The sequence below is a fragment of the Prevotella communis genome (assembly GCF_022024175.1).
GTDB lineage: Bacteria > Bacteroidota > Bacteroidia > Bacteroidales > Bacteroidaceae > Prevotella > Prevotella communis.
Window position 1 is genome coordinate 2,595,220 of sequence record NZ_CP091794.1, and the last position, 115,343, is coordinate 2,710,562.

The 115,343-nt window shown below is 48.9% G+C and carries 79 protein-coding genes (2 of these 79 only partly in view); 35 read left to right on the top strand and 44 right to left on the bottom strand.

Annotated elements, in window-relative coordinates; all coding sequences use genetic code 11:
• From L6466_RS10595 to L6466_RS10610, 4 genes are all read left to right on the top strand, one after another.
• A protein-coding gene (locus L6466_RS10595; RefSeq protein ID WP_091814892.1) for a Dabb family protein crosses the window boundary here: on the top strand, positions 1 to 96 show its 3' portion. 210 nt of this gene lie to the left of the window's left edge; only the last 96 of its 306 coding nucleotides appear in the window; its start codon lies off the left edge, out of view; its stop codon occupies positions 94 to 96.
• A 72-nt stretch (positions 97 to 168) separates the two neighbouring features.
• Positions 169 to 1,602: a 23S rRNA (uracil(1939)-C(5))-methyltransferase RlmD gene (gene rlmD, locus L6466_RS10600; protein WP_237795318.1), complete on the top strand. Its 1,434-nt coding sequence runs from the start codon at positions 169 to 171 to the stop codon at positions 1,600 to 1,602.
• A gap of 20 nt (positions 1,603 to 1,622) precedes the next feature.
• Positions 1,623 to 2,654, top strand: coding sequence for a porin (locus L6466_RS10605; protein ID WP_237795308.1), 1,032 nt, complete (start codon positions 1,623 to 1,625; stop codon positions 2,652 to 2,654).
• 40 nt (positions 2,655 to 2,694) lie between these two features.
• Positions 2,695 to 3,735: an asparaginase gene (locus L6466_RS10610; RefSeq protein ID WP_237802934.1), complete on the top strand. Its 1,041-nt coding sequence runs from the start codon at positions 2,695 to 2,697 to the stop codon at positions 3,733 to 3,735.
• Between the two features lie 67 nt (positions 3,736 to 3,802).
• On the opposite strand, the gene L6466_RS10615 is transcribed toward L6466_RS10610, so the two are convergent.
• The 3 genes from L6466_RS10615 to L6466_RS10625 are packed head-to-tail and all read right to left on the bottom strand — an operon-like array spanning position 3,803 to position 9,351.
• Positions 3,803 to 4,591 (bottom strand): Gmad2 immunoglobulin-like domain-containing protein, encoded by a 789-nt coding sequence (locus L6466_RS10615; protein WP_237795305.1) that lies wholly within the window; start codon positions 4,589 to 4,591, stop codon positions 3,803 to 3,805.
• 27 nt (positions 4,592 to 4,618) lie between these two features.
• Entirely contained in the window at positions 4,619 to 6,166 is a 1,548-nt protein-coding gene (locus tag L6466_RS10620) for a RagB/SusD family nutrient uptake outer membrane protein (RefSeq protein WP_237795302.1), read from the bottom strand.
• A 23-nt stretch (positions 6,167 to 6,189) separates the two neighbouring features.
• The gene (locus L6466_RS10625) at positions 6,190 to 9,351 is read right to left on the bottom strand and encodes a SusC/RagA family TonB-linked outer membrane protein (protein ID WP_237795301.1); all 3,162 of its coding nucleotides are present in this window, start codon (positions 9,349 to 9,351) and stop codon (positions 6,190 to 6,192) included.
• Positions 9,352 to 9,880: 529 nt separating this feature from the next.
• On the opposite strand from L6466_RS10625, the gene rbr reads away from it, so the two are divergent.
• Complete coding sequence (gene rbr / locus L6466_RS10630) at positions 9,881 to 10,423, top strand: rubrerythrin (protein WP_091814916.1); 543 nt, start codon at positions 9,881 to 9,883, stop codon at positions 10,421 to 10,423.
• A gap of 48 nt (positions 10,424 to 10,471) precedes the next feature.
• On the opposite strand, the gene L6466_RS10635 is transcribed toward rbr, so the two are convergent.
• The 6 genes from L6466_RS10635 to L6466_RS10660 all read right to left on the bottom strand — a co-directional run bounded on the left by L6466_RS10635 (position 10,472) and on the right by L6466_RS10660 (position 17,999).
• Positions 10,472 to 11,533 carry a UDP-N-acetyl glucosamine 2-epimerase gene (locus L6466_RS10635; RefSeq protein WP_237802932.1) on the bottom strand — a complete coding sequence of 354 codons (1,062 nt, stop codon included), beginning with the start codon at positions 11,531 to 11,533 and terminating at the stop codon, positions 10,472 to 10,474.
• A gap of 30 nt (positions 11,534 to 11,563) precedes the next feature.
• Positions 11,564 to 12,718 carry a tetratricopeptide repeat protein gene (locus tag L6466_RS10640; protein WP_143005695.1) on the bottom strand — a complete coding sequence of 385 codons (1,155 nt, stop codon included), beginning with the start codon at positions 12,716 to 12,718 and terminating at the stop codon, positions 11,564 to 11,566.
• 22 nt (positions 12,719 to 12,740) lie between these two features.
• The gene (locus tag L6466_RS10645) at positions 12,741 to 14,000 is read right to left on the bottom strand and encodes a tetratricopeptide repeat protein (protein ID WP_237795284.1); all 1,260 of its coding nucleotides are present in this window, start codon (positions 13,998 to 14,000) and stop codon (positions 12,741 to 12,743) included.
• 26 nt (positions 14,001 to 14,026) lie between these two features.
• A complete protein-coding gene (gyrA, locus tag L6466_RS10650; protein ID WP_237796640.1) occupies positions 14,027 to 16,516 on the bottom strand; it encodes a DNA gyrase subunit A in 2,490 nt (829 codons plus the stop codon).
• Positions 16,517 to 16,791: 275 nt separating this feature from the next.
• On the bottom strand, positions 16,792 to 17,628 hold the full coding sequence (locus L6466_RS10655; protein WP_237795282.1) for a DUF5715 family protein: 837 nt from the start codon (positions 17,626 to 17,628) through the stop codon (positions 16,792 to 16,794).
• Positions 17,629 to 17,639: 11 nt separating this feature from the next.
• Positions 17,640 to 17,999, bottom strand: coding sequence for a hypothetical protein (locus L6466_RS10660; RefSeq protein ID WP_091814932.1), 360 nt, complete (start codon positions 17,997 to 17,999; stop codon positions 17,640 to 17,642).
• Positions 18,000 to 18,116: 117 nt separating this feature from the next.
• On the opposite strand from L6466_RS10660, the gene lysS reads away from it, so the two are divergent.
• Both lysS and L6466_RS10670 read left to right on the top strand, forming a co-directional pair.
• Positions 18,117 to 19,904 (top strand): lysine--tRNA ligase, encoded by a 1,788-nt coding sequence (gene lysS / locus L6466_RS10665; protein ID WP_091852472.1) that lies wholly within the window; start codon positions 18,117 to 18,119, stop codon positions 19,902 to 19,904.
• A gap of 20 nt (positions 19,905 to 19,924) precedes the next feature.
• Positions 19,925 to 20,920: an NAD(P)H-dependent glycerol-3-phosphate dehydrogenase gene (locus tag L6466_RS10670; RefSeq protein ID WP_091814954.1), complete on the top strand. Its 996-nt coding sequence runs from the start codon at positions 19,925 to 19,927 to the stop codon at positions 20,918 to 20,920.
• A 19-nt stretch (positions 20,921 to 20,939) separates the two neighbouring features.
• On the opposite strand, the gene L6466_RS10675 is transcribed toward L6466_RS10670, so the two are convergent.
• Positions 20,940 to 22,139: a PAS domain-containing sensor histidine kinase gene (locus L6466_RS10675; RefSeq protein WP_237812940.1), complete on the bottom strand. Its 1,200-nt coding sequence runs from the start codon at positions 22,137 to 22,139 to the stop codon at positions 20,940 to 20,942.
• Between the two features lie 153 nt (positions 22,140 to 22,292).
• Between L6466_RS10675 and L6466_RS10680 the strand changes: the two genes are divergently transcribed.
• From L6466_RS10680 to L6466_RS10690, 3 genes are read left to right on the top strand one after another with little or no spacing between them, the layout of a single operon-like run.
• The gene (locus L6466_RS10680; protein ID WP_091814960.1) at positions 22,293 to 23,810 is read left to right on the top strand and encodes a THUMP domain-containing class I SAM-dependent RNA methyltransferase; all 1,518 of its coding nucleotides are present in this window, start codon (positions 22,293 to 22,295) and stop codon (positions 23,808 to 23,810) included.
• A 49-nt stretch (positions 23,811 to 23,859) separates the two neighbouring features.
• Positions 23,860 to 25,971: a S9 family peptidase gene (locus L6466_RS10685; RefSeq protein ID WP_237795278.1), complete on the top strand. Its 2,112-nt coding sequence runs from the start codon at positions 23,860 to 23,862 to the stop codon at positions 25,969 to 25,971.
• Between the two features lie 30 nt (positions 25,972 to 26,001).
• The gene (locus L6466_RS10690) at positions 26,002 to 27,750 is read left to right on the top strand and encodes a tetratricopeptide repeat-containing sensor histidine kinase (protein WP_237795276.1); all 1,749 of its coding nucleotides are present in this window, start codon (positions 26,002 to 26,004) and stop codon (positions 27,748 to 27,750) included.
• Here L6466_RS10690 and L6466_RS10695 read toward each other — a convergent pair whose 3' ends face one another.
• A complete protein-coding gene (locus L6466_RS10695) occupies positions 27,751 to 29,076 on the bottom strand; it encodes an OmpP1/FadL family transporter (protein ID WP_237795275.1) in 1,326 nt (441 codons plus the stop codon).
• A gap of 160 nt (positions 29,077 to 29,236) precedes the next feature.
• Between L6466_RS10695 and purD the strand changes: the two genes are divergently transcribed.
• The 5 genes from purD to L6466_RS10720 all read left to right on the top strand — a co-directional run bounded on the left by purD (position 29,237) and on the right by L6466_RS10720 (position 36,095).
• Positions 29,237 to 30,505, top strand: a complete 1,269-nt coding sequence (purD, locus tag L6466_RS10700; protein ID WP_237802929.1) for a phosphoribosylamine--glycine ligase — start codon at positions 29,237 to 29,239, stop codon at positions 30,503 to 30,505.
• A gap of 6 nt (positions 30,506 to 30,511) precedes the next feature.
• Positions 30,512 to 31,447 (top strand): hypothetical protein, encoded by a 936-nt coding sequence (locus L6466_RS10705; RefSeq protein WP_237795272.1) that lies wholly within the window; start codon positions 30,512 to 30,514, stop codon positions 31,445 to 31,447.
• Positions 31,432 to 31,887 carry a YqaA family protein gene (locus tag L6466_RS10710; RefSeq protein WP_091814976.1) on the top strand — a complete coding sequence of 152 codons (456 nt, stop codon included), beginning with the start codon at positions 31,432 to 31,434 and terminating at the stop codon, positions 31,885 to 31,887. Before L6466_RS10705 ends, L6466_RS10710 begins: the two co-directional genes overlap by 16 nt.
• A gap of 110 nt (positions 31,888 to 31,997) precedes the next feature.
• On the top strand, positions 31,998 to 35,459 hold the full coding sequence (locus L6466_RS10715; protein WP_091814978.1) for a protein O-mannosyl-transferase family: 3,462 nt from the start codon (positions 31,998 to 32,000) through the stop codon (positions 35,457 to 35,459).
• Positions 35,460 to 35,480: 21 nt separating this feature from the next.
• Complete coding sequence (locus tag L6466_RS10720; protein WP_091814981.1) at positions 35,481 to 36,095, top strand: polysaccharide deacetylase family protein; 615 nt, start codon at positions 35,481 to 35,483, stop codon at positions 36,093 to 36,095.
• On the opposite strand, the gene mnmA is transcribed toward L6466_RS10720, so the two are convergent.
• On the bottom strand, positions 36,092 to 37,168 hold the full coding sequence (gene mnmA / locus L6466_RS10725; protein ID WP_237802928.1) for a tRNA 2-thiouridine(34) synthase MnmA: 1,077 nt from the start codon (positions 37,166 to 37,168) through the stop codon (positions 36,092 to 36,094). The genes L6466_RS10720 and mnmA overlap by 4 nt on opposite strands.
• A gap of 116 nt (positions 37,169 to 37,284) precedes the next feature.
• Between mnmA and L6466_RS10730 the strand changes: the two genes are divergently transcribed.
• A complete protein-coding gene (locus tag L6466_RS10730; RefSeq protein WP_237795256.1) occupies positions 37,285 to 38,151 on the top strand; it encodes an aldose 1-epimerase family protein in 867 nt (288 codons plus the stop codon).
• A gap of 61 nt (positions 38,152 to 38,212) precedes the next feature.
• Here the strand turns inward: L6466_RS10730 and L6466_RS10735 are convergent, their stop codons facing one another.
• The 4 genes from L6466_RS10735 to L6466_RS10750 all read right to left on the bottom strand — a co-directional run bounded on the left by L6466_RS10735 (position 38,213) and on the right by L6466_RS10750 (position 40,597).
• A complete protein-coding gene (locus L6466_RS10735; RefSeq protein WP_237802927.1) occupies positions 38,213 to 39,430 on the bottom strand; it encodes a hypothetical protein in 1,218 nt (405 codons plus the stop codon).
• Position 39,431: 1 nt separating this feature from the next.
• Positions 39,432 to 39,818: a hypothetical protein gene (locus L6466_RS10740; protein ID WP_237802926.1), complete on the bottom strand. Its 387-nt coding sequence runs from the start codon at positions 39,816 to 39,818 to the stop codon at positions 39,432 to 39,434.
• Entirely contained in the window at positions 39,815 to 40,324 is a 510-nt protein-coding gene (locus L6466_RS10745; RefSeq protein WP_237802925.1) for an RNA polymerase sigma factor, read from the bottom strand. Before L6466_RS10745 ends, L6466_RS10740 begins: the two co-directional genes overlap by 4 nt.
• Positions 40,325 to 40,447: 123 nt before the next feature.
• Positions 40,448 to 40,597, bottom strand: a complete 150-nt coding sequence (locus L6466_RS10750; protein ID WP_237795236.1) for a hypothetical protein — start codon at positions 40,595 to 40,597, stop codon at positions 40,448 to 40,450.
• Between L6466_RS10750 and L6466_RS10755 the strand changes: the two genes are divergently transcribed.
• The 3 genes from L6466_RS10755 to L6466_RS10765 all read left to right on the top strand — a co-directional run bounded on the left by L6466_RS10755 (position 40,596) and on the right by L6466_RS10765 (position 43,542).
• Positions 40,596 to 40,883, top strand: coding sequence for a hypothetical protein (locus L6466_RS10755; protein WP_091852443.1), 288 nt, complete (start codon positions 40,596 to 40,598; stop codon positions 40,881 to 40,883). The two genes, L6466_RS10750 and L6466_RS10755, sit on opposite strands and share 2 nt — an antisense overlap.
• Before the next feature lie 245 nt (positions 40,884 to 41,128).
• A complete protein-coding gene (locus tag L6466_RS10760) occupies positions 41,129 to 42,517 on the top strand; it encodes a hypothetical protein (RefSeq protein WP_237802924.1) in 1,389 nt (462 codons plus the stop codon).
• A 5-nt stretch (positions 42,518 to 42,522) separates the two neighbouring features.
• Positions 42,523 to 43,542 carry a hypothetical protein gene (locus L6466_RS10765; protein ID WP_091852438.1) on the top strand — a complete coding sequence of 340 codons (1,020 nt, stop codon included), beginning with the start codon at positions 42,523 to 42,525 and terminating at the stop codon, positions 43,540 to 43,542.
• A 26-nt stretch (positions 43,543 to 43,568) separates the two neighbouring features.
• Here the strand turns inward: L6466_RS10765 and L6466_RS10770 are convergent, their stop codons facing one another.
• From L6466_RS10770 to L6466_RS10810, 9 genes are all read right to left on the bottom strand, one after another.
• Positions 43,569 to 43,937 (bottom strand): hypothetical protein, encoded by a 369-nt coding sequence (locus L6466_RS10770; RefSeq protein ID WP_091852435.1) that lies wholly within the window; start codon positions 43,935 to 43,937, stop codon positions 43,569 to 43,571.
• Positions 43,938 to 43,965: 28 nt separating this feature from the next.
• Complete coding sequence (locus L6466_RS10775; RefSeq protein ID WP_237802922.1) at positions 43,966 to 46,431, bottom strand: S9 family peptidase; 2,466 nt, start codon at positions 46,429 to 46,431, stop codon at positions 43,966 to 43,968.
• A gap of 55 nt (positions 46,432 to 46,486) precedes the next feature.
• Positions 46,487 to 49,396 (bottom strand): glycoside hydrolase family 2 protein, encoded by a 2,910-nt coding sequence (locus tag L6466_RS10780; RefSeq protein ID WP_237802920.1) that lies wholly within the window; start codon positions 49,394 to 49,396, stop codon positions 46,487 to 46,489.
• 3 nt (positions 49,397 to 49,399) lie between these two features.
• The gene (locus tag L6466_RS10785) at positions 49,400 to 51,529 is read right to left on the bottom strand and encodes a rhamnogalacturonan lyase family protein (RefSeq protein ID WP_237802918.1); all 2,130 of its coding nucleotides are present in this window, start codon (positions 51,527 to 51,529) and stop codon (positions 49,400 to 49,402) included.
• A gap of 38 nt (positions 51,530 to 51,567) precedes the next feature.
• Complete coding sequence (locus tag L6466_RS10790) at positions 51,568 to 52,977, bottom strand: glycoside hydrolase family 140 protein (RefSeq protein ID WP_237802916.1); 1,410 nt, start codon at positions 52,975 to 52,977, stop codon at positions 51,568 to 51,570.
• 41 nt (positions 52,978 to 53,018) lie between these two features.
• Positions 53,019 to 58,067: a pectinesterase family protein gene (locus L6466_RS10795; protein ID WP_237802914.1), complete on the bottom strand. Its 5,049-nt coding sequence runs from the start codon at positions 58,065 to 58,067 to the stop codon at positions 53,019 to 53,021.
• A gap of 162 nt (positions 58,068 to 58,229) precedes the next feature.
• Complete coding sequence (locus L6466_RS10800; protein ID WP_237802913.1) at positions 58,230 to 60,821, bottom strand: hypothetical protein; 2,592 nt, start codon at positions 60,819 to 60,821, stop codon at positions 58,230 to 58,232.
• Positions 60,822 to 60,945: 124 nt separating this feature from the next.
• Complete coding sequence (locus tag L6466_RS10805) at positions 60,946 to 63,528, bottom strand: alpha/beta fold hydrolase (RefSeq protein ID WP_237802912.1); 2,583 nt, start codon at positions 63,526 to 63,528, stop codon at positions 60,946 to 60,948.
• Positions 63,529 to 63,541: 13 nt separating this feature from the next.
• Positions 63,542 to 65,287: a family 43 glycosylhydrolase gene (locus L6466_RS10810; RefSeq protein ID WP_237802911.1), complete on the bottom strand. Its 1,746-nt coding sequence runs from the start codon at positions 65,285 to 65,287 to the stop codon at positions 63,542 to 63,544.
• A gap of 234 nt (positions 65,288 to 65,521) precedes the next feature.
• Between L6466_RS10810 and L6466_RS10815 the strand changes: the two genes are divergently transcribed.
• Positions 65,522 to 67,126: a helix-turn-helix domain-containing protein gene (locus tag L6466_RS10815; RefSeq protein ID WP_237802910.1), complete on the top strand. Its 1,605-nt coding sequence runs from the start codon at positions 65,522 to 65,524 to the stop codon at positions 67,124 to 67,126.
• Positions 67,127 to 67,136: 10 nt separating this feature from the next.
• On the opposite strand, the gene L6466_RS10820 is transcribed toward L6466_RS10815, so the two are convergent.
• The 4 genes from L6466_RS10820 to L6466_RS10835 all read right to left on the bottom strand — a co-directional run bounded on the left by L6466_RS10820 (position 67,137) and on the right by L6466_RS10835 (position 70,734).
• Complete coding sequence (locus L6466_RS10820) at positions 67,137 to 67,937, bottom strand: TrmH family RNA methyltransferase (protein WP_237802909.1); 801 nt, start codon at positions 67,935 to 67,937, stop codon at positions 67,137 to 67,139.
• 254 nt (positions 67,938 to 68,191) lie between these two features.
• Positions 68,192 to 69,109 carry a ribosome small subunit-dependent GTPase A gene (rsgA, locus tag L6466_RS10825; RefSeq protein ID WP_237802908.1) on the bottom strand — a complete coding sequence of 306 codons (918 nt, stop codon included), beginning with the start codon at positions 69,107 to 69,109 and terminating at the stop codon, positions 68,192 to 68,194.
• 35 nt (positions 69,110 to 69,144) lie between these two features.
• Entirely contained in the window at positions 69,145 to 69,705 is a 561-nt protein-coding gene (frr, locus tag L6466_RS10830) for a ribosome recycling factor (protein ID WP_237795221.1), read from the bottom strand.
• A 141-nt stretch (positions 69,706 to 69,846) separates the two neighbouring features.
• A complete protein-coding gene (locus L6466_RS10835; RefSeq protein WP_237802906.1) occupies positions 69,847 to 70,734 on the bottom strand; it encodes a DMT family transporter in 888 nt (295 codons plus the stop codon).
• A gap of 244 nt (positions 70,735 to 70,978) precedes the next feature.
• Between L6466_RS10835 and L6466_RS10840 the strand changes: the two genes are divergently transcribed.
• Both L6466_RS10840 and L6466_RS10845 read left to right on the top strand, forming a co-directional pair.
• The gene (locus tag L6466_RS10840; RefSeq protein ID WP_237802904.1) at positions 70,979 to 71,440 is read left to right on the top strand and encodes a DUF2975 domain-containing protein; all 462 of its coding nucleotides are present in this window, start codon (positions 70,979 to 70,981) and stop codon (positions 71,438 to 71,440) included.
• A gap of 7 nt (positions 71,441 to 71,447) precedes the next feature.
• On the top strand, positions 71,448 to 71,657 hold the full coding sequence (locus tag L6466_RS10845) for a helix-turn-helix domain-containing protein (protein WP_091815036.1): 210 nt from the start codon (positions 71,448 to 71,450) through the stop codon (positions 71,655 to 71,657).
• A gap of 304 nt (positions 71,658 to 71,961) precedes the next feature.
• Here L6466_RS10845 and L6466_RS10850 read toward each other — a convergent pair whose 3' ends face one another.
• Positions 71,962 to 72,687 carry a DUF2461 domain-containing protein gene (locus tag L6466_RS10850; RefSeq protein ID WP_237802902.1) on the bottom strand — a complete coding sequence of 242 codons (726 nt, stop codon included), beginning with the start codon at positions 72,685 to 72,687 and terminating at the stop codon, positions 71,962 to 71,964.
• A 100-nt stretch (positions 72,688 to 72,787) separates the two neighbouring features.
• On the opposite strand from L6466_RS10850, the gene L6466_RS10855 reads away from it, so the two are divergent.
• Together L6466_RS10855 and L6466_RS10860 are read left to right on the top strand one after the other, a co-directional pair.
• Entirely contained in the window at positions 72,788 to 73,723 is a 936-nt protein-coding gene (locus L6466_RS10855; protein WP_237802900.1) for a bile acid:sodium symporter family protein, read from the top strand.
• A gap of 1 nt (position 73,724) precedes the next feature.
• Positions 73,725 to 74,450, top strand: coding sequence for an SDR family NAD(P)-dependent oxidoreductase (locus L6466_RS10860; RefSeq protein ID WP_237802899.1), 726 nt, complete (start codon positions 73,725 to 73,727; stop codon positions 74,448 to 74,450).
• Positions 74,451 to 74,480: 30 nt separating this feature from the next.
• On the opposite strand, the gene L6466_RS10865 is transcribed toward L6466_RS10860, so the two are convergent.
• The 8 genes from L6466_RS10865 to ruvA form a co-directional block, all read right to left on the bottom strand.
• A complete protein-coding gene (locus L6466_RS10865; RefSeq protein WP_237812941.1) occupies positions 74,481 to 76,004 on the bottom strand; it encodes a carboxylesterase/lipase family protein in 1,524 nt (507 codons plus the stop codon).
• 251 nt (positions 76,005 to 76,255) lie between these two features.
• Entirely contained in the window at positions 76,256 to 76,873 is a 618-nt protein-coding gene (locus L6466_RS10870; RefSeq protein ID WP_237802897.1) for a LutC/YkgG family protein, read from the bottom strand.
• A complete protein-coding gene (locus L6466_RS10875) occupies positions 76,870 to 78,282 on the bottom strand; it encodes a lactate utilization protein B (RefSeq protein WP_237812942.1) in 1,413 nt (470 codons plus the stop codon). Before L6466_RS10875 ends, L6466_RS10870 begins: the two co-directional genes overlap by 4 nt.
• A gap of 17 nt (positions 78,283 to 78,299) precedes the next feature.
• A complete protein-coding gene (locus tag L6466_RS10880; protein WP_237812943.1) occupies positions 78,300 to 79,040 on the bottom strand; it encodes a (Fe-S)-binding protein in 741 nt (246 codons plus the stop codon).
• 11 nt (positions 79,041 to 79,051) lie between these two features.
• Positions 79,052 to 80,488, bottom strand: a complete 1,437-nt coding sequence (gene aldA / locus L6466_RS10885; RefSeq protein ID WP_237812944.1) for an aldehyde dehydrogenase — start codon at positions 80,486 to 80,488, stop codon at positions 79,052 to 79,054.
• A 159-nt stretch (positions 80,489 to 80,647) separates the two neighbouring features.
• The gene (gene mutY, locus L6466_RS10890) at positions 80,648 to 81,700 is read right to left on the bottom strand and encodes an A/G-specific adenine glycosylase (protein WP_237812946.1); all 1,053 of its coding nucleotides are present in this window, start codon (positions 81,698 to 81,700) and stop codon (positions 80,648 to 80,650) included.
• A gap of 37 nt (positions 81,701 to 81,737) precedes the next feature.
• Positions 81,738 to 89,255: a T9SS outer membrane translocon Sov/SprA gene (gene sov, locus L6466_RS10895; RefSeq protein WP_237813110.1), complete on the bottom strand. Its 7,518-nt coding sequence runs from the start codon at positions 89,253 to 89,255 to the stop codon at positions 81,738 to 81,740.
• Positions 89,256 to 89,358: 103 nt separating this feature from the next.
• On the bottom strand, positions 89,359 to 89,961 hold the full coding sequence (gene ruvA / locus L6466_RS10900; RefSeq protein WP_091815066.1) for a Holliday junction branch migration protein RuvA: 603 nt from the start codon (positions 89,959 to 89,961) through the stop codon (positions 89,359 to 89,361).
• A gap of 200 nt (positions 89,962 to 90,161) precedes the next feature.
• On the opposite strand from ruvA, the gene L6466_RS10905 reads away from it, so the two are divergent.
• Positions 90,162 to 91,061 (top strand): diaminopimelate dehydrogenase, encoded by a 900-nt coding sequence (locus tag L6466_RS10905; RefSeq protein WP_091815070.1) that lies wholly within the window; start codon positions 90,162 to 90,164, stop codon positions 91,059 to 91,061.
• Between the two features lie 107 nt (positions 91,062 to 91,168).
• Positions 91,169 to 92,596, top strand: a complete 1,428-nt coding sequence (locus tag L6466_RS10910) for a glycoside hydrolase family 28 protein (RefSeq protein WP_237812948.1) — start codon at positions 91,169 to 91,171, stop codon at positions 92,594 to 92,596.
• Here the strand turns inward: L6466_RS10910 and L6466_RS10915 are convergent.
• From L6466_RS10915 to L6466_RS10940, 6 genes are read right to left on the bottom strand one after another with little or no spacing between them, the layout of a single operon-like run.
• Positions 92,574 to 93,785, bottom strand: a complete 1,212-nt coding sequence (locus L6466_RS10915) for a dihydrolipoyl dehydrogenase family protein (RefSeq protein WP_237812950.1) — start codon at positions 93,783 to 93,785, stop codon at positions 92,574 to 92,576. The genes L6466_RS10910 and L6466_RS10915 overlap by 23 nt on opposite strands.
• Before the next feature lie 2 nt (positions 93,786 to 93,787).
• Positions 93,788 to 95,197, bottom strand: a complete 1,410-nt coding sequence (gcvPB, locus tag L6466_RS10920; RefSeq protein ID WP_091815079.1) for an aminomethyl-transferring glycine dehydrogenase subunit GcvPB — start codon at positions 95,195 to 95,197, stop codon at positions 93,788 to 93,790.
• An 18-nt stretch (positions 95,198 to 95,215) separates the two neighbouring features.
• Positions 95,216 to 96,547, bottom strand: coding sequence for an aminomethyl-transferring glycine dehydrogenase subunit GcvPA (gcvPA, locus tag L6466_RS10925; protein ID WP_237795139.1), 1,332 nt, complete (start codon positions 96,545 to 96,547; stop codon positions 95,216 to 95,218).
• Positions 96,548 to 96,570: 23 nt separating this feature from the next.
• Positions 96,571 to 96,951, bottom strand: a complete 381-nt coding sequence (gene gcvH / locus L6466_RS10930) for a glycine cleavage system protein GcvH (RefSeq protein ID WP_091852370.1) — start codon at positions 96,949 to 96,951, stop codon at positions 96,571 to 96,573.
• Positions 96,952 to 96,971: 20 nt separating this feature from the next.
• On the bottom strand, positions 96,972 to 98,081 hold the full coding sequence (gene gcvT, locus L6466_RS10935) for a glycine cleavage system aminomethyltransferase GcvT (protein WP_237812952.1): 1,110 nt from the start codon (positions 98,079 to 98,081) through the stop codon (positions 96,972 to 96,974).
• Between the two features lie 13 nt (positions 98,082 to 98,094).
• Positions 98,095 to 98,808 (bottom strand): lipoate--protein ligase family protein, encoded by a 714-nt coding sequence (locus tag L6466_RS10940; RefSeq protein WP_091852364.1) that lies wholly within the window; start codon positions 98,806 to 98,808, stop codon positions 98,095 to 98,097.
• Positions 98,809 to 98,941: 133 nt separating this feature from the next.
• Between L6466_RS10940 and dxs the strand changes: the two genes are divergently transcribed.
• The 9 genes from dxs to L6466_RS10985 all read left to right on the top strand — a co-directional run.
• Positions 98,942 to 100,822 carry a 1-deoxy-D-xylulose-5-phosphate synthase gene (dxs, locus tag L6466_RS10945; protein WP_091852361.1) on the top strand — a complete coding sequence of 627 codons (1,881 nt, stop codon included), beginning with the start codon at positions 98,942 to 98,944 and terminating at the stop codon, positions 100,820 to 100,822.
• Between the two features lie 11 nt (positions 100,823 to 100,833).
• Positions 100,834 to 102,192, top strand: coding sequence for a Trk system potassium transporter TrkA (gene trkA / locus L6466_RS10950; RefSeq protein ID WP_237802892.1), 1,359 nt, complete (start codon positions 100,834 to 100,836; stop codon positions 102,190 to 102,192).
• Between the two features lie 41 nt (positions 102,193 to 102,233).
• Positions 102,234 to 103,688 (top strand): TrkH family potassium uptake protein, encoded by a 1,455-nt coding sequence (locus L6466_RS10955; RefSeq protein WP_237812954.1) that lies wholly within the window; start codon positions 102,234 to 102,236, stop codon positions 103,686 to 103,688.
• A 178-nt stretch (positions 103,689 to 103,866) separates the two neighbouring features.
• Complete coding sequence (locus L6466_RS10960) at positions 103,867 to 106,395, top strand: zinc-dependent metalloprotease (protein ID WP_431356521.1); 2,529 nt, start codon at positions 103,867 to 103,869, stop codon at positions 106,393 to 106,395.
• A 2-nt stretch (positions 106,396 to 106,397) separates the two neighbouring features.
• Positions 106,398 to 109,460: a SusC/RagA family TonB-linked outer membrane protein gene (locus L6466_RS10965; protein ID WP_431356496.1), complete on the top strand. Its 3,063-nt coding sequence runs from the start codon at positions 106,398 to 106,400 to the stop codon at positions 109,458 to 109,460.
• Between the two features lie 20 nt (positions 109,461 to 109,480).
• The gene (locus tag L6466_RS10970; protein WP_237812956.1) at positions 109,481 to 111,220 is read left to right on the top strand and encodes a RagB/SusD family nutrient uptake outer membrane protein; all 1,740 of its coding nucleotides are present in this window, start codon (positions 109,481 to 109,483) and stop codon (positions 111,218 to 111,220) included.
• Positions 111,221 to 111,266: 46 nt separating this feature from the next.
• On the top strand, positions 111,267 to 112,133 hold the full coding sequence (locus L6466_RS10975; protein WP_237812957.1) for a hypothetical protein: 867 nt from the start codon (positions 111,267 to 111,269) through the stop codon (positions 112,131 to 112,133).
• Between the two features lie 19 nt (positions 112,134 to 112,152).
• Positions 112,153 to 113,487 carry a leucine-rich repeat domain-containing protein gene (locus L6466_RS10980; RefSeq protein ID WP_237812958.1) on the top strand — a complete coding sequence of 445 codons (1,335 nt, stop codon included), beginning with the start codon at positions 112,153 to 112,155 and terminating at the stop codon, positions 113,485 to 113,487.
• A gap of 87 nt (positions 113,488 to 113,574) precedes the next feature.
• Positions 113,575 to 115,343, top strand: the 5' portion of a protein-coding gene (locus L6466_RS10985) for a M6 family metalloprotease domain-containing protein (protein WP_237812959.1). Its footprint extends 439 nt past the window's final position; 1,769 of the gene's 2,208 nt are visible here — the first part of the coding sequence; the start codon lies at positions 113,575 to 113,577; its stop codon lies off the right edge, out of view.

Sequence of the window (115,343 nt, forward strand, 5' to 3'; positions counted from 1 at the left end):
AAAGGCTATGCCCAGCATCCTGAGCATGTAGCAGTAGCCAACGGCAAGGTACGTCCTTACACCGTTCAGCGTGCTTGTCTGGACTTTGAAATCTAATTGATAATTGAACGCTCGGCTTTGCCGCTTTTACAAAGGCGGAACGCCGACTAAAAGAATTGACAATTGATAATGGCGAGAAGCAAGAAACCATTACCCCTGTTAGAAGGCGTTACCATTGAGGCTGTTGCTGCCGAAGGTAAATGCCTGTTCCACTGGAACGACCTGGTGGTCTTCGTACCATTCTGCGTGCCTGGTGACGTTTGCGACATCCAGATTCGCCGCAAGAAGCACTCTTTTGCCGAGGGCGAGGTGGTGCGCTTTGTAGAATACAGCAAGGTGCGCGCCGTTCCTTTTTGCAAGCACTTCGGTGTATGCGGTGGATGCAAATGGCAGAACCTGCCCTATGAAGAACAGTTGAAGTTCAAGCAGCAGCAAGTATTTGACCAGCTACACCGTATCGGCAAAGTAGAACTGCCCGAGTTCCGCACTATTCTCGGGTCTGTAAAGACTCAGGAGTATCGTAACAAGCTGGACTTCGGTTGTGCCAACAAACGTTACCTGACGAAAGAGGAAATTACGGCACTGCCTAAGGATGAGAGTCAGAGCCTGAAGGATGTGCCCGCCATCGGTTTCCATATCACAGGTGCTTTCGATAAGATACTGCCTATCGAGAAGTGCTGGCTGATGGACGACCTGCATAATCAGATTCGCAATGACATCCGCGACTACGCCATGGAGCACGGCATATCGTTCTTCGACCTGCGCGCTCAGGTTGGTCTGTTGCGTGACATCATTATCCGCAATAGCGCCAGTGGTGAGTTGATGGTGATTATCCAGTTCCACTATGATGAGACGGGCGGCGAAAAAGAAGCACTCGACCTGTTGCAACACGTAGCCGACACCTTCCCACAGATCACGTCCTTACTCTACCTCGACAACCAAAAGTGCAATGACACCATTGGCGATCAGGACATCCTCGTGTTCAAGGGTACAGACCATATCTTTGAGCTCATGGAAGACCTGAAGTTCAAAGTAGGTCCAAAGTCATTCTATCAGACCAACACCGAGCAGGCCTACCACCTTTACAGTGTAGCACGTGAGTTCGCAGGATTGACAGGCAACGAGATGGTCTACGACCTCTACACCGGCACAGGAACCATTGCCAACTTCGTTGCCAAGAAAGCCAAGCAGGTGATTGGTATCGAGTATGTGCCAGAGGCTATCGAGGATGCAAAAATCAACTCCGAGATAAATGGCATCAGCAACACCCTGTTCTATGCTGGCGATATGAAGGATATCCTCACCGACGATTTTATCGCAGAGCACGGACGTCCAGATGTCATCATCACCGACCCCCCACGTGCCGGTATGCATCCAGACGTTGTGAAGACTATTCTGCGCGCAGCCCCCGACCGCATTGTATATGTATCGTGCAACCCTGCCACACAAGCTCGCGACCTGCAGGATTTGGACGAGCAGTACAAGGTGATAGAGGTGCAACCCGTAGATATGTTTCCTCACACCCCACATGTGGAGAATGTAGTCTTATTGAAGAAAAGATAAAAAAACAAAAAGCAAACAATATGAAGAAAGTATTATTAGCAGCCCTGATGATGGGCGCAACACTGGGCGCACAGGCTCAGAGCGAATGGTTTAAGAATGTGAAGTTCAGTGGTTACGGCATGGTGCAGTATCAAGCCAGTGACCAGGATGCTAAAGAGAACAATGGTTTCAACTTGCGCTTGGTTCGTATGGCATTAGAAGGCCGTGCCCACGAGGATTTTTATTGGAAGGTACAGATGCAGATCAATGGTAACACCTACGATCCTGACAAGTCTTCAACCGACATTCGTCTGGTTGACCTCTTTGGTGAGTGGCAGAAGTACGAGTTCTTCAAGGTGAAGGCAGGTCAGTTCAAGCGTCCCTTCACATTCGAGAACCCCATGCACCCTATCACACAGGGCTTCATGAGCTACTCTCAAAACGTCAGCAAGTTGGCTGGTTTCTCTGACCGCTGTGGCGGCAACGCTTCAAATGGTCGTGACATCGGTGTTCAGATTCAGGGTGACTTCCTCAAGAATGCCGAAGGTCGCAACCTGCTGCACTATCAGGTAGGTGCTTTCAATGGTGAGGGCATCAACCAGAAGGATAAGGACAACCGCAAGGACATCATCGGTGGAATGTGGGTAATGCCCGTTAAGGGTATGCGCATTGGTGCTTTCGGATGGACTGGTAGTCGTGCCGGTGTTGGCGAGAAGAATCGCTACGCCCTCTCAGGCGAATATGCCCAGAACGACTGGACCTTCCGCACGGAGTATATCCACAGCCAGGGTTGGAATGCAGCCCACACCAGCGACAAGGCCGATGGTATCTATGCCCTTTGCATTGCTCCTATCCAGAAGAACAAGATGCACGTAAAGGCTCGCTACGACCTCTACCGCGAGGCCAAGGAATGGGGACAGTCAAAGACCATGTATGAGGTTGGTGCTGACTACATGTTCACCAAGAACTTGCAGATCAACCTGGAGTATGCCCGTGTGAACGACCGCACCATCGCCAACGCCGACAAGCACAACTACAACATGGTTGACGTGGAGCTTGACTTCCGCTTTTAAATTCTAGTTTAAACTAGTTTCACTGGTCACACTACCATATATGACCTCAAAGATACTATTGATTTACACCGGTGGTACCATCGGTATGAACCACAACCCACAGACAGGTGCTCTGGAGCCATTTGACTTCGAGCACCTGCTTAGTAGGGTGCCAGAGCTGACTCAGTTTCAGACCGAGATAGCCACCCATCAGTTCAACCCGCCCATCGACTCCAGCGACATGTCGCCAAAGCTCTGGACAGAGTTGGCACATATCATTGCCGATCATTACGAGGAGTACGACGGTTTTGTGATTTTGCACGGCACAGACACAATGGCCTACACAGCCTCTGCCCTGTCGTTCATGCTCGAGAACCTCACCAAGCCCGTTATACTCACTGGTTCACAGCTGCCTATCGGCCAGTTGCGTACCGATGGCAAGGAGAACCTCATCACCAGCATCGAGATTGCTGCCGCCCGTCGTCAGGACGGCACGGCGATGGTGCCCGAAGTAGGCATCTATTTCAATGGTCACCTGATGCGCGGCAATCGCACCACCAAACAGAGTGCTGATGAGTTCGATGCCTTCGAGTCATTCAACTATCCCCATCTGGCGGATGCAGGTGTAGAGATCACCTATCACGACGAGTACATCCATCGTCCATCAGCCATCCGTCTTCAGAACCCATCCCTCACCCCACAGTTCCGCCTCGACAACAACGTGATTATCTTCTCACTGTTCCCAGGCATCCGTGAGGATTTGATTCGTCATATCATTGCCACACCCAATCTGCGCGCCATAGTGATGCGTACCTTCGGCTCTGGCAATGCGCCCCAGAACCCCTGGCTGATCAGCGCCCTGCGTGAAGGCACCCGCAGAGGCAAGGTCATCATCAATATCAGTCAGTGTCTGCAAGGCTGTGTGGAGATGGGACGCTACGACACTGGCTACCAACTTCAGGAAGCCGGCGTCATCAGCGGCTACGACGGCACCGTAGAGGCAGCAGTCACCAAACTGATGTATCTGCAAGGAAAATATGATGATCCAGAGCAGGTGCGGAAATTTATGAAACAGAGTATCTGTGGAGAGATAACGGTGTAATTTATCATAAAAAAAAGAGTGTCACCCTATTGTGACACTCTTTTTTATATTCATCTTATTAACATACTTATGGAAGCTGAATAGACTCGGTAAATCCACTCCACAAGGTTGCTAATTTTCCATTATATACTACCAGTCCATACATACTGAAATTCAATACATTACCTACACGAGCCATTTCCTCAGAATAGAAATAGACCATGCCATAGCTACTATGCTTATAACCCATCTTCTGAGGCTCAAAAGCAACAAGACTGTTACCATCATCACTCAGTTCAAACTGGATGTCATAGCCTTTGTAAAGACAATCAGGAAGTTTGTATACATTTGTTCCTTTTGCACGTAAAACAGGCTGTTCCCAGCTGTCCTCAAAGAGTTCTGACGTGTAAACACCCGTACCAAGCTCTTCCCAATCGTAGTCACACATCACAGTGACAGTTGTTGTAGCATTAATTGAACCTCCAACAATCGTATCAGCGGTAGCAACGTCTTCATCGCTAAGTGTCAGTTTACAAGTATAGGTTGTACCAGGCTCCATACCAGCAGCGTCAATAGAGACAGTTGTTGACCACTCACCAGCTGCAAAGGTTGCAGTACCACCATTCTTATCTGTCAGTACAGTACCATCTTCTGTAGAGAAAGTATAATGTACCGTATATTCAGATGCCGTATTAGAACGAGTTATAGCAACAGGTACAGTAACTGAAGACGCTTTTGTTACAACAGTATTTGGCTCTGCATTCTCAAATGAGATGTTTTGAGCCGACGTGGTATAAGTAGTGCCCACGTTATCCGTATCACAAGCAGTAAGCATCATACCTGCGAATAAGGCCAAGCCTAATATATATTTCTTCATAATAAATCTCATTATTTTACATTATTATTAATCAAATGGATTCTGATCCTTACTATCATCCATATTTGCATTGCCATCGAACTCAGCCTGAGGAATAACCATCACCCACTTGTAGCTCTCAGGATTACTTGTGGCAGCATTCAACTTAGCTGATGCTGCAGCTGAAGGATGACCATCGGCTGTGCTACGTACGAAGCCCTGATGCAAACGGCGGATATCATAGATACGACCGAACTCACCCCACAACTCAATACGACGCTGTTTGATGATTTCCTCACGCAGTGAGCCACTTGCCAAATCGGTTGTTGCAGACATTGCTGTACCAGTCTTTGCGCAAGTATAATCAGGATCACGATAAGCCATCAAGGCCTTCAATGTATTCTGAGCATCAACATCATTACCCAGCATACACTCGGCCTCAGCCTTTGCCAGATACATTTCCTCAACACGCATGAAGATATAGTCACCTTCCCATGTAGCATAGTTCACGAACTTGAACTTCTCCTGCTGGTAACCATTGTCACCATTTGCAGGATCCTCAGGGTTCCACCAAGCACGACGGGCATCGTTAGCACCCATCTTGTTGTAAAGGCCCCTGGTTATCTGCTGACGGGCAGACGCACCATATTTTCCCTGATCAGCATCCATATGAGTGAAGAAGCCTGCATAACCTGTGGTCTGGTCAGCAATGATGTTCATACCCCACATCACGTTAGATGCAGACACTTTGTTAAGTCCGGCAAACTGGCCAACTTCTATGATATTAATCTTCTCCTTCTTAGCCTCGGCAATAGCCTTGGTAGAATAAGTCAGAACATCATCCCATTTCTCCTCTACCTGTGCGATACGTGCGTGCAGACCGTAAGCTACAGCCAAATTGATGTGTGACTTGCTATTGCGATCGTGTTCCGTAGCAGAGAGCAGTTCCTCAGCCTTCTTGATGTCGCTGTCAATCTGCTCATATACCTTAGCAACAGTCTCACGAGCCTTACCCTGCGTATCCTTTGTAGTGGGCTCCGTGTAGATAGGTACACAAGGTTCCGTCTCATGACCTACCAGAGTACGTGAATACCACTGAGCCAGCATGAAATAGCTGAAGGCACGGATAGCGTAAGCCTGACCAACAACATAATTCACGTCTGAAGGGTCGCCAGTCATTGTCTTTTCAGCCGTTGTCACATAGTTGGCATTGGCAATCAGCGTATAGAAGAAATTCCACACACCATAAGGACGACCCTGTGTATGAGTATAGTCACCCTTCACATCATAGAGATAGTCATAGTAGAACCAACCACTACCAGACTTTGCCTGAATGTGGTCTTCACCCATCAGGTCGGCAGCCAGGTTGATAGCAGAGAGTCCAAATTCCTCATGCTCCCATCCTGTTGTATAACCAGTGGTGTACATTGTACGGTAGATACCATCAATAGCTGCAATAGCACTACCTGCAGAGCCTGTCATCTTCTCTGTTGCAACAGAGGTAGAAGGCGTGGTGTCCAACTGATCATCTGAGCAAGCAGTCAACATGGTTGCACCAAGCAAGCCCATCAGTGTATATTTATATATTGCTTTCATATTTTATTCCTTTCTTTTTTGTATTAGAAATTAACTTCAATACCCATGGTCAGCGTCTTATTCGGTGAGTAAGAATAAGTAGTGCCACCACTGAAATTATACTGAGGATCCATACCGTCAAGATGACTGAACAGAGCCACATTATCGAAAGAACCATAAACCTTCACACCACCCAGGCTAGCCTTGCTAACCAAAGACTTTGGAAGAGTATAGCTCAGAGTAATGTTCTTAATGGCGAAGTAAGAAGCGTTGATCAGATAACGATCGGTCACGTGAACATTCTCTTTAATTCCTACACGAGGAACGTCGGTAATATCACCTGGCTTCTGCCAGCGACGCAGCACATTCTTATTCCAAGTAGAACTGAGATAGCTCAGGTTCATTGAGTTGTAATACATGTTGTCCAGCACTTTACCACCAATTGAGTAAGTTGTCAGGATTGACAGGTTGAAGCCTTTATAGCTGACATCAGTACCAATGCTACCATACAAATCTGGAATACGAGAACCCATCTCATAACGGCAAGAAGATGCTTCTGAATAGCTATCACTGATACGCTCGTTCACACGGTTGCCATCAGCATCAGTGTCGTAAACCCAGTAGAGCTGCTTACCAGTAGCAGGATCCACACCTGCACTCTTACGCAGATAGAATGTATTCAGAGGCAGACCTTCCTTGATGATATAGCTACCAGAAAGAATCTCAGGTGACTCAGCAGTCAGCTTGGTAACCTCGTTCTTGATAGTAGAACCCATCCAAGAAACATTCCATTCGAAGTCCTGGAAGCGAACGGGAGTACCAGACAGCTCGAACTCAAAACCAGAGTTCTTCATGTTACCCACGTTAGCAGAGTAACCAGAGAAACCAGTTGAAACAGCCATTGGGTAGTCGAGCAACATATCAGTTGTCTTACGAACATAGTATTCTGCACTGAAGCGGATACGACGATCCAGAAGAGTACCCTCCAAGCCAATGTTTAGGTTTGAGTTCTTCTCCCAAGACACCTCGTTGTTCTGCAGTGTAGAGAGCACAGCACCCACAGTGTTGGCATTAGGATAGGCCACACTTGACAGACCCTGCCATACATAATAGTTAGAATTACCATCGGCATCGAGGATGTCATCGTTACCCTGCTCACCATAGCTCAGTTTGAGTGACAGGTTGTCCACCCATTTCACATCCTTCATGAACTCCTCGCTTGAGATACGCCAGTTACCACCCAGAGACCAGAAAGTACCAGTGCGGTTACCGCTCTTAAAGCGTGAAGAAGCATCAGAACGCAGAGAAGCAGAGAAATAATACTTATCGTCGTAGTTATAGTTGAAACGACCCAGCCAAGAGTTGATGCGATAATCCAAAGAATAGCTGTCAGCATCCTTCAGAGTGGCACCTGGACGAAGCTCCAGCAGTCCGCTCATCAAACCAGAACGCTCTGCATCCATGAATTTGTAGTTATAAGCATAGAACTCGTGACCTGCAAGAACATCGAAAGAGTGCTTGTCAAAAGAACGGCTCCAAGTCAGCAGCTGGTTGAAAGTGTAGCTCTGAGTACGCATGCTGTACTTGGTGAGCAAACCACCAGAAGCAGCCTGGTTACCATGCTCCATATTCATATAACGCATACGGTTATTGTTGTCATAGTCGAAACCGAAGTTGATAGCCAGCTTCAGGCCTTTTGCCCAACCCATCTTATCGTCGTCGCTACCGAATACCAAACCAGAACGCATACCTGCTACGTCACGACGGATGTCAGCCTTGTCGAGCATCAGCATACCCAGTGAGCTATGGTCGCTCATTGAACCTGGACGCTGGTCGCCATTAGCAAGAGCCTCACCCCAATCGTACTCAATCTGACCATTTCTATAGACAGACTTACCCTCTGCATCTTTCAGGTATACAGGGAACAAGGGATTGACAAACTGAGCTGTGTACCATACGTTTGAATATGAAGTACCATCATAGTCGCTGAAGTTTGAAATAGAGTGAGCCACGTTCAAACCAACATTAGCACGGAACCAGTCGTTCACCTTTGTATCCACATTCACGCGGGCGTTATAACGCTGGAAAGAAGTGGTTTTCAAGATACCATCCTCGTTCAGGTAACCCAGTGACATAGCATACTTAGTCTTCTCGTTACCACCACTCAGAGAGAGCTGATGCTCATGACGCAGAGCGTTGTCGCGTGTTACGGCATCAAGCCAATCCTCATTCCATGCAGACTTTGCGTCTGTGCGAACCTGACCTGTAGCGGGGTCGATAATCTGATCCCAAGTATAGTTCTTGAAGGGGTTGTAGCTCTCGCCACCGAGTTCGCTGCCGAGACTGGCGCGTGCAATAGCCTCTGCATCAGTCCAAGATGCGCCGCCATCCCACTCAGCATTACGCAGAGCCTCGTAAACCAACTGAGTAAACTCAGTCTGGCTGACATTCTGGTAACGCTTATTAGCACGGTTTGACCAACCTACGTTAGAACGCCAAGTCACGTTAGTTTTACCCTCCTGACCTCTCTTGGTAGTAATCATCACTACACCATTGGCACCACGAGCACCATACAGAGCGCCAGAAGAAGCATCCTTCAGCACGGTCATAGACTCAATATCTGAAGGGTTCAGTGATGCCAGACTACCATCGTAAGGAATACCATCAACCACATAAAGAGGTGCGCTTGAAGCATTGATAGAACCGAAACCACGTACGCGGATACTAGGCGAAGAACCAGGCTGACCAGAACCAGAAGTCATCTGAACACCAGTCACGTTTCCTTCCAATGCCTTTGTTACACTCGTTACAGGGCGAAGTTCTACGTCCTCTGCACTGATGCTCTGGGCAGAACCCGTGAATGAAGACTTCTTCTGTGTGCCATAAGCCACAACGATGACTTCATCCAGAGCCTTGTTGTTAGAGACCAAGCTAATACGCATGTTGGGACGAGCAGTCACATCCTGCGTAACCATACCAATGTATGATACGCGCAAGGTTTTCTTGCCTGCAGGTACAGTCACTGAGAACTGACCATTGGCATTTGTCACAGCACCTGTGCTGGTTCCTACAACCAGGACCGTTGCACCCACTACGGGTTGTCCGTCATCTTGAGACACAACGGTACCACTGACTTTTGTCTGAGCCAATACTCCTCCTACCAGAAGGAATAAGCCCACTAACATTGTCATTAGTCTTTTTTCCATAAATCTCTCTCGTTTTTTAAGTTAATTGTTAAAGTATTATTATATTATCAATATTGTTCGCGCGTACATCGCTTTCTTTTCACTAATTTTTCCTATCAGCGTGCAAAAATACGTAAGAATTATTAAATATACAAATAAAATGCCAAAAAAGTTTCAAAAACGTACAAATTCTGTCAATTTATTATTGATTATGCACATTTTCGCTTAATTTGTGTACCACTTTGAAAGATTTTTATGGCAGATGTTTGCATTTCGTAACATAGAGTAAAATTGAAGAATCAGTCACCCTAAAATATCGGGGCGCGCATATATATAGCTGAATTCATGAATTGACTCGAGTGATTTCATGAATTGACTCGAGTCAATCGATGATTTCACACGAGTGAAGTTTTTGAGGGAATCGTGTGATGATTAGGCTCAATCATAAAAAAAAATACGACCTTTATTTTTTTATTCGGAAACTAATTCGTAACTTTGTGGCTGAGAAATAAAACTAACCCAATTATTCACTAAACAAACACTTACAGAAATGAAAGATTTGAAAGGAACAAAGACAGAGAAAAACCTGCAGGAAGCTTTTGCAGGCGAGAGTCAGGCACGCAACAAGTACACCTACTATGCTTCAAAAGCAAAGAAGGATGGTTTTGTACAGATTAGTAATATCTTCCTGGAGACAGCTGCTAATGAGAAGGAGCATGCTGAGATATGGTTTAAATACCTGAATGGTGGCAAGATCAACGACACAATGGCCAACCTTGAGGATGCAGCCAACGGTGAGAACTTCGAGTGGACAGACATGTATGCCCGCATGGCCGAGGAGGCTGACGAAGAGGGTTTCAAGGAGATTGCCGCAAAGTTCAGAATGGTAGCAAAGATCGAGAAAGAGCACGAGGAGCGTTATCGCAAGTTGCTCGACAACGTCAAGAAGGAGTGTGTATTCTCCAAAGACAACGACGTTATCTGGCAGTGCAGCAACTGCGGACATATCATCATCGGCAAGAAGGCACCCGAGATTTGTCCCGTCTGCGATCATCCCAAGGCTTACTTCCAGGTAAAGGCAGAAAACTATTAATTAAAAGAAAAAGCGGTTAGGCAAATGTCTAACCGCTCTTTTTTATCTTTAGCCCAACAGAATCTGTACGATACGTTCTGCCGTACGACCATCCCATCGGTCAGGAAGGGCACATTTCTTCCATTGTCCGGCCTCGATACGCTGCATCTCCTCCTTCAGTCGCTGAGGATCTTCACCCACCAGGACATTACTACCTACGCTGACCGTCTCCTGATGCTCTGTATAGCTGTTCAGCGTGATACAAGGCACACTGTTGAACGTAGCTTCCTCGGCTACATTACCACTATCCGTGATGATACCCTTGGCATGAGCCGTCAACCAACCGAATTCAAGATAACTCAGGGAGGGTTGAGGTTTCAGGTTTGAAACTTGAAACCTGAAACCTGAAACCACTTCAAGAGCTTTGCCTCGCAAAGGCGCAATGATAGGTGTACCGCCTGCAGCCTCGGACATGGCAATAAGCATCTTCTTCAACTTATCCTCATCGGCTAAGAGCGCCTTTCTGTTTACAGTAAACACGAAATATGAGCCCGGTTCTATATCCAAAACTGGTTTTTGCAGACGCTGATGATTAAAGCGGAGGGTATCCATCAGGATATTTCCCACCATATAAGTATTGTTGCTATCCGACTGTTCGCGTGCAGCCACACTATTACTGCGTGTGCCGGCCGTAAAGAGATAGTCGCTGAGGGCATCAATAACCAGGCGGTTCACCTCCTTAGGCATATTCATATCAAACGAACGGGTGCCTGCCACAAGATGTGCCAGTTTGATGCCTCGTTTCTTGGTAACGATAGCAGCCGCCATCGTAGAGGCAAGGTCGTCGACCACAATCACCACATCAGCAGGATTCTCCTCCAGATAAGCATCAAAATGAGCCATCACCCTACTGGTTATCTCATTCAGGCTGGTACTGTCGACACCAAAGAACACAGACGGGCGCGGCATCTGCAAATCATCGAAGAGCGAGGTCTCCAAAGTAGGATCGTCCTCACGACCAGTATATACCAGTTCATACTCGGCACCCTCAGCCTTCTCAATGGCACGAATCAGAGGTGCCACCTTCACAAAATTAGGGCGTGCGCCCGCAACAATACAAATATTTTTCATAGCGGTAGCAAATTATTCTCTTTTCACTATTCACTTTTCCTTTAACAGTCTGTCGATCTCGTCAAACTGCTTACCCATATTCAGATTCAGGTAGATACGATAGAGCACAGGAGCCCACTTAGCCTTCTCCTTGGGCATCAGTTTGCGATAGTGCTCCATAAAAGGACAGGCCTTCTGATAAGCCTGGCGCATCAGCTTCTTATCGCGCTTGTCGTTTTGACGTTCAGCTATATTGACATAAGCCGTACCAGCATTGAAATAAGGTTCGGCCAGATTTGGATTCAATTCTATGAGTCGCTCACTATACTTGATACTCTCCGCATAGCGCTCCATACGCAATAGCGTGGTGGACTTAGCAAAGAGAAACAGTTCGCTGGAGGGATTGACTGTCAGCGCACTATCAGTCAGCGCCAAGGCTTTCTCGTGCTGGCCCATATTGGCATAGGCGTCCATCAGGCGAGGGAAGAAATAATGGAACTGTGGATAACGGCGGAAGCCCTCTTCGAGGGTCTGCACATACAGTTCATCATCCTTGAGCAAGCGGCGGGCCTCAGCAATAAACTGCAGGGTAAAATCGGCCTTGGCCGTGTCCTGGAGCGCACGCTTACTGTAACGGAGCGTCAGCACAGGGTCTTGCTGTTTGTAGCCGCAATAGGTAGCCCAATAGGCCGCCTCAGACATACGAGTATCAAGGGAGTCGTAATGATAGGCCTGAAACAGAGGCTGACGGGCGCAGTCCAGATAGGCCTCATAATAGCGATAGGCATCAGCCCATTTATTCTTTCTCAACAGGAAAGAGCCCCCATTGAAGATATTAGGGCGCAGCGCATTTAGCTGTTGTGAGAGGCTCTTACGATTATCTGTTGTGAGACTGTCAAGTGTCTCTGCAATGGTCAGCATCTGAAGAGCCTTCGCAAAGAAAGATGCCGTATCGTATTGCTGTTTGAGATACAGTTTCTCGTTGCCCTGCTCATACTGTCCAAGCACGGCATCGTAGTAGGCCAGCCAGATACGCTTGTTGGTACGGTTGGTCGAGTCTTTCAGCAGAGCTGTCAATGTTTTCTCAGCATCTGCGTATTTGCCACTCTTGATAGACGACCGTGCCTGACTAAGCTCTTTCTTCTGAGCCATCAAGCACGGTGTCGTCATCAATAAGAGAAGCGTAACTGCAATGAGTTGCTTCATTCTCTAATTTAAAGGGTTGATATTATCGTCCGGCATTCACCAGGGCCTCCATCTCGTCAGACTTGGCCTTGTTGCCCAGCGAATAGTAAATCTGATAGAGAGGATATGCCCAGTTCACCTTCTCACGATCGGGATCCAGTTCTTTGGCACGCTCCAGGAATGACAGGGCATCGGTCAGGATAGCCTTCACCTTGTCGGCATTAGCCTTTGTCAGACCGCCAGTATTCTTGTCGGCCAACTTATCCTTCAGGTCGATGGCCTTACCATTCAGACATACACCAGCATTGAAGATACACTGGATGAAGGTAGGATCAATCTCGATAGCCTTCTTGTAAGACTCAACAGCATTGTCCCAGTCGCGCTCGTTCATCTGCACCTCACCCTTCAGGGCCCAAGCCATCTTGTTCTCAGCATTCAGAGCAATTTCTTCCTCAGCCCAAGCAGCCAGAGCCTTCTGGTTGTTTGAACGGGTATAGAACTCCATCAACAGGTTGAAGTAGCGTTCCTCCTCAGGATTGGCCTTGTGCAGATCCTTTACCGTGTTGACATAAGCCAGTGAGTCCTCGGCAGTCTTCATGGTCTCCTTCTTAGAGAAGAGCAGAATCTCGTTAGCCTCAGCAGCCTTCTTAGGATCCTGGGCTGCGATATGTGCATACTTCTCTGCAGTAGCGTAGTCTTTCTTCTGATAAGCCACCAGACCTGCATAGTAAGCAATCTCAGAACGATACTGGTCCTTGCTCAGGTCAGCCACATCAGCGAACCCCGTAAACAGTGGATTCTCAGGGCTGTCGATATAGAGCGACCACTTAGCAAGAGCACCGTCGAGGTTCTTGTGGTTATAGTCGAACAGACCGGCATTGATCAGGTTCAAGCGAACATTCATCATGCGCTGCTGGTTTCCCTGACGGTAGCGAATCTTTACCTTACCCTTCTCATTGGGCAGTACGTCATACTTATCGCACTCGATAGCAGCCTTCAGGGCCTCATAACAGGCATTGTTCATACCCAGGGTATCGAAAGCCACTTTCTTCTGAGCCACCTGATTCTTCAGGTTCTCCTCCTGAATGGCAGAGAACTTAGCAAACATAATATCAGCCTGAAGATTCCATGCTGCTGCCTTGTCTGTTGTCTCGCTTGAGGTGAGTGCAGGAGCCAACACCTGAGCGGCAGCATCAAAGTCACCTTTTGACTGCAGTTTCTTGGCTTCTTTCACCACTGCATCCTGTGCAAAGGCTGTGGTGGCAGCACCTGCCATCAGAGCCATAATCATTAGTTTTTTCATATTCATATTATTTATTAGTTAAACAGTTATTCGTTATTTGTTTCCTGGTTTTCTACTGCCTCCTGATTCTCCTGCTCCTCAGCCAGCTCCTCCTCAGTGGCTTTCTGCACCTTGCAGACGCTGGCAATGGTATCGTTCTTCTTGGTCAGGTTAATCAGACGGACGCCCTGAGTAGCACGACCCATGACACGTACCTCGCTGACATTCAGACGGATTAGGATTCCGCTCTTGTTGATAATCATCAGGTCGTTCTCGTCTGTCACCACCTTGATAGCCACCAGTCGGCCAGTCTTCTCTGTGATAGCGAGGGTCTTCACACCTTTGGTACCACGGTTGGTGATACGATAGTCCTCGATATCCGAACGCTTACCATAACCGTTCTCGCTGACCACCATGATGGTCTCGGTCTGAGGATCGTTCACGCATACCATGCCTACTACCTCGTCGTCGCCACCATCGAGACGCATACCAATCACACCCGTTGACACACGGCCCATGGTGCGAACAGCATCCTCGTTGAAGCGAACGGCACGTCCGTTGCGGTTGGCCAGCAGGATCTCGTTATGACCATTGGTCAGACGAACGCCTACTACCTGGTCGCCCTCGTTGATATTGATAGCACGAACACCGGCAGCACGCACGTTGCGGTAGTCGTACAGACAGGTCTTCTTGATAATACCCTGCTTGGTAGCAAACATCACGTAGTGTGTCTTCAGGAACTCCTCGTCGTTGAAGTTCTTGATGCGCAATACAGCATTGATAGCATCATCGGGCTCAATATTGAGCATATTCTGGATGGCACGACCCTTAGAGTTGCGGTCGCCCTCAGGAATCTCGTAGCACTTCTGCCAGTAGCAGCGTCCCTTCTGGGTGAAGAAGAGCAACGTGTTGTGCATGGTGGCAGGATAGATATACTCTGTGAAGTCGTTATCACGATGACGGGCACCCTTAGCACCAAGACCACCACGGCTCTGAGCATGGAAGTCGCTCAGCGGTGTGCGCTTGATATAACCCATGTGACTGATTGTAATCACCACGGGATCATCGGGATAGAAGTCCTCTGCATTGAACTCATGATCGAAGGGAATAATCTCCGTCTTACGCTCGTCGCCATACTTCTCCTTCACCTCCAGCAGGTCTTCCTTCATTACCTGCTTACAACGCTCAGGATTGTTCAGGATTTCTTCCAGGTCGGCAATGAGCTTCATCAAGTCGTCATACTCCTGATGCAACTGGTCAACACGCAGACCGGTCAACTGACTCAGACGCATATCCACGATTGCCTTTGACTGAAGCTCATCCAAATCGAAGCGCTTCTCCAAATTGCGCTGGGCATCGGTAGGCGTAGCAGACTGACGGATGATGTGCACCACCTCGTCAATATTATTCACTGCAATAATCAAGCCCTCCAGGATGTGAGCACGCTCCTGAGCCTTCTTCAAATCAAACTTCGTGCGACGGATAGTCACCTCATGACGGTGCTCAATGAAGTAGCGGATACACTCACGCAAGCTGAGCAACTTCGGACGCATCTTGCCATGAGTACCAGGGATGGGCACCAGGGCAATATTGTTCACAGAGAACGAGCTCTGCAGAGCTGTCATCTTGAACAGCTTGTTCAGAATCACATTGGCATTGGCATCGCGCTTCACGTCAACCACGATACGCATACCCTGACGACCAGATTCATCGTTGACATTTGAGATACCCTCAATCTTATGCTGGGTAGCCAGGTCAGCGATATAAGCCACGAGGTCGGCCTTGTTGACACCATAAGGAATCTCGGTCACCACAATCTTGTCGTGCTGCTCGCCAGCCTCAATCTCAGCCTTGGCACGCATCACGATACGGCCACGACCAGTCTCGTAAGCATCCTTCACGCCCTGCAGGCCATAGATATAGGCACCTGTAGGGAAGTCGGGACCGGGGATATATTGCATCAGGCCCTCGCAGTCAATCTCAGGATTATCGATAAAGGCGCAGCAACCGTCAATCACCTCACCCAGGTTATGGGTAGGCATATTCGTTGCCATACCTACGGCAATACCGTTAGCACCATTCACCAGCAGGTTGGGCACCTTGGTAGGCATCACGCTGGGCTCCAGCAAGGTATTGTCGAAGTTGGGGTCCATATCAACGGTATCCTTCTCCAGGTCGTCCATGATATGCTCACCCATCTTAGAGAGACGGCACTCCGTGTAACGCATGGCAGCAGGTGAGTCACCGTCAACCGAACCGAAGTTACCCTGACCGTCAACCAGCGTGTAGCGCATATTCCATTCCTGACCCATACGCACCAGGGCACCATATACAGATGAGTCGCCGTGGGGGTGGTACTTACCGAGCACCTCACCAACAACACGCGCACACTTCTTGTGTGGCTTGTCACTGGTATTACCAATACCCATCATACCATAAAGAATACGGCGATGCACAGGTTTAAATCCATCACGAACATCAGGAAGGGCACGGGCCACAATCACGGACATCGAATAGTCGATGTACGAAGACTTCATCTCTTCCTCGATGTTAATCTTCAAAATTCTGTCGTTGTCAATCGTCTGATCCACTTTTCTATCGTTTTACTTTTTTACCTTTTTACTCTTTTACTTTTTAGCCAAAATTGCGTTTAAGGCCATTTTTAAGCCCGCTGACGCGTTTTTAGCTTTTTCGTTCAGCGCACAAAGGTACGAAAATTATTAAGATAAAAAAAGCAAAAAGGTAAAAAAGTAAGGAAATAATTTCCATTTTTCACTTTTTTACCTTTTTAGCCTTTTACCTTTTTATTTTTTCACCTTACGGTCATATGAAAGCAACCCTGCTTCACCTCGTACTTAATAAAACAGCGATTTTGCTGACGCATATCATTAAGTACCTCACTCAAGATAAATTTCAACGAGTCGTTGCGTACCTGACGGCGACTGGGGCCGTCGGGATCCTCTACTGTCCTATAACGGTTATAACAGATATCTATTGTGGTGCCATAGAGATGACAGGAGTTTTCTGTGGCATTGCCATTATGGCGGCGCAGCTTGGCCACATCCTCCTGCGTACGGAGCACGCTGGTCACGATGAAACGATGCAAGGGCACACCTTTTACCTGCAGACTGTCAAAGAAAGCCTGACCGATATCCTGCAGAAGAACAGCTGCACGTGGTACCAGATATGGAATACTGCTATGCAAGGGGTCTATATAATAATAAGGTGAGCAGTCAATGAACACCAGTTCGTCTTTTCTCTCTTCCGCATCCAACCGGTTCTTCACCGGCTTAACGCCCCATCTGTTAGCTGCAATCAATTGCACACTATTACTATCAGGGAAAGCACCTTTATAGCTGGACACACTACGAATACGATGATAGCGTTCACCATCAGGCACATAGCGAGCAGAAACAGAAGGTGCCAGGACGGCTTCAGATTCAGGTTCAACAGCCGCAGGCTCCTCAACGACCTCAGCAACAGGGAGCTCGTTTGCAACAGAATCTACTGCCAGACTATCTGCTACCTCTGCCACGTCGGATGATGACGTAGCGATACCAGGAAAGGCACAACGTACCAAGGCCAGCACCATCACCGACACGCCAAAAACCTCAAGAAAACGATGTTTACGCTTATTATTACCCTTCATTTCCTTTCATCTCATCTTACAATGTGTCTCACATCCTCCTCGTCGGCAAGAACGAACACCTTGCCAAAGGCACCGACGGTGATGGGAAGCGTCTGGCCATGAAAGCTCACCGTGCCAACGGTAACTACCAGATAATCATCTACCTGCATATTACTCTGCAGGAAAGAACCGGCAGCATTCATCGCCATATCAGTACCCGCAGCAACCAGTTCATCCGGTAACTGAGCATTAGACACTTCTTGACTTACCACATTCATTGCCAACTGTCTTACCGCAGCCTGATGTTCCCATGGCTCTGGTTTGGAAAAAGCCATTGCTGCCAACAGAATCAGCACCACAAAGGTCAGAAAAACAAAAACTTTCTTAGCCATTCTTTCTTATTATTTTGTTTCAGGGCACAAAGATACTAAAAAAAACAAATAAAATTGGCGAATCTATTCTTTTTTTCGTAACTTTGCACCCAAATTGCAAATATTCGAATATAAGACATGAACATACTTGAACTGAGTGAACAAGAAATTCTCCGTCGACAGTCGCTCGACGAGCTGCGCAAGATGGGCATCAACCCCTACCCTGCCGCAGAGTATCCCGTAAATGCATGGAGCACAGATATTATTGAAAACTTTGAGGACTTACCCGTCATCGGAAAAGATGAGGAAGGCAACGATGTACGCGAGACGCCTACACCGGAGAACAGCCGTATGGTAAGTATTGCCGGCCGCATCATGAGCAAGAGCATCATGGGTAAGGCTGCCTTTGCCAAGTTGCAGGACTCTAAGGGTCGTATTCAGGTATACGTACAGCGTGATGCCATCTGCCCCGACGAGAACAAGGACCTTTACAACATTGTTTTCAAGAAGCTGCTTGACCTGGGTGATTTCATCGGTGTAAAAGGATACGTATTCCGCACAAAGACTGGAGAAATCAGTGTTCATGTGATGGAACTGACCGTATTGAGCAAGAGTCTGAAGCCACTGCCTGTGGTGAAGACTGATGCTGACGGTAAGGTATATGACGCATTCGATGACCCAGAATTGCGTTATCGTCAGCGCTATGTTGACCTGATTGTGAATGCTGGTGTTAAAGAGACCTTCCTCAAGCGTGCTACCATCATCCGCACCATGCGTCGCATCCTTGATGATGCAGGCTATACAGAAGTTGACACACCTATTTTGCAGAACATCGCAGGTGGTGCATCAGCCCGCCCATTCATCACCCACTTCAATGCCCTGAACCAGGACATGTACATGCGTATTGCCACAGAGCTTTACCTGAAGCGCCTCATCGTCGGTGGCTTCGAGGGTGTTTACGAGATGGGTAAGAACTTCCGCAATGAGGGTATGGATAAGACCCACAACCCAGAGTTCACCTGCATGGAGCTCTACGTGAGCTATAAGGACCTGCTGTGGGGTATGGACTTCACCGAGAAGATGCTGGAGGAGATTTGTACAGCAGTGAACGGCAAGCCTGAGGTGGAGATCGACGGCAAGGTTATCTCATTCCGCGCTCCATTCCGCCGTCTGCCAATCCTCGATGCTATCAAGGAGAAGACCGGTTTCGACTGCGACGGTAAGACTGAGGATGAGATTCGTGCATTCTGCAAGTCTAAGGGCATGGAGGTTGACGAGACCATGGGTAAGGGTAAGCTCATCGACGAACTCTTTGGTGAGTTCTGCGAGGGTACCTTCATCCAGCCCACTTTCATTACTGACTATCCCGTCGAGATGTCACCTCTTACCAAGATGCACCGCAGTAAGCCCGGGCTCACCGAGCGTTTCGAGCTGATGGTTAATGGTAAGGAACTGGCTAACGCCTACTCTGAGCTCAACGATCCTATCGATCAGGAGGAGCGTTTCGTAGAGCAGATGAAACTTGCTGACAAGGGCGATGACGAGGCTATGATTATCGACCACGACTTCCTGCGCGCTCTGCAGTATGGCATGCCTCCCACCTTCGGTATCGGTATCGGTATCGACCGTCTGGTGATGCTGCTCACAGGTAAGTTCGCCATTGGTGAGGTGATGCTGTTCCCACAGATGAAGCCCGAGAAGAAGGCTCCTCAGAGCAGCATCCAGGAATGGGAAGCTATTGGCGTACCCGAGAACTGGGCTTATGTGCTGCGTAAGGCTGGTTTCTATCTCATCCAGGACATCAAGGACGAGAAAGCTCAGGGCTTGCAGCAGAAGATTGGCGAGATCAACAAGAAGTTCAAGCTGAACTACGAGAAGCCATCTCTGGACGAGGTTCAGAGTTGGATTGATAAGGCGCAAGCTTAAAGTTCAAAGTTCAAAGAACCATGTACGACTGCGGTAAGATAGCAATAATCGGTGGAGGCTCATGGGCTACAGCCATTGCCAAGATTGTAGTGCAGCACACGCACCACATTGGTTGGTATATGCGTCGCGATGACCAGATAGAGGACTTCAGACGACTGAGTCACAACCCCAGTTACCTGACCAGCGTGCATTTTGACGTTCACGAGATTAATTTCAACAGCGATCTCAATAAAATTGTGGAGGCCTACGACACCTTGGTGTTCGTAGTGCCTTCACCTTATTTAAAAAATCACCTGAAGAAACTGAAGGTGAGACTGAAGGATAAATTCATCGTAACAGCTATCAAGGGTATTGTGCCCGATGAGAACCTGATTTGTACAGAGTACTTCCATCAGGTATTCGATGTGCCACACGACAACCTGGCCTGCATTGGCGGTCCCAGTCATGCAGAAGAGGTGGCACTGGAGCGATTGAGTTACCTTACTGTAGGATGTTCAGACATGGAGAAGGCCCAATCCTTTGCAGAAATACTGAACAGCCAGTTTATCAAGACAAAGACATCAACCGATGTTATCGGCATAGAATACTCCAGCGTTCTGAAGAATGTCTATGCCATTGCGGCAGGTATCTGCAACGGTTTGAAATTTGGAGATAATTTCCAGGCCGTACTTATAGCCAATGCCGTGCAGGAGATGGCTCGTTTCCTGCAAAGTGTACACCCCATTGAGCGCAATGTCTATGATAGTGTTTACTTAGGCGACCTATTAGTGACGGGCTACTCGAACTTTTCGCGCAACCGTGTTTTCGGAACGATGATTGGTAAAGGCTATAGCGTGAAAAGTGCCCAGATGGAGATGGAGATGATTGCCGAGGGTTACTTCGGCACTAAGTGTATGAAGGAAATCAACCGCCATTGGCACGTTAACATGCCTATCCTGGATGCCGTTTACAACATCCTCTACGAACGTATTGCACCAAAGATTGAGATTAAGCTGCTGACAGACTCGTTCCGCTAAGTATTTATTCGCTTCGAATTTACTTGATAGGAATATCTACCCTGAAGATAGAACCCTCGCCTAGTTTTGACTCTACTGTAACACTTCCACCAAGGCTGGAAGCCATCACACGACAGATACTCAGTCCTAAGCCAGCACCTGGAATAAATTCATCCACTTTGTAGAAACGTTCAAAGATACGTTCCAGATTCTCCTCTGCAATACCCTTACCAGTATCACGCACCCAGATACATACACGACCATCAACGGGATTGTCATAGCCTACGACAATAGAACCTTGCTGCGTAAACTTCATCGCATTGGAAATGAGATGATTGGCAATAGTACTCAGACGAATCATATCAGTGGTAATAGACAGTGCATCCTGAGCAAAACTGATATCCAACTTCACACCCGATGGTAACTTTTCAGCAAAAACTGCCATAGCCTCTGCCAACAACGTATTCAAGTCGAATGTCGTCATGACCAGCTGTTCCTGACCGGATTCAATCTTCGAGATATTCACCACATCATCAACAATACGCAACAACTTCTGCGTATTCTCGTGAATCAAGTCTAAAAGGCTCTTACGTTCATCCTGATCATCAATATCAGGCAACACACTAGTAAAACCAACGATAGCATTCAGTGGGGTACGAATCTCATGACTCATATTGGCAATGAATGCAGTCTTCAGACGGTCACTCTCTTCTGCACGATTACGTGCCTTTACCAATGCGTCCTCCAATGCCTTCCGGTCATCAATACACTGGGTGGTTCCTACGATTTTAACAGGTTTACCATCTACGTCACGTGCAGCCACTGTGGCATAACTTTCTTCCCAATAAAAAGAGTTATCATAAGGTACCAAAACCCGGTAAATCTCATGATAGGCAGAAGAATGACCATCGCACAAATCTGCCAAGGACTGTCGCACGCGTTCAGTATCATGCGGGTCCAGTGGCAAAAGACTGTCTCCCATAGCCATACCGTCAACATTGATATAATTATTACCTTTTTCACGGAAATCATGCTCAAAGGTAAACTTACCAGTCTTCACATCAAGATGCCAGATAGACAATTTCATGGTACCAAGCACGAACTCGTACTCTACATTGTGCTTACCAACTTTGTCCAACATCTGCAACTCCGACTTCAGTTGCTTACCAGCCCTAATCTGATACCATAGGACTACGCCCAACGATATAATCACAAGTACGAGAAGCACGTGTGGTAACATATTCAGAAACTGTATGTCAAGAGCAATATTTATCGTTAGGTTTATCATATAAGTGCAAAAGTACAAATATTTCCCGAAACGCAAAAAAAAATCACTATTAATTTTGTTTTTATTCTGTTTTTCTGTATATTTGCAAACGAAATCATAATAAAAATGGAAAACGAATTCGAATTAATCGCCAAAACGTTCATGGGACTGGAACCTGTGCTGGCGAAAGAGTTGACACAACTGGGTGCCAACAACGTGCAAATAGGTAGACGCATGGTGTCGTTTACGGGTAATAAGGAGATGATGTATCGCGCCAATTTCTCGCTGCATACAGCCATCAAGATTCTGAAACCCATCGCGCATTTCAAAGCACAAAGTGCTGATGATGTCTACGAAGAAATTAAAAAAATCGATTGGACTGAATACTTGAATAACGACCGCACCTTCGCTGTTGACTCTGTGGTATTCTCGGAAGAGTTCCGCCACTCAAAGTTTGTGAGCTACAAAGTAAAAGATGCTATTGTGGATCAGTTCCGTGAGAAGACTGGCAGTCGCCCCAACATTTCAGTTGCCAATCCAGACTTGCGTCTGCATATTCATATCGCAGACGTAGCACCTGGCAAGAGCGAGTGTACGCTCTGTCTGGACTCTTCTGGTGAGTCATTGCATCGCCGTGGCTATCGCCAGGAAAGCGTAGAGGCTCCCCTTAATGAAGTACTGGCAGCAGGTATGATTCTGATGACTGGCTGGAAGGGTGAGACCGACTTTATTGACCCTATGTGCGGTTCTGGCACACTGCTCGTCGAAGCAGCCCTCATCGCCCGCAACATGGCTCCGGGTTTGTTCCGAAAGGAATATGCCTTTGAGAAATGGCCAGACTTTGATGCCGATCTCTTCGACCACATCTATAATGACGACTCTAAGGAGCGTGAGTTCACACATCACATCTATGGCTACGACGTAGATATCAAGGCTGTGAACACTGCCCGTCTGAATGTGAAGGCCGCTGGTCTGACAGCAGACATCACTGTGGAAGAGCAGGATTTCAAGAACTTCACACAACCCAAGGAGAAGAGCATCCTGGTATGCAACCCTCCCTACGGTGAGCGTATCTCTACGCCCGACCTGCTGGGCACCTATCGTATGATTGGTGAGCGACTGAAGCATCAGTTCCTCAATAACGACGCATGGATTCTGTCTTACCGTGAGGAGTGCTTTGAGCAAATTGGTCTGAAACCATCTATCAAGATTCCTGTTTACAATGGCTCATTGGAATGTGAGTTCCGTAAGTACCAGATTTTTGACGGTAAACTGAAGGATTTCCGTAGCGAAGGCGGCGTAGTGAAGACCGATGACGAGAAGCGTCAGATGGCCGAGAAGCATCGTTTCAAGAAAAACCGTGAGTTCAAGCAGCGCCTGGACGAACAAGAGGAAAATGAGAGCAGCGATATCCGCTCATTTACTTTCCACAAACACGACTTCAAGAAGGAAGAGCGTGGAGAAAGAAGACCAAGAAGAGAGGACCGGGAAGACAGAAAGCCCCGCTACTCAAAGGATGCCGGCAAATCAAGTTTCTCCGGAAGGGGAAAGAAATATAGTGACAGTCCTAACCGCGGCGGACACGAGCGTTTCGACCGCAGTGGAGGAAAACGAAACAAGCGATTTAATCATGACGATGAATAATATTAAGCAATGGGCGCACTATGTAGCGTCCATTCTTCTCTTTACAGCAATGACAGCACCTATGTCTGCACAGAAGCTTTTCACACTGGAGGACCTGAACTTCGGTGGCACCAATTTCCACAATCTGAGGCCTGAGAATATCTTCCTCACATGGTGGGGCGACCAACTGATTCAGACAGACGTGGAGGAGTGCTACACCATTGACACCAAGACAGGCAAGAAGACATTGCTGTTTACTCTCGACGATATCAATAAATGGGCGGGCAGTGATGATGACCATTACGTGCGCCAACTGACGAATGCCACATTCCCCTACCCCAACGAGAAACTTGTCATGCTGGGCTTCAAGAAGTCTGTCATCCTGTTGGATTTCGGAAAGAAGAAGATTGTCTGGCAGGACAGCATCTCCGGACAGACAGCCTACGATTGGAATAAGACATCACGCGCTACGGCTTACGTGGAAGACGATCAGCTTTTTATTGCTGACGGACAAGGCAAGAAGCATCAGCTTTCTACTGACGGCAGTCGCGAGATTGTCTATGGACAGTCTGTTCACCGCAACGAGTTCGGTATTGAGAAGGGTACTTTCTGGAGTCCTGACGGACAGCATCTTGCTTTCTATCGCATGGACCAGAGCATGGTGACCGATTATCCACAGGTAGATATCTTCCCTCGCTCTGCCAGCTACGAGCCTGACAAATATCCGATGGCAGGCATGACTTCGCATAAAGTCACTGTAGGTGTATATGATTTAGGAACGCAGAAGACGGTCTATCTGCAGACTGGCGACCCAACGAATCGTTATTTTACGAATATCGCATGGAGTCCAGACTCAAAGACGATTTATATGTTCGAGCTCAACCGTGAGCAGAATGATTGCCGTCTTGTGAGCTATGATGCCACCACTGGTGCCAAGAAAGCAGAGCTCTATCGTGAGACCAGCGACAAATATGTAGAGCCGCTGCATCCCATCGTGTTCCTGCCTTGGGACAGTAACCTCTTTGTGATGCAGAGTCAACGCGACGGCTACAACCACCTGTACCTATATAATAAAAAAGGTGAGATGGTCAAACAGCTGACTAAAGGCGTATGGGTTGTCATGGATGTTCTGGGTTTCAATCAGAAAGACAAGAGCATCATCATTGCTTCTAATGAGAAACATGCGCTGCAAAGCAACTTGTATGCAGTCAACATCAAGACACTCAAGCGCACATTACTCGATAATGGAGAAGGCGTACACTGGGGAAAACTATCAAGCTCTGGCACAAAACTGTACGAAAAATACAGCACACCTACAACGCCAAATACAGTTAACGCAATAGAAATCTCAAACTTCAAACCTCGAATCTCAAACCTACTCACGGCTGAGGACCCTTGGAAAGACTATGTACAGCCCATATTTGAGAGTGGCAGCATTAAGGCGGCCGACGGCATGACAGACCTCTACTGGCGTATGGTGAAGCCGCACGACTTTGATATAACAAAGAAATATCCCACGGTGGTCTATGTTTATGGCGGTCCTCATGCTCATAATGTCGAGGCCTCATGGCACTGGGCAAGTCGCTCATGGGAGACCTACATGGCGCAAAAAGGCTATATCGTATTCATTCTGGATAATCGCGGTTCAGAGAATCGTGGACGAGAGTTTGAACAGGCCACATTCCACCAACTGGGACAGATAGAGATGCAAGACCAGATGAAAGGTGTGGAGTATCTGCGCACCCTACCCTACATCGACATGAACAGACTTGGTGTTCACGGATGGTCATTCGGTGGATTCATGACCATATCACTCATTACCAACTACCCTGACGTATTCAAAGTGGGCGTGGCAGGTGGCCCTGTCATCGACTGGAAATGGTATGAGGTGATGTATGGCGAACGCTATATGGGCACACCACAGAACAATCCAGAAGGCTATGCCAAGACAAGCCTCATCAATAAAGCAAAAGACCTGAAAGGAAAGCTCCAGATTATCACTGGATATAACGACAACACTGTTGTTCCCCAACACTGTCTGTCGTTCCTCGATGCGTGTATCAAAGCCGGCACGCAACCCGACTTCTTTGCCTATCCAGGAGAGGAGCACAACATGCGGGGACACGCCAGCGTACACTTACATGAACGAATCACGCAATACTTCGAAGACTACCTAAAATAACATAACATAAAACTAAACCTTTCTGACTATATGAACCTAAAACACATCACAGTACTTATAACACTTTCTCTGAACTGCATCACCACGGTGCAGTCCAGAGACTGTAAGAACGACTCCACCTATCTGGCCATGCGCACAGAGATGAGCAATGCATTCAACACAGGTGATAGTACAGACTTTTTTAAATCCGTCACCAAGCTTGAGGATTATTTACTTAAGCAAGGCGACCTGCACCTGTACTACACCCAACGATGTAACGAGATCGTCTTTCTGATGAACTCTCAGCATATCTTCGAAGCTTATAAGAAAGCACAGAAGTTATCGAAAGAGTTGCGAGAAAAGGGACTCGACAAGGAGATGTATATGGCTGTCAACATGATGGGGCATATCTATCGTTATTGCGGTAACCACGAGGGAGCAAAGAAAGCTTTCAATGAAGTGATTGAACTCATGGAGAAATATGGCTACTATGAGAGTATGCCTCCTATCTATATGAACATTGTCAACGTCGAGATGGACGACGATCCCAATGAAGCTATAGAAATGCTGGAGAAAGCTGCAGAAATAGCTCGCAAATATTCTCCTGAGCGTCTGTTTGATATTGAGTCACGCCGATTACTCAGCTATTATAACCAAGGAGATATGGAAAAGTTCGAGAAAGGTTATAATGCATATAAGAAAGGGGTTGATAGCGGGCAGACCACCATTCACGGACGCACCATAGAAGTATATCACGAGGCCTACAAGGGCAATGTGGACAAGGCAATCAAGATGGCGAAAGAAACACTCGGAGACGACGCTAACGAGATATGCATCAACCTCTACAAGAATGCAGGCAGATGGAAAGAAGCCTATGAGGCATTACGGGTTCAACTTGAAGAACACGACTCAATAGACAATATCATTCTGAGCAATAGCATGAAAGGTATTGAGGACGAGTTAAAGTTATACGAGATTGAACGTGAGGCAGCTCATACACGCACCGTGTACATGATTGTCACCATCTTGATTCTTACCATGCTCATCTGCGCATTATCCTATATTGCATTTGCTCGCCGACGCCATATGAAGGAACTGAAAAAGGCCTATGAACATGCCCTAGAATCAGACAACATGAAAACTGCATTCATCCGCAATGTGAGCCACGAGGTTCGTACTCCACTCAACATCATATCCGGATTTGCACAGATTATCGCAGACGGTAACATTACGATGTGTGCAGAAGAGCTGAAAAACATCTCGCAAATGGTGATTAAGAACACCAATATCATTACCAATCAGTTTGATGAACTCATAGAGATATCTCTCAACGAAAACTCTGGCGAAGAAATAAAAACAGAAGCCGTTGACATTCAACAGCTTCTGCTAGAAATAACAGGTGACTACCAACCTCTACTGAATCATGGTGTAGAAATCAAAATAGAAAACAATCTACCTGATTCATTCGCCATATCAACTAACAGGAAGATGCTTTACCGTATGGTCAGTCTGCTTATAGACAACGCCATTAAGAACACGACCGAGGGCTATATCCTTGCAAAGACATCTTTAACAGGTAAACATCTATATATAGCCATAGAAGATACTGGTTGCGGCATTGACCCTCAAGAAGCAGAACACATCTTCGAGCGATTCGTCAAACTTGATAATTTCAAGGAAGGATTGGGACTGGGACTGCCACTCTGCAGAATGATAGCCCACCGAATGAAGGGCGAGGTAATCCTCGATACTACTTACGCAGGTCCCGGTGCCCGTTTTGTTATCACTCTTCCTCTGTAATCAGAACTTATAGTCAATACCCAAGCCTATCACATGATTGGTACGGCTGAAGGTATCTGAACCAGTAAAGGGCAGGCCCTGATAAGCGGTCTGCTCTTTTTTGTAGTCACTATAAAGCGTACAGAAATAGCTGACATTCAATCGCATACGCTCATTCAGATTAACAGCAGCGCCACAACCTAATGAATAGCTATCACATGCGAAGGAAGTATGCGTCTGATAGTTATCGCTTAATCCATAGTCCGTACGCTGACCACCGAGACTCAATGTCAGTTTATCGTTGACATCATACTCTGCGCCCAGCAATACCTCGTGAGTACCATGCTCCAACTCATCCTGTCGATTATTGGCCATCTTGGCATTTTTATCATCAAAGAAATGATACTCTGCAGCAGCACGTAACTTTGGCGTAATCTCATACTGGGCAGCGACAGTGAGTAGTGAAGGCATGTCATAACGCGTCTTCACACCATCCATATATGGAGCCGTTTTTTCACCAAAGACAGCAGCCACCTGAGCAGGCGTCATACCAGTCACCGTAGCCGACAGTTCCTTAGTATCATTTTCCGTGTTGATCTTCGTACGGAACTCATAACGGGCTGCCACAGTAAGTGGTCCCTGATGGAAATCAACACTCACAATAGGCGCAAAGCCCCAACCTTTCTGCAAGCAGTCCAACTGCAGACTAACAAGTTCGGTGCCGCCCATATTTGCCAGCACATGTCCACGGTTATAACCATCATAATAATTGGCACGCATACCTACGGCAGCACTCAGGAAATCAGTCAGCTTGTATGTGAAGTTCAACTGACCACCATAAATATACTGCTTACCCTCCATCTGGGCATCCATCGCATACGTACCAGGCATCACACCCTTCTGAGCCAACATAGTCGTGATAGGCACTGTAAACATAGGAACACCCTCATCGTATTTCACAAAGCCACCGCTACCCACGATGCCAATCATCGCTGAAACAGCCCAACGCTCCTGCTTGTAAGAAGCAAAAAGCGCGGGTACAATGGGAGCCGATGCCTTACCATTATATTTCTGGTGGAAGTTATTGCCAACCATCAGGAAATTAGGAATATCGGTCTCGATATCACGATTCTGCCAAGGTTTCTGGAAATTCAGTGAAAGTTGAAGACCTTCATGTCCCCATGCCAAACCTGCAGGGTTACTGTAAGCGGCATCAATCTCCGTTGTAGCACCTCGAGCAAACATTCGATCGAATGCAATGTGATAGTTAGTGTTGGTCATAAGACCACCAGCCTCAGCTGCCAAAGTAGCAGAAGCCATTGTCAACATTAACAAAAATTTCTTCATAAAATAAATAATGGTTTAGTTTGAGACTGCAAAATTAGTAATTATTTCCGAAAAACTAGTCAAAAACTAACAAAAACATTAATTTTACCCCTATTTTTCTTTTGTTTTTCGCACAAATTGCACTACCTTTGCAGACGATTTCGAAATCAACCGACTTATTATGAAGATTTTACTTTTGGGAAGTGGCGGCCGCGAGCACGCCTTAGCTTGGAAAATTGCTCAGAGCGAGCGAGTAGAGAAACTGTTTATTGCCCCTGGTAATGCAGGTACCTCAAACTGCGGAGAAAACGTCAACATGAAAGCTGACGACTTTGAAGCCATCAAGCAATTCATAGTGGAAAAAGGTGTCGACATGGTAGTTGTCGGCCCTGAGGATCCATTGGTAAAGGGCATCTATGACAATCTTGGTCAAGATGATCGTACCAAGAACATCCCCGTTATTGGTCCCTCAAAGACAGGCGCCGTACTTGAGGGCTCGAAAGACTTCGCCAAAGGATTTATGCAGCGCCACAACATCCCCACAGCCCGCTACGAGACTTTCGACGGTGAACACCTGCAAGAGGGATTAGCCTTTCTGGATACACTTGAGGCTCCCTATGTATTAAAAGCCGATGGTTTGTGTGCCGGTAAGGGAGTTCTTATCCTGCCTACCCTCGAAGAAGCGAAGAAAGAACTCAAGGATATGCTGGGCGGCATGTTCGGCAATGCCTCTTCAAGAGTTGTCATTGAGGAATTCCTCAGCGGAATTGAGTGTTCAGTTTTCGTTCTCACCGACGGAGAGCACTATAAGATTCTGCCCGAGGCAAAAGACTACAAGCGTATCGGTGAAGGCGATACCGGTCTGAACACAGGCGGTATGGGCAGTGTTTCTCCCGTTCCCTTTGCCACTAAGGAGTGGATGCAGAAAGTGGAGGACCGTATCATCCGTCCTACTGTAGAAGGTCTGAAACAGGAAGGTATCGTTTACAAAGGTTTCATCTTCTTTGGACTCATCAACGTAAAGGGTGAACCTATGGTTATCGAGTACAACTGTCGTATGGGTGATCCTGAGACAGAGAGTGTGATGCTCCGTCTGAAGAGTGACATTGTGGATCTTTTCGAAGGCGTAGCTGAAGGAAATCTTGACAAGCGCCAGATTGAGTTCGATGAACGTGCAGCCGTATGTGTGATGCTGGTTAGCGGAGGTTATCCAGAAGCCTACAAGAAGGGCTATCCCATCACTGGCATCGAAAATGTAGAAGGCAGCATTGTATTCCATGCAGGAACAGCAACCGTAAACGGTCAGGTGGTGACCAATGGCGGTCGCGTTATCGCTGTTTCTTCTTACGGAAAAGACAAGGAAGAAGCTCTGAAGAAGTCATTCACAGAGGCTCAGAAAATTCAGTTCACAGACCAGTATTTCCGTCGCGACATCGGAAAAGATCTTTAAACAGATTTGAAGAGACTTCAAAACAGAATAGCAGAAAGTGGCATGACGCTGCCAGTAGCAGCTGTCTATGCTATCGGGATTTGGGCAATCGCCATGTTTGGCGGTTCGCCCTCCTTCTTTGCATGGCCTCAAATGGCATGTTATGTTGCAGCTTCCTACATGATGGTGGAGCTCAACAACAGCAATGCCCTGCTACGTGTGCGCAGCAGAATGGTGGGTGCAACATTCATCGTTCTGTCATGCATGTATATCAGTGGTTTTCAGTCACTCATAGGTGATTTAGGACTTGTAGGAATTATTGCAAGTTTCCTGATACTCTTCAGCACATATCAGGACCAGCAAGCAGCCGGGAAGACCTACTATGCCTTTCTTGCCCTTGGCTGTAGCAGTTTATTGTATGCCGAATACCTATACTATGTACCCCTTCTATGGGTACTCATGATTAGCCGGTTAAATTCCCTTAGCTGGCGCACCCTGGTGGCGTCGATTCTCGGCATCATCACCCCTTATTGGTTTGTGTCCCTATGGCTATTCTATATCTGGGATTTCACGCCACTGACAGATCATTTGTCAGACCTGAATTCATTCGTACTTCCAGCAAACTACTTAGCAGTGACGCTAGAACAACTGCTCGTATACATATTCCTGGCCGTTGTATCCATCACCGGTATCATTCACTTCTGGCAATATAGCTATGAAGACAAGATTCATATACGCCAGTTATTCGGATTCTTTATTGCCGTCAACCTGCTGACATTGCTTTTCATTGCTTTACAACCCCAGCAGTTCAACGCTTTTATCCGCATTGTCATCATCTGTGCCAGTCCTATTGTTGCCCATTTCATGACACTGACACATTCACGCATCACTAACATTGCCTTTTTTGTGATTCTATCGACCTGCATCATTATCACCTTTATAAACCTATGGATGCATTTCTAGAATTTCTGACAGGCTACGGCTATTGGGGCATGCTCTTAGGCGCTTTTCTGGCCGGAAGCGTATTCCCATTCTCCAGTGAGACTATGATGGTGGCATTACTGGGCTCAGGACTTGACGGCTGGCAACTCGTCATCTATGGTACCATCGGCAACATACTGGGTTCTATATTCAATTATTTTGTGGGCCGGATGGGTAAACTGGAATGGATTGAGAAATACCTGAAAATCAAGAAAGAAAGCATGGACAAGGCAGAACGGTTCATGGCAGGACGAGGTGCATGGATGGGGTTCTTTGCATTCCTCCCCATCATCGGTAGTGCCATCACCGTGACTTTGGGATTCATGCGCGCCAACATGTTAATTTCCTTTGTCAGTATAGCCATCGGAAAATTCCTGCGTTACTGGTTACTTATCTACGGCGTTAAATGGTTATTCTGTTAATTAATGTAGAGCAGTAGAAAATTATCAATTTTCAATTATCAATTTTCAATTATAATTACTACCTTTGCACGTCAGAAACAATTTTAACGTTAAAAATAAAACCTTTTAAAATGAAACAATTCCGCCTCGTGGACAATATCCTCGGATGGCTGACATTCTTTATAGCCGCCTTCGTATATTGTTCAACCATCGAGCCGACAGCCTCTTTCTGGGACTGTCCAGAGTTTATTACTACAGGTTATCGTTTGGAAGTTGGACACCCACCCGGTGCGCCTTTCTTTATGCTGACAGCAAATCTGTTCTCACAGTTCACCAGTGATCCTACTCAGGTGGCACGTATGGTCAACACCATGAGTGCTCTTCTGTCAGCAACATGTATTCTCTTCCTTTTCTGGAGCGTCACCCATCTGGTACGCCGACTGTTCATCAACAGTTGGGAGGAACTGAGTACGGCAAAACTCGTAGCTATCGAAGCCAGCGGACTGGTAGGTGCACTGATTTACACATTTAGCGACACATTCTGGTTCTCAGCCGTTGAAGGCGAGGTATATGCCTACTCTTCTGCGTTCACAGCAGTTGTATTCTGGCTGATATTGAAATGGGAAGACCATGCCGACGAGCCTCATAGTGACCGCTGGCTGGTATTGATTATGTATATGACCGGCCTTAGCATTGGCGTGCACCTGCTGAACCTGCTGTGTCTGCCTGCCATTGTATTGGTCTATTATTTCAAGCGTTTTCCCAATGCCAATGCCAAAGGTAGTATTGTAGCCCTGCTCATCTCATTTGTACTGCTTGCAGCCGTACTCTATGGTGTAGTACCAGGCATTATCACCGTTGGCGGATGGTTCGAATTGTTCTTTGTCAACACACTTGGCATGTCGTTCAACACAGGTGAGTATATCTACCTCTTCCTGTTGGTTGCCCTCGTTATCTGGGCTATCTATGAGACACAGATGGCCAAGGAGACAAAAGGCAGTTGGATACGCCAGAACGTTGCCTTCCTTGTTGCCATTGGCATGTTAGGTATTCCTTTCTATGGTTTTGGCTGGAGCGCTTTCTTCATTGGCGTTGTTGTATTACTCGCCATCGCTGCAGTATTATTCCTGCCTGGCATGGAGAAGCAGATCATTTCACCCCGCATCAAGAACACCACGTTGCTCTGCATGCTGATGCTGATGATTGGTTATTCCACCTATGCCGTTATCGTCATCCGTTCTGCAGCCAACCCACCAATGGACCAGAACTCACCCGAGGATATTTTCACCCTTGGTAATTACCTGAGCCGCGACCAGTATGGCTATCGCCCTCTGGCATTCGGTCAGGCCTACAGTTCTGAATACAAGATTGACCAAAGCGGTCATGTTGAGATGGATCCGGGTGCACCTATCTATCAGCGTAAGGAGAAGAAGTCTGCCGACGAGCCCGATACATACTTTGTGGTTAGCACAAAGGATAAGCCCGTCTATGCACAGAATATGATATTCCCACGTATGTACTCCAATAGCCAGCGCCATATCGCTGCATACAACAGCTGGGTTGGAGGCATCAAGGGAAAGAAGGAGCCATCGAACTATCGTCAGGGTTCTTTTGTAACGATACCTACACAGATGGAGAATCTGGAATTCTTCTTCGCCTATCAGTGTAACTGGATGTACTGGCGTTATTTTCTTTGGAACTTCGCCGGTCGCCAAAACGATATCCAAGGTCATGGTGAACTGGAACACGGCAACTGGATTACCGGTTTCTCGTTCCTCGACAATGCTCGTCTGGGCGACCAGTCTCTGCTGCCCGATGACCTGAAGAACAACAAGGGACATAACGTATTCTACTGCCTGCCTCTGCTTCTGGGTATTCTCGGTATCTTCTGGCAGCTCTTTATGCGCGGCAAGAGAGGCGTTCAGCAGTTCTGGGTGGTATTCTTCCTGTTCTTCATGACAGGTCTGGCTATCGTGCTCTATCTTAACCAGACACCAGAGCAGCCCCGTGAGCGTGACTATGCATATGCCGGTTCATTCTATGCCTACGCTATCTGGTGTGGTATGGGTGTTGCTGCCCTGATTCAGATGGCATGGGATATCTTCAAGAAGAACCAGCTCATCCCTGCTATCGTGATTGGTGCTGCTGCCCTGTTGGTACCTGTTCAGATGGCTTCTCAGACATGGGATGACCACGATCGTAGCGGACGCTACACCTGTCGTGACTTCGGTCAGAACTACCTCATGTCTCTGCAGGAAGAAGGTAACCCCATCATCTTCACCAATGGCGATAATGATACCTTCCCCCTCTGGTACAACCAAGATACTGAAGGTGTGCGTACCGATGCCCGTGTATGTAACCTGTCGTACCTGCAGACCGACTGGTACATAGACCAGATGATTCGTCCTGCCTACGACTCTCCTGCTCTGCCTATCTCATGGAGCCGACTGGAGTACTGTTCTGGCACAAACGAATATGTACGCGTGGACAACAAGATTCGCAAGGCTATTGAACTGCTGATGCGTGACTATCCCAAGGAGACCACCGAACTGTTTGGCGATAACCCATTCGAGTTGAAGAATGTTCTGGAGTTCTGGGTACGCGACCACCGCACAAGCGAATTGAAAGAGCGTCAGAGAAATGCTATCGAGTTTGCCTTCACAAAGATGCCCGAGGTGATGAACGACCAGTATTATAGTCTGGACGAGTCACTCTGCGTCATTCCTACCGACACCGTCTTCATCACTATCGACAAACAGGCAGTGAAGGAGAGCGGCATGCTGATTCAGGGTATAGAGCAAGGTAATGACTCAGTAGATATTGATGCTGCCATACCCGACCGTATGACGATTTCACTCGCAGGTCTTGGCGGACTGGACAAGAGTAAGCTGATGATGCTCGAGATGGTAGCCAATGCCAACTGGCGTCGTCCTATCTACGTAGCCTATACCGTTGGTCAGGAGAACTACATGAACCTTGGTGATAACTTTGTACAGGAAGGTCTCACCAACCGTATCACACCGTTCACTACCAACATCAACGATCAGCCTATCCCAGGCATGACCAATTTCGATACCGAGAAGACTTACAACAACGTGATGCACCGATTCAAGTTCGGTGGTGCAAAGACACCTGGCATCTACCTCGATGAGACCGTGATGCGTATGTGCTATACCCATCGTCGTCTGATGGTGAAACTTGCTTCACACCTCATCATGGAAGGCAAGGATGCTAAGGCCAAGGAAGTGCTCGACAGATGCGAGGAGGAGTTCCCCTCATGCAATGTGCCTCACGACTTCCAGAGTTCTTCACTGGAGATGGCACAGGCCTATGCCGCCATTGGCGACAAGACAAAGGCCTTGGATATCCTCCAGCAGTTGTGGTCTAAGTACGACCAGTATATGGTCTACTACAACTCTCTTGACCGCAAGAAGTTCAAGGTGGCAGAGCCTAGCATTCAGCTGCCCCTCTATATGATGAAGCGCATCACAGAGTTGGTTGAGCATATTGATGAGAAGAAGTTTAACGAGTATGCACCACGCTTTGAACAGCAGTGGCAGAAGTTCATCAGCAAAGGCGGTGGACAGCAGTAATATCATCGCAGACATCATCACATGTTCATAGAACAACCAGCGATATACCTCAGATGGCTTTATCCTAATGCCCTGTGGAGAATGGACCGTCACGAACACGCAGTCTATCTGACGTTCGACGACGGTCCCATCCCCGAGGCTACGCCGTTTATTCTCGACACCCTTCGTGACGAAGGTATCAAAGCGACCTTCTTCTGTGTCGGTGATAATGTGCGTAAATATCCCGAGCTCTTCCAAAGGATTCTGGATGAAGGGCATCAAGTGGGCAACCACACCCACAATCATATCGGTAGCATACGCCATACCATCAAGGAGTATAGCTATAACGTTGAGAAGGCCAATGCATATATCCACAGTCGGTTGATGCGCCCACCTCACGGATGGATGCGACTGCCGCATTATGCCTGGCTATCCAGAAAGTTCAAGATTGTGATGTGGGACCTCGTCACACGTGATTATTCAAAATGGCTTACTGCCGAGGATGTGGTGAATAATGTGAAACGCTACGCACGCAACGGCTCCATCATCACCTTCCACGACTCACTGAAGTCTATTGAGAAACTGAAAACAGCCCTGCCCGAGAGCATTCATTGGCTCAAAGAACAGGGATATGAGTTTAAAATCTTTGATTATTAGATGGTAATCTCGCCACTGCCGTAACAACGGTGGTGGCGATTATCATAAATGACACAGAACTGACCTGGTGCCACACCGTGGATACGGTCCTGAGAATGCACCATATAACGACCATCACCCAAAGCCTCCAGCGTGGCGGGATGATATTCAGGTGTATGACGAATCTTAAATGTAATCTCACGTTCCGGCATCTCTCCGTTGATGCTATGGAATCCATGAATAGGGAAATCCTGTTTGTAGGCCGTGTCGGGATCATAGCCATGAGACACATAGAGGATATTCTTTTCAATATCCTTCTTAACGATGAACCAAGGACCACCGCCAAAACCTAAGCCTTTACGCTGACCAATGGTATAAAACCAATGTCCATTATGCTGGCCAATGCGTTTCCCCGTTTCCAGTTCCAGCACATCCCCTTTCTGTTCACCCACGTACATTTTGATATAGTCCGTGTAGTTAATCTTTCCCAGGAAACAAATGCCCTGTGAGTCTTTACGCTTGGCATTCACCAGATGTTCGCGCTCAGCAATCTGGCGCACCTCATCCTTCACGTAATGTCCTATCGGAAAGATAGCCTTCTGTAACTGCCAGTCAAAAATCTGAGCCAGGAAATCAGTCTGATCCTTCACCGAATCCGGACTCGTTACCAGCCATTTCAGTCCGTCAACGACCTCCGTCTGTGCATAATGCCCCGTTGCTATCAGGTCATAGTCATGTCCACGTTTCTCATGGAAGGCGCCGAATTTTATCAGTCTGTTGCACATCACGTCTGGATTAGGCGTCAGTCCTGCCTTCACCTTGTCCATCGTATATTTCGTCACCTGGTCCCAGTATTCGTGATGGCAGTCCACAACCTCTAACTTACAGCCGTACTTATGGGCCACAGCCGTTGCCATCTCCAGATCTTCCTCCATCGAGCAGTCCCATTCGTCCTTCTCGTCAGAGCCAATCTTGATATAGAAGCAGTCTGGATGCAGTCCTAGCTGTGCAAACTCATACACCACCACACTACTGTCAACGCCTCCTGACAGTAGCACAGCAATGCGCTTACCTTCCAATTCATTTCTATTCATGGGTGCAAAGGTATGAACTTTTTCTTACCCATCCAAATGCTTATGCAAAAAGTTTGGTAGATTAAGGAAATGTTTGTACCTTTGCGCTCACAACAATCTAAAAGTATCTAACGATTATGGAAACAATTCAAAACGAACTACTCACCGTAGAGGTGTCGGCTATGGGTGCCGAATTACAGAGCATTAAAGACAGTGACGGACGTGAATATCTGTGGCAGGCTGGCGAGAAGTGGCCACGCCGCTCTCCTATCCTATTCCCCATCGTATGCAGCGTCAATAATGATACCTACCGTGTAGATGGCAAGGAGTATCACCTGCCACGTCACGGTTTTGCACGCGACACCGAGTTCAAGCTCATCGCACAGGGACCAGACCGTGTGACCTACGCCCTCCACGAGAGCGAGGAGACACTGAAGGTTTATCCTTACTGTTTTAACCTTGCCGTGACCTATAAGTTGGAAGGCAACAAAATACACGTTATCTGGCACGTGGAGAATACCGACAAGCGTGATATCCACTTCCAGATTGGCGGTCACCCCGCTTTTCTGGCTCCTGGTTGTAAGGAAGACGAGCCCCTGAAGGGCGTCATCGTATTTGATAATAAAGAACAGATGCAGAACCTGAAGAGCTATATCGACGGTTCTCACGAACTGACCGAGATAGAGGCTGAGACCAAGGACGGTATGCTGGCAATCAACGACGAGACCTTTGCCGATGACAGCGTAAAGTTCCACAAGAGCCAGACCTCACAGGCCATACTGCTCAACCCAGACGGCACACCTGCCGTGACACTCGACTACCGTTGTCCGGTTATCGCCTTCTGGAGTCCTTACAAGAAGCAGGCGCCCTTTATCTGTATCGAGCCATGGTACGGTCTGGGCGACCATCGCGGCTACGACGGCGAGTTCAAGGATAAGCCCTACATGAACCACCTGCAGCCCGGTGCCTCGTTCATGAGTGAATACACCATTACCATCGGATAAATTCAAAAAAAAATCAACAATAAAGGAAGGCCGAATCATCAGCCTTCCTTTATTCTTTCTGTTATTCTATCTGTTTTCCATTCGTTGTAGTCACCGTGCCGTTGTGATAGATGCCGTTGGGCAACCAGCGGATGGTGTCGTTGTGGATTTCCTTGATTTCCATCCACTCACGCGGAATCATAAAGTGCTCATTTCTGACGTTCAGGAAGAGAATCTTGAGACTCTTGTCAAACACATTTCCAACTTGCACCCGGAATAACCCCTGAACATGGGACGCATGTCCTGAACCCCGGTTGTTATTGATGGATAGGCCCATCAATGCCCCATGATAAGTGTGAATATCAGCCAGTTTGAAATCGTGGTAGAAATTCAGTTCCATATACGGTGCATAGTGTGTCTTCATGAAGTCCAGCAATGCCGCGCGCAAATCTCTTAGGAGTGCCACCTTTTGCTCTCCGTTGAGCGGCAGTTCATAGAGCACGCCATCCAGTTGAGCCACCTGTTCCTTCTTCAATCGCCAGTTGAACGAAACCGTAGGGACATCAAAGCCCTTGCCATCATCCGAGAGGTATTTCACCGGCTCTGCTTTCATGCCCTTGATGTTTGAGATACGCTCCAGGAAAATCTGCTTAATCTCATCTTCGTTGGTCAGTTTTTTGCCAGGATACTTTTCTTCTTTGTGATACGTCACCAAATCCATAATATCTTGACCTTTCTTCGTGGCCTGGGACACACGATTAAAAGTCAGGAACTCTGGGTAACACTTGAAATTCTCCTTGAAGTCCGTACCCTGAAAGACCTCAGGCAACGTGTCTTCCAGTTCCTTGGGTGCAATGATATATTCCAGCGTGTCTGTATTCTTGCGATGCGTCTCGTATTCATAGAATTTTGCAGCCTTGGGGCGATACTTATCGCAGAGATACTTCATGCTATGGTCCACATAGTGCATGATGGCCGTCTCGCTCTCCAGAATGCTGTCGTTGATTGCTTTCTCTTCTGCCAGGAGACTGGCTACGGAGTCATTGATTTCCTCGGCGTCATGTATTTCCCTGGGATTGAAGCCACGTAAATCGTAGGTGTGGAACCAAAGCGTATAGTAACTGGTGGTAACGGAATCGTCGCTTGCTACCGTAGATTCCACAAGCTCCTCTAGGTCACTCAGACCATCCATAAACTCTTCGAAGGTCTCTGGCACAGGCTGTTCACTTACGTTCTGATTGTTTTTGCAGGCGCACAAGCCCATCAGCAGTACACCTGATAATATGATGATTTTCTTCATTTTATTCTATCATTTTATAAGTCCTTAGATTTTCGATTTCCTCTTTAATCTGCTCACCCCGACTTTTCATTCTGTGCTCTATGACGTCAAACGACTCAAAGTCAGAGGTGCGCACATAAGCCGTCTGCTGGCAATCTGCCTGATAGGCTTTCACCAATCGGGCATGAAGCGCCGCATCACAAGAAGCCGTCTCTGGTGGCATGAAATAGAGCATCAGGAAGCCAGCCACACACGCTGCTGCTACCCAGGGCCATAGTCTGATGGTGTGATGCGGACACACCTCTTGGCGTGCCTTCGCCATCACATTCTGTTTCAGCGATTCCGATGCTTTGAACTCGCATTGCGGTTTCAGCATCTGCTCAATATCGTCAAAGTGCTCTGTATTCATCTTTTTTCTCCTTTCTTCATCATCTGTTGAACATGCATGATAGCGTAGCGATAGCGCGACTTTGCCGTTGCTTCCGGGATATTCTGCAGTTCCGCTATTTGTTTGAACGTCAGGTCGTCATAACATTTCAGACGTACTATCTCCGATTGTTCCCTGGGCAAAGTATCCAGCAGTCGGTTCACCCTCAGGAACTCCTCATGAATCTGTTTGTCATGATCGCTCACCGCCACCTCCTTGGCTTGGTCGAGCAGTACAACATGCAGCGGTTTTCTGCGGAAGTAATCCGTGCAGGCATTACTGATGGCGCGGATAACGTACTGCTCCACATTGTCCACCCGCGTCTTTTCCCTCAACCTACGGAAGACACCCAGCAGCACCTCTTGCACCACATCCTCTGCATCTTCCCTGATGCCGATACGCATATACGCGAAACGGAAGAGCCAGTCTTGCCGTTCTGTGACAATCCGCTCCAATTCTGTGAGCAACTGTTCCGTTTCTTCGTTCATCGTTTTGAGGTTTTTACTTATTAAGACGCAAAGGTAAGAAAAAAGATTTAATGAATCACACTTTTTTTCAATCATCATAAAAAAACGGATGCCCTTCTGTGTTGAAAGCATCCGTTTTTGTTTTTACAGGTTCTTCTTAGGATAGAGGGAATCCCACCATGAGGCATCGTCCTTCAACCACTTCGGTCCTGACGGAAAACCCAACGACTGGGGATCCAAGATTGGTATCCTGTTTCCCTGCGGCGTCACCTCACTCACAGGCTTAGTCCTCATGATAATAGCCTATTTTCCGCATAAGGTGAACATCCCCGTAACGGTTTCCACACCTCAGCAGTGGACTTTAGTGGTGCGCATGACCAGATGCATGGGCCTCATGATGTTGGTTCTCACCTTCACCATCGGCTACACCTCCCTGGTTAGCGCCTTGAATGGCGGAGCCACCCCCGTTCTCATCCTATCTACCGTAGGTGCGCTCTTCGCCATCATCATCGTGTTCTGCGTTCTGATTCACAGGGCGAAATTGCCTGACGGAATCGACGGAATCAACGAAACAAGGTAAGACACTATCTATCAGCGAGATAAGTGCAGAGTATTAAAAATGCTCCGCAGTCCTTGGCCCATGTACAGGGCATTTCCAAGAACTTGCGGAGCATTTTTTTTAAGAAATTCAGGATTTCTGTGAGGTATTCATTGTTGTTTTACAGAAAAAACGAGATGAATATTTGGTTGTATGTGGGATTGATTGTAATTTTGCAGAAAATTTAGAATAGTATGGCTCGAAAGATTATCGTGGAGATGTAAATCATGAGGAAAGAAGAAATTATATCGTTAGTATTAATCATAGCAGCCGTAGTCGTACTGATTATTGGGCTTCAGATGGACTATGGCAGTGCTCGAAAATGGATGACAATACTTTCTTTTGTCTTGCTGGCACTGTCCTTGAATCCAAAATCGTTTTGGAAGAAAAAGAAAACCCAAATGGTTGAAGAGCCCGATGAGACGGAAGAAGATGAAGCGGAATACATAGAACTTCCCTCCGAAGTCCTCGTTGATAAGAAAGCCGTGAATCGTTCGGAAACCTATCTCACTTTTCAGGATAAGTTGTCAGATGTCTATTACTACATTCATTATGTTGACGGAGAGGCGTATGAAACCTATGCCAGCGAAATAGGATATCTCGTAAGAATTGATTACGATGAGTTAGATGATTCATACCAGACGATTGACGGTCTGTTTGAAGCCGTCGAGGCTGACGAGGTCTATGACAGTATCTATACTTTCTCGGCTGAGGACTTCATCTATATCAGAAAACGCTATCAGGACTGGAAAGTTTCATTAAGTCAGACAAGCAATGATGAGCCAGAACAGTCAGAGCCTGTCAACAGAGTTGGTAGGGCTGTGGCATACATCATGGTGGTTTCTATCTTCGCGTTTGTTTTGCTCGCCATTTCTCGGTTGTCATTTATATCTGAGGTGGATGGCGGAAATTATATCCTCATATTCATCATTTTAGGTGTTGTGTCGTTGTTAGCATTCTGGCAATCATTAAGGCCAGACGAATGGCTGAAATATAGAATCAAATGGCTGTCGGATAATGAAGAGCAGAAAATAGATGTCTTTGGTGGTGGAAAAGTCAAGACGTATTGGTCTATGGATCATGACAATCTAATCCAATATGAATATCGCCCAAAGCAAAAGCAGCTTGTCATCACCAAGACCATTCAGATTCCTCTGGACGATGTCAAAGAGGAGTTTGACAGGCGGCAGGAGGCATGCAAGGAATTTGCAGCCACCCACCCCTTCATTGAATTCTATGATGTCCCTTTCTTTGATTGGCTTGGCACATTCTCCTTTTCTTTCACAATTCCCAAGTCGAAGGCTACGAAGGCTGCGATGAAGGAACTGCAAGAATGGCTGTCGCAGCCCCTCTTTGACTCATCGAATGTCTGCGGATATTTCAAGTACAACGAGTATGGGGGCACGTTCTTCATCAAATATCAGAATTGCCACCTCACCCTGCTTGTCTTTGTACGCGAAGACGGCACGCAAGAGGTCTTTGACCCTAACGTCAATACCCTCAGCGATGAGACGTTGTCAGATGAAATCAAGGATTTCTACGTTGATTTCGAGGAATTCTATTGCTGGAGAATAAAAGAGGAGCATAGGATAGATGCCAGCGAGTGGCCGATCTGATAATCATGGACAGAGCAACGTTTGAAAGTCAGAAAGCATTTGCTGGAGAGAAGAAACCATCAATGCAACGGCGCTGTGTGGACAACGACTACACGGCACGGAGGATGTATATGGTGACGATGGTGACTGAGGAGCGGAAGCCGCTTTTTGGCAAGGTGGTGGGACGTAGCGAGGCTGTGGAACCGTCGGCCGATGCACCACATATAGAGCTTTCGACGTTAGGGCAGGCCATAGAACATATTTGGCTGACGATGGGAAACTATCATCCTGAGGTGAAGGTGATAGCTCTTCAGATGATGCCCGACCATCTGCATGCTGTCCTTTTTGTAAAGGCTCAGATGGCGAAGCCCTTGGGGAAGGTGCTGTTAGGCGTTAAGCAGGCTTGCAACCAGGCATTCCGCGAGTTGATGCCTGTACAGTTTGTTGCTGTGGCACAGCAACACGCACAACAAGCACGGAGCAACGGCCTGCTCTTTGCAAAGGGCTTCAACGACCAAATCCTGATGAGGGAAGGACAGCTGGAGCGATGGCTCAACTACCTGAAGGACAACCCAAGGCGCCTGCTGATGAAACGCGAGAACCCAGACCTCTTCCGTGTACAGAGAGGCTTGACATACGCAGGGCTTAGTTTTTCAGCCATCGGCAACCGCTTCTTGTTGGAACGCCCAGTGAAGCTGCAAGTGCAATGCTCAAGAAAAATCACGGAGGCCGACCTGCAGGCTAAACTCACAGAGTGTCTGAGAGCAGCCCGTCTGGGAGCCGTGCTTGTATCACCAGCTATCTCGCAAGGCGAAAAGACCATTATGCGAGCCGCCTTTGAAGAAGGACTCCCCCTGATTTACCTGCAAGAGAATGGCTTTACGGATTTGGCAAAGCCAGGCGGAAAGCGCATGGAGGCTTGCGCCAAAGGTCAACTACTGATTCTTGCCCCATGGGAGCATCATAACGAAAAACTAACCATCAAGCGAAATCAATGTCTAGAACTGAATGAAATGACAAGGTGTATTTGTACGGACATAAAATAAAGGAAGGGACGCAAGATTTCCGTCAGCTAGCCCCTCACACATAGCCCGATGACTATCAATGGCAGTACAACCCAAAGGAAAATCCATAGGCCAACGAAGCCCCACCTCCACGTTGCCTTACGATATTTGGTCTTGTCAAAATGCTTCCAAATAGCATCCTCCCGCTTATAAAAATAACAGCGCATGAGATAATCCATCAAGCCAGCACCTATTGCAAGGGCGATGAACCCTATAGATATAAAAGAAGGATTAATCAGAGGCAGAATCAGAGACATACTTAGGAGAATGATCCAAAGAATGGGCATCATTATAAACTCCACGCCAAATCCTCCTGCATCTACTGCATAATACAGGAAATCGAAAAAATTGATTTTTATCTTTTTCTTTTTACGCATTTGTCCATCGTCAGTACAAGCGCCGTTCTTACAGATGCTTCTTCGGATAGAGGGCGTCCCACCATGTGGGGTCGTCCTTCAACCAACGGGCGAACCATGCCATCTGGGTGGCCAGCCATTTCTCCTTCTTAGAGTATTCGAGGATGTGATGATTCTCACCTTTTACCTGCACCAAGGCCACCTCGCGACCGAGGAGTTTCAGGGCGGTAAACATCTGCAGACTCTCTACCAAAGGTACATTCGTGTCTGCGTCGCCATGTAGCAGAAGCAAAGGCGTATGAATCTTGTCGGCATTAAACAGCGGACTCTGATCCACATACAACTGACGGTGGCTCCAGGGATAGCTGTTGGCCATCGACACCTCACTATAGTTATAGCCCCAGTAGCCCTGGCCCCAGTAGCTGGTATGGTTAGCAATACCGGCATGAGAGACGGCAGCAGCGAAGATGTCAGTCTGCGTCTGCAAGTACTGCGTCATGAAGCCACCATACGAGGCCCCCATACAACCAATCTTCTCTTTGTTGATATAAGGATGCGCCTCACAAATCTTCTTCGTACCCTCAATGATATCCTCAGCAGGTCCACGACCAGCCGTGTTCACATGACGTGAGGCCCACTCCTGTCCGAAGCCCGTGGCACCACTGGGTTCGATGATGTAGGCCACATAGCCCAGCGAGTTCCAGTACTGAGGGGCGTAGGGCGACTCGAAATAACGGCTCACGGGCGAACAGCCACCATAATAATAAACAATCATGGGGTATTTCTTCGTGGCATCGAAATCCTTGGGCAGGTAGAGACGGCCATAGACAGTATCACCCCTGGAATTAGTAAAGTTCCAGTCCTCACAAGTACCAATCTCGGCATCGCCAAGGGCCTCAGCGCCGTTGAAAAAGAGTTGAGAGTGGAGAGTGGAGAGTTTAGAGTTGGCTACCGCCTTTGAATTGAGTGTCATCACATAGGCCGATGCGGGCTCCATCGTCTTATACGAGAGATAGCCTACCACAGAAGCATGTGCTGCCAAATCATAGCGATAGGCATAGTCGCCCTTGATAGGCAGTTTGGTTATCTTGCCAGTCTTGGGGTTCAGCACAAACATATTCACATAGTCACGATCCTCTGCCGTCAGATAAATCTGTCCATCAGCCAATGACCAGTCAACATTTTCTATAGAGGGGTCAAAATCCTTCGTCAGCGGTGTCACCTTCTTTGAAGAGAGGTCATAAAGGAAGAGCTCATACTCCGTCATGCTTGGTGTCACGTTCTCGGGCAACTGACAACCGATGCGGTTGAAAGCCTCGGGATTACCCCTGAAGAGAATCTGGGTGGCATCAGGCGAGAAAGAGCAGCCTCCAAGGAATCCCTCACCCTGCAACACAGTATCCATCTTCAGCGTCTGAGCATCCATGATATAGACATCCTCTACCTCAGTAGGACGCTTTGCAAGGCGAGAATAAGACGACACCACCAGCAGTTTCTTACCATCCTGAGAGATATCATAGAGATGCTCGCCCTTATGACCAAACGTGATGCGCTGACAGATACCCGTCTTCAAATCATATTTCTTCAGGTAGCTGCGTGAGCGCCAGCCAGGCTGACGGTCGTCCATCTCCAGCACCTGATAAACATCTGCATCCTCCTTTGGACCTTCCTCGCTGCACGAGATAATCAGATAATCCTCTGCAGGACTGATCACATAACTCTCACGCGGAATATCGTAGGCCCACTGTGTGCGCTGTCCCGTCAGCGGATCCACCTTGAAGAGCACGCGCTTATCCCCCTGATATTCTTCCTCAATATAGGCAGTAGAGCGCGGCATCCATGTCACATTTTTACTCAGATAGCGCAACAAACGCTGCGACTTCACCTCACGCAGTTCGTAATCCCAACGGCTATTACCACCACGTGCCGTGGTCTGATAAGACACCACCACGTATTTACCATCTGCAGAGAGCGAGATACCACGCACACGTTTGCCGTCAGTCAGGTCGTGTACCATATAGGGGTGCTTCTTAGAGAGTGTAGGCACCACCTCGCGCGACATATCCATCGTCACCTGTACGCTGTCGGTATCCGACGGTTCTGCCAGGTATTTGATAGCCAGCGTGTGATGCTCAGGCGAAAGTTTCACCTCTCCCACAGCCTCCTGACCGTCAACAAACAGTTTATAGTTCTTCGGACCTTTCACGCTGACCGAGCCCTTCACGTAGTCCTTATTATTCACAAAGAAAGAAAGGATGCCAACGCTCTTGCTGTCTTTCAGCGACGGAAGCACCTTACCGCTGAACACGGTGGTAGGCTCTGCAGAGAGTGCCAAGCCGCCCAACAAGCTCTTCTCGTCAAATTTCTTGCCGTTCACATCCACGGAATCCATACCCACAGGAGCCTGCACAGCAAAGGGACCTGCCATGTTAAACTCCGTCACCGTTGTCTTTACCTGCGCCCCAGCATTCAATACACCAGTTGTCAGCGCTATCAGAATAAAAGATTTCTTCATACTACTTAATGGTCTGTTTACGAGGTGCAAAAGTACAAAAAAAAATCTGATTCTCCTACTTTATATGTTCAATAAATTCTATTTCTACAATACGCAACTCACTCTTTGTCTCTCCACCGTTCCTGGCTTTGAACAAATCCAGCTCGCCAGCGACAGGTTGAGCCAACTCCGTTATTCCTCCAAAAGCATCCTTGTCCTTACCGGCACCTTTCAGACGGATGGTAATTTCGTTGGTCTTCACACGCTTGGTAGGTGTCAGATGGATATATCCCAGACTACGTTCTGTCTCACCGCTCCAGATAAGCTGTTTGCCAGCATACACTTCTATCGGATAACTGCGCAGACGCCAACCGGTCAGCTTCAGGCAAATATCATCAACAACCGTTTTCTTCGGCAGTTTATAGGTTATCCAAGCCGTAGAGAGTTGTCCGTCGTTTTTCCATTCCGACAGTTCATTATCATCATAGCTGCGAATGGCATGCTCACTATCATAGCCGGCCTTAGCCGATACGATATCTATACCACGAGCCAGCTCTTTGTATGAAGGAGTTATCGGTGTTTCTCCTCTGTCTAACTGACTGCTCAGTTTTCCCGACTTTTCAAAATCAGTTTTTTTACTATTCAACGAGACGTACGCCGGTTTCACACCATCGGCATAGACAGCAAGATTTATTTCACCTGCATTTGTGGTAGTGCGTAGCAACACCCTGTTCACACCACACTCCAAGGGCAGCGACATAGCATCAGTTTCAATGCCGCCTATCCATCTGGCCTCACCCCATAGAGAGAAATGTATCATCCGATTATCCAACGGGCAACGACGCCCCTGCTTGTCAACCACCTCTACCTGAACTAGTACCATATCAGCGCCATCGGCCTTGATACCCAGTGGATTCTCTATAGCTGTGAGCTTCAGCTGGTATGGTTCACCCACCGTCTCAAGTTTATAGCGACTGCCATCAGAGCCCACAGCCTCCAACGTACCAGGTTCAAAGGATACATTGTCAAAAACATAAAGATAGCGATAGCTCTGCTTACCCTTACCCAGCGATTTGCCGTTAAGGAACAGTTCTACACTGTCAGCCGTCGATACCACATAGACAGGTTTCACTGTATGAGCAGGATAGTCCCAGTGTCCTACGATATACGTCTTTGCCTCTTCCGGTTCCACCCATCCGTTCCACATCACCTGATGAGCAAAGAAGGCATCCTTAGGGATGCGCATGGCATCCACAACACCACTGGTGCGATAATGTTTCTCGCCACGATGATGTGTATTCGTATCAGAGAAGACGATTTTCACCCCGCCAGAAGACACACGGGTGCCCGTGCCAGGACGCTCACGCCAGTAGTCATACCAGCGACGTACCATCTCCACGGCAAACTCATCCATATTATGATTATACTCATTAGCAGGCTTACCACGATACAACGGACCGTCACCTTCTTTATGAAAAGGATAACTCTGCTCATCCCAGTATTTGCGCAAGCCCTCATCACGACAGTATTCCATCGCCCACATGGGATGTTTCTTGCTTTTGTTGATATACAGCATCTCGCCACCATACTCAGCCTCATCGATATCGAGCATCTCACGACTACCAATGGCTCGTCCGCCATAAGGATCGTACTGATTACGGATAGCCTTCATTTCCAGCATGTGTTCACGACTGATACTCTCGTTGCCACACTCGTAGAAAAGTATTGAAGGGTTGTTGCGGTTATAAATGATGGCATCGCGCATCAGGGCCGTACGCTGCTGCCAACGGGCGCCATCCACATCCTTCTCGGCATCACCAGCAGGCATGGCCTGTGGCAATCCCACACGGTCACAACTCTCAATATCCTGTTTCCATGGCGTCACATGCATCCAGCGCACCATATTCGCCCCACTCTCTACCATCATGCCGTTTGAGTAATCGCTCAACCATGCCGGCACACTGATGCCTACACCCGGCCACTCATTCGAGGTGCGCTGGGCATAGCCATGAACCATCATCACGCGGTCGTTCAGCCAAATCTTTCCTTCGGCAAAGCGTGTTTTACGGAAACCGGTGCGGGTAGCAACGAGGTCGACAGTTTTGCCATCGACAAGAAGCCCCGTTTCCACCATATACAGATACCCATACCCCCATGACCAAAAATGCAGATTGTTAACAGACTGCTGTATTCTTACAGTACGTGTTTCGCCAGGCTGCATGGTAATGCGCTCACCATTAAAATGGGCTACTTCTTTACCATCCATATCAAGCACTTTGGCAAAGAATGTAAACGAACGGGGCTTGGCGTCCTCGTTGCGAATCTGCGATTCGGCATGGATGGTTGCCTGGTGATTGGGTATGTCGAAATCGGTAGCATAGATATAGGTACCTGTTGTGCCTAAGTTACTATACAAAGGCAGGGTCTGATAAAGCTTATCGGTGATATGCAGGAACACGTTCTTAGGCAGACCACCATAATTGGCATTAAAATTTTTATCATTCCACTGATAGCGACTATTCAATGTGCGGTCGCGGTACGTCCAACTGTTGTCGCAGCGTACGGCTATCACGTTCTGTCCTTCTTTAATATAAGGTGTCAGGTCAAATCCAAAAGCCATCACGCCATTATCCGAGAAGCCCACCTTTTGTCCGTTCACCCAGACATCGGCACCCTGACGGGCACCTTCGAACTCAATGAACACTTTTCCTTGTACTTCGCCCTCGGTCAAGGTAAAGGTCTTACGATACCAGCAGACAGTATCCGTTAAATCCACGATATCCTTTCGAAACGCTTCATCACCATTAAAGGCGTAGGGCAATGTCACCTGCTGCCACTGACTGTCGTCATAATCTGGTTTGGCAGCCTCAGCGAAATCACCTACTGCCAGTCGCCAGCCACCGTTGAAATTGAGTTTCTGTCGCTCTGTAGCATTCACACTCACAATGAGCATCAGCAGTATACAGAATAAAAAACACTTCTTCATACCTTACTTATTATATACTTTCTTTCCATTCTTAATAAGGATTCCTTTGTACGACACATCCACACGCTGTCCAGACAGATTATAGATGCTGCTATTAACAGAAGTCCTATAAGTAGCAGCATTATTGATAGCCGTTGGGATGTTCACGTTCTGCGCCTTCTCTGCCTCCGCCCACGCCTCAGCATCACTCTTCAAGTCGCTGCCCAGATAGTAACCGGTATTGGTGGGCTGGTTGTAGCCTATGTTCTCGTTGAGAGCCGACATCCAATAGCAGTGGTCGGTCATCAGCCATGGGAATTTATGCGTCGTGGGATACCAGGTAGAAAATATCTTGATATCCTGCAGGCGGGTATTATCTGGCACGATAATCTCCTCACGCCAGTCGCCCACGAGGTCACCATACCATGACGGGTTAGACTTCGTGCCGTTGATGAAGGTCTCCGAGTACCGATACATCGTAAAGGTACGTCCGTACTTAGGACTCTGAACGATATTATCCTCTATCAACTGACGTGACAACGAACCATCGAACCAGATAGCCATGCCGCATCCGCCCTTCTGTCCCTTGGTATTAATAGTAGTCTCCGTCCCATCCTGCTTGATATAGTTCCCCTGATAGTAGAAGAACTCGCAACCCGGATATTCAGGGAAGAAGTCGCCCACCAGACAGCGCCCCATGTCGTTGTCACTCGTAGCGTCCTTTTTCCAGATGACTGAACCGTCGCGGGCATCGTGGAGTGCCACCATCGTCTTACCTGTCTCCAGACAGTGAAACATCTGCAGGCCTTCACGCTCAGGCAGGAACTTACCCACGTGATTGGCATCACCATGTCCCAGTCCCGTGTTCCACAAGCCTATACCATCATGATCCACTGCCATCGAGCCATACATCACCTCGTCCAGACCATCACCGTCGAGGTCGGCCACATTCAGTGAGTGGTTACCCTGACTGGCATAAGTACTATGCTTCTTGCCATCCTTGCCTGTGCCACCATCATTAGTGTCGAAGCGCCAACGCTTCGTGAGCTGTCCGTCACGCCAGTCCCACGTCTCAATGACGCTGTGACCATAGACGCCACGTCCCAGCACTACCGACGGCAGTCCCGTCTCATCGAAACAGCCTACTCCCACACGAAAGGAGCAGGCACGTTTCCAGTAACCATCTCCCCACGACGCACTGGTCTCGCGATTGATGAAGTTGTCACGGGCCAACTCACGACCAGTCTTACCATCGATGATACTGAGGAACTCTGGTCCTGCAGAGTTATAATGGTCCAGATAGCCAGGTTTCGACGTATTCAGATTGCCCCACGTACGGTAGTCTATCTTCCCATCACCGTTGGTGTCAGGAATCTCCGTGCCATCGCCAAATACCGTGCCCTCACAAGTGCGGATAGCCATCTCGGCACAACCGTCACCATCAAAGTCGGCCACGGCAAAACTGGATGAATTACCCAGGATAACGCCGGGACCGCCCTTCACACGCCACAGCAGCGTGCCGTCCAGTTTATATGCATCCCAGATGACCGCCCACAAACAGTCCTGCTGCGAATAACTGGCACCCGAGCCATCGCTTACAATATTTCCGCTCTCGTCCTTCACACTCTGCAGGCGTTTCACCACCAGTTCAAACTCGCCATCACCATCCAAGTCGCCTATGCTCACGTCGTTTGCCGTATAGACAATCTTCGACGTATTCTCATACACATCCTTCGTATCGGCCAATGGAATACTGATATAAGGCAGTCCACCTGATACCTGCGCCTTCGTCAGCGTAAAGCTTGATAGTGTCTCTGCACTACCCGCATAGGTCAGACGATAATGGTTATCCACCGTCTTACTGGCCGTGCCGTCCTGATAGCACGTACGATTCTTGATATTCGATGCGATTTTCTTCTCTGCACCAGTACCGATGGTGCGATAAAGGTCAAAGCCTGTGTCGGCATTGTCGCCAGGCAACATGCGCCACGACACCAGCACCTTTCCCGTATGCTGCTGATAGTCACCCAGTGACGCATTACTGGCGCCATTGATGCTCGCCCATAGTGCCCTGTCAGGTAGTTTTTCCGCACTGGCTACTACCGTACACAGCGCAACAAGCAACGTTGTTAAAATGTGAAGTCTTGATTTCATTGATTAGTCTTGTATATTAGTAATTTGTTTTACGGTTGCTAAGGCAAAAAAGGATAGTTCCTTGAGGCATCAACAGCAATGAGCACACCATCCTCAATACCATCAATGGTCTTATGAGGACGGAAGGTGCACACCTTACTGTCAAACTCACCCAGGAAAGTGAAGCGTCCTGTGGCAGCATCCATCCACCACACGCGTTTCTTATCGCCTGATATCTTACGCAGGTCAAGGGTCATTATACGACTTGTATAGTTATAGACCAACAGATAATCCGCGCCACGAGTAGCAATCAGACGGTCGTACTGAACACCATTTTCCCGGATGATGCTCTGGTCGGGCACACGCTCAAAATAGGGAAACGAGAGCATCAGTCGCTTCAGGTACTTCATCTGATTGAAGCCAGGGTCACGAAGCGCCTCCGTCCATTCCTTTTCACAGAAATAGGCAGGCGGAAGCCCCTTGCGATAGAACTGCATGATAGCGTTATGGCCGTAGGTATGCCCGCAACTGCCGGCAAAGACGCTCCAATAGGCGTAGCGGCGCACGTCAGATGCGTGCCAGTAGCCCTCATCGGTAACGTGCAGTCCCTTGGGAATCTCCTCATACACGGGTTCATCGTCTATGACAGGCTTCAGCGGCTGATACGACCATACCGAGTCCACATACTGCCAGTTATCCTCCTCTGTATTGTCGGGTATCGGATAGTTCACGGTCCCCATGCGCTGACCGTACTTACGATGCCCACTCTGAAAGGCATGAAAATCTATCCACGAAGCCTTGCTCCACCATTGGGCCGATGTAGTACGTCCACGAGGATGAAAAGTCATCAGATGATTCTTGTCAATCGACTTGATGGTGGTAGCAAGCGCATCCCACACCTCAGGCTTCACATCTCCCTGGATATCACCACCGATAATCCAGATGATGTTCTTGCGGTTCTTATAGCGGTTGGCCAGAAATGCTCCGTAGGCCTTCGCCTGACTGACATCCATTTTCCCCGCCTTAACGGCATTACCCCAGATGCATACCATACCGACGTAAATGCCCTGACGTTCGGCCTGATGTACAATATGGTCCATATGTTCCCAATAGGGTTCGCTCATCTGCCATGTCCCTTCAGCGTCTACCGTGAGCGACTTCTGTCCATAGACATTATACGAAGGCACCTCATTCATCACCTGCACCTGTACCATATTATATTCCGCCTCATGGCATATCTGCAGATAGTACTGCACCTCGTCGCGGTTCAACCTCTGAGGCATCAGCCATGCCGTCTCACCGAGCCAGAAGAAGGGGGTACCATCCTCATGTTGCAAAAAACGCTGGTTGTCCGATACCCGCAGTCTTCCGTGCTCCCAGGGTTTTATTTTTTGCCCTTTATCCTGTGCATCCGTTGTGACGCAAATGATCATCAACAATGCAATCAGAGCATAACATCTTAATTTCATCAATCAGTTTTGTAAGTTAGTAATGAGTTGTGTTCTCATGTTTACCGGACAATCGTCTTATGTCCGTCCACAATATAGACACCTTTCTTTCCTATCGCACCAACGTTTCTTCCTTGAAGGTCGTAAGTTCCACTTCTTACTTCTTCCTTCTTACTTCTCACTTCCTTTACGTCTGTCAGTGATTCGTTGGTGACAACTAGACCTTCCGACTCCTTACTCAAGCCTCCTGCCTCGTTGGCTGCACGAACAGTATAGGCGCCAGGTTCAGTTACTATATAGGTAGGATTCGTGGTAAATGCAACGACTGCACCATCCTTACAGATAGCCCAAAGTAAGGCGTAGTCACTATTGTCCCATGAGAGTGCAGAGCCATTCAGCGTTACATTTGTTGGTACAGGAGCCTGCTCAGTTATCAGCGAGGGCTGCCAGTCGCCAAAAGTATTAGCCATATCACCAATCACTGCAGCCTCTTCATCTGTCAGAACGGGCTCGTTGGGTGTGCCATTGATGCTGGTAGCACGCTGGCTCAGGTCAATAGCAGCACCATTGGCATTGACGGATTTGTATTCTGCGAAACGCGTAGGTCCGTTGTTCCACTCATGCCATCCTGCCTTGGCTGGCTTGGCCTTCATCGTAGTGTTGATGAAGTAGGTTTCTGCCGCAGCTGTCCAGGCACGTCCCAGATAGTAGGTGCCGTCTACATCGCTCTTGCCACCCTCGATGGTGCAGTCCTTGAACACGTAGCCATACTTGCTGTTACCCTGTGGAGCAACGACGTAGCCGCCTTTCTCGCACATGATGATATCCACCATATTAAAGAACACGTCACCCGAACCACAGATAAAGTCAGTACGACCACGGATAACACCGCCCTCAAAATAGTAGGCACCGTCTTGTTTGTTCGATACATAAGTATCCTGATATGCCCAGATGCAGGCATCCTTGAAGATGGTATGCGTAGAATAGTCGTGAAGCACGATATCTCGACCGTGAGCATCACCCATGGATGATTTCAATGTTAGGTTCTGGAAATAGCTGTTGACAGCCGAACCCTCGATAATAAGGACGTCGCCCTTGCCAATACCTTCCAACGGACAAGCCTGGCCGAAACCATTATCCCATGTAGCAGCAGGTGTATGGTTAGTAATCACGACCCCTTCCATCGACTCACCGATAAAACTGGTATTGGCTGCTTTCAGGTACGAGCGTGGGTCGTCGTATTCCTTACCGTCGCCACCCGTGGTCTTACCATTAGTATCAAATACATAATTACCATTCTTGATGAATACACGATAGCGCACGTTCTTGTCAGCACGGCTATTGGCAGCAGCCAGTGCCTCGCTGATGGTACCGTTATCAGGTACAATAAAGTCATAAAGTCCCTTTGCAACAGTTGGACGCTGCATCGTTGTGAAGGTAATGCTTACAGGCTCTGCAAACTTGTTTCCAGAGCGGTCCTGCACATAGTTGGCTGGCATGGTAAAGGTATACTGTTTGCCATAGTCCAGCATACTGTAGTCGAAGCTCACACTGCGACTGCTCCATACAGGCTGCAGTTCCTTGCCGTCAAGCATAGCTTTGCCGGCTCCCTCTACGGCCGTAATACGCTCGTCAAACGAAATGGTAATCTTTCCTGTCGCACTAATACCTGTAGCATGATCAGCAGGAATCGTAGCAGTAACCACGGGTGCCTGTTCATCAGCTTCAACGACAGCCTCACCAAGAATAAAGACATTGCCCACGCCACTCTCAGAATGGTCGCAATAATCCAGTCCATCAAACTGTTTATCGAAAGGATAGTTGGTGTTATAGACCTCGTCGCCGACACCGGTGATACGAACTACAACACGCTCCTGCCCCATCGCTTCACTCGGCAACACCAATTCTATGGGGTTGACGGCATTAGCTGTTACATCCCAAGCTTCCTTCAATTCAGTAAATTCTGCACCATTAACAGAGATTAGCGCCTTGTATTTCCTCGTGGCAGCATTCTTGGCACACATATCTGCCGTAAAGGTCGCAGCCGTGAAGCCCTTTGTTGAGAACTGATACTGGAAGGCGATGTCGCTGGTGCGATAGCCATTCTGATAAAGACCATTGATAGCACTAATTACCACACTCTCCCGGTTTCGAACCACTGGTGTACCACCATCCTTCGTATAGCACAGCGAACCGTCACTCATCTTTACCACACTACTTATGGCATTACGCTCACTATCCCATGTCTCATCAGCAGCAAAAGGATAGCCAGCAGTTGTTGTATAAGCATAACTCTGATTGCTGCTGGCATCAAATACGGCAATAAAATCCTGTACTTCGTAGTTGGCAACCAACTCCATGTCACCATTCACCGTGAGTTCACGTTCTTTCAGGGCGTTGGCATTCTCATTGGCATCAGTCCAGGAGAGAAACTTCAGTATCTTCGATTCATTGGCTGTTGCAACAATCTTGGTTCCGGCCTCGTACTGACCATCATGTTCATTGGGCGACAATACAACACTACCCATCTGACGTTCAGCATCATTAGTTACCTTTGTCGTAACCTTATATACAGGCACAGACTCAAAAACCGCCTTCACGGTCTTCTCAGAATCCATGGTGACTGTGACAGTAGGCTCAGAACTAATCACTACACCCTTAGCATCCTGCCACTCCTTAAAACGATAACCGAAGTTCTTCGTTGCTTTCAGCGTTACTACCGTACCCTCCTTAAACTGTTCCATGTCAGGCTCACGACTGATATTTCCGGCCTCAACAGATGGTACTACCTGTGTATTCAAGGTGTATTTCGTCACCTGCGCAGCAGCACCGACCAGCTGTCCCTCAATAACGACATCCGAGATACCCATTGACTTGGTCTTACCCAAACCGAGGAAATAGAAACTCAGTTCCAGAGGCTTTTCCGCCGTAGCCGTAATACCATCAACAGGTTCGCTGAATGAAGCTATATCAAGATTCTTGCCGCCACGGTTTACAGCCGCATTCTCTACCAGCACCACCTCTTCGTCACCAGCCTTTACGGCAGCACCGATATTACCACCATCCGTACCATAGCGGGCAGCCTTAAAACCCACCTTTGAAGGGACGAAAGTGAAACCATCCTCAGGAGTGAGTGTCAGCTTGAGTGCATTATCGTCAACCCGACTACTGCTAAGACTGCCCGCAGTACCGTTATAAATCTTAGTCTGATTTGTCTTGTCATTGTTCTGACCTACATACTGGATAGTTCCATCAACAGTCAAAGCCGAACCTGCCGACCATTTCTTAGCGGCAAAACCAGCGCTCAGCGTTTCAGGGGAAAACACAACATCATCACCTTGAGCCAATCCGCCCTTGTCAAGGGTATAAGTGACAGAGCCCGTGACGTTCACGCCAGCAGCATCTTTCACCTGACCACCTATAGTGACATCGGAAACACATATCCACCTGCCATTATCCACGTTTTTCGACCAGGGATAGACACGGATGAGCAACTTGTCACCCTCGTCCACCTTGATGACATCGTCAGAAGTAATTTCGTTCCATGTACTGGTCAATACAGCCGACGAGAAGATGGTCTTACGCGTCACGAAGCCATCGGTAGAATAATAAACATGACACTGGAGGGCGCCCCCACCCTGCGCCTTGATTTTCATTGAAAGACTATTGATATCGAGCTTCTTGCCCTCAGGAGCCGTCACGGCAAACTGCACATACTGGTTAGGCGAGTCGTCGATACCAGCCGTAGGCCATGCGCCCGTTTTCCCATCGGGAGCAATCAGCGCACCAAAGCCATTCACGTTGCCATATTTTCCCAGCCCTTCTAACTTGGCCGCTGCAGCTACGACATTTCCTGTAACGGTTGCCTCATCATTTGGAACCATGGGCCAGAATACGCTAAAAGGCTCGCCTCCGCCCAGTTCTATCACATTAACTGTGACGGGCACTTCAATACTCTTTGTGCCCTGTGTGGCAGTAACAGTACCATTGAACTTCCCCACAGCAGTGAGCGACACGCGGGCATAGAAAGTCTTGATAAGCGATCCGTTCTGATAGTTCACCTCTAAAGAGTTCTGCCAGTTCTGCTTATCGGTAGAGAGCATGATACCTTCCGTAGCAGTAACATTCACCGTACCTGCAGCTGGTTCCAGTCCCAATCCGCTAAGTGTCAGTTCCTTCATAGCCGTCTTACCCAAGTAGCCCTCACCCATATCAACAGAAGCGGGAGCTATAGAGAGTTCTGTAGGAATCACGATATCATCAGCAAGGATACCCTTTTCCTTCAAGAGTTGTGCACAGAGACGGGCTGCCGTCAGCGCACCAGTCAGGTTATAATGGGTGTTATCCTTCTCAGCACCTTTGTCAAACAAAGCCGCATAGCATTTGTCATACGTTCCATAACTCTCGTAGAGTTCCTTCGTGGCGCTAGTCATATCGATGAAAGCCACATTCAGTTCAGAAGCCAGTTGCTGCATCTGATAACCATAGTCCATCGTATGATCAGAGGCGGCAATCTTCTGTCCCGTCTTCAGTTGTCCGTCGATGATGGCATCAAACTTATCACCTAAGTCATGACGACCTGGACGGGTAATTTTGTTGTCACTTCCAAAGTAGCAACGACATACAGCCGATACGAGGACAGGCGTAGCACCCTTCTCCTTCACGGCATCGACAATCTGCTTCAAGCACTCCTTATAGGTTGTAGAGGGCGTCGTGCCTCGTCCGTCGCTCTTCACGGCAGCGGCATTCGTGGCATCGCCTTTGGCAGTGTAGTAAGCCTGCAGTTCCAAGTTATCCACACCATTGTATTTTCCGTCGTTGTGTGCAAACTGTATAAGCACGTAGTCGCCTGCCTCCACATTATTCTTCGCATTGTTCCACAACTCATTATAGCCGGCACGCGAATCGCGTCCGCCCTTGGCATAGTTGACCGATGTCCAGCCATTGGTCAGGAAGTTTCCGAAATACATACCCCATCCACGGGTATTCGTAGCGTTCTCGTCATAAGGTGCCATCGTAGAATCACCCAAGGTGTGCACCTTCTTAGCGCTGCCCGCTATAGTACATAGCATCAGCAATAATGCCATTAAAGCATAAAATTTTGATTTCATTGATTAGTTTTGTATATTAGTAATTGGTTTTCGGGTACAAAGGTAAGAAAAAAAATAATATCGACAATGTTTTATTCAAATAAAAATATAAGAATAAGGGGACGTGCCTGCCTTTGACAGACACAGTCCCCCTCCTCATTACTAACTTACTAACTTTAAACCTTATTGAACTAAAACCTTTTTTATTTTTCCATTGCTCATGCGAATAATACTGATACCTCTTTTCATCACCGACACCTTTGTACCAGATGTAGTATAGATGACAGATGGATATTCAGCATTTGTAGCAGATTGAGGAGCGACACCTGTGATCACCTTATTAGCCGTTTCCATAGCCCCACGAATGGCGGCGATGGCAGCAAGCGTAGCAGAAGCATTTGCCTTGTCAATCTCCACTCTCAAAGCAGCATCGATAGCATTTTTCTGTTCTTCCGGCAACTCTTCATTACCCAACAGTTCATTAGCTTCCACCACCGTCTTGTCATAACACTCGGCTATCGGTTCAGCCTCCAGGCCAAGGAAGGTGAGGCGGAAATTATCCCAGATTGACCAACGGTCTGTAACACTGGCATTCAAAGAACGGATTCCTACACGCAACTGACCATTCCATACAACCCCCACGACACTATTCTCATAAAGACCGGCAGAGAATGCCTCCGAAGCCGTCTTCATTGAATTAGGCACTACCTTGCCGTCTGTCATCGCATAGGCATTATCCTCTTTATAGAAGCCCTCTTCCTGTGCCTCATCATAGATATTCTTTACAAGCGTTTCATTAGTATTGGCATAGATTGCAGTCATCACCTGTGCCGTTCCATTGTGCCACTCAGGCTCAGCCTCAGCATTTGAAGCCGTGCGGTAGAAAGCCTGTGCATTCAGACGATAGACACCATTAGGCAATGATACTTCCTGATAGAAATCGAAGTTCTGGTTCCAGCGTTCCACATTCTGGTTTGTTGTCATACCACCTGCAGATGGGGTACCCAGTTTCTTGTTATAGCTCCAGCCATTCATACCATTATCAAAGTTGGGATTCTGGAGTTTTATCGTAGCGTCAGCACCCTTAGCCATACCGTTGTCCACCACATTCTGAATCAACTGGTTCAAGAAAGCCTTTTCCGCAATGATTTCCTCAGTATTCAGCATACAATATTTCAGGATATATCCCGACGTACCATTAGGATACAACTCGTCAGGCTCATCTTCCATCTCGATATAATCGCACAGGATATCAAACACTTCACCAGCATACGCACCCTCTCTTACCATCTTACGACCTTCTTCCCACAAAGCCAGATAGTCTGCATAAGCCGCTATATTCACCTTAATACTATCGTAGAGTAGCGTAAATTTTGGTAACTCTGCTGCCAGCTGTTCCTGTTCTGTAGCATTCTTCAGAATAGCAAGCGACTCCAGATAGACCTCTTTCAGGGGGGTATAGCATTTCTCGTTCTCGAACGACTCACCGCCATTCAGTGTTTCATCAATCCACATGCGATAGGCTTCATAGCTATTGCCAAAGTATTTCAGACGACAGCAGTCGGCCATCACCCACTGGGTACCCTCTGCAGGGAATGCCACACCAATCTTCAATGTATGATCCGATACATAAGTCAGCACGCTATAGGCTGTAGGTCCACCGGTTGTCACATCAGTTTTGGCATCACCAGCGAAGATATACGGACCGTTGGCCTGAGAATAGACACCAGCAGAGAACTGATAGATACCATTGGGCAGGTTTTCTACGACCTGAGACACACGGATATCCTGATTAGAGCCCCATAAGTTCAGTGCCGGAGCCATCATCACATCCTCAACAGAAGAGGGTACCCATCCATTCGTCTCGAAAGTCTTGGCCTTTCCTTCCTTTGTCCATCCGCCTTTACCACCTTTTACATCGGTATTGAAATCAGGGTTCTGAATACGTTCTGTGAAATCCTTGGGCTGATCGGGCGTTACATGTTTCTCATCATCCATAGAAATCAATGTCTCGCCCATTCGCTGTGCATTCTGCAACTCCTCGATCGCCGCATCGATGTTATTGTATACTGAGAGCAGTTCCTGGGTATCAATGCCCCTTGAATCCAGATCATCGATGATCGTCTTCAGTTTCAGGGCAGCCTGATAGACATGCAATTTCTCCAAATAATCTGCATAGACAGCCTCATTCACGAATATCCAGTCCACAAAGAAGGCATCCGCAAAGGCAGGATTCTGATACTCCAAAAGCGGATTGACGACGGTGCTCATATCGTCTGCACCATATCGCTCCACGCCGATACAAGTATTCGGGAAGGCATCTGAATTCTGCGTAGGATTAGCTGCCGCGCAACTGATATGATAGTTACCGTTTTCCAGTCTTGTTATTTCCCACAGATAGTCAGCCTGATCGCCCTTGTCCATATAACAACCGCCCTGATTGTCGATAAACATATAATACCATTTATTCTGCAACGGACGGAAGTCTTTGATCGTATAGGTTTTCTCGTCCCACACATAGAGGGTATCGCCAGCCTCCGTTATATTCTGCATAAGATATTTCTCTATCTTGATTTGCAGACCTTCATCTGCCACACTGGCCTGGGCTCCGAAGGCGTTTCCTTGAGTAAGGAATTGTTTTGTACCTACATTATATAGATACATTGGTTCATCTACAATCATTTCTGATGATTCCTGAACAACAGGCTTCATCCATTGGGCCGATGCCATACCAGCACAGGCAGCAACCCACAAGGTTAATAACATTCGTTTCATTGTTTGTTTTGTTTTAGTAAAAAAAGTGCTGCAAAGGTAGAGATTTCCTTTGCAGCAGGCTTTCAATGTTGTAACAAACCGTTGTAACAATGTAACAAACGGCCTTTTCCCCTTTATTTTACGACTATTTTTTCAGGAATTTCTCCAATTGTCTGGCCTCCTCCTGAAACTCCTTGGGTTTGAAACCGTGACCGGCACCGGGAATGATGTGGAGACGAGCATCCTTGTAAAGCTTCTGGGCGCGCTTCGAATCATCGATGAGCACCACCTGGTCTTTGTCACCCTGCACGATAAGTACAGGCCCACGATACTTGCCAATGATTTTGAAGGTATTCATGTCGTGAATCTCCTCGAAGAAGCGGCGTCCCATCTTCACGCCCCACAACTCAGTCACCTCAGGGATGTCCGACAGCTTCGGATAGCGGGCGCGCCAGTTCTCTGGGATGCAGAGGGCGGGGTATACGAGCACCAGCTGACTAACCTTATCCTTCATCTGTGCGGCGGTGAGGGCCGACACCAGTCCGCCCTGACTCTCACCAATGAGCACGATATGCTGGTGTCCCTGACGACGGAAATAGTTGACGATGGCACGCAGGTCGCTTTGCTCGTCAAATATTGACATATTCAGCGTATTATTGTCCGAACGGCTTTTCACTGAGCCGCAGGGGAAGTCGAAGGCATAGCACTGATAGCCCAGTTTCTCCATCACGTCGAAGTAGTTGCGGCCATAATGGTATGTGCCGTTGAAGCCGTGAGCGATAATCGCGATAGGAAGACCCTCCACCAGCCCCTCCCTGTAAGTGAGGGGAGTAAATAGTTCGCCGTAGATTTGGCGGTCGCCGTTCTGAATCCAGAGGGGCTTTACGTTCTTAAAGTTGACAAAGTGCTTGGCCTGAATGGTCCAGCCCTGATAACCTTTAGCTTCCCCACCTACAAAGGTTTCTGCTGGAGCGGCCTTGCCTTTCAGTTGCCAGTCGAGCCAGTCGATGACCAATCGGGCATAGTCGCCACCATTTTTTTCTTTATACGTGCCACCATGTCCTGAGGCTGGATGGTTGGCCCATGCCACGGGCACATGGCCAATACGCTCGAAGTCCTTTTTGGCATTCCCGTAGGCCACGTCGCTCTCGCCGCCCGTTACATACAGAATTGGTGTGTGCACTTTCAACAGCGAGGCCCTGCTGGCACCCGCCATCTCCATATCACCCATACCAGCATTCATAATCATCAGCGTCTTCAGGCGCGGGTCGGCAGCATTCCAAAGCGCCTGCGCACCACCACACGAATGACCAGCCGCGGCGATGCGGGTCGTGTCGATATACTGATAGTAGGCGCTGCTCTTAAGTGTGTTCTGACGCAGCATCCAGTCCAGTCCGCGCTTCAGTTCGCTCGACTCTGTAGGACTCTGCTTCCGACTGTCGAGATAGGCCTCTATCTCACCGATAGCCATCACCACGTAACCGTGCGACGCTATCTCCGTGAGCATCCGCTCGTAGCCGGCACTGGTATCCATACACCCACCGTTGGCCCACATCAGCAGTGGCAACTTGCCCTGACGTGCATGGGCATGTGCCAGATCCTTGGGACGATAGACCACGAAGTTCTCGGCACCCTTTTCTTTCACGGCGATGGCCTTGAACATGCCAGAGCCACCCTCGTCGATAGTCTTTACTGTCGGATTCTCCACAAATCCCTCCATGATAGCCGTGGGCTGAGCCTTACTGTTGAAGGCGCCCAGTTTATAGCCACCTGGCAGACACTGGGGCTCCCAATAGAAGACACCACGACAGTGACCGTCGGTCTCGGTCTGCGCCTCACGAACCACGCGGGTCAGTTGGCGACGGCCCTCCTCCATCAACTCAGGATGCTGTTCGTCCACTTCGAAGCCCGTCTCCACAATCATCACGTCGCATCCGTATTTCTTGCTGCAATAGCGGATATTGCGCATGCAGTCGGTGATGATACTGTCGGGATCCAGCTCCGGGTGCTTTTCGCGTGCCCAGTAGGGATAGAGCGACATGCCGATCATGTCCCACTTGCCGCCATATTTCTTCACAATATCAAGGTTATAGTCATAGAGCGACTGCTTGTGACCGCGGTCCAAGTGGATGATGACGATGCTCTGGGGGAAGACCTCCTTCACGGCATCGTAGCCTGCGCGGATGAAGCCAGCGTATCGCTTGGGGTTTTTCTCGATATGTCCCATAGGCCAGAGCATGCCGTTGGCTGTCTCATTGCCCACCTGCACCCAGCGAGGCGTAATGCCATTCTGCTTCAGCATGGTGAGCACGTCGATGGTATGTTCCCTCACGTCGCGCTTCATCTGCTTGAAGCTGTGTCCCTTCCAGGCGGCGGGAATGCCCTGCTGCTTGGGGTCGGCCCACGTGTCGCTGTAGTGGAAGTCCACCATCAGGTCCATATTCAGCGCCTTTACGCGCTTGGCCATGGCCAACAGCTCGTTTTTGTCGCAGCTGCCACCACGCGGATTCACCCAGACACGCATTCGGATGGCCGATATCTGATAGTCGGTCTTCAACAGTTCCAGGCACTCACGCTCCCGTCCGTTGCGATCATGGAACTTGACACCACGTCGCTCCTGTCCCTGCAGGAATCCCACGTCGGCGCCCTTTACGAAATCTGCTTCTTGAGCACGGCCGGTAAATGGCAGGCCGATAAAAAGCAGTAACAATGTAAAAAAGGTTTTCATCTTTGAGAAATATTTATGGTCTTACAATTTTATAACTCCTTAATTTCCCGTTTATTGTCTCACGGACGATATTGAAGCCCCGGTGTGGCTGGGAGGAGCGGGCGCCACTGAGATTGTAGTAGCATCGCTGCGGGGTGGCAGTTGACAAGTTCTGGCTGATGCCTGTAGCATCCTCTTTATCACCCTTGCGCACCAGCGAAACCTCGTCGATATGGCACCAGGCATTGGCCTTGCCGTCAGCATAGAAGCCCAGTTCCACCTGACCGCCGCTGACCTGCAGATCTTCGATGATCACCTCATGCCATTTGCTGTCGCTATAAGGCATGTCGGCACGACGCGTCTCATTGCCCACCTTAGCATACATATAGAGCTCATTAAACTGACTACCGCTCTTGACGTAGCATTTCAGAGTGTAGCGTCCGTCCTTCAGTTCTACCACAGGCGTGGACTTCACCGTCTGACTCACCTTGCGCGTAAAGTCCACCTTATCCTGAATGTTCAGACAGTAGTTGCCAGTCACCACCTGTCGGTCTTCCTTCGAGTTACTGGCATTGAGCACGGGCGAGTCGGCCCCGCCAATAGCCACCTTATTACCTTTGATAACCGTGGTCTTCCAACCCTTCAGATCTGCCTGACTGGGTTTATTGCTGCTGGGTATACTGACACGATCGGCATTGAAGAAATGATTCCTCACGTAATTATTATCATCGCCTACCCACCATTCGCCAGTCTCAGCATCAAGATGCCACTGTGAGAGCGCATTAAAGTAAGGCTTGCCATCAACAAAAGAGATGGGGCACCACTGGTTGTACCCCTTACCATTGCCTGCAAAGCCTGCCCAACGGTCACCGCAATAGATGACGGTCTCCTGCTTCGAGCCGCGCACGGTATAGAAGAAACCCGTCTGCGTGACGTGTCCGTAGTCTGCATCTGCACCAGGCATCTTCTGCATACTGTTCGTAGGTGTATAGGGACCGTAGATATTGCTCGACTCCAGGTAATACACATTCGAGGCATTCCAGCCATAGAGGTCGCTCGCGCACACGTAATACTTATTTTTATACTTGAACATACAGTCGCCTTCACGTCCGCTGCCCTTGTAAATCTGGTGACAGTCCTTCAGTCCAATCTTGCCATCAGAACATACACCAATCTCCGACAGATAAATCTTACTGCGTCCCTTACCGTAGCTGTAGCAGAGATACGACTTGCCTGTATCGGGATCCGTGAATACCGTCATATCGCCCGTATTCGGCGTACCAATGATGCTGGTCATGTCAATCTCGTTATGACGGGCGTAGTTGCCAGTTGGTGTAGCGCACGTAGCCACCAGCACATGGTCGTTGAACTGTGTCAGCAACGCATACTTCTTGGCCTCTGCGATATAGGCCACACCCATGCGTCCCACCCAGTAGGCCCAGCCGGCCGATGACGGGGTAAGCACATCACGCACATACGTCCAGTTCACCAGGTCATCACTCACGTAGCACGTCACACCCAGAAAATTGGTCACATTACTCTTACTGCCTGCCAGCGCCTTCGGACAGTAGTCCACTGCCTCCTGATACTTTGCACCGTACCAATAATAATGCTCCACGCCCTGCGAATCCGGGAAACGGAAGATGCCCCCACCCTGACTGTAGATATAACTACCCGTGGTGGTCTTCCAGAACGTGTCGTTAGTAATCACAAAATTTTTGGCCTGCGTGGCTGTCGTAACAGCCAGCAGACCCAAGATAAGAGTTAATACCTGTTTCATTTATGTAGTTGTAGTTTGTTTTGTCGGGTGCAAAAGTACGAATAATGCTTAAAAGTGAGTTTCACTCTTGTAACTTCTCGTTGAAATTATGTAACTTTGCACAATAAAACTGCGCGAAGCAGTAACAAAACTAATCTGAAACGAATGAAACATTACTATACTATACTATTTTTGCTATTGTTATTTCCCCTTTTGGGCATTGCTCAGGAGCCGCAAGTGTTGACTTTTCCACGATTGGAACAACTGTCGTCCCAATATGTAACGCAGGTGATACAGGACTCGGAAGGATTCCTCTGGTATGGCACTGAGGGCGGTGGTGTTTGTCGTGACGACGGGCATCAGATTCTGGTATTCCGTAGCGATGCCGAGCATCCTGACCTCCTTGGCAGCAATAACATTGCATGTATGGCTGAGGCCGACCAGCGCTATATAATAATAGGTACATTTCACGGTGCCTTCCTCCTTGACAAGCATGACTATAGCATTTCCAGGATGACTGAGGTGGACGACAAACGTGTCAACGACATCATCATCGGTCGTGACGGACACTGGTGGATTACGGCCAATAAGAAGGTTTACGAATATGCCGACCGTCAACTACAGAAGATTTATCCCGTAGGCGATAAGTACATTTTCCGTCTGTACGAAGACGAACAGGGAATGATCTGGGCTATGGAATGGGAAGGTGGCGTGCTGCAACTGAAAGACGGACACTTCTCACTGGTCCGTGCAGAGTATGACACTATCGACTTCAGTCGCGAGATGACCGACAAGCAGGGACGGCGACTCATCGCCAATGGATGGGGAGAGTGCTTTGCCCTGAACAACACCACCATCAAACCTTTCTTCGATGGAGAACCTCTCACGAAGGCTGCCGCTGACTCTATACGCATAGTCAACGGACTGTCAGAGCGTCCCACCGCGGTCGCCATCGACCTGCAAGGCAACCTATGGTTCAGCACCGGCAAGAATATACGCTGCAAGACCAAGGATACAGAACAAATCATTCTCCCTGAGACCAAGGATGTCTCTGCCATGGTCTTTGCAAAGGATGGCACCCTTTGGCTCGCCACTATCTTCGGCACCATCATGACCTATAAAGACGGTCAGCTTCTTACCGACGAATACGCCTCCAACGAATATGGTGATGCCGTTGTAGACTTGCAGATGGACAAATCCGGACGCCTCATCATCGTATACGACCGCTATGTGCGACTCTACGACCCCACCAGACAAACGCTCCGCCAGCAGAATCTTGAAGATGAGGGCATCTATCGCATCGAACTGCAGGAGACAGAGCCCGGCAAACGATGGAGTATGCCACAGCAGAGTGTCGCAGAACAGATGCCCCTGTGGATATGGTGGTTGCTTGGCAGCCTGCTTCTTATGCTGCTCGCCCTCTCGGGCTACATCCTCTTCCTCCGTCGTCAGCGCCAGCGTTTCCTGGTTGTCATGAAGAGAAAGACAACAACGCCAGAGCAGACACAGGAAGAGCAGACAGCAGAAGAACAACCCAGTCTGAATGATGAATGGCTACAGCAAGCTATCGACTACGTTGAGAAGAATATAACTGACGAGCACTACAGCGTAGAACAACTGAGCAACGACCTCTGCATGAGTCGCATGACCCTCTATCGCAAGATACAGTCGGCCACAGGTCAGAAGCCTACTGAGTTTATCCGCACCATCCGTATGCGCCGTGCTGCCGAACTGCTGCGCGAAGGCCGTCTGACCATCACCGAAATCAGTTATGCCACGGGGTTTTCATCCGTCAGCTATTTCAGCCGCTGTTTCCGCACCATGTACGGTGTGGCCCCCACCCAGTTTATCACTTCTTAGCCGTTGTGCACTACTTATTGGCCAGTTCCCAGAAAGCCACAGCCGCTGCTGCCGCCACATTGAGGGAGTCAACGCCATGCGCCATAGGGATGCGCACCACATAATCAGTGGAGGCGATAGTCTCCTTAGGGAGTCCGTCGCCCTCCGTACCCATCACAATAGCTAGACGGGCTTCGGCTTTAAGGACAGGGTCATCGAGCGAGATGGATTTATCTGTTAGGGCCATCGCTACAGTCTTGAAGCCCAACGCCTTCAGGTCCTCATAACTGTCGAGCCACGTCCAGGGCACCAGGAATACAGAACCCATCGACACGCGCACAGCCCTGCGGTTCCACGGGTCGCACGAGTTACGCGTGAGCAGCACCGCCTCGATACCCAGGGCAGCAGCCGAACGAAAGATGGCACCGATATTCGTGGTATCGACCACCCCATCGATAACGACAACACGGCGGGCGCCAGCAACAATATCCTGCAAAGACTTAGACTGCGGACGACGCATCGCGCAAAGCACGCCACGCGTCAGGGTATAGCCCGTGAGTTGCGCCAGCAAATCACGGTCGCCTGTATATACGGGGATATCACCACAACGGGCAATGATATCAGCGGCATCGCCCGTGATATGACGACGCTCGCAGAGCAGCGACAACGGTTCGTAGCCCGCATCGAGCGCCACACGGATTACCTTGGGACTCTCTGCTATAAATATACCTTTTTCTGGGTCAAGGGCATTGCGCAACTGTGCTTCGGTCAACTGACCGAATACCTCGAGCCCCGGCTCGTTTAACGATGATATTTCCTTTATGCTAGACATAATATCATGTTTATAAAAGACACAATAACATAGTTTTTTTACTGGACCTAAAGGTCCTTTTGTCTGAAACTAATTGGCGTAATTAGCGTAATTTATTCGTAATTTTAATTATGACAAAATTATGCTTATTATGGTAATTTGTTTCCACGTCAGACCTTTAGGTCCTTATATGTTAATCTGTTCTTGCGTCCTTTCAGTAGCAAGCGAGCAAAGCTCGAGCGACTGTGTCTTTAAACTTAAAGTTTAATCTGTCTCTACTGGGATTCGCGGTATTTTCCCTCCTCCTTATCATCGAGCATCGAGAGGTACGACTGGTAGCGGCTCTCTGCGATATAATGTTCCTCCACGGCTTTCAGCACAGCACATCCAGGCTCATGGGTATGCGTACAGTTAGAAAAACGGCAGTCCTTTGAGAAGTGGAAGATATCCTTGAAATAACTGGTAATCTCTTCCGGCTCCATGTCGAACGTTCCGAATCCCTTGATTCCCGGTGTATCAATAAGGTAACCAGAGTCGAGGCTTATCATCTCACTAAACGTGGTGGTGTGCATACCCGTATTGTGGGCATCACTAATCTCGGCTGTGCGCAGGTTGGCACCAGGCACCAATCGGTTGATAAGCGTAGATTTCCCCACACCACTATTACCACTGAGCAGCGTAATCTTTCCATCCAGCATTGAATGCAGTTCATCCACGCCATCGCCCGTCTCTGCCGATATCTGACGACACTCATACCCAATGGTCTCGTAGAGATTCACCACGGCCTGCTGATAATGCAGTGCATCCTCATCCAGCAAGTCCGTCTTATTGAATACCAAGACCACCGGCACACGATAAGCCTCAGCCGAAGCCAGGAAACGATCAATAAAGGTCGTTGAGGTCTGCGGATTAGCCACGGTGACAATCAGGAAAGCCTGGTCCACATTAGCCGCAATGATATGACTCTGCTTCGACAGGTTGATACTCTTACGGATAATATAGTTACGACGATCCTCGATGTTGACGATCCATCCCTCCTCGTTCACCTCTACCCTGTCGCCCACAGCCACAGGATTGGTGGTACGGATACCCTTCAGGCGGAAGTTACCCTTCACCTTACAATCAAGCAGTTGGCCATCGTCCGTTCGAACGGTGTACCAACTGCCTGTATTTTTAACGACGAGTCCTTTCAATTGTCAATTATCAATTATCAATTGTCAATTACCAATTAAACCGTCATAATTTCCTTATTCTTGGCTTCCATCAGTTCGTCAAGTCTCTTGATGTACTTGTCGTGCAACTTCTGAAGGTCGTTCTCAGCATCCTTCTCCAAGTCCTCAGAGAGTCCGTCCTTGATAGCCTTCTTCAGCTTCTCCTTGATATCGCCACGCACATTGCGCACCTCCACCTTGGCCTTCTCAGCAATTTTGTTGCACTGCTTCACCAGGTCACGACGACGCTCCTCCGTAGGCTGAGGAATAGCCAGACGGATAATCTCACCGTTGTTCTCAGGCGTGATGCCTACATCGCTATCCATGATAGCCTTCTCAATATCACGAATCTGCTTCTTATCCCAAGGCTTGATAGCAATGGTACGAGCATCGGGACAGTTCACGGTAGCCACCTGGTTCAGGGGTACGCGACTGCCGTAGGATTCCACACGAACGCCATCCAGAATGGCGGTATTAGCACGACCGGCGCGAATACGGTTCAGTTCCTCTTCCAGGTACATAGCCGCCATTTCCATGCGCTCTTCGGCCTGTCCTAAAGTCTCTTTTACGTCAATCATTTTTGTATCTATTTAAATTTCTGCTGACAAATTTACCACATTTATTTGAATTGCGCAATAAAACGGTATGATTTTTTGTATTTTTTATTCAATCTTCCCTCTTCCATCTTACATCTTACATCTTCCCTCTTCCATCAGCCCTCAGCCCTCAGCCTTATTACAAAGGTACATGCCTGCGAGTATCAGCACCGTGCCGATAATGAAATAGAGGGTGATACGCTCTGAGAGCACCATCCAGGCAAAGAGCACCGTGGTCACGGGGTTGAAATACACATAGTTGGTCACCGCCACCTCACCTATCTTCTTCATGGCCCAGTTCCATGCCAGGAAGCACACCATCGAGGCGATACATCCCAGGAACAGCAGGTTACCCATCACATCCGCCCGCATCAACACGCTGAGCGGCGGCATTCCAGGCCATATCATAAAATAAGGAATCATAAATACCAAACCATAGAAAAACACCTTTCTGGTGATGAATAGTGTGCGGTATCGCTGGTTGGCCGGAATCATCAGCAGAGAGTAAAACGCCCAACAGAGGCAGGCCATAAAAGCCAGCGTATCACCAAGGGGCGACAGATGTAGCACGAAATGTCCGTTGAGCACCACCACGATAACACCCAATGCCGCCATCAGCGTGCCCACAATCTGAATGCCATGCAGTCGCTGGGAGCGATAGAACATACCTATCAGTGCCATGGCGAATAGCGGACTCAGGCAGACGATGAGCGACGTATTCGTCGTCGTGGTATAAATCATCGAACTATTCTCCGTCAGGAAATACAGCGAACCGCCCGTCAATCCCAGTGCCGCCATCAGCAGTTCGTCTTTCCACGACGAAGCAAACAGCCTGAACGATTTCTTTGGCAGGGAATAAGCCAGCAGCATCACGTAAGCGATGATGAATCGCAGCACAAAGATCTGTGCCGCCGAGAGTCCCGCCATCAATAATAGTTTGGTATAAACAAACGTGGTGCCCCATAAAGCCACCACCAGAAAAGCCGTTAAATGATAAATTATCCTGTTCATAGTCAGTTAAGTGGGGTGCAAAGGTACGAATAAGCGAGAACAATACAAAACAATAATCGATTTTTTGTTTTTATTGTCGAGCGAAAGTATCAAAGAGGCCGATAAAAGGTGCGAATCTGTTTATAAACGTTAAATATATCGTTTTTCGATAAAGTTTTATCGTTTTTATTTGCGAGATATCTGAGAAATATATACTTTTGCATATCGAAAAACGATAAATGTATAAATTAAAACAATAAAAACAATGAAAACAAAACTCAATTTTTTCTGTATCGTGCTGCTGATTCTCATGATAGTAGGCATGGTGATGGCAGGTTTTGCAGGTGTCAACGATTTTAAACAAGGTTATGAAGACGGTATGAATGATTCTGGAACATCAGCCTATAGCATTATTGAAGGCTTAATCATCTTTGCCTGCTTTATTGTTTATATATATGCCTTTGCCTGCTATGTGCGCTTTATCCTCAACGTCAATCATGGTGAGGTGTTCACCTGGACAAATGTCGATTTACTTCGCACGGTGGGCTGGTGCATCGTTGTGACAACTACCGTGATGTGTACAGCCATGTCGTTCGACAGTATCAACCTGCTAGACACATGGAGTGATGCTATCAGTGTCATTACTGACGGAATCTTTATTCTGATTATGGCCGAGGCCTTCTCTATCGGTCTGAAGCTGAAGGAGGAACATGATTTAACGATTTAAAATGCCTATGGGAAAGATTATTGTAAACTTAGACGTGGAGATGGCCAAGCGCAAGATGTCACTAAGCGAGCTGGCCGAACGCGTGGGACTGACACTGGCCAACCTGTCGATCCTCAAAACGGGCAAGGCCAAGGCCGTACGTTTCTCCACCCTTGAGGCCATCTGTCACGAGTTAGGCTGCCAGCCTGGCGACATCCTGGAATATAGAGAAGAATAACCCATTTATCAACAACATAAAACCATTAATTATGATTACCATTACTTGCGCAGCTACAATCATTTGCCTTGGCATGCTGGCAGCATCTGTATGTGCTTAAGCAGGCACGAGACAGCACTTTGCCATACTACAGCCTGCTTCTAGCCTCGCTCGTGAGTGCTCCACGGAGCAGCCTAGGAGCAGCCTAGGAGCAGGCTAGAAGCAGAGTGATTGCTGCCTAAGAGCAGGCTAAAGATTTTTTAACAGTAAAGTTGCGAAGAAATTCTCTCGAGAATTTATCCCTAATTAAGTGATTTAGCAGTTGCTACTCATAATCATCGATGACAGCATTCATCATGTCCATCATGGGCTTGGCGGCAAGGAGCATGGGCTGCATGTCATCCAGCCACTGGTCGCCCTGGAAGAAGGTGTCGGGCACACGGTGCCAACAGCAGTAGTCCTTCTGGCGCAGGTACTCCACGTATTCCCAGTCGCGGGGGAAGCCGGAGGGGCAGGTCTTCAGGCGCTCAAGACCGAAGCCCTGAGGCTGGTCCCAGCTGGAGACGTCGGTGGGTGTCTTGAAACTGCCGGGCTCTGGATTGCCGTAGTATTTCAGGAACTCCGGACTGCGCACATAGCGAAGCCACTCGTCGATATTGCCCATAATCTCATTGCGACATGAGGTCAGAATATTAGTGGGCAACCAGTAGTTGCCACAGCACACCATGCAATGACCAGGCTCCAGATGCAGATAATAGCCGCCATGCAGCGCCTTCTTGCCATGAGCAGCGATATAAGCGCCAAGGTGGGTCTTATAAGGCGATTTATCGTTTGAGAAACGCGTATCGCGATAGAAACGATAGGTACAGTCCTTCACCGTGAGATGAGCCACCGAGGGGTCGAACGAGGCGATACGCACAATAGCCTGCTGCACACCCTGTTCGAAGTCGGCACGAATAGCATCGTACTCGTCTTTATGCGCCTGAAACCACTCACGACTATTATTAGCCGACAACTGCTTCAGATACTTCATTATACGTTTTGCATCCATAAATATAATTTTTTCGGCAAAGTTACGAAAAAACAACAAAAACACAAATGTTTTTCAGATTATTATCGTACTTTTGCATAAAGAATCAATGACATAGCAAATGAGACAGATTTGTGATTTCATAGCCCGATGGATGGGAGCCATGGTGGTGCTGGTGGCAGCCCTGGCGCTGATGGTGCCTACATCACTGGCGTGGATTGGCACGTGGGTCATCAACCCGATGCTGGGCATCATCATGTTTGGCATGGGACTGACACTCTCGCCACAGGACTTTAAGATAGTGCTGAGCCGGCCAAAGGATATACTGATAGGATGCCTGACACAGTTCACCGTGATGCCCCTGCTGGCACTGGGACTGACATGGGCCTTCGCCCTGCCCGAGGAACTGGCCATCGGCGTGATACTCGTGGGCTGTTGTCCAGGTGGCACGGCATCAAATGTTATCACCTATCTGGCTAAGGGCGATCTGGCACTGTCGGTGGGTATGACTGCAGCTTCCACGCTACTGGCCCCACTGCTCACACCTTTGCTGGTATGGGCACTGGCCGGCACCATGGTTGACGTAGATGCACTGGGCATGCTGATGAGCATTGTCTATGTAGTCATAGCGCCTATAGTCGGCGGACTGCTCTGTCAGCGTTTCATACCAAGAGTGACCAGACGTGTGACGCCCTATCTGCCCGCCTTCTCGTCGGTAATGATAGCGCTATTGGTTGGTATCATCGTGGCACACAATGCCGACAGGGTACTGACGGCTGGCTTGCTGGTGATGCTCATCGTGATGATTCATAATCTTCTGGGACTGGCCATCGGCTACACCGTGGGACGACTGCTGCACTTGCAGAAACCAAAGTGCGTGGCACTCAGCATTGAGGTGGGCATGCAAAATAGTGGACTGGCCTCATCGCTGGCTGTACTGCACTTTGCCGCCTATCCACTGGCCACCATCCCGGGCGCCGTATTCAGCGTATGGCATAACATCAGTGGTGCCCTCGTGGCCAAACTGTATTCATCCAATAGAACATCAGAACAATAAAATGAACAAGAAAGCTATTATCGTAGGAGCCAGCTCTGGCATAGGACAGGAAGTGGCCCGACTGCTGCTGGCCGATGGCTGGCATATTGGTGTGGCAGCACGCAGAGAGGAACCCCTGATGGCACTGAAAGCCACGGCACCAGAGCACGTGGAGGTGATGACCATTGACGTGACAAAAGAGGATGCTGGCGAACAACTGCTCATGCTGATAGAGCGACTTGGTGGCATGGACCTGTATTTCCATGCCTCGGGCATCGGCAAGCAAAACCGCACGCTGACAGAAGATATCGAACTGCGCACGATGGCTACCAATGCCGTGGGGTTTACCAGGATGATTGGCACAGCCTATCGCTATTTCGCAGAACGGGGCAATGGACATATTGCTGCCATCTCATCGATAGCAGGCACCAAGGGACTGGGACCCGCGCCTGCCTACTCAGCCACTAAGGCCTTGCAGGCCACTTATCTGCAGGCGCTGGAGCAGCAGGCTCGCCAACGCAAGTTGGACATCAGAATTACAGATATCCGCCCTGGGTTCGTGGATACAGCACTGCTGAATGATGACTTCCCCTACCCGCTGATGATGAAACCTGAGACGGTGGCAAAAGATATTGTGCAGAGCATCTACCGAAAGCGCCACGTAAGAATAATAGACTGGCGCTACAGAGTGCTCACAAAGGGTTGGCAACTGATTCCCCGCTGGTTGTGGCGAAGATTCAAGATATAAAAAAAGGAGCCCCGCGGCTCCTTTTTTTCATTATCTCCTAGATCCAAAGCCGAAGCCTTGCGCCTGAGGTGCTATCTCAGGCTCGCCATAGACGGAAGCCTCAGCATCCTTGTCGTTAAGTTTGAACACCATGAACTTAGGATTCTGGGCTGTACAAGGTTTCCAGGCACCACCCTTAGGTCCGTTGGGGTCGCTATACTTCACGAAGTTGGTCCAGGCGGTGAGCATCTTCTCAGACAAATCCCAGTCGCCCTTGGTCCAAGGACGCCAGCAATGCTTCAACGACTTGAACACAAACCAGAGGTCGCTGGAGTGGAAAGCACCCTTCAGGCGCTGGGTAACCTCAGGATGAGAACCGTCATCGGGCAGAGGACGGGCAAACTCATAGGCCCAGGCCTTGCCACCCTTCTCGGCACGTACCTTACAGAACTCAGCGATATTGGGAGCCATATTACCCATGTCGTTCAGGGTGAAGCCAATCATATAAGGCACATCGGCCAAGGTACCCTGGCGCGTGGCATCGTCGAAGCTCTTCTCGCTGACATAGCCGTCGATCATAGGCATGAAGGGCAGTCCGCGCATGAAGGGCATACCACCACCCTGCTGCTGTCCGTCGCTGTTCACCTGATAATAGAGCGTAGGTAGTGCGAAGACGGTCTCGGTAGAGGCAGCGCGCATCTTCTGTAGATCGGTGAGTCCAGCCCAATCGAACACCTTCTTGGCATTTGCCTCGGCATCGGCCACAGAACCGCCGCTATAGCGACCGCCCATCATGCCACCACCATTGGGGTTGGGGATACTGAGTCCCTGAGCACTCATGATAACAGCCTTATGGAACAGACCACGGGCCAGGGGCGACTCACAAAGCGTACGCACGCTGCCACCACCGGCACTCTGACCAAAGATTGTCACATTATTAGGGTCGCCACCAAACTGGGCAATATTCTTCTTAATCCATTTCAGAGCCTCAATCTGGTCGAGGATACCGTAGTTGCCGGATACATGATGAGGGTTCTCGGCAGCCAGCAGCGGATGCGTGAGGAAGCCAAACACGCCCAGACGGTAGTTGATCGTGACGAGCACCACATCCTTGGCACCCCACTCCTGTCCGTCGAACTCAGGTTCTGAACCAAAACCCTCACGATAGCCGCCACCATGAATCCACAGGGCAACGGGCAGTTTCTTGCCCACCTCACCAGGCGCCTTGGTCCATACGTTCAGATACAGACAGTCCTCACTGAAAGCGGCCTCCTTGCCATAGCCCCACTCCGTGTAGTAGCCACCTGTATACTGGATAGCCTGGTAACTGGGACGGCCGAAAGTGTCGCAGATCTTCACGCCCTTCCAGGGGAGCACGGGCTGAGGAGCCTTCCAACGGTTCTCGCGGATAGGAGGTGCAGCATAGGGGATGCCACGATAGACGAAGACCTCTGGATGATCGTCGGCCAGCACACCTTGTACCTTACCACCCTCAATGGATAACACAGGATTCTTGTCTGCTGCCTGGGCAGATACTGCTACGAGAAGCAGAAGAGGCAAAAACAGTTTTTTCATCATTGTAAGTTGTAATAATAAATAGTTAAGGGTTTGCTTATCGGATGCAAAATTAGAGAAAAAAATCTATTCACGCAACAGTAAGACAAAAAAAATGCGACTCCAGGAACGGAATCGCACTATCAGGTGTTTTTTTATTGAAGTATATTAATTTAAGGTAAGCCTTGTTGAGAATTTCACGTTGGCAAAGATAGGAGAAAATTTCTTTCCCTCCAAACTTTTTTGAACATTTTTTGTCCATTTACCCTAAATTATTTTCTGTTTACGAACACAACCGTTACAGCACGGGCAGCCTGGGCACCATAAACGAGTGCACCCTCGATATCAGCCGTCTTGCTGGGGCCACTGATAAAGGTACCAAACTGATAGTCAATGAAATAGTAGGACGACTGCTGGATGAGGTCATAGGCCTCGTGCATATTGTTCACAATATGACTATCATCGATAACGATGACCAGATGTTCGGATGCAAAGCAGATGGCACGCTCCTTCATGGTCTGCGGCACCCAGATGCAGGCATTCTCGGCCACACCGATGTCGCCCCGGACAATACCGACATCCACACGTTCCAGTTCCTGGGCACTGGCCACGGTGTCAGGGTTCAGCTGGGCATCGATGCCCATGATATTGGTGGCGATGACGGGACTGGCAGGCCATCCGCCCACCACACGGTCGCGAATCACCGCATTGAGGTCGTCGTCCTCGGAAATCTCAATCAGGCTGGCACCCGCGATGGTCGTGGTCTTTTTCTTGAACTCGGCCACAGGGTCGTCATAGGTGATGGGCTTCAACCGGGTAAGGTCGGGCATGTCGTACGTCTCGCGCGTATGATGGCGCAAGGCGGAAAGTATCTGTTGTTTACTGCTCATAATTTCTTCTCCTTCCATAATTGGTGGAACGACTTCGGGGGGAATTTCATCATGCGGTGCGCATAGGCCCAGGGATTCAGGCTGTTCTGCAACAAGGGACCAGGCAGCCAGTTGACCAGCGGCGAGAGGCGCAGGGCAGAGGTATAGACCTGCGGACGATTGAAGAGGAAGCTCATGCCCACGGACATATACTTCTTCATGGGGTCGGCCTTGCCCAGCGAGTCGAGCTGCTGTCGCCAGCGATAGACCTGTGCAGAGAGGTCGACCTTGGCCGGACAGACATTGTCGCAGGAGCAACAGAGGGAGCAGGCCGACACGTTATCGCTATAGCGGCGAGGGTCGCGCAACATGCCCAGGTTGATGCCGATAGGTCCAGGGATGAAATAGGTGTAGCTATAGCCTGCCGAACGGCGATAGACGGGACAGGTGTTCATGCAGGCACCACAGCGCATGCATTTCAGCGTCTGCCAGTGTTCCTGATTGGACAGGATACTGCTACGCCCGTTGTCCACCAGCACGATATGCATCTCGCCACCAGGACGGGGGCCACGGAAATGGGAGGTATAGACGGTGGTTTCCTGACCTGTGCCATTACGGGCCAGGAGGCGCTGGAACACACCCATCGCGGCATAGTTGGGCACGAGTTTCTCGATACCCATGGAGACGATATGCAACTTAGGGATAGAGGTCGACATATCAGCATTGCCCTCGTTGGTACACACCACCACATCACCCGTCTCGGCCACACCGAAATTAGCACCCGTCATGCCGGCATCGGCCTCCATGAACTGCTGGCGCAGGTGCATGCGGGCTACGTAGGTGAGGAACGTGGGGTCGTTCTCGTCGGCGATGGAATCGCCGCCCACACGACCAGCATAAGAGGCCGCTATCTCTTTGTAGTTGGGGATGAGGCGACGGAAGGTGGCACCGATATCCTCACGATGCACATGGAGGGCAGGCATCACGATATGACTGGGTGCCAGCTTCATCATCTGCAGGATACGCTCGCCCAGGTCGGTCTCGATGACCTCAATGCCACTGCGCTCCAGGTTCTCGTTGAGATGGCATTCCTCCGTGAGCATGCTCTTGCTCTTCACCACCTTTTTCACCTGGTGCTTCTGCAGGATATCCAGGACGATGGCATTATATTCCTGAGCATCCTTTGCCCAGTGCACATGGACGCCATTCTTCACGGCATTCTGCTCAAACTGTTCCAGATAGTCGGCCAGATGGGTGATGGTATGCTTCTTGATCTGACTGGCTGTCTCACGCAGGTCTTCCCACTCAGGAAGGTCCTGGGCCATACGGTCGCGCTTCTGGCGCACACCATAGAAGGTCTGGTCGTGATGCTTTGCTACGCGAGGTTTCTGCAGATAGGCCTCGGCAGCTTTTGAATGTTGGGTACTCATATTCAGGAGTCAAGGAGTTAAGACGTTAGACCGGAAGCTAGAATCTGGACGACATGGATAAAACGGATAGGCAGATGCTCTTTCTCGGCTATGCCCTGCATGTGCATCAGACAAGAGGAGTCGGGCCCCGTGACATACTGGGCCCCGGTGGCGAGATGACGGTTGACTTTGTCAATACCCATGCGGCGACTCACGGCCTGCTCCTCGACGGCAAACATACCACCGAAGCCGCAGCACTCGTCAGGACGCTCGGGCTCTACAATCTCAATGCCCCTGACCAGTTTCAGGAGGTCAATGATCTTATTATACCGGGGCTCATGGCGCTCGGAAGGTGACGAGAGTCCCAGTTCGCGCACGCCATGACAGGAGTTGTGCACGCTGACGCGATAAGGGAAACGGGCCTGCAGGTGGTCCACCTTCACCACATCGTGCAGGAACTCCACGATATCCATCGTCTTCCCTGCTGCCTCACACGTATGCCCTTTCAACAGATTGGGATGGAAACAACGCACATAGGCTGCGCAACTGGCCGACGGAGCCACCACATAGTCGTAGGGCGAGAACAGTTCATCAAATGTTTTGGCCAACGGCAGCGCCATGCCTTCAAAGCCAGCATTACCCATTGGTTGTCCACAACAGGTCTGGCGCTCCGGATAGTCAACATCCAATCCCAGACTCTTCAATAGTCGATATGTCGATACGCCCACCTCCGGGTAGAGCGCATCGACATAACAGGGAACGAATAGTCCTACTTTCATCCTATCATTAATTAGTCCCATGTATCTAGATAGGTGACATGGGTAACGAGGTACTCATCGACACCATGTTTGCCGTCGGCACCACCTATACCACTCTTCTTCATACCTGCATGGAAGCCCTGGATGGCCTCGAAATGCTCACGGTTAATATAGGTCTCGCCAAACTCAAGTTCGCGACAGGCCTTTACAGCTATATTCAGATCCTTAGTGAAGATGCTGGAAGCCAGACCGTATTCGCAGTCATTGGCCATAGCGATGACTTCGTCGAGGGTTTCAAATTCCACCAACGGAATCACAGGACCGAAGGTCTCCTCATGGATGATATCCATATCCTGACGACAGTTGTCGAGCACCGTAGCAGCATAGAAATAGCCCTTGGTGCCTACACGATGGCCACCACAGAGCAGTTTGGCACCCTGACTGATGGCACGCTCTACTTTCTCCGTCACGCTCTCAAGAGCACGCTGTTCTACCAACGGGCCCATATCAACACTCTCGTCGGCACAGGGGTCACCCACCTTCACAGCCTGCATCTTCTTCACCAGTATCTCCGTGAAGGCAGCCTTCACCTCTTTCTGTACATAGACGCGCTCTGCATTGTTACAGATCTGTCCGTTGTTACCAATACGACTGTCGACAATCCACTGGGCAGCACGCTCCAGGTCGGCATCCTTCATCACGATAGCGGGCGCCTTGCCACCCAGTTCCAGACTTACCTTTGTGATATTCTTTGACGCTGCAGCCATGATACTCTCGCCGGCACCTACAGAACCCGTCACGCTGACAATGTCGATCTTGGGTGAACCGGCCATCTCGTTGCCAATGACGGAACCCTTACCCGTTACGATATTGATGACGCCTGCGGGCAGACCTGTCTCGGCCACCACCTTGGCAAACTCCGTACAGTTCTCGGGCGTGAGCTGTGAGGGCTTTATCACGATAGTACATCCTGCAATCAAAGCGGCACCAGCCTTACGGGCAATCAGGAAGAATGGGAAGTTCCATGGTAGGATACCGGCTACGACACCGATAGGCTTCTTAGTGAGCAGGATGGTCTCGTTAGGACGGTCGGAAGGGATAATCTCACCCTCGATATGACGGGCAAAGGTGGCCATATACTCAAAATAGGCAATGGTAGCACCAACCTCGATAGCAGCCCAGTTGCGGGTCTTACCCTGCTCGCGCATAATAATCTCCGTAAATTCCTTCTCGCGTTTTTTGATTCCTTCAGCCATCTTCAGCAGATAACCGGCTCGCTCAATGGCAGGTGTCTTGGCCCACGCTTTCTGAGCTGCACGGGCAGCATCAAGCGCACGGTTCACATCCTCAATGGTACCTTCCGGCTGACGGGAGATAACTTCCTCAGTTGAAGGGTTTAACACATTGATCCACTTGCCGTTCGAACTCTCACAGAACTGGCCGTTGATGTACATCTGTAAGTCTTTCATACATGTATTGGTTTTTAGTAAATGAATAATAGTAGATTGTTTTATTGGATGCTGCAAAGATAGCAAAAGTATTTATATTGGCAACAAAAATATTTCTTTTTTTTTAGTTTAATCGCAAAAAATGCGGCATCTACATCAAAAACAAGAAGAAAGTGATGATCAAAGAGTAAGAGAGTCTAACAATATCTCTATCAGGCGGGGCTTGGCATAATCGTCGAGCTCCGCTTCTTTTATCCAGAAATAGTCCTCAGGGAGCTGGGGGCGCTCTGCCGGTTCCCACAGGTAGAAGTCGGTCCAGAGGATACGATGGGTGAGGACATGCTTGACGTTCTTCTTTATCAACTGAGCGCTCGACCTTTGGTCGCTTGCTACCGGAGGGACGCAAGAATTGAGAACTGAGAACTCTCCGTTCTCAATTAATAACGGTTCGTACAGTCCCTGCCAGATATCCCCCTCACCACGGCGATGGATAGCCGTCTCACCCTGATAGCGTATATAGACATAAGTGAGCCGGCGTTCCTGCACCTTCAGCGTCTTGAGTTTTACGGGAAGCTCAGCTACCCTACCCTTACGGAATGCCACGCACGACTCCATCAACGGACAGTTCATGCAATCAGGACTGGCAGGGGTGCACTGGATAGCGCCAAAGTCCATGATGGCCTGGTTGTAAAGACCCGCCCCCATCCCCTTCTTATCAAGGGCGGGGAGTAGTAAGTCCTGAGCCAGCAGGGCAAATTCCTTTTTGCCCTCTGTGGAGTTGATGGGTGTGCTGATGCCAAAGTGGCGACTCAGAACACGATAGACATTACCATCGACAACTGCAGCAGGCAGGTCGAAAGCAATACTTCCGATGGCAGCAGCGGTATAGTCGCCAACGCCTTTCAAGCCTTTGATACCTTCTATCGTCGTGGGGAAGCCACCAAGCGCCACAATCTGTTTGGCGGCAAAATGCAAATTGCGGGCACGGGAATAATAACCCAGTCCCTGCCATTCACGCAGCACCTCGTCCTCGCTGGCCTCAGCCAGTTGCTCCACGGTAGGCCAACGGCGCATGAAACGCTCCCAGTAAGCCCATCCCTGTTTGACCTGCGTCTGCTGGAGAATAATCTCTGACAGCCAGATGGCATAAGGGTCTTTGGTTTGTCGCCAGGGCAAATCCCGCCCATTCTCACGAAACCAATGCAATAATGTCAGCGCAAAATCATTCGTCATAACTCCTTAACTTCTTAACTCCTTTACTCCTCAGGATTCATCGTGTCAATGAGAATTTCAGGGAGACGCCAAAGTCCTGCGTCGTGGTAGGATAACTGCTGCTTGAGAGCAGAGGCGTGTTGGTCTGACGGTCATAATAAGCCGTGAGTGTCAGCATGCGCGACAAGGTATAGTCGGCCTGAAGCGAAATCTTCAAGGCACTGTTACCACTGCTGGCAGATGATACGCCTGAGGCGATATCACGGGTGATGGCAGCCTGACGACGGAAAGAGACATCAAGACGGGTGTTCAGATCGTGGTTGATACCCTTCTTGCTCGTGGTCTGCGTCTTGGAACTGTTGTTCTTGTTATCATCATTCCTGCCCTTGCCACCCGATGCCTTGCGACTGCTGCCTGAGCCACTGCCAAAGAGGTTGAAGTTGCTGATCTTATAGCCCATGCCAATCACCCAGTCCTTAGACTGCGACTCGTTGATCTGCACGCTGGTCATAGAGAGGTTGAGCACACGGGTAGTACGATATTCCACCTTACACGTCAGGTTGTTGTTGAACGTCATATCAACGCCCAACAGCGGTGAGAAGGCCTCGTTGATGCTCACCGTAGAGATATTATAGCGTGAAGAGGGCGTCAAAGAGCCATCGGCAGCCTTTACATAACCGAGGTCGCCCATATACTCCATCCAAGAACTGTATGAGGCATAGGAACCTACGGAATAGACACTCTTATACGAGTGGTTCAGGTTGACGCTCTTGAAATGATCGCGTATCCAGGGCAACTTAGCCAGTCCGCCATAACGGATGGACCAGTTGGGCAACAGGCGCGTGAGTACGGGGAAGATGTCGAGCGAGCCACCAGCACCCATGGTATAGGTATCGAGGAAGGCAGGTATCAGCACGTCGGCACCATAGGCATTCACAGGGTTGGCATCCTGAACAGAAGAGCCCTCATACTGTGCCTGTACACGATCACGGAAGGCATTTACCTTGCCGCAGAACTCGTTAAACGACGGACTGTTATAGCCATTGTTGGCATCGCCCATACCCTCGAGTGCACTGCGCAAGGAGATCGTGGTCATGGTGAAACTGCCACTATAGGTGGTGGGTGAACCCTCATACATGAACTGCACGCTGCGCGACTTGGTAGCAGTACGGGTGGCCGAGAGGTCTATCTTCAGGTCGCGCACAGGTTCCAGGGTGGCACGCAACTGCAGATCCTCTGTTGCCGAGGTATTGGCAGGAGTAGCCACATCGTCACTGCAAAGCAACCATCCGTTGTTACGGGCCGTCTCAATATACTCGTCGCCAGTAAGACCGAAAGCGAAACCAAGACCAGGAGCCATCACACTACCAGTACGTTGTCCGAAGGCATCGCCTACGTTGGGGATAAAGCCCGGCAGCGTCATAGAATACTGATGACGGTAACTGAGATTCACCGTACGGATCATCGTCAGGATATGGGCGGCATGCTGGGCCGAGTTATACCACCATTCCTTCTCAAGGGGTTCCTTGGGAGTGACAGAGATCTTTATCTGCAGCGAGTCAGGTCCCCATACCTTAATCTTATTCTCATCAACGGTCTTCCACTTCACGTCGACCTTACGGCCATCCTTATTGCGGGCAGACACCATCAGGCGCTTGGACTTCTTGCCATGCTGTACCACAATCTGACTGTCGGGTATCAGCGTGATCTCCTTCTGGAAGGTGTTCTTGTTCTTTGGAAGGGCTTTCTCGTCCTTGGTCTGTTCCTTGGCACCATCCTTCGTATCACCGCCCTTTACCTTTGTATCAGCCTTCTTCACCGTCTTGGACTTTCCTGCAGGTTTGGCAGGCTGTTTCTTGAAGCGCTCGTTGGTCTTCTTCAGGAAGGGGATATGGTTATAGAGCGTCTCCATATTGAGCGACCCGTTGATATTCAGATTACGGTTATTAGAAATGGTATTACCAAGAGAGGTACCATCCTCCATATCAGTACCACGCAACCATGAATAGCTGGACTTAAACGAGGCATCAGCCTTCACCCAATCAAAGATAGGCAGTTTATCGATAGGCAACTGGTATGACAAGGAGAACGACTGCTGATAGTCGAGGGGCACACCCCAGTTCTTGATACTGGTCCATACAGAATCTTTCCAAGCCGAATAGCGATCCGGATAAAGATCTTGATTCACCGGTGTATAGGGTTCCTCAATCTCGGCATGGGTAGCACTCTGGAAAGTCATGTGCAGATTCTTGGTGAAGTCCCAGCGCAGCGAGAAGTCACGGTTCCACAGGAACTGCTGACTGAACGTCAGGGGCAGGTTAGGATTCTCGGTATTCTCGAGGTCGCGCTCCTGCAACTCACTATACATACGCACCATCTCGGAATTGAACGAGATATTCTGGGGCAGATAGTTGAAGCCAAGTGCCTTGGGGAAATTCATCCACTTGGACTTACTCTTGGAATTCTTAAACGGCTCCCATGTCTTGAATACAGGCGTATAAGAATAGTTGATAGAGCCACGCCACTGGTCTTCATTCTCATAAACAGTAGTCTCGCCCGTGGTGTTACGGTGAGAGTGTGAATAAGAGAATGAGAAGTTGGCAGGGTCGATAGGCAACGGATGACGCTTGTTCTTGATATCCACACGCACATTACTCAAGGAGAAATTGCGGTTGATATGCTTGGTTACGGCAATAGACTCAATAGAATCGCGCTCACGCTGACTGCCAGCCGACTCCAGGGCATCATCAAGTTCCATATCAGAATCCAGCGGATTATACTTCGGACTGATAATCTCCTTAGAATAAGAGTAATAAAGTGGTGCAGAGACCTTGGCTTTTTCAGGAAATAGTTTGCCGAGATCAACATTGGCCGTAACAGTGTATGATTTCTGCGTATCGGTAGAACGCTGCAAGATTGTCTCTTCAAGACCACCGAAGCCATCAGTAACATAACGGCCTGTCATGTTCACACTACCTAAATCGGACAATTGTACATTGAGCGCACCAGAGGCAGCCCAGCCACCTTCGTTATTGGTCTCACGCAGACGCATCTCGTTAACCCATACCTCACCCGACTTCATGCCGGAGCTAAGGTTGCGCACACCGATAATCATGGTCTTCACCTCGGCCAATGAGGGGTTACCCACCACGCTCACCTTATTATTAGGCTTAGCGGGATCATACTCTGAATAGACCTGCGTATAGCTGGCCAGTCCTGCGGCCTTTGCCTTATTACGGTTTTTCTTCAGCGCGGTGAAGATGCTCATATCGATATCGAGCATATTTTCCTCCGGCCATACCTTGGCACGGTCACTGGGCACATTCCAGCGGTAATGGCCCTGCGGGGTGAGCTTCAGGGGAATGAGGTATTCGTAATAGTTGTTCTTATAGTCGGAACCCAGACGGATGAACACTGCCAACTGGTTGTCCTCCAGCTGCGTGCTGTTGGGCACCAGGTGGTTGGCATGGACAAACATCTGCAGGCGCTTATACTGGCGCAGGTTCAGATTGGTATTCTTATACACAGCCTTCGACTCGCCCTGCGACAGGTTCTTCACGGTGAGACAGAGCGCCTGCTCATTATTCTCTGTAAGCTGGGGCTGACCGGGGTCAGTGACACGGGTAATGCCCGGAGGCAGCACATAGGCCACAGGCTGACGGTCCGTATTCTCCTCCACGTTGACAGCACTCATCTCCAACAGACCCGTCTCGGCACCTGCTGATGTCTGCAGGTTCTGCTTATAGCGTCGCCATTCACCACGTACGAGGTCCAGAGAACCGAAACGCAACACGATAGGTTCCTCAAAGCCAGTGAGGAACATACGCATGAAGCGGATGCTGGTGAAGTCGTTGATGGAGCCAATCTTTGAGTCGTATTCCGTCAGGGGCACACGGTACTGGTACCAACGTACGGTAATAGAGTCGCCATTACGCAGCTTGGCCTTGTAGTCACGGTGGTCTACGATATGAGAGCCCTCGGGATTAGCCCCACGGTTGTAGGCCTGCAGTTCATCATCACTGATAGGAATACGATACTGATAATAGCGCTCGTACTCGTTGAGAGTATAATCCTGATTGATATCCTCTACATCGGGTCCCGTCTTGTAAGAGGTATCGTAACCCTCTGTCTGGTTATCACTGGCAGGAGAGTTTCCCTGAGGATTATTGATACGCTTATAGCGATCCATGATACTGGTCTTCGCAGCATCAAAGTCGGAACCACGGTAATAATGATAGTTGTCGCCGGCAGGGTCTTGTCGCCAAGCCTGAAGCAAGGAATCATTATGTACCACATTACCGACATTATTCAACCAGTCAGCATATGCGCCATAGGTTCGTTCTTCTTCATCTGTCAAACCATTGAGACCCACATCCTGCTTCTGGCGGGAGCCGCTGGTGGTAGCGAAGGCGTAGGTCTGCGTAGCCTGCACGGGAATCTTACCCCACTGGGTTGTCTCAAACGATGAGGTGCCATCAACCGGCATACCACTCTCGTAGAACTTCTTGCCATCACGCAGCACATCCTCGCCCACCTCACCAAGGTTGATATACAACTCACCACTATGTTTGCTGGCAGTACCTTCCTGACGGGTATAGATGAAGGGATCGAGCAGCCAGAACTCTACATATTCTATATTAGACTGTTCGAAGTCGGTAGTCTCCAGCTTACGCATCATACCACCCCAGCGCTGGGCTGGATTACGGAGCGTACCGTCGCTATTGTAGTCAAGCGTCAGGTTGTAAGGACCACGTTCCTGCGGGTAATAAGCCAGGTTCAGGACGGGCAATGTAGACACGGCACCGTTATAGGTACTCTGGTCACGGTTAGGATAGAGTTCCTTCACATAGACCTCACGCACATAGTGGTTGGACAACTGGTCCAGGTCGTTCTTGATATGCGCAGGTGTCAGACTGGATGAGCGGCGGGTAAAGATGGGATCTACGGTATACCACGCGAGCAAGGCACGGCCGTAGCCACTGCTCACCGTTGTCTTGTCATTGTGGTTGGCAAACATCGTAGGCACACTTGAAAGTACCCACTCCTTGGGGTCGCTCACATCACGCAGGTCCTTGGTATTCTCAAAGTCATCAATATACGAGGCATTATCCTGCGTACCACTGGCATTGCCGGCAATGAGTTGGGCAAACTCACCCGTAAAAGTAATCTGGGAAGGTTGGGTCACATGAATCAGAGGCAGACGGTTCAACATATTCGTCAACCATTGCGACTCCTGTTTCCAGTTGATATTCAAGCCCCAGATGGTGTTGTTCAGAGGTTCGTCACCCATGGTCACCTTCGTGGTCAGCGCCTGTTCATTGAGGTGCATCAGTGTACCGCCAAGTGAGAAATTCTTCGTGAAGTCGTATTGCCAGTTCAGTCCCAGCATGGTCTTTCGCTGCATGCCATAGCTGGTATTATCCTCCAGCGATACGCTGACATTGGTGCCTGCGTCGATGATACTCTGGTTCAGGATGGTAACCTCACCCAGGGAATAGTCCACACTATAGTCGGAACCCTCCTGCAGCTCCACGCCACCGGCAACAACCTTCACAGAACCCTGGGGCACGTTATAGGCACCCAGCGAGATGACATTGGCGGCAGTACCCTTATACTGACCCGTCATGATGAACTTGTCCTTCTCGGCATTCTGTTTGGCTACGGTCTTCGTAGAGTCATAAAGCTGGTCGAAGCAATAGGTATCTGCCAGATTTGCCACACCTTTCTGACTCAGGTAGTTACGCAGATACTCACCAAAGGGCTCTGCTGCAGGCAAGAACACACGACCATTATTAATGGTATAGCCCTGAACAAAGTCGAACTGGCCATTGGCATGTGGTTTCATATTAGCATCCAAACGGTCCAGTCCCATTACTTTCAGCAACGTGGTGCTCTTTAACGACTCTTCTGGGAGGTACGACAGATAGGTACCTGTGGTGTCACTCTGGTATTTGATGTCCAAGCGGAACTTCTCTTTCTCGACTGTCGATGCCAGATAATACACGTTTTTCATCATCAGGCGCCAGTTGGGCTGTGAGGGGGTATTCGATGTATTCTTCAAAGCCTTCACAAACAGGCACTTGTCGGTCTGCGTCATATCCGTAGAGAACTCACCCACCTGATAGGTCTGACCACCATAGGTATACTCATAAGCCACAGCCAGCACCTGGTCGGTCTGGAGGCCCGACTTCAACGAGATATAGCCAAGGGCTGTGTTCACCGTATATTCACTGGAACTCAACAGGCGGGCACTCGACAGTTTTTCATAGTCCACGCCACCCGTTATGCCACTCATCGACTCCAAGCGCACGGTGACCTGATCGATGGTACGTGATGCAGAGTCTATCCGCTGCACCAGCGAAGAATAGATATCATTGGCCTGGTTGCTGGGAACTGGCATGCCCGTGGTATTCCATACCGGATTCGTCAGATAGGTATTCTCACCCAGTTCGCCAAAGGCCACGATATTACGGGAGTTGGACGTGGTACCCGACTTATTCGTAATCCACACCTCCACACGGTTGATCTTCACACCTGTGGTGAGGTTGGGCAAGGTAGACATCGCCTTATCGTAAATCAGGCGGAAGAAATGAGAGAGGAAGAAGTGGCGGTTCTCTTCATAATCAGCCACATCAATCTCGAACGGAGTGGTCTGTGTGCCACCTTTGCTGGAAACACTCTTCGATGTTGATTTTTTCTGTGAGATGACCGTCTGCAGTTTCAACTTACCAAACTGCAAGTCGGTACGTACACCGAAGAGGGCCGACGCGCCATGTACCAGCGAGTTATTGGAGGGGAAGCTGACATTACCAGCCTCAACCAGTTTGATAATCTCGTCTTCCTTGCCGTCGTATTTCAGTTTCAGGTTCTTCGTATCAAAGTCAAAGGTAGCATCGGTGTTGTAGTTCAGGTTCATATTCACCTTGTCACCCACCTTTCCGTTGACACTCAGATTCACCTTCTCATCAAAGTCGAATGATGTAGTTTTCCTGTTACGGATAGGCAACGAGGGGTTGTCAATATCCTTCAGCGTGGCACCAATCTTCAGTTCGGCCGTACCCTGCGTCTTCACACGCACGCCACCAGGACCGAAAATCTTCTCTGCAGGTCCTAAATCGAAATGCATATCAGAGAAGTCGAACTTATCCTTTCCCTGAGACTTCGCATTCTCTGCATCCTTCACACGGAAGAACTGCTGACGGGCCTTTCGTTCGCTCCAGCGCATATACTCCTCAGGTGTCATCACAATAGGTGCATTCAGATAGGAGTCACCCATCTTGGAACCTATCACATAAAGATTCAGGGAGTCATTATATTCCACCTGCTGCTTCACATTCTCAGGCATACGCAGGTCAAGGGCACTGGAATCCAGGTCTGCCGTAAGTACAGGAGCCGTCTTCTGTATCTTCCAGCGCGAATGCACTAATGAGTCGGGGATGCTCTCATCCTCGACCGTCAGGGCCTTTGGCTGTGCTTTCGGCTGTACCTTTGGCGCGTTCTTTTTATCCTTATCGTCATCGTCTTGCTGCGGAATAGCGGCAAAAGCCACAATGCCCAGAATCAGCAACGACAACATATATACTAGTCGTTTCAACGCTATTCTATAGAATCTTGTTCGTTAAAATAACGCAAAACAGGCGCAGATATTGCATCTACGCCCGTTTTTACCATATAAATAGTTATTTTATCTGCTTCAAAGCCAACTTCACCACCTGTTCTACAGGTAATGCGGGCTGGTCTTGCAGTATCTGCACCACGACCTTTTGCGTCGGAGCAGGGGCAAATCCCAGCATAGTAAGAGCAGCAACGGCCTCATCACGTACGGCATTATTAACGGGAGCAGAGACACTGCCGCCTGCAGGAATCTCCTCGGCAATACCCAGGGCCACAATCTTGTCACGCAAATCAACGATGATACGCTGGGCCGTCATCTTACCAATACCCTTGATGCCCTGAATCAGTTTGGCATTACCCGTGGAGATGGCAGAACAGAGTTCGCTGACACTCATGCCCGAGAGCATCATCCGGGCCGTATTGGCACCAACGCCACTCACCGTAATCAGCAGTTCAAACATCTCACGTTCCTTCTTATTATAGAAGCCATAAAGCACATAGGCATCCTCGCGTATGGCCTCATAGACATAGAGCTTCACTTCCTTCTTACCCTGACAGGCACTATAGGTAGTAAGCGAGATATTCAGTCCGTAGCCCACGCCTGCGGCCTCAACGGTAGCCATGGCAGGAGTCAGGTCGGTCAGTTCGCCTTTAATATATTCTATCATAACTTTCAATTTTTTATATATACATCCTCTAAAACGATTAAAGTTGACAAATTATTGTATTTCGAGGGCATAAACTTGCGAATTATCACAAAATGACAGTTTCAAGATAATTTTTCCGTCAAAATGTAATGCATTTAAGATAAAAAGCATTACTTTTGCCGCCGCAAACAATTAATGGGACAAATAATTACATTATAAAAATGAAGAAAATCAGAGCAGCCGTCGTTGGTTACGGCAACATTGGAAAGTATGCACTCGAGGCGCTGGAAACAGCACCCGATTTCGAGGTAGCAGGTATCGTACGCCGTCAGGGTGCCGAGAACAAGCCTGCCGAACTGGCTCAGTATGAGGTTGTAAAGGATATCAAGGAACTGAAGGACGTTGACGTAGCTATCCTGGCTACCCCTACCCGCTCATGCGAGGAATACGCCAAGCAGATTCTGCCATTGGGTATCAATACCGTTGACTCATTCGATATCCACGGACTGATTCGTGACTATCGCCGTACATTGATGGATCTGAACAAGAAAACCAATACCGTCAGCGTGATTGCCGCTGGTTGGGATCCAGGTTCAGACTCAATCGTCCGCACACTGATGCAGAGTCTGGCTCCCAAGGGATTGAGCTATACAAACTTCGGTCCTGGTATGTCAATGGGACACTCTGTATGCGTCCGTTCCAAGGCAGGTGTCAAGAATGCTCTGTCAATGACCATTCCCTTGGGCGAGGGTATCCACCGCCGCATGGTATATGTAGAACTTGAGGATGGTGCCAAGTTGGAAGAGGTAACCGCAGCCATCAAGGCCGATCCCTATTTCGCCAGCGATGAGACTCACGTATTCCAGGTAGAGAGCGTTGACGACGTACGCGACATGGGCCATGGTGTCAACCTCGTACGCAAAGGTGTATCTGGCAAGACCCAGAACCAGCGTCTGGAATTCAACATGTCAATCAACAACCCCGCCCTCACCGGTCAGGTATTGGTTAACGTAGCCCGCGCCTCTATGCGTCTGCAGCCCGGTTGCTACACCATGATTGAGATTCCTGTTATCGACATGCTGCCTGGCGACCGTGAGGACCTGATCAGCCACCTGGTATAAGAAAAGTACACACTTTTTAATTCCAAATACTTTAAAATCTGATAATTCCTAATGAGTTATCAGATTTTTTTGTATTTTTGCGGCATCATTACTAATTATAACAAAACATGAAACAAAAACTAACCACTACGATTCTTGGATTATTGTTGTCTACAATAGTCCTATATGCCCAGGCTAACCACTACGAACAGTATTACAAGAACCTGCCCACAACAGTAAAGGCAGTAGAGCGCATCACCATCCCTGCCAATGAAGTCAACCTGACAGAAGTCGGTGGCGTGGGCGACGGTGTCACCCTCTGTACTGAGGCTTTCGAGAAAGGAATCTCCAAATTGTCAAAGATGGGCGGCGGACGCCTCATCATCCCACAAGGCGTATGGCTCACCGGTCCTATTGCACTGAAGGACAACATTGAGTTGCATCTGGAAAAGAATGCACTGGTAGTATTCTCACCAGACAAATCACTATACGTTGACAAAAAATCACCTGCGAGTCGCGTGAATCCCTGTATCCGCGCCTCCAAGCGCACCAATATAGCCATTACGGGCAAAGGAACGCTTGATGGCAACGGACAGCAATGGCGCCCGGTGAAACGAGGAAAGATGAGCGACGTAGAATGGAATATGTACAAGGACATGGGAGGACAGATTACAGAGAAAGGCGATCTGTGGTATCCCTGGCAGATGAAGAACGGCTATGCAGACATTGCCGACAGTCCCATGAAGCAGGAAGGCATGCGCAATGACCTGATAAGACTGACAGACTGCAAGAATGTGCTCATAGAGGGAGTCACCATCCAAAACTCACCTCGTTTTCACTTGCATCCCTGTTACTGTGAGAACGTGATTATCGACGGCGTCAACGTACGTTCGGAATGGAACGTCCAGAATGGTGACGGCATAGACCTCTCTGATTGTCATCTGGCCCTGATTGTCAACTCTACGGTGAGCGTGGGTGACGACGGTATCTGCATGAAAAGCAGCAAGCCGTCATCAAGTCATGCCATCAGCGGTTGCGAGGACATCGTGATACAAGACAACACGGTGAACCACGCCCATGGCGGATTTGTCCTGGGTAGCGAAACAGCTGCAGGCATACGTCGTATCGTGGTTCGTCACAACACGTTCAGTGGTACCGACGTAGGCCTTCGATTCAAAAGCGGACTGGGTCGTGGCGGAAAGACAGAAGCACTATACATCAGCGATGTCATGATGAATGACATTGCGTCAGAGGCCATCATCTTCCAATGTGACTACGTGAACCGTTACGCAGGCGACGACGGTAAGGCTCCCGTATTCACGGAGGCAGAGAAGAAATGGGCACCCCATTTTCAGGATATCCATATCAGCAACGTCGTATGCCGAGGTTGTAAGACCGGCATCAAGGCCAGTGGTATTGAAGGCCTTGACTGCGTCAATGATATCACTATCAAGGACTGCTCAATCGTTTACAATAAGGAAGCAAAAAACATTGACGAGCCGACTGCACGTCTGACGCTCGTCAATGTAAAGTTTACTGAGAGCAGGCTTCACTGAGAATCTCACCCAGTGTAGGATGAATGTGTACCATGTCGCGCAACTGTGCGACCGTGGTATCGCGACACATCAGGGAACTGACTTCCTGAATGATATCAGCACTGTGGGCACCATAGGCATGACAGCCAAGGATACGACCGGACCCGGGCTCTGAGAAGAGTTTCAGCATACCCTCCGTCTCGTTCATTGTCAATGCCTTTCCATTGGCACGCCAGAAGGCCTTGCGACATTCGTATGCAAGACCTTTTTCCTTGAGTATATCCTCTGTTGGACCTACGCAGGCCGCCTCGGGTGTTGTAAAGATTGCTGCCGGCATGATATCAAAGCGGATAGCATCCTCTTTACCCAGAATATGGTTCACGGCATGCACAGCCTGCATCTCTGCCGCATGGGCCAGCATCTGCTTACCATTCACGTCACCAATGGCATAGATGCCTTTCTTCGTTGTCTCAAAGTTTTCATCCACCTTGATGCCCGTACGCTCATCATACTCAATGCCAGCATTGGCGAAGTCGGCCTGTACACGAGGTTTCCTGCCCGTAGCCATCAGGACTACATCAGCATCGATATCTGCGATATTCTCTACGGCAGTCTTCATCTTGAAGGTAATACCCTGCCTTTCTAAATACTTACGCAGACGCTTGGCTATATCGCTGTCAAGAGCAGGCAGACACTCCTTCAGGAACTCAATCACGGTCACCTCGGTACCAAAGCGATTGAACACCGATGCAAACTCCATACCGATAACCCCAGCACCGATAATCGCCAAACGCTTGGGGAAAGTATCCAGATTCAGCAGCCCCGTAGAGTCAACCACACGAGGGTCTGTATCCGCACCTTTTATCGGTAGCCATTTTGTCTCCGAGCCAGTTGCAATAATCACGTTCTTCGCCTGGATATCCAAGGGGAACACAGCCTTTTCACGAACCAGCGTGATATTAGGATGAGAGAGGATAGTCTCCACCCCACTGCGCAACTGGCTCACCACCTGCGGCATACGCTCACGAGCCTGTGTGAAGGTTGTACTGTGAACATAGGCCTTCGTAGGAATACATCCCACATTCAGGCACGTACCACCCACAGCATCACCTTCATAGATGACCACATTCAAGCCCTGTTTCGCCGCATATTCTGCTGCACGATAACCACCAGGGCCCGCGCCGATGATAATCAAATCGCACTCTTTCATTTTTACATTGTCTCATTTTGTAATTGACGGTACGTCACAACAGGATGCTTGGCGGCGAGGACATCATCCACACGACCGATAGGTGTGTTGTGGGGGGCCGATTTCACCAGGTCAGGATCATTCTTAGCCTCCTCTGCTATCTTTCGCATCACACCGATGAACTCATCGAGCGTTTCCTTCGACTCGTTCTCCGTGGGCTCAACCATCAGACTCTCATGGAAGAGCAAGGGGAAATAAATCGTAGGTGCATGATAGCCGTAGTCAAGCAGACGCTTAGCCACATCCATCGTAGTCACACCCGTACTTTTATCCTTCAGTCCGTCGAACACAAACTCATGACAGCACAAACCGTCGATAGGCAGTTCGTAGACATCCTTCAGACTCTCCTTGATATAGTTGGCATTAAGCACTGCCAACGGGCCAACCTCCTTGACATGCTCGCGACCTAGCGACAGAATGTATGCATAGGCACGCATCATCACCGCATAGTTGCCCTGATAGGGTGAGACAAACGGGAAAAACTGCTGCAATCCCTCACGAACACCCACAGGACCTGAGCCAGGACCACCACCTCCATGAGGCGTTGAGAATGTCTTGTGCAGGTTGATATGCATCACGTCAAATCCCATATCGCCGGGACGACAAGCCCCCAGCATCGGATTCAGGTTAGCACCATCGTAATACATCAATCCCCCACAGGCATGTATCAGTTTTGCAATCTCAGGGATACGGGTTTCGAACAGGCCGAGTGTATTAGGATTGGTCATCATCATAGCAGCAATCTCCTGACCTTGCTCAGCCACGATACGCTGCAGGTCTTCGAAGTCAACCTGACCATTAGCCAATGATTTCACCTCAATAATTTCCAGTCCGCACACTGCTGCCGAGGCAGGATTGGTGCCATGGGCACTATCAGGCACTACCACCTTCTTGCGCGCCATATCGCCACGACTGCGATGGTAGTTGTCAATCGTCATCAGACCAGTCAACTCACCATGAGCACCAGCATAGGGCTTAAAGGTAAAATGAGCCAGACCGGTAAGTTCGCATAGCGATTTCTCAAGTAGCGATACTAATGCCTGAGCACCCTTTACGGTTGCTGCAGGCTGCTTGGGATGCAGGTTCTGGAATTGTGGCATAGCAGCTACCTCTTCATTGATTTTGGGATTGTACTTCATCGTACACGATCCCAATGGATAGAAGCCTGTATCTACACCAAAGTTGTTGTTCGACAGATTAGTATAATGGCGCACCACAGTAAGCTCGTCGCACTCGGGCAGGACAGCATCTTCTGTACGTCTCATCGCAGACGGTATCTCGTAACTGCCAAAATTATTCTTTGGCAGACTATAGCCCTTGCGTCCCTCCTTAGAGAGTTCAAAGATTAAATTACCATATAGCTTATTGTTCATAATCTCTTGCCTATTTAGTTAGTTCAATCCGTCTGCGATACCAATCAAATCCAGGAAGTAGTCAATCTCCTCCTTTGTCCGCTTTTCGGTTACGGCTATCAGCAAACTACCATCCGTCATACGAATACCTGGGAATATTCTATTCATCACACAGGTTGAGAACAGTTTGTCCATATCGCCATCATAACGCACCAGGAACTCATTAAAGAATGGTTTGTCATAAACAAGAGAGAAACGTCCTGTAGCCAAGAGCTTGTCGCAGAGATAGTGAGCGCCGGCATACGACAGTTCTGCAGCCTCCTTCAGTCCCTGCTTTCCCATCAACGACATGTAGATGGTTACAAAGAGTGCCATCAGGCTCTGGTTAGAACAGATATTTGAGGTAGCCTTCTGACGGCGGATATGCTGTTCACGAGCCTGAAGGGTGAGCACGAAAGCACGCTGGTCGCGGCTGTCCCTAGTCATACCAACAATACGACCTGGCATTTTGCGAATCAGCTTCTCTGTGCAGCACATATAACCCACGTATGGGCCACCCCACTGCATGGGGATACCAAGCGACTGACCGTCGCCCACTGCGATATCAGCACCCCACTCGCCAGGAGTCTTCAGCACGGCCAAATCAGCAGCCACACTATCCATGATGAATAGTGCCTTCTGCTCATGACAAGCCTCAGCAAAGCCTGTGTAGTCTTCAACTATACCCACAGCATTGGGCTGCTGAACAATCACACCAGCAACGCCCCCCTGGGCAAGACGCGACTTCAGGTCATCAATATCAGTCACACCATCCTTCTCGGCTATCGTTTCCAGTTCGATGCCCTGATGCAGCGCATAGGTATCAAGCACCTTGCGGGTATCAGGATTCAATGTGTCCGATACCAGCACCTTGTTCTGCTTCTTACCGGCTGCTACAGCCATCATCATGGCCTCGGCACATGCAGTAGTACCGTCGTACATCGACGCATTGCTGATGTCCATACCTGTCAGTTCGGCCATCATGCTCTGATACTCAAAGATATAGTGCAGGGTGCCCTGAGATATCTCTGCCTGATACGGGGTATATGATGTCAGGAACTCTGAGCGCTGAAGCAGACTCGGTATTACCGATGGCATGTAATGGTCGTAAACGCCATAGCCAGCAAAGCAAGTAAGCTGGTAGTTCTGCGAGCCCAACTTCTCAAACAGTTGGCGTACCTCCAGCTCACTCATCTCCGACGGCAACTGGTAGTCACCCTTGAAACGGATACCCTCAGGTATCTGAGCATAGAGAGCGTCAAGGGAATCGGCATTCGCCTTGGCCAACATGTCTCTCAGGTCATCCTCTGTATGAGGAAAATATTTATACATTTCGCAAAAACTGTATTGTATGGTTATTTCTCACAGAATGCCTCATAGGCATCTGCTTCCATCAGGCTGTCGAGTTCTGTCTTATCACTCAACTCCACCTTGATAATCCAATTCTCGTAAGGGTCCTGGTTGATAAGTTCGGGCTGGTCATCCAATTTCTCGTTGACCTCAATCACCACACCAGAAACAGGCGCTATCAGATCGCTGGCAGCCTTCACACTTTCCACGGCACCAAACTCCGAACCGGCTTCAACCTCATCGTCAACATCAGGCATGTCAACATATACGACATTACCCAAGGCATGCTGTGCATAATCGCTGATGCCAACGTAACCGATATTTCCCTCAACCTTCACATACTCATGCGACTCACTATAAAGGAGTCCTTTAATTACTTTTGCCATTGTTTTTATAGTTTTTAGATTTATTTTTTATAGTTCTTGCTATAGAATTGTTTCTTCACCACTTTGCCAGGGAACACCTTCTTACGTATCTGAATCTGGAGGTCAGTACCCAAAGCAGCATATTGTGCGTCCACCAAGGCCATACAGACACTCTTATCAACAGATATACCATGATAACCCGTCGTTACCTCACCAATAGGTTCACCTTCCATATTCAGGACAGGATAGCCATGACGAGGTATTGCCCTGTCAAGGAGTTCAATACCCACGAGTTTCCTGGCAGGTCCCTCTGCCTTTTGCCGGGCCAGAGCATCCTTTCCGATAAACTCCTCCTTATCAAGTTTCACAAACATCCCCAGGCCGGCCATGATTGGAGTGATATCCTCTGAGAGTTCGTCGCCGTAAAGAGGCAAGCCCACCTCAAAGCGCAAGGTATCACGACAGCCCAGGCCACAGGCCTGAACGCCAGCGTCAATCAGCTTATCCCAACACTGTTGGATGTACTCATGAGAGGCATAGACCTCAAAGCCGTCCTCACCTGTATATCCCGTACGCGACACGATGACATCGCCTATCGTCTTCACGGTATAGAAAGCCAGTTCGCTACACGGCAGGTTCAGGACCGTCTCCATGATATGTTCGGCCTCCGGACCTTGCAACGCTATCTGTCCATAATAGTCGCTACGGTTCTGCAGATCAATATCAAAGCCTTTGGCATTCTGTTGCATCCAGGCCCAGTCCTTATCGATATTTGCAGCATTGATGACCAGAAAGAAATCATTCTCTGCCATCTTGTAGACGAGCAAGTCATCAACAGTACCGCCATTCTCGTAGCACATCATGCCATAATAGATCTTACCTACCGGTGCATGGGCTATATCGTTCGTAAAAATATGTTGCACGTAACGTTCGGCATCAGGTCCCTTGACGGTCACTTCTCCCATATGCGACACATCAAAGAGTCCGGCATGTTCGCGAACAGCCATATGCTCTGGTGCGATACCAGCATACTGATAAAGGAGTGGCATGTCAAAGCCACCGAAAGATACCATTGTAGCCCCCAACGCCACATGTCTTTCATACAGGCACGTACGTTTGTCTCTTCTGACTGGTTCTGTTTTAATTCCCATAGTAAATGAACGTTTATGATTTAATTAGTTTTACAAAGTCCTCACGCAAATAGGTCTGCTCCAGCTCTTCTATACCCTTCACCTCTTCCGGAGTCAGCATCCGTTCACCCTCACACAGCGTTGTCCTGACGAACGATTTAAACTCTTCAAGGGTCAGGGGGATATAATCCTTTAATAAGGTGATGCGCTGACGCACACTCTGTATGCCCTTTGCCTGCAGTTTCTCAGGGCCGGGCGTAATGGCATTGAGCATATGCTCCATATTGGTATCATAGAGCATCGTGGCATGTACGATACTGTGGCCTGGCAGATGATAGTAAGCCGTACCACTCACCTTCCTGTCGCCAATCATCACGTCATTATGCGTCGTACCTGTTGCCTCAACGCCCAGTTTTCTAAGCACGAGCAACAGCATGTTTACGAACCGGTTGAATGTCAGTCCTACGTTTTCCTCTTTCGTCACATACGAGAACATCACATTATCCTTGTCTGCATACACGCAGCCTCCCCCACTCTTCCGGCGGTACACCTGGATACCATGCTGTTTGCAGTAATCAAAGTTTACCTCGTTTTCAGCCACCTGATGACGCCCGAATATGACACTGGGCTGTACCTGCCACATAAAAAAACAATCGTCTTCGTCTATATGACGGGCGATATATTCTTCCATTGCCAGGTAAAATGAAAGGCGCCTTTCAATAGTGTCAGGCAGGGTGATGTACTTCATTTCTTTTGTTTAGGGTTAGCTTTTGAGTGCAAATTTATGAATTAATTATGTAACAACCAAAAAAAACAAGGTTTCTTTTTGATATATCCCCGAATCTTTGTAACTTTGTCCCCCAAATGATTAAAATCAAACCGTGGAACATAAGGATCTTAAAATACTGAAAACCATCGACAGTCCTAGTCAGTTGCGCCTTGTTAAGCCCGAATTATTGCCGCAATTGTGCAAAGAACTGCGGGAAGACATCATACAGGAATTGTCTGTCAACCCCGGTCATCTTGCCTCGAGCCTTGGCGTTGTGGAACTGACTGTCGCACTGCATTACGTATTCAATACGCCTCAGGACCGTATTGTTTGGGACGTAGGCCATCAAGCCTATGGTCACAAGATTCTGACAGGGCGTCGCGATAATTTTGACACAAACCGCAAATTACATGGTATCCGCCCCTTCCCTACACCGGAAGAGAGCGAATACGATTCATTTATCTGTGGCCATGCTTCCAATAGCATCTCTGCAGCACTTGGTATGGCAGTAGCCTCAAAAGGCAACTACAATGTTGTGGCTGTTATTGGCGACGGCGCCATGAGTGGCGGACTCGCTTTCGAGGGTCTGAACAACGTATCCAGCTCACCCAATGACCTCCTCATTATCCTTAACGACAACGACATGTCTATCGACCGTTCTGTTGGAGGCATGAAGGAGTATCTGTTGAGACTGAGCACCAACAAGACCTACAATTCCCTGCGCTATAAGGCATCAAAATGGCTGGTAGAACAAGGACTGCTGACAGAGGGACGCAAGAAGGGAATCATCCGCTTGGCCAATGCCGTGAAGAGTGCCATTTCAGAGCAGCAGAATATCTTCGAGGGCATGAATATCCGCTATTTCGGCCCCTACGACGGACATAACGTCAAGGAACTGGTACGTATCCTCAGACAACTGAAGGACATGAAAGGTCCTAAGCTGCTGCATCTTCATACACAGAAGGGACATGGCTATGCACCTGCAGAAAACTACAAGCCCATATGGCATGCACCAGGAAAGTTCGACCCAGATACCGGCGAACTGATTCAGGGCGACACAGAAGGAATGCCCCCCAAGTTCCAGGATGTATTTGGTGAAACCCTGTTGGAACTGGCTCAGGCTAACCCAAAGATTGTGGGTGTAACACCAGCCATGCCTACGGGATGCTCTATGAATATTCCCATGAAGGTGATGCCCGACAGGATGTTTGACGTAGGTATTGCCGAAGGTCATGCCGTCACATTCTCAGCAGGCATGGCGAAAGACGGGCTCATCCCTTTCTGTAATATCTACAGTGCCTTTGCTCAGCGCGCCTATGATAATATCATTCATGACGTAGCCATCCTGAAACTGCCTGTAGTTCTCTGTCTTGACCGTGCCGGACTGGTGGGTGAAGACGGACCTACACATCATGGTGCCTTCGATATGGCAGCCCTGCGTCCTATTCCGAACCTGACCATCTCGTCGCCCATGAACGAGCACGAGTTGCGCAACCTGATGTATACAGCACAACTCGAGGGGAAAGGACCATTTGTCATTCGCTATCCACGCGGCAACGGCGTATTAACCAACTGGCGCTGTCCGTTTGAGGAAATCAAGATTGGTACCGGTCGTAAGTTGCGCGACGGTGACGATGTTGCCGTACTCACCATCGGTCCGATGGGAAATGACGTAGCAAAGGTGATTGATGAAATCAAGGACCTCTCCGTAGCCCATTACGACATGCGCTTCCTGAAGCCACTTGACGAGGATATCCTACACGAAGTGGGAAAGAAATTCCGTCGTATCGTTACCGTGGAGAACGGTGTACGCAAAGGCGGACTGGGCACTGCCGTACTGGAATGGATGAGCGACCACGACTACGACGTCAAAGTTACTCGCATGGGACTGCCTGACCAATTCGTGGAACACGGCACCATCGACCAACTGCGAGAGATTATTGGACTCGATAATGAGAGTATCAAGAAAGCAATACTCAATTCACAAACCTAAACCCTCAAATCATGAAAGTAGTCATTGCCGGCGCTGGTGCCGTAGGAACACATTTGTCGAAGTTGCTCTCTACAGAGCATCACGACTGTGTACTCATCGATGATGACGAGGATCGTCTGGGCGGCATGGACTCGAACTACGACATCATGGCCGTCAACGCCTCACCAACCAGCATCAAGACATTGAAAGATGCCGGTGTAGGCAGCGCAGACCTCTTTGTAGGCGTAACCCGTTATGAAAGCCGTAATATCACGGCCTGCACACTGGCTCATGCCTTAGGTGCCAAGAAGACGGTTGCGCGTATTGACAACTACGAATACCTGTCGCCGCAGAATCTGCCTTTCTTTCATGATTTAGGTATCGACTCACTTGTATATCCGGAGGTTCTGGCTGCCACCGACATCATCAACGGTCTGAAACTGTCGTGGGTTCGCCAGCGCTGGGATGTGCACGACGGTGCATTGGTGCTGCTGGGCATCAAGTTGCGCGAGGGATGCGAAATCCTCAACCAGCCGCTGAAAGACCTCTGCGGTCCTGACGACCCTTACCATATTGTAGCCATCAAGCGCAATAACGACACGATTATCCCTGGTGGTATGGATGAATTACAGCTTCATGACCTGGCTTATTTCATGACCACCAGCGAGTATATTCCCTATATCCGGAAGATTGTAGGCAAGGAACACTACGAGGACGTGCACAACGTCATCATCATGGGCGGCGGAAAGACGGCTGTCAGGGCAGCACTCACCATGCCCGATTACATGAACGCCAAGATCATCGAGATTGACGCAGCCCGTTGTGAACGACTCAACCAGCTACTCGCTTCCAATGATGCCATGGTGATTCATGGTGACGGACGCGACCTGGGACTGCTTAACGAAGAAGGCATCAAGCACACTCAGGCATTTGTAGCCCTGACAGGTAATGCCGAGACCAATATCCTGGCATGTCTGACAGCCAAGAAACTGGGCGTACGCAAGACGGTTGCCATGGTCGAGAACCTGGATTACGTCAGCATGGCGGAAGGACTTGACATCGGCACGATTATCAACAAGAAGACCGTAGCCGCAAGCCATATCTTCCAGATGATGATGAAAGCCGACGTCAGGAACATGCGTTCGCTGATGATGGTTGAGGCCGACGTGGCCGAATTTGTAGCAGCCGAGGATTCGAAGGTGACAAGAAAGCCTGTAAAAGACCTTGGACTGCCATTTGGCATCACCATTGGTGGTCTGGTGCGCGACGGCAAGGGAATCCTCGTGAATGGTAACACACAGATAACGCCAGGCGATTCCGTCATGGTGTTCTGCCATAAACATCAACTCGACAAAGCAGAGAAATACTTCAAGAAGTCCCTCCTCTGGTAAAGTTGTTTATTCGAGTAATGTCATAACGAAAAAAGTTCAAATTGATCAACTTCCGCATCATATCAAAGATCCTGGGCTCGTTGCTCTTCATTGAAGCCTTTTTCATGGCCTGCTGTCTGGCTATGGCTTTTTCATTTCATGAAGACGACGAACTGGCTTTTATGGCATCTACGATACTGACGTTTGGAGGTGCGTTTATATTCCTGTTTTTCGGGCATGAAGCAGAGAACGCCCTGAGTCGTCGCGATGCGTATGTGGTGGTAACCCTTACCTGGGTCGTATTCTCGTTCTTTGGCATGTTCCCCTTCCTGATCCATGGCTCCATGTCCAGCATCACCAATGCCTATTTTGAGACTATGTCAGGTTTTACGACGACTGGCGCTACAGTCATTGACGATGTTGAGTCACTGCCTCACGGCCTGCTCTTCTGGCGTTCATTGATGCAATGGATAGGAGGTTTGGGAATCGTGTTCTTCACCGTAGCCCTGTTACCCCAGCTGGTAGGCGGTAGCGTCAAAGTGTTTGCTGCAGAAGCCACAGGACCCATGCGTTCAAAGATGCACCCGCGCCTGTCGACGACCGCAAAATGGATATGGAGCATCTACGTATTGCTCACCATCCTCTGCGCCCTGTCATTCTGGTTGGCAGGCATGGATTGGTTTGATGCTACCAACTACTCCATGTCAACAACTGCCACAGGCGGTTTCTCAACCCATAACGGCACCATCTTCCTGGCATCACCCCTCATTGAGTACCTGGCCATTCTGTTCCAGTTCCTGGCGGGTATCAATTTCACCTTATTATATATGGGACTGATTAAGTGGAAGATGGGCAGTCTGTTCCGTAATTCTGAGTTCAAGATGTATATCATCACCATACTCATTGCTACGGCACTCATCATGTACCTGTTGCTCACCCGCTTAGACTACGACTTCGAGGAAGCATTCCGTTCGGCCCTGTTCCAGGTCGTGTCATTCATCACCACCACCGGCCTGAGCAATACCGATGCAGGCGCATGGCCTCATCTCACATGGATTATCCTCATGGTATTGATGTTTATGGGTGCCTGTTCAGGCAGTACAACGGGTGGATTCAAGAGTATCCGCGTACTGATGCTTCTGAAAGTCCTGCGTAACGAGTTCCGCCATATCCTGCATCCTAATGCCGTACTCCCCGTCAAGCTGTCAGGACAGAGCATACCCCAGAACCGTCTTACCACGCTTCTGGCCTTTTTCACCCTCTATATCCTTGCCCTACTGCTGGTAGCCACCATCATGATTGTGTCGGGTATAGATATCACCAACTCCTTTACCATCGCCTTGAGCCTCATCAGTAACGTAGGTGCAGGCCTTGACACCAACATGGGCCCGCAGATGTCATGGGCCGACCTCTCCGATGGCATCAAATGGCTATGTTCATTCCTCATGCTTGTTGGTCGTCTGGAGATTGTCGCCGTACTGGTACTCTTCACCCGTGCGTTCTGGAAAGAAAACTAAAACATATCCACTTCCTCCTAAAGCAAAATTAAACATTTTGCTTTTTTTTATTCCCACCATAGACATAAATCAGTAAAGAATATTAATAAATTTTGCATTTTCTTCGATTATTTGTAACTTTGCACCCCGAAAAAAGATAAAATTTAATATTATAATGAAGAAATACTATCTTTACATTATGTTAGCCAGCATCTTCTTTTCAGGATTATCAACACAAGATGCAATGGCAAAGAAGAAAAAGAAGACCCCAGCAATTGCCAATGTTTTACAAAAAGACTCTGTGAATGCCGACTATAAGAAAGCGACTCAGGGCGGCAAGACCATGCAAGGTCTGTTCAATGTGATATACAAATCAAAAGAAGGCAAGCTGCTGTTTGAAATGCCCGACACAGCCTTCCACCGCACCTACATGTTGTCCAGTCGTGTGGCTGCTACAAGCGACACACAAGATTATGTAGCAGGTCAGATGTCAACCTCACCTATCCTTATCTGTTTCACCAAAGACGAGCGCAATGTCTACCTGCATAAGATGCAGTATATGGATATGGTTGTTAAGGGAGACCCCATGGCCTCTTCGTTCCAGAAGAATTTCCTGCATCCCATCCTGAAGGCCTTTAAGATTACGGCTACCAATGGCAAGAACGTTGTCATTGACGTGACCTCATTCTTTGGCGGCAACGAGAAATGCATCAGTCCTATCAAGGAGTCAAACCCCGTCAGCAAACTGCTGGGTAGCGACAATGGTCTGAAAGGCACATTTGTGTCTGACGCATCAGGTATCAGCGAGGTAAAGGCCTTCGAGAAGAACATCGAGATAAAGAGCATGCTGACATACAACACCACAGGCGCCATTCAGAAACCCTACACGCTGATGATGCACCGTTCGCTATTTGTACTGCCCGAAGATCCCATGCCACGTCGTCTGCAGGACAACCGCGTGGGCTATTTCTATAGCGACCAGTACGTTTATTCTACCAACAAAGACCGTATCGAGGACCAGACCTATATTCACCGCTGGCGCCTGGAGCCACGCGAAGAAGACCGCGACCGTTATTTCCGTGGCGAACTGGTAGAACCCGCCCGTCCTATCGTTTTCTATGTAGACTCTGCCTTCCCCGAGAAATGGCGTTCTACAATCAAGGAGGGTATCATGGAGTGGAACCGTGCTTTCGAGAAAGCTGGTTTCAAGAATGCCATCCTTGCCAAGGACTATCCCAAGAACGATCCCAATTTCGACCCGGACGATATGCGCTACAACTGTTTCAAGTATGCCGCCACATCAACAGCCAATGCCATGGGCCCCAGCTACACAGACCCACGCACGGGCGAGATTCTGGCAGCCGACGTCATCTGGTATCATAATATTGTATCATTGCTTCACAACTGGCGTTTTGTGCAGACAGGTACTGTAGACAAGCGCGTGAGAACAGTCACCTTTGACGACGACCTGATGAAGGAGTCCATGAAATATGCCGCCTCACATGAGGTTGGCCACACCCTTGGACTGATGCACAACATGGGTGCCAGCTATTCGTTCCCAGTTGACTCACTGCGCAGCCCTTCATTCACACAGAAATACGGTACCACGCCAAGTATCATGGACTATGCCCGTAATAACTACGTGGCACAGCCTGGCGATTTGGAGCGTGGCGTCAAGCTCACGCCTCCCGACCTCGGTGTCTATGACATTCATGCCATCCACTGGGGCTATCAGTTGCTTCCCAATATTCAGAAGCCCGAGGATGAGAAGCCTACCCTTGAAGCATGGATTCAGGAACACGCTGGCGACCCCATGTATGAGTTTGGTGCCCAGCAGGTGATTGCTACCATCGACCCCACCGACCAGACGGAAGACCTGGGTGATGACCACATCAAGGCCAGCGACCTTGGTATTGCCAACCTGAAGGTGCTCATGAAGAACCTGCTCAACTGGACCATGGAGAAAGGAGAGCGCTATGATGAGACTGAGAAAGTCTATCGTCAGGTAACAACTCAGTACACCCGCTATATCCGTCACGTCATCCCCTATATCGGAGGTATCCGTTTCGAGGAAATCAGACAAGGCGACGGCAAGGCCACCGGCAAGCACTATATTGGCAAGGCCAAGCAGAAGCAGGCCATGAAATGGCTGCTCAGTCAGGCACGCACCTATAACAACTGGCTGACCCCCTCTTCCATTATCTCAAAACTGGAGCTCGACATGAACGTCAACGACAAGTTGAGAACCACGATTGTCAACTCCTTGTTCAGTTCACCAACTCTCTATCGTATCAAAGAGGGAGGCGAGACCAACGCCGCAGAATGTTATCAGTTGGACAACTATCTGGACGACCTGACAAATGAGCTCTTCAAGGCACCTCAGGGTGGAAAACTCTCACAGGCAGAACAGGACCTGCAGGGAAGTGCCATCACACTGATGATGAACAACTCCGGCCTGAAAGCAAAGACAAGCTCTTCATCATCTTCATTTGCTGATGAACCCATGCAGGAAGAGGACCATTGGTGCAGCATGGCAGGCGACAACAGCTTTGTACGTATTAACCTGGGCACAGCATCACTCTCTGCCAGTCAGCTGGGTGCCATCATGACCGGACGCCTGAACCGCGTACTGCAGAAGTACCGCGTCTATCGTAATCAGTCAACAGGAAGCACGCGCGACTTCTACGACTATCAGATACTACAAATTGAGAAACTAAAGAATAAATAAAGTTGAAACGCATTCTATTTTTATTAGCGTTCCTGACCTTCTCCGTCACCTCACTGTTTGCTCAACAGAAAGTGACAGGTAAGGTAGTCGATGGCGGTAACGAGCCCGTCATTGGCGCACAAGTAAGGTGGAAAGAAACGAAAGAAGCTACCATCACTGCCGTTGACGGAACTTTTTCTATTGCTCCCAGTGAACAGACACGCACCTTAGTGATCTCCTTCATCGGTTACAAGACCAAGCAACTGACGCTTAGCGAAGGACAGACCCAAGTAAGCATCAAGATGGAAGACGATGCACAGAATCTTGATGAAGTAGTTGTGGTGGGCTATGGTTTGCAGAAGAAAGCCGCCCTCACAGGATCTGTAGAGACCATCAAGGCAGAGGACCTGCTGATGATGCCGACCACCAATCTCGACCAGGCATTGGTAGGACAGGTAGCCGGTCTGCAGGTGATGCAGTCAACAGGCGACCCCAGTTCGGCTCGTGAGGCAGACCTCCATGTACGTGGTATCAACAGTAACCCACTGCTGGTAATCGACGGTGTGCCCCGCTTCGGTACAAACACCAGCGATGGTGAGATGCGCCTGAGCGACCTTAACCCCGATGATATCGAGAGTGTCACCGTACTGAAGGACGCTGCAGCTGCAGCTGTCTATGGTGCCCGTGCTGCCAATGGTGTCATCCTTGTGCAGACCAAGCGTGCAAATGGTAAGCAGAAGCTGCACCTGAACTACCGCGGACAGTTTAATCTGCAAGAGGCCACTCACCTACCCGACTTTCTGAATGCTTATGAGTTTGCCAAGTTGCGCAATCAGGCTATCGAGAATAGTGGCTCTGCCCTGACACCCTATACGGATGCCCAGCTCGAAGAGATCCGCACACACAGCAATCCCAACGTCTATGGTGACGAGAATATGCTCGACTACCTCGACAAGACAGGTTGGTCAACCACCCACAGCCTATCAGCCTCTGGTGGCAGCGATGCAGTGAAGTACTATATGTCATTTGGCTATGCCGACACCAAGGGTATCTATAGCGGTGTGGGCCGTCAGCGACTGAACTATATGGCGAAACTGGATGCCACGCTTGCCAAGGGACTGGTTCTCTCGCTCGATTTCAACGGTTCACGCACCAATGCGAAGAATTCCAGTTATACCACGGTTGATGCAGCCTACAGCTTCTCGCCTGTTCAGGTGCTCCGTTTCACCAATGGCGAACTGGCCAGTGCCGATGGCAGTAACCCCCTCATCAATATCTTAGGGCTGGGCGGCTACAGACAGGACAACTTCAAGATGCAGGCTATCACAGCCACCCTTAACTGGGAAATACCCTGGGTGAAAGGCCTGAACGCCTATGCAAGAGGTACCTTCGATGATAACAGTCAGGTACGCAAGACCTTCAGCAAACCTGTGACGCTATATACCTATGACGCCACGACAGACAGCTACAGTCCTGATCCCAACACGGTATATCCCACAGCCAAGGTCTCTCTAAGCCAGTACGACCAGTTCTTCGACAGTCAGATATACGAGGTTGGCCTGAACTACAACAGGACCTTCAATGCCAAGCATGACGTGGAGGGAACACTGGTGGCCAACTACCAGCGCACCCATACGCTCTATATGGAAGGTACCAATCAGGACAAGGGTATCTATCCTGAGACAATGGGAACAGCCCTGGGCGACAAGACGCTTACAGGTAATGAGAGCAGGAATCAGCGTGCATCACTCATCGGACGTGCCAAGTATGGCTATGACAACCGTTATTTCGTGGAGTTCAGCTTCCGTGTTGACGGCTCTAATAATTTCGCTCCCTCAAAACGTTGGGGATTCTTCCCTTCTATCTCTGGTGCATGGGTCATCAGCAACGAGCCCTTCTTCCGTCACTGGAACCAGTCGGTGCTCACCAATGCCAAGTTGAGAGCCTCAACCGGATGGTTAGGCAACGATGGAGTGGCAGCTGCCTATAGTTATCTGAAGACCTATATGGAGGTGCCACGCTCCGGCTATACCATTGGCGGCAACTACCGTCCTGGTATCCAGATGAACGGCAATCCAAATGCCGACCTCACATGGGGTAAGACCCACGACTACAACCTGGCCCTCGACCTTGGTTTCTGGGGTGGTCGCATCGGTATCTCTGCCGAGTATTTCTGGCGTTATGAGACTGACAAGATTACAGCAGCACCCGACTATCTCTATCCGCCCTCAATCGGTGTCAGCGGTAACGTGCCCAATCTGAACTTCTCTGAGCTGAAGGCATGGGGATGGGATCTCAGCATCAACCACCGCAACACGATTGGCAAGTTCAAGTATAATGTCGGTGTGGTACTGTCGAAGACCGACGACGAGTATCTTGACTTCGGTGACGAGAGTGCACAGAATGCCAATCTGCGCCGTAAGGGTATGCCCAGCATGGTGTGGACAATGTATGAAGCCAGCGGACTCTTCCAGAGTCAGGAAGAAATTGACGGCTGGGCCGACCAGGACGGACAGGGCAACACCTCTATTGCTCCTGGCGACATCAAGTATGTGGACCAGAACGATGACCATAAGATTGATGTCAATGATATGATCTACGTGAAGAACTCATCATATCCCGATATGGATATTGCCGTACGACTGGGTGCTTCATACAAAGGATTCTTCATCAATGCCCTTTTCCAAGGCGAGACTGGCTACAAGAAGAATATCAAGGAGTATTACTCACTGGACAACGGAACCCTGCAGCGTTTTCAGAGATATCACCTCACGGACTCCTGGACACCAGAGAACCCTAATGCCGAGTATCCACGAGTAAAGTTTGCTACCAGCAGCGACAACAACCGCAAGGAGTCAACCTTCTGGGTAAAGAACTGTAATTTCCTGCGCCTCAAGATGCTCAACATCGGTTACCAGTTCCCCCAGGCGCTGATCAAGAAGGCCCACCTCACATCGGCTAGTATTGCCCTTCAGGGAAGCAACCTCTTCACGCTGACCGACCTGACCGATATGGACCCAGAGCAAACCAGCAGAGGCTATCCTATACAGCGCAGTTATGGTCTCACACTGAACTTAGGTTTCTAAACACATAAACAGAAATAACGATGAAGAAACTATATACTTATATCATAGGTGCCCTGCTCTCGCTGTCTGTTACCGGCTGTAACAGTCTGTTTGACGACGCGCCCATGAACCAGATTTCAGAGAAAGATGTCTGGACCAACTCCATGCTGCTCGATGAATATGTAAACACGTGGTACCGCAATATGAACAACGGTTTCAACAACTTTATCTTCACCTCGTCAGGATTCGGCTCCATGTCGCGCTATTTCCTTCCCTGGCTTGGTGACCAGATTACCATCAGCAAGAAAGACTGGCTCAACTCAGGCTATAGCGATATGCTCAAAGGCAATGAGAAGACGCTGACCGACTATGCAGAGAATCTGTGGACAAACGACTACACACAGATACAGTATATCAACGCCTTCTTTGAGAATAGCAACCGCATTAGCGATGCTACCCTGCGTGAGCGCATCAATGGCGAGGCCCATTTCTTCCGCGCATACTATTATTATATGCTGTGGCGCAGTTTTGGTGGTGTACCCCTCATCGATCACACCATCGATCCCCTGAAGAATGCTGAGCGCACACCTCGTGCCAGCTATACAGAGATGCTTGATTTCATTGTGAAAGAGGCCGACGAAGCAGCTCGCATCCTACCCGTCACACAATCGTCCTCTGAAGCAGGTCGCGTGACGCGCGGTGCTGCCCTCATGCTCAAGGCAAAAGCTTATCTCTGGGCAGCCAGCGAGGTTTATCAGGACAATTCAAAGTCATACCTAGGCTTCACGGACAATCAGCGTCAGAACATGCTGGAGAAAGCCAAGGCAGCCTACGAGGACCTCTTTGCGCTCAATGCCTACGAGCTGATTCCTATCGCAGCCACTACACAAGATGGCATCAAGAACGAGTATCGCCAGATATTCCTCACCAAGAATAGCAAGGAGAGCATCCTGGAGGTGCAGCATTCTGATGATGGCGACTATGCCAACAAGTTCGGACACCGTCTGGACCGCTATGCCGCACCCCCATCACTCACAGGTACCTATTGTGCCTACACCCCCACGCATAACCATGTGCTGGAATACGGCATGCGCGATGGTGCAACCTACGATGCCAACCATCCCTACGACAACCTGGACTACCGTTTCTATGCCAACATCCTCTATGACGGCTCTGTATATAAAGGTCAGACGCTCAACATGCACACCACCGACGGCGTAGCAGGAACAGACCTCCAGCCCTACGGTACATCTACCACAGCCGGCTATACCCTTACAGGCTATTATATGGGTAAGTTCGTTGACGAGACACAAAACATCGACAACAACGATACCTATGCCTCAAAGCAGAATTATATCATCTGGCGACTGGCAGAGGCAAAGCTCGACTATGCCGAGGTGCTGTTCAATCTGGGTTATACAGAGGAAGCACGTGCACAGGTCAACGATATCCGCCAGCGTGTCCACATGGATGCCCTGCCTACTATCACTATCGACCAGATTCTCAATGAGCGTCGTGTGGAACTGGCATTCGAGGAGAGCACCTACTGGGATATGTTCCGTCTGGGCACCGTCTATCAGAAGCGCAATGGCTCTACCAATCCTCTGAAGAAAATAACCATCACGGTTACTAAAGGCACCACAAAGTATCAAGTTAGCAACATTGACCGTCGTGCCAGTGCCAATTACATCTTCCAGCTCAAGCAGTACTACCTGCCTATCCCCTGGAGCGAGGTGAAGTATCAGCAGTTCGACCAGAACCCTGACTGGAATGAGATTTAATATTTGAAATACTTATAATAACAAAAAAGGATAATAAAAAAAGATTATGAAAAAGATTGTTACACTCGCCATGCTGGCCGTTGCAACGATGAATGCCAGCGCTCAGGAAACAAAGAATTTGTTTGACGCAGCCGATTGCGATGCAGATGGTTGGCTGTGGCTGAACACTCAGGAGAAGATTGCCAAGTATGTAGGCACCATCAACGAGGACGGCTACACCGTTGATCCCAACGGAAAACCCATCCAAATGGCATTTGCCAACATCAACCCTGACTATCCCGAGACCGTTGCAGATCCCGACGTACTCGGAGCTGATGAAGGTGGCTACGTATTCGGAGACGAAGAATTTAATGCTGAGACAGCACTGAAAGGTGGTATTGCTCTGGCTCCAGCTTCAGCTCAGATGTCTATGAATGGCGGTTGCCTGGTTCTCAACCTGCCCTCATGCGCAACTATCAGCCTGGTTCTCTCATCAGAAGCCAAGATGCTTGGACGCACACTGATGCTGTCTCCCAACAATAGCATTGATAACGACAACAGTACAGGCAACGATCCTTGGACTGGTGATACAAAGTCAATCTATGCCAAGGCATCTGTATTTGGCCAACTGCATATTGCTGGCCAATGGAAATGGGAGGGCATCGAGTCTCTGAATAACGGCTATAACACAGGTGTTACCTTCGTGAGCAACGAGCCCGTTTACTTTGCGCTGCAGAACTGCCACAAATATACCATCTATGTTCACGCTATCCGCGTAACTCTCCCTCAGCAGGATCCTACCGGTATTTCAAGTGTTAACACAAGCAATACTGTTTCTGAAGTATTCTCTCTTGACGGTCGTCAGCAAGCAAAGGTTACACGTGGTCTGAATATCATTCGTCAGAACGGCGTTACACGTAAGGTTATCAAATAAAAAAATACAATAAAACATTATGAAAAAGAATATACTTACTATGTTGGCTCTGCTTGTCAATGTTGTATTGACTGCAGTTGCACAGGAGACTCCCGCCATCACTTTCGAAGCGGGTGCCGTAGAGCGTACTATCACTATCGGACTGAACGCTGCTGGTACCGTAAAGGTTGACTGGGGTAACGGAACTTTAGATGAGAAAGAGGCCACAGCTGCCTACGACGGTTGGGACAATGCACTTGATTTCACTGGGACGCCAAGTGGTACTGTAAAAATCTATGGTGAAGGAATCAACTACTTCCAGGCTTTCACAAAGTATGCTGAAGATGCAACTGAGATAACAGATGGTATCAGCAGCATCAACTTCAATGATGCCACAGGAATTACCGAGTTGGACATTCATCAAAACAATCTGACTACTGTAGACCTCAGTAAGTTGACAGCCCTAACAAAGTTAAATATTGGCGCAAACGACTTTGAAACAATTAATCTTTCTGCTAATACAGAACTGACAAACATTGACATCTCAAATAGTAAGAATACCGGTAAGCTTACCTCTATTGACCTGTCAAAGAACACAAAGTTGACATCGGTAGTACTTAGTGGAAACAAGTTGAAGACACTTGACTTCACCAACAACCCACTTATCAAGACTTTCACTGTTCTGAATAATGAATTGACAAGTGTAACCTTTGGTGAAAACACCGTTAAGAATCACACCATTCAGTTTGGTGGAAACAACCTAACAGGTATTAACTTGAGTGGTTTCAAGACTTTCTCTGGTACTTATCTTCGTCTTCGTGACAACAACATCAGCAAGGCTGCAAACATTGTTCTCCCTGGCAAGATTGGACAAATCTGGGCTGATGGAAATGCCTTACCACTCAATGAACTTTATGAACTAAAAAGCAAGGCGAAGACAGTGACCTATGCATCAACATACACCAAAGCTCAGGCTCAGCAGCCTTATGCTATTGCAGAGAGCATCAACGTGGGTGAGACTGTAGACCTCTCTTCACAGGCTAAGCTCGGAGAGACTGCTACAGTATTTACTTGGAAGAACGCAGAAGGTACTGCTCTTGTAGAGGGAACGGACTATACCGCCAACAACGGTGTATTCACCTTCCTGACTGCACAAGAGGCTATCCATGCAGAGATGACCAATGCAGAACTGGATGCATTCACTGCAGAGAAGCCTTACACGACTACGACTCTGAAAGTAGCTACAACTACTGGTATTACCTCAATGAAGGCTACCTATGGCCAGAGTGTTTATTACAACCTCAACGGTCAGCGTATCGCTGCTCCTGCAAAAGGTATGTTCATCCAGAATGGCAAGAAGGTTATTAAGAAATAAGACTCTCATATTATAGAATCAGAATCCTCCACAGCTGTAGGAGGATTCTGTTCTTTCAACACATCTGAGATTATATAACAAACAAAAATGAATATCAAACATTTTCTCACGCTTCTGATTGTCACCCTTTTGTTTGGAATGCCAACAGGACTCAACGCTGCTGAGCAGAAAAAAGCCAACATCGTCTGTTTTGTGAAATTCGCTGACGAAACAGACGGAACCATGTTTGTAGATCAGCCCTTCAGTTACTACGAACGGATGTTTAATGGCAATACCGAAGGCACACAGAGCGTTTACAACTATTTTAAGCACTCGTCATACGGACTGTTAGACTGGACCACAAGTTTCTTCCCCGCCCCCAGTGAGAACTCAAAGATTATGTCCTATACAGCCAGTCAGCCACGTGGTTTCTATCAGGAGAAGAGCAGCATCAATCCTGATGGATACGATGACGCAACAGCGATGGCTGCTCGTGAGAGAGCACTTATAAAAGAGATTATCAATTATCTCGACCAAAACCTACCAGAAAATACCACTGTTGATGCCGACAATGACGGAATGGCCGATAATTTGACGATTATCCTCAGCAGCTGTTCTGATATTTCCAGCCGATATATGCTCTGGCCTCACCGCTCCGACTTAGTGTCAGCCAACAATGAGTTCATGATTCATGGTAAGAAAGTAGTAGGTTACCTGATGGTATTCGATGAAGCCCGTCAGATTACAGCTCCCACGACGCTGGGTGTTATCTGTCATGAGATGTCCCATTCTTTAGGTACTTACGATCTCTATCATGTCAACGACAAAAAGAACCCTGTAGGCATTTGGGATCTGATGTCCGACAATCAGAACGTGCCTCAGCAAATGACAGTCTACACGAAGTATCGCTACTGCAAATGGGTTGACAATATCCCTGAGATTTCTACTCCCGGCACTTACACACTAAACCCTGTTGGAGGCTCTTCACGCGAAAATATTGCCTACAAAATTAAGCCCGTTGGCAGCGATGAATATTTCGTTGTAGAATATCGCAAAAAGGAAGGCTACGATAGCAGTATCCCTGCCTCAGGCCTCATCATCTATCGTATTAATCCAAAGTTCTCTGGTGGTAACGTAGGCTATAATGGCACTACCCGTTTGGACGAGCAATATATCTTCCGTCCAGGTGGCAGCACCACTTCCGATGGTAACATCTCGCAGGCTAACTTCAGTCAGGAGAGCGGACGCACGTCCTTTGGCGGACTTGCTACCGAAAAACCCTTCTATAGCGACGGTACAACTGCGAACTTTGCCATTGCCAACATCTCATCCTGCGGTGAGACTCTCTCATTCGAACTATTAGAAACCAGTAAGCAGCTCATCTTATCTACTGCCAATCTTACACTGAAAGGTCAGAAGAACAGTGCCGCCACATTAACGGTAGCCAGTGATGTAAACTGGACTATCGCTAATATTCCAACATGGCTCACAGTGACACCTGCTACAGGAGAGGCCGGCACAACCATAATCAATATTGTGGCCAGTAGCGACAACACCACAGGTCTTGAGAGACAAGCCACATTGACTGTACAGGCCACCTCTGAAGAGACACTCGCCAAGACCATTACTGTCACACAAGAGAACTTCGCTTCAGATGTCATCCTGTTCGATGATTTCGAGAACACAGAAAATCCTAATGGCTGGGAAATCAGCTATGAAGGCGAAGCTGGTCGTGGCTGGCAATATACCACAGGTTCTACAACAGGAAAGCTTACCAGTATGACCAATAGTGGTACGCATGCCATGACCCTCAAAGAAGCATTCTACGAAGAGAAACATATGGATGCCAAGCTCACCTCTAAGGAATTTGCCAATGG

Bases quoted from the DNA above. Each gene is read 5' to 3' on its own strand.
- rlmD (WP_237795318.1), top strand. From the start codon at position 169: ATGGCGAGAAGCAAGAAACCATTACCCCTGTTAGAAGGCGTTACCATT.
- L6466_RS10605 (WP_237795308.1), top strand. From the start codon at position 1,623: ATGAAGAAAGTATTATTAGCAGCCCTGATGATGGGCGCAACACTGGGC.
- L6466_RS10610 (WP_237802934.1), top strand. From the start codon at position 2,695: ATGACCTCAAAGATACTATTGATTTACACCGGTGGTACCATCGGTATG.
- L6466_RS10615 (WP_237795305.1), bottom strand. From the start codon at position 4,591: ATGAAGAAATATATATTAGGCTTGGCCTTATTCGCAGGTATGATGCTT.
- L6466_RS10620 (WP_237795302.1), bottom strand. From the start codon at position 6,166: ATGAAAGCAATATATAAATATACACTGATGGGCTTGCTTGGTGCAACC.
- L6466_RS10625 (WP_237795301.1), bottom strand. From the start codon at position 9,351: ATGGAAAAAAGACTAATGACAATGTTAGTGGGCTTATTCCTTCTGGTA.
- rbr (WP_091814916.1), top strand. From the start codon at position 9,881: ATGAAAGATTTGAAAGGAACAAAGACAGAGAAAAACCTGCAGGAAGCT.
- L6466_RS10635 (WP_237802932.1), bottom strand. From the start codon at position 11,533: ATGAAAAATATTTGTATTGTTGCGGGCGCACGCCCTAATTTTGTGAAG.
- L6466_RS10640 (WP_143005695.1), bottom strand. From the start codon at position 12,718: ATGAAGCAACTCATTGCAGTTACGCTTCTCTTATTGATGACGACACCG.
- L6466_RS10645 (WP_237795284.1), bottom strand. From the start codon at position 14,000: ATGAAAAAACTAATGATTATGGCTCTGATGGCAGGTGCTGCCACCACA.
- gyrA (WP_237796640.1), bottom strand. From the start codon at position 16,516: ATGAAGTCTTCGTACATCGACTATTCGATGTCCGTGATTGTGGCCCGT.
- L6466_RS10655 (WP_237795282.1), bottom strand. From the start codon at position 17,628: ATGAAGGGTAATAATAAGCGTAAACATCGTTTTCTTGAGGTTTTTGGC.
- L6466_RS10660 (WP_091814932.1), bottom strand. From the start codon at position 17,999: ATGGCTAAGAAAGTTTTTGTTTTTCTGACCTTTGTGGTGCTGATTCTG.
- lysS (WP_091852472.1), top strand. From the start codon at position 18,117: ATGAACATACTTGAACTGAGTGAACAAGAAATTCTCCGTCGACAGTCG.
- L6466_RS10670 (WP_091814954.1), top strand. From the start codon at position 19,925: ATGTACGACTGCGGTAAGATAGCAATAATCGGTGGAGGCTCATGGGCT.
- L6466_RS10675 (WP_237812940.1), bottom strand. From the start codon at position 22,139: ATGTTACCACACGTGCTTCTCGTACTTGTGATTATATCGTTGGGCGTA.
- L6466_RS10680 (WP_091814960.1), top strand. From the start codon at position 22,293: ATGGAAAACGAATTCGAATTAATCGCCAAAACGTTCATGGGACTGGAA.
- L6466_RS10685 (WP_237795278.1), top strand. From the start codon at position 23,860: ATGACAGCACCTATGTCTGCACAGAAGCTTTTCACACTGGAGGACCTG.
- L6466_RS10690 (WP_237795276.1), top strand. From the start codon at position 26,002: ATGAACCTAAAACACATCACAGTACTTATAACACTTTCTCTGAACTGC.
- L6466_RS10695 (WP_237795275.1), bottom strand. From the start codon at position 29,076: ATGAAGAAATTTTTGTTAATGTTGACAATGGCTTCTGCTACTTTGGCA.
- purD (WP_237802929.1), top strand. From the start codon at position 29,237: ATGAAGATTTTACTTTTGGGAAGTGGCGGCCGCGAGCACGCCTTAGCT.
- L6466_RS10710 (WP_091814976.1), top strand. From the start codon at position 31,432: ATGGATGCATTTCTAGAATTTCTGACAGGCTACGGCTATTGGGGCATG.
- L6466_RS10715 (WP_091814978.1), top strand. From the start codon at position 31,998: ATGAAACAATTCCGCCTCGTGGACAATATCCTCGGATGGCTGACATTC.
- L6466_RS10720 (WP_091814981.1), top strand. From the start codon at position 35,481: ATGTTCATAGAACAACCAGCGATATACCTCAGATGGCTTTATCCTAAT.
- mnmA (WP_237802928.1), bottom strand. From the start codon at position 37,168: ATGAATAGAAATGAATTGGAAGGTAAGCGCATTGCTGTGCTACTGTCA.
- L6466_RS10730 (WP_237795256.1), top strand. From the start codon at position 37,285: ATGGAAACAATTCAAAACGAACTACTCACCGTAGAGGTGTCGGCTATG.
- L6466_RS10735 (WP_237802927.1), bottom strand. From the start codon at position 39,430: ATGAAGAAAATCATCATATTATCAGGTGTACTGCTGATGGGCTTGTGC.
- L6466_RS10740 (WP_237802926.1), bottom strand. From the start codon at position 39,818: ATGAATACAGAGCACTTTGACGATATTGAGCAGATGCTGAAACCGCAA.
- L6466_RS10745 (WP_237802925.1), bottom strand. From the start codon at position 40,324: ATGAACGAAGAAACGGAACAGTTGCTCACAGAATTGGAGCGGATTGTC.
- L6466_RS10755 (WP_091852443.1), top strand. From the start codon at position 40,596: ATGATAATAGCCTATTTTCCGCATAAGGTGAACATCCCCGTAACGGTT.
- L6466_RS10750 (WP_237795236.1), bottom strand. From the start codon at position 40,597: ATGAGGACTAAGCCTGTGAGTGAGGTGACGCCGCAGGGAAACAGGATA.
- L6466_RS10760 (WP_237802924.1), top strand. From the start codon at position 41,129: ATGAGGAAAGAAGAAATTATATCGTTAGTATTAATCATAGCAGCCGTA.
- L6466_RS10765 (WP_091852438.1), top strand. From the start codon at position 42,523: ATGGACAGAGCAACGTTTGAAAGTCAGAAAGCATTTGCTGGAGAGAAG.
- L6466_RS10770 (WP_091852435.1), bottom strand. From the start codon at position 43,937: ATGCGTAAAAAGAAAAAGATAAAAATCAATTTTTTCGATTTCCTGTAT.
- L6466_RS10775 (WP_237802922.1), bottom strand. From the start codon at position 46,431: ATGAAGAAATCTTTTATTCTGATAGCGCTGACAACTGGTGTATTGAAT.
- L6466_RS10780 (WP_237802920.1), bottom strand. From the start codon at position 49,396: ATGAAGAAGTGTTTTTTATTCTGTATACTGCTGATGCTCATTGTGAGT.
- L6466_RS10785 (WP_237802918.1), bottom strand. From the start codon at position 51,529: ATGAAATCAAGACTTCACATTTTAACAACGTTGCTTGTTGCGCTGTGT.
- L6466_RS10790 (WP_237802916.1), bottom strand. From the start codon at position 52,977: ATGAAATTAAGATGTTATGCTCTGATTGCATTGTTGATGATCATTTGC.
- L6466_RS10795 (WP_237802914.1), bottom strand. From the start codon at position 58,067: ATGAAATCAAAATTTTATGCTTTAATGGCATTATTGCTGATGCTATGT.
- L6466_RS10800 (WP_237802913.1), bottom strand. From the start codon at position 60,821: ATGAAACGAATGTTATTAACCTTGTGGGTTGCTGCCTGTGCTGGTATG.
- L6466_RS10805 (WP_237802912.1), bottom strand. From the start codon at position 63,528: ATGAAAACCTTTTTTACATTGTTACTGCTTTTTATCGGCCTGCCATTT.
- L6466_RS10810 (WP_237802911.1), bottom strand. From the start codon at position 65,287: ATGAAACAGGTATTAACTCTTATCTTGGGTCTGCTGGCTGTTACGACA.
- L6466_RS10820 (WP_237802909.1), bottom strand. From the start codon at position 67,937: ATGTCTAGCATAAAGGAAATATCATCGTTAAACGAGCCGGGGCTCGAG.
- frr (WP_237795221.1), bottom strand. From the start codon at position 69,705: ATGATTGACGTAAAAGAGACTTTAGGACAGGCCGAAGAGCGCATGGAA.
- L6466_RS10835 (WP_237802906.1), bottom strand. From the start codon at position 70,734: ATGAACAGGATAATTTATCATTTAACGGCTTTTCTGGTGGTGGCTTTA.
- L6466_RS10840 (WP_237802904.1), top strand. From the start codon at position 70,979: ATGAAAACAAAACTCAATTTTTTCTGTATCGTGCTGCTGATTCTCATG.
- L6466_RS10845 (WP_091815036.1), top strand. From the start codon at position 71,448: ATGGGAAAGATTATTGTAAACTTAGACGTGGAGATGGCCAAGCGCAAG.
- L6466_RS10850 (WP_237802902.1), bottom strand. From the start codon at position 72,687: ATGGATGCAAAACGTATAATGAAGTATCTGAAGCAGTTGTCGGCTAAT.
- L6466_RS10855 (WP_237802900.1), top strand. From the start codon at position 72,788: ATGAGACAGATTTGTGATTTCATAGCCCGATGGATGGGAGCCATGGTG.
- L6466_RS10860 (WP_237802899.1), top strand. From the start codon at position 73,725: ATGAACAAGAAAGCTATTATCGTAGGAGCCAGCTCTGGCATAGGACAG.
- L6466_RS10865 (WP_237812941.1), bottom strand. From the start codon at position 76,004: ATGAAAAAACTGTTTTTGCCTCTTCTGCTTCTCGTAGCAGTATCTGCC.
- L6466_RS10870 (WP_237802897.1), bottom strand. From the start codon at position 76,873: ATGAGCAGTAAACAACAGATACTTTCCGCCTTGCGCCATCATACGCGC.
- L6466_RS10875 (WP_237812942.1), bottom strand. From the start codon at position 78,282: ATGAGTACCCAACATTCAAAAGCTGCCGAGGCCTATCTGCAGAAACCT.
- L6466_RS10880 (WP_237812943.1), bottom strand. From the start codon at position 79,040: ATGAAAGTAGGACTATTCGTTCCCTGTTATGTCGATGCGCTCTACCCG.
- aldA (WP_237812944.1), bottom strand. From the start codon at position 80,488: ATGAAAGACTTACAGATGTACATCAACGGCCAGTTCTGTGAGAGTTCG.
- mutY (WP_237812946.1), bottom strand. From the start codon at position 81,700: ATGACGAATGATTTTGCGCTGACATTATTGCATTGGTTTCGTGAGAAT.
- sov (WP_237813110.1), bottom strand. From the start codon at position 89,255: ATGTTGTCGTTGCTGATTCTGGGCATTGTGGCTTTTGCCGCTATTCCG.
- ruvA (WP_091815066.1), bottom strand. From the start codon at position 89,961: ATGATAGAATATATTAAAGGCGAACTGACCGACCTGACTCCTGCCATG.
- L6466_RS10905 (WP_091815070.1), top strand. From the start codon at position 90,162: ATGAAGAAAATCAGAGCAGCCGTCGTTGGTTACGGCAACATTGGAAAG.
- L6466_RS10910 (WP_237812948.1), top strand. From the start codon at position 91,169: ATGAAACAAAAACTAACCACTACGATTCTTGGATTATTGTTGTCTACA.
- L6466_RS10915 (WP_237812950.1), bottom strand. From the start codon at position 93,785: ATGAAAGAGTGCGATTTGATTATCATCGGCGCGGGCCCTGGTGGTTAT.
- gcvPB (WP_091815079.1), bottom strand. From the start codon at position 95,197: ATGAACAATAAGCTATATGGTAATTTAATCTTTGAACTCTCTAAGGAG.
- gcvPA (WP_237795139.1), bottom strand. From the start codon at position 96,547: ATGTATAAATATTTTCCTCATACAGAGGATGACCTGAGAGACATGTTG.
- gcvH (WP_091852370.1), bottom strand. From the start codon at position 96,951: ATGGCAAAAGTAATTAAAGGACTCCTTTATAGTGAGTCGCATGAGTAT.
- gcvT (WP_237812952.1), bottom strand. From the start codon at position 98,081: ATGGGAATTAAAACAGAACCAGTCAGAAGAGACAAACGTACGTGCCTG.
- L6466_RS10940 (WP_091852364.1), bottom strand. From the start codon at position 98,808: ATGAAGTACATCACCCTGCCTGACACTATTGAAAGGCGCCTTTCATTT.
- trkA (WP_237802892.1), top strand. From the start codon at position 100,834: ATGAAAGTAGTCATTGCCGGCGCTGGTGCCGTAGGAACACATTTGTCG.
- L6466_RS10960 (WP_431356521.1), top strand. From the start codon at position 103,867: ATGTTAGCCAGCATCTTCTTTTCAGGATTATCAACACAAGATGCAATG.
- L6466_RS10970 (WP_237812956.1), top strand. From the start codon at position 109,481: ATGAAGAAACTATATACTTATATCATAGGTGCCCTGCTCTCGCTGTCT.
- L6466_RS10975 (WP_237812957.1), top strand. From the start codon at position 111,267: ATGAAAAAGATTGTTACACTCGCCATGCTGGCCGTTGCAACGATGAAT.
- L6466_RS10980 (WP_237812958.1), top strand. From the start codon at position 112,153: ATGAAAAAGAATATACTTACTATGTTGGCTCTGCTTGTCAATGTTGTA.